General features: G+C 51.5%; 91 protein-coding genes (2 of these 91 cut by a window edge). 28 read left to right on the forward strand and 63 right to left on the reverse strand.

The features are described 5' to 3' along the window. A protein-coding gene (locus MKX70_RS29085) for a response regulator transcription factor (protein ID WP_042234532.1) crosses the window boundary here: on the reverse strand, positions 1–185 show its 5' portion. It extends 1462 nt beyond the left edge of the window; the window shows 185 of its 1647 coding nt (coding positions 1–185); its start codon is at positions 183–185; the stop codon falls past the left edge of the window. Continuing rightward, positions 178–2043: a sensor histidine kinase gene (locus MKX70_RS29090; RefSeq protein ID WP_042234529.1), complete on the reverse strand. Its 1866-nt coding sequence runs from the start codon at positions 2041–2043 to the stop codon at positions 178–180. The genes MKX70_RS29085 and MKX70_RS29090 overlap by 8 nt, the downstream gene beginning before the upstream one ends. A 215-nt stretch (positions 2044–2258) precedes the next feature. Between MKX70_RS29090 and MKX70_RS29095 the strand changes: the two genes are divergently transcribed. Together MKX70_RS29095 and MKX70_RS29100 are read left to right on the forward strand one after the other, a co-directional pair. Continuing rightward, positions 2259–3149 carry a carbohydrate ABC transporter permease gene (locus tag MKX70_RS29095; protein WP_042234526.1) on the forward strand — a complete coding sequence of 297 codons (891 nt, stop codon included), beginning with the start codon at positions 2259–2261 and terminating at the stop codon, positions 3147–3149. Continuing rightward, the gene (locus tag MKX70_RS29100) at positions 3149–3985 is read left to right on the forward strand and encodes a carbohydrate ABC transporter permease (protein ID WP_042234524.1); all 837 of its coding nucleotides are present in this window, start codon (positions 3149–3151) and stop codon (positions 3983–3985) included. Before MKX70_RS29095 ends, MKX70_RS29100 begins: the two co-directional genes overlap by 1 nt. Before the next feature lie 1378 nt (positions 3986–5363). Here the strand turns inward: MKX70_RS29100 and MKX70_RS29105 are convergent. The 13 genes from MKX70_RS29105 to MKX70_RS29165 all read right to left on the reverse strand — a co-directional run bounded on the left by MKX70_RS29105 (position 5364) and on the right by MKX70_RS29165 (position 23985). Further along, positions 5364–7748: a beta-galactosidase gene (locus tag MKX70_RS29105; RefSeq protein WP_340841374.1), complete on the reverse strand. Its 2385-nt coding sequence runs from the start codon at positions 7746–7748 to the stop codon at positions 5364–5366. 121 nt (positions 7749–7869) lie between these two features. Then, positions 7870–9450 (reverse strand): ABC transporter substrate-binding protein, encoded by a 1581-nt coding sequence (locus MKX70_RS29110; RefSeq protein ID WP_340841712.1) that lies wholly within the window; start codon positions 9448–9450, stop codon positions 7870–7872. Positions 9451–9517: 67 nt separating this feature from the next. Beyond that, positions 9518–10381, reverse strand: coding sequence for a carbohydrate ABC transporter permease (locus MKX70_RS29115; RefSeq protein WP_442950514.1), 864 nt, complete (start codon positions 10379–10381; stop codon positions 9518–9520). Between the two features lie 85 nt (positions 10382–10466). Then, on the reverse strand, positions 10467–11393 hold the full coding sequence (locus tag MKX70_RS29120; RefSeq protein WP_042135342.1) for an ABC transporter permease: 927 nt from the start codon (positions 11391–11393) through the stop codon (positions 10467–10469). A gap of 187 nt (positions 11394–11580) precedes the next feature. Then, a complete protein-coding gene (locus MKX70_RS29125; RefSeq protein ID WP_042234519.1) occupies positions 11581–13140 on the reverse strand; it encodes a response regulator in 1560 nt (519 codons plus the stop codon). A gap of 62 nt (positions 13141–13202) precedes the next feature. Further along, the gene (locus MKX70_RS29130; RefSeq protein WP_340788799.1) at positions 13203–14924 is read right to left on the reverse strand and encodes a sensor histidine kinase; all 1722 of its coding nucleotides are present in this window, start codon (positions 14922–14924) and stop codon (positions 13203–13205) included. A gap of 307 nt (positions 14925–15231) precedes the next feature. Next, on the reverse strand, positions 15232–17604 hold the full coding sequence (gene galA / locus MKX70_RS29135) for a beta-galactosidase GalA (RefSeq protein ID WP_340841713.1): 2373 nt from the start codon (positions 17602–17604) through the stop codon (positions 15232–15234). Between the two features lie 191 nt (positions 17605–17795). Beyond that, a complete protein-coding gene (locus MKX70_RS29140) occupies positions 17796–18800 on the reverse strand; it encodes a CapA family protein (protein WP_445323723.1) in 1005 nt (334 codons plus the stop codon). 59 nt (positions 18801–18859) lie between these two features. Next, positions 18860–19327 carry a YfbM family protein gene (locus MKX70_RS29145; protein WP_042234509.1) on the reverse strand — a complete coding sequence of 156 codons (468 nt, stop codon included), beginning with the start codon at positions 19325–19327 and terminating at the stop codon, positions 18860–18862. Positions 19328–19427: 100 nt separating this feature from the next. Further along, positions 19428–20087 (reverse strand): class I SAM-dependent methyltransferase, encoded by a 660-nt coding sequence (locus tag MKX70_RS29150; protein ID WP_039307858.1) that lies wholly within the window; start codon positions 20085–20087, stop codon positions 19428–19430. 253 nt (positions 20088–20340) lie between these two features. Next, positions 20341–21663: a collagen-like protein gene (locus tag MKX70_RS29155; RefSeq protein WP_340841376.1), complete on the reverse strand. Its 1323-nt coding sequence runs from the start codon at positions 21661–21663 to the stop codon at positions 20341–20343. Positions 21664–22006: 343 nt separating this feature from the next. Then, positions 22007–23029, reverse strand: a complete 1023-nt coding sequence (locus tag MKX70_RS29160; RefSeq protein ID WP_042234503.1) for an SDR family oxidoreductase — start codon at positions 23027–23029, stop codon at positions 22007–22009. Between the two features lie 17 nt (positions 23030–23046). Then, complete coding sequence (locus MKX70_RS29165; protein ID WP_042234500.1) at positions 23047–23985, reverse strand: aldo/keto reductase family protein; 939 nt, start codon at positions 23983–23985, stop codon at positions 23047–23049. 168 nt (positions 23986–24153) lie between these two features. Between MKX70_RS29165 and MKX70_RS29170 the strand changes: the two genes are divergently transcribed. The 3 genes from MKX70_RS29170 to MKX70_RS29180 all read left to right on the forward strand — a co-directional run bounded on the left by MKX70_RS29170 (position 24154) and on the right by MKX70_RS29180 (position 26767). Continuing rightward, the gene (locus MKX70_RS29170; protein ID WP_042234497.1) at positions 24154–24498 is read left to right on the forward strand and encodes a winged helix-turn-helix transcriptional regulator; all 345 of its coding nucleotides are present in this window, start codon (positions 24154–24156) and stop codon (positions 24496–24498) included. Between the two features lie 415 nt (positions 24499–24913). Next, complete coding sequence (locus MKX70_RS29175) at positions 24914–25249, forward strand: ArsR/SmtB family transcription factor (protein ID WP_042234493.1); 336 nt, start codon at positions 24914–24916, stop codon at positions 25247–25249. A 42-nt stretch (positions 25250–25291) separates the two neighbouring features. After that, on the forward strand, positions 25292–26767 hold the full coding sequence (locus MKX70_RS29180; protein WP_340788817.1) for an MDR family MFS transporter: 1476 nt from the start codon (positions 25292–25294) through the stop codon (positions 26765–26767). Positions 26768–26956: 189 nt separating this feature from the next. On the opposite strand, the gene MKX70_RS29185 is transcribed toward MKX70_RS29180, so the two are convergent. Continuing rightward, the gene (locus tag MKX70_RS29185) at positions 26957–27556 is read right to left on the reverse strand and encodes a TetR/AcrR family transcriptional regulator (protein WP_042234487.1); all 600 of its coding nucleotides are present in this window, start codon (positions 27554–27556) and stop codon (positions 26957–26959) included. Positions 27557–27673: 117 nt separating this feature from the next. On the opposite strand from MKX70_RS29185, the gene MKX70_RS29190 reads away from it, so the two are divergent. Further along, the gene (locus tag MKX70_RS29190) at positions 27674–28222 is read left to right on the forward strand and encodes a hypothetical protein (RefSeq protein ID WP_042234485.1); all 549 of its coding nucleotides are present in this window, start codon (positions 27674–27676) and stop codon (positions 28220–28222) included. A gap of 147 nt (positions 28223–28369) precedes the next feature. On the opposite strand, the gene MKX70_RS29195 is transcribed toward MKX70_RS29190, so the two are convergent. After that, positions 28370–28975, reverse strand: coding sequence for a DUF1349 domain-containing protein (locus tag MKX70_RS29195; RefSeq protein ID WP_340841377.1), 606 nt, complete (start codon positions 28973–28975; stop codon positions 28370–28372). Between the two features lie 188 nt (positions 28976–29163). Between MKX70_RS29195 and MKX70_RS29200 the strand changes: the two genes are divergently transcribed. The 3 genes from MKX70_RS29200 (at position 29164) to MKX70_RS29210 (ending at position 30676) form a co-directional block, all read left to right on the forward strand. Beyond that, entirely contained in the window at positions 29164–29529 is a 366-nt protein-coding gene (locus MKX70_RS29200) for a MerR family transcriptional regulator (protein WP_340841378.1), read from the forward strand. A gap of 18 nt (positions 29530–29547) precedes the next feature. Beyond that, entirely contained in the window at positions 29548–30309 is a 762-nt protein-coding gene (locus tag MKX70_RS29205) for an SDR family oxidoreductase (protein WP_340841379.1), read from the forward strand. Positions 30310–30463: 154 nt separating this feature from the next. Next, positions 30464–30676 (forward strand): hypothetical protein, encoded by a 213-nt coding sequence (locus tag MKX70_RS29210; RefSeq protein ID WP_042211670.1) that lies wholly within the window; start codon positions 30464–30466, stop codon positions 30674–30676. Between the two features lie 78 nt (positions 30677–30754). Here MKX70_RS29210 and MKX70_RS29215 read toward each other — a convergent pair whose 3' ends face one another. The 9 genes from MKX70_RS29215 to MKX70_RS29255 all read right to left on the reverse strand — a co-directional run bounded on the left by MKX70_RS29215 (position 30755) and on the right by MKX70_RS29255 (position 39577). Continuing rightward, positions 30755–31573, reverse strand: a complete 819-nt coding sequence (locus MKX70_RS29215; RefSeq protein WP_340841380.1) for a serine/threonine protein kinase — start codon at positions 31571–31573, stop codon at positions 30755–30757. A 382-nt stretch (positions 31574–31955) separates the two neighbouring features. Then, positions 31956–32525, reverse strand: coding sequence for a manganese catalase family protein (locus MKX70_RS29220; protein ID WP_039306375.1), 570 nt, complete (start codon positions 32523–32525; stop codon positions 31956–31958). Positions 32526–32572: 47 nt separating this feature from the next. Next, complete coding sequence (locus tag MKX70_RS29225; protein ID WP_042234476.1) at positions 32573–32839, reverse strand: spore coat protein CotJB; 267 nt, start codon at positions 32837–32839, stop codon at positions 32573–32575. Positions 32840–32842: 3 nt separating this feature from the next. Further along, positions 32843–33058, reverse strand: coding sequence for a spore coat associated protein CotJA (locus MKX70_RS29230; RefSeq protein WP_042135306.1), 216 nt, complete (start codon positions 33056–33058; stop codon positions 32843–32845). 196 nt (positions 33059–33254) lie between these two features. Beyond that, on the reverse strand, positions 33255–34613 hold the full coding sequence (locus tag MKX70_RS29235) for a hemolysin family protein (RefSeq protein WP_445323689.1): 1359 nt from the start codon (positions 34611–34613) through the stop codon (positions 33255–33257). An 18-nt stretch (positions 34614–34631) separates the two neighbouring features. Beyond that, on the reverse strand, positions 34632–35771 hold the full coding sequence (gene yfkAB, locus MKX70_RS29240) for a radical SAM/CxCxxxxC motif protein YfkAB (protein WP_340841381.1): 1140 nt from the start codon (positions 35769–35771) through the stop codon (positions 34632–34634). A gap of 209 nt (positions 35772–35980) precedes the next feature. Continuing rightward, on the reverse strand, positions 35981–37084 hold the full coding sequence (locus tag MKX70_RS29245) for an HD-GYP domain-containing protein (protein WP_340841382.1): 1104 nt from the start codon (positions 37082–37084) through the stop codon (positions 35981–35983). A gap of 151 nt (positions 37085–37235) precedes the next feature. Next, a complete protein-coding gene (locus MKX70_RS29250) occupies positions 37236–38063 on the reverse strand; it encodes an undecaprenyl-diphosphate phosphatase (protein WP_042234467.1) in 828 nt (275 codons plus the stop codon). Between the two features lie 74 nt (positions 38064–38137). Beyond that, on the reverse strand, positions 38138–39577 hold the full coding sequence (locus tag MKX70_RS29255) for a bifunctional metallophosphatase/5'-nucleotidase (protein ID WP_340841383.1): 1440 nt from the start codon (positions 39575–39577) through the stop codon (positions 38138–38140). 152 nt (positions 39578–39729) lie between these two features. Between MKX70_RS29255 and MKX70_RS29260 the strand changes: the two genes are divergently transcribed. Continuing rightward, the gene (locus MKX70_RS29260; RefSeq protein WP_340841385.1) at positions 39730–40449 is read left to right on the forward strand and encodes a molybdenum cofactor biosynthesis protein; all 720 of its coding nucleotides are present in this window, start codon (positions 39730–39732) and stop codon (positions 40447–40449) included. Positions 40450–40515: 66 nt separating this feature from the next. Beyond that, the gene (locus MKX70_RS29265) at positions 40516–41556 is read left to right on the forward strand and encodes an HD-GYP domain-containing protein (protein WP_340841387.1); all 1041 of its coding nucleotides are present in this window, start codon (positions 40516–40518) and stop codon (positions 41554–41556) included. 84 nt (positions 41557–41640) lie between these two features. Here the strand turns inward: MKX70_RS29265 and MKX70_RS29270 are convergent, their stop codons facing one another. From MKX70_RS29270 to licT, 3 genes are all read right to left on the reverse strand, one after another. Next, on the reverse strand, positions 41641–43098 hold the full coding sequence (locus MKX70_RS29270) for a glycoside hydrolase family 1 protein (protein ID WP_340841388.1): 1458 nt from the start codon (positions 43096–43098) through the stop codon (positions 41641–41643). Between the two features lie 50 nt (positions 43099–43148). Then, positions 43149–45011 carry a beta-glucoside-specific PTS transporter subunit IIABC gene (locus tag MKX70_RS29275; RefSeq protein ID WP_340841389.1) on the reverse strand — a complete coding sequence of 621 codons (1863 nt, stop codon included), beginning with the start codon at positions 45009–45011 and terminating at the stop codon, positions 43149–43151. 221 nt (positions 45012–45232) lie between these two features. Further along, positions 45233–46081 carry a BglG family transcription antiterminator LicT gene (gene licT, locus MKX70_RS29280; RefSeq protein WP_340841390.1) on the reverse strand — a complete coding sequence of 283 codons (849 nt, stop codon included), beginning with the start codon at positions 46079–46081 and terminating at the stop codon, positions 45233–45235. A 268-nt stretch (positions 46082–46349) separates the two neighbouring features. Here licT and MKX70_RS29285 point away from each other — a divergent pair, with 268 nt between their 5' ends. Next, positions 46350–46598 (forward strand): DUF7667 family protein, encoded by a 249-nt coding sequence (locus MKX70_RS29285; RefSeq protein ID WP_042234449.1) that lies wholly within the window; start codon positions 46350–46352, stop codon positions 46596–46598. Positions 46599–46670: 72 nt separating this feature from the next. On the opposite strand, the gene MKX70_RS29290 is transcribed toward MKX70_RS29285, so the two are convergent. From MKX70_RS29290 to MKX70_RS29325, 8 genes are all read right to left on the reverse strand, one after another. Beyond that, complete coding sequence (locus tag MKX70_RS29290; RefSeq protein WP_081956446.1) at positions 46671–48539, reverse strand: ABC transporter ATP-binding protein; 1869 nt, start codon at positions 48537–48539, stop codon at positions 46671–46673. Then, positions 48536–50305 (reverse strand): ABC transporter ATP-binding protein, encoded by a 1770-nt coding sequence (locus tag MKX70_RS29295; RefSeq protein ID WP_340788856.1) that lies wholly within the window; start codon positions 50303–50305, stop codon positions 48536–48538. Before MKX70_RS29295 ends, MKX70_RS29290 begins: the two co-directional genes overlap by 4 nt. Positions 50306–51174: 869 nt before the next feature. Continuing rightward, positions 51175–52572: a Fe-S cluster assembly protein SufB gene (sufB, locus tag MKX70_RS29300; RefSeq protein WP_042234443.1), complete on the reverse strand. Its 1398-nt coding sequence runs from the start codon at positions 52570–52572 to the stop codon at positions 51175–51177. Between the two features lie 19 nt (positions 52573–52591). Next, entirely contained in the window at positions 52592–53029 is a 438-nt protein-coding gene (gene sufU, locus MKX70_RS29305; protein WP_042234441.1) for a Fe-S cluster assembly sulfur transfer protein SufU, read from the reverse strand. Further along, positions 53016–54242, reverse strand: coding sequence for a cysteine desulfurase (locus tag MKX70_RS29310; RefSeq protein ID WP_042234438.1), 1227 nt, complete (start codon positions 54240–54242; stop codon positions 53016–53018). Before MKX70_RS29310 ends, sufU begins: the two co-directional genes overlap by 14 nt. Further along, a complete protein-coding gene (gene sufD / locus MKX70_RS29315) occupies positions 54239–55540 on the reverse strand; it encodes a Fe-S cluster assembly protein SufD (RefSeq protein WP_042234435.1) in 1302 nt (433 codons plus the stop codon). The genes MKX70_RS29310 and sufD overlap by 4 nt, the downstream gene beginning before the upstream one ends. Before the next feature lie 25 nt (positions 55541–55565). Continuing rightward, the gene (sufC, locus tag MKX70_RS29320; protein WP_042135273.1) at positions 55566–56348 is read right to left on the reverse strand and encodes a Fe-S cluster assembly ATPase SufC; all 783 of its coding nucleotides are present in this window, start codon (positions 56346–56348) and stop codon (positions 55566–55568) included. Between the two features lie 228 nt (positions 56349–56576). Further along, positions 56577–57617, reverse strand: coding sequence for a nitroreductase family protein (locus tag MKX70_RS29325; RefSeq protein ID WP_340841391.1), 1041 nt, complete (start codon positions 57615–57617; stop codon positions 56577–56579). A gap of 209 nt (positions 57618–57826) precedes the next feature. On the opposite strand from MKX70_RS29325, the gene MKX70_RS29330 reads away from it, so the two are divergent. Further along, complete coding sequence (locus MKX70_RS29330) at positions 57827–58330, forward strand: MarR family transcriptional regulator (RefSeq protein WP_042234433.1); 504 nt, start codon at positions 57827–57829, stop codon at positions 58328–58330. 467 nt (positions 58331–58797) lie between these two features. Here the strand turns inward: MKX70_RS29330 and MKX70_RS29335 are convergent, their stop codons facing one another. Next, positions 58798–59259 (reverse strand): Dps family protein, encoded by a 462-nt coding sequence (locus MKX70_RS29335; protein WP_042234430.1) that lies wholly within the window; start codon positions 59257–59259, stop codon positions 58798–58800. Positions 59260–59547: 288 nt separating this feature from the next. Beyond that, a complete protein-coding gene (locus MKX70_RS29340) occupies positions 59548–59850 on the reverse strand; it encodes a YunC family protein (protein ID WP_039307501.1) in 303 nt (100 codons plus the stop codon). A gap of 215 nt (positions 59851–60065) precedes the next feature. Here MKX70_RS29340 and MKX70_RS29345 point away from each other — a divergent pair, with 215 nt between their 5' ends. Beyond that, positions 60066–60590: a hypothetical protein gene (locus tag MKX70_RS29345; RefSeq protein WP_042234428.1), complete on the forward strand. Its 525-nt coding sequence runs from the start codon at positions 60066–60068 to the stop codon at positions 60588–60590. A 51-nt stretch (positions 60591–60641) separates the two neighbouring features. On the opposite strand, the gene MKX70_RS29350 is transcribed toward MKX70_RS29345, so the two are convergent. After that, positions 60642–61019, reverse strand: a complete 378-nt coding sequence (locus tag MKX70_RS29350; protein WP_042234425.1) for a DUF423 domain-containing protein — start codon at positions 61017–61019, stop codon at positions 60642–60644. Positions 61020–61183: 164 nt separating this feature from the next. On the opposite strand from MKX70_RS29350, the gene MKX70_RS29355 reads away from it, so the two are divergent. Further along, positions 61184–61645: a hypothetical protein gene (locus MKX70_RS29355; RefSeq protein ID WP_042234422.1), complete on the forward strand. Its 462-nt coding sequence runs from the start codon at positions 61184–61186 to the stop codon at positions 61643–61645. A 95-nt stretch (positions 61646–61740) separates the two neighbouring features. On the opposite strand, the gene MKX70_RS29360 is transcribed toward MKX70_RS29355, so the two are convergent. Together MKX70_RS29360 and MKX70_RS29365 are read right to left on the reverse strand one after the other, a co-directional pair. Continuing rightward, positions 61741–64398 (reverse strand): copper amine oxidase N-terminal domain-containing protein, encoded by a 2658-nt coding sequence (locus tag MKX70_RS29360; protein WP_340841392.1) that lies wholly within the window; start codon positions 64396–64398, stop codon positions 61741–61743. Positions 64399–64658: 260 nt separating this feature from the next. After that, entirely contained in the window at positions 64659–65570 is a 912-nt protein-coding gene (locus MKX70_RS29365; protein WP_340841393.1) for a hypothetical protein, read from the reverse strand. A 268-nt stretch (positions 65571–65838) separates the two neighbouring features. On the opposite strand from MKX70_RS29365, the gene yhbH reads away from it, so the two are divergent. From yhbH to MKX70_RS29380, 3 genes are all read left to right on the forward strand, one after another. Further along, on the forward strand, positions 65839–66999 hold the full coding sequence (gene yhbH, locus MKX70_RS29370; protein WP_042135257.1) for a sporulation protein YhbH: 1161 nt from the start codon (positions 65839–65841) through the stop codon (positions 66997–66999). 353 nt (positions 67000–67352) lie between these two features. Then, positions 67353–67682, forward strand: a complete 330-nt coding sequence (locus MKX70_RS29375; RefSeq protein ID WP_042234417.1) for a PadR family transcriptional regulator — start codon at positions 67353–67355, stop codon at positions 67680–67682. Continuing rightward, on the forward strand, positions 67679–68260 hold the full coding sequence (locus MKX70_RS29380) for a DUF2812 domain-containing protein (RefSeq protein WP_340841395.1): 582 nt from the start codon (positions 67679–67681) through the stop codon (positions 68258–68260). The genes MKX70_RS29375 and MKX70_RS29380 overlap by 4 nt, the downstream gene beginning before the upstream one ends. A 709-nt stretch (positions 68261–68969) precedes the next feature. Here the strand turns inward: MKX70_RS29380 and MKX70_RS29385 are convergent. From MKX70_RS29385 to MKX70_RS29415, 7 genes are all read right to left on the reverse strand, one after another. Continuing rightward, positions 68970–70475, reverse strand: coding sequence for an alpha-glucosidase/alpha-galactosidase (locus tag MKX70_RS29385; protein WP_340841396.1), 1506 nt, complete (start codon positions 70473–70475; stop codon positions 68970–68972). A 133-nt stretch (positions 70476–70608) separates the two neighbouring features. Continuing rightward, positions 70609–71511 (reverse strand): AraC family transcriptional regulator, encoded by a 903-nt coding sequence (locus MKX70_RS29390; protein ID WP_340790227.1) that lies wholly within the window; start codon positions 71509–71511, stop codon positions 70609–70611. A gap of 467 nt (positions 71512–71978) precedes the next feature. Continuing rightward, entirely contained in the window at positions 71979–72641 is a 663-nt protein-coding gene (locus tag MKX70_RS29395) for a Type 1 glutamine amidotransferase-like domain-containing protein (RefSeq protein ID WP_340788889.1), read from the reverse strand. An 87-nt stretch (positions 72642–72728) separates the two neighbouring features. After that, complete coding sequence (locus tag MKX70_RS29400) at positions 72729–74783, reverse strand: methyl-accepting chemotaxis protein (protein WP_042234409.1); 2055 nt, start codon at positions 74781–74783, stop codon at positions 72729–72731. 133 nt (positions 74784–74916) lie between these two features. After that, the gene (locus MKX70_RS29405) at positions 74917–75765 is read right to left on the reverse strand and encodes a sugar ABC transporter permease (RefSeq protein ID WP_042234407.1); all 849 of its coding nucleotides are present in this window, start codon (positions 75763–75765) and stop codon (positions 74917–74919) included. After that, positions 75762–77075, reverse strand: a complete 1314-nt coding sequence (locus MKX70_RS29410; RefSeq protein WP_042234405.1) for a sugar ABC transporter permease — start codon at positions 77073–77075, stop codon at positions 75762–75764. The genes MKX70_RS29405 and MKX70_RS29410 overlap by 4 nt, the downstream gene beginning before the upstream one ends. Before the next feature lie 142 nt (positions 77076–77217). Further along, on the reverse strand, positions 77218–78552 hold the full coding sequence (locus tag MKX70_RS29415) for a sugar ABC transporter substrate-binding protein (RefSeq protein ID WP_340841397.1): 1335 nt from the start codon (positions 78550–78552) through the stop codon (positions 77218–77220). Between the two features lie 736 nt (positions 78553–79288). Between MKX70_RS29415 and MKX70_RS29420 the strand changes: the two genes are divergently transcribed. After that, positions 79289–81037 carry an alpha-glycosidase gene (locus MKX70_RS29420; protein ID WP_042234398.1) on the forward strand — a complete coding sequence of 583 codons (1749 nt, stop codon included), beginning with the start codon at positions 79289–79291 and terminating at the stop codon, positions 81035–81037. A gap of 123 nt (positions 81038–81160) precedes the next feature. Here the strand turns inward: MKX70_RS29420 and MKX70_RS29425 are convergent, their stop codons facing one another. Then, positions 81161–88861: a pullulanase gene (locus MKX70_RS29425; protein WP_340841398.1), complete on the reverse strand. Its 7701-nt coding sequence runs from the start codon at positions 88859–88861 to the stop codon at positions 81161–81163. A gap of 772 nt (positions 88862–89633) precedes the next feature. On the opposite strand from MKX70_RS29425, the gene MKX70_RS29430 reads away from it, so the two are divergent. From MKX70_RS29430 to MKX70_RS29460, 7 genes are all read left to right on the forward strand, one after another. Continuing rightward, positions 89634–90671 carry a LacI family DNA-binding transcriptional regulator gene (locus tag MKX70_RS29430; RefSeq protein ID WP_039307469.1) on the forward strand — a complete coding sequence of 346 codons (1038 nt, stop codon included), beginning with the start codon at positions 89634–89636 and terminating at the stop codon, positions 90669–90671. Between the two features lie 328 nt (positions 90672–90999). After that, on the forward strand, positions 91000–91662 hold the full coding sequence (gene pgmB, locus MKX70_RS29435) for a beta-phosphoglucomutase (RefSeq protein WP_340788903.1): 663 nt from the start codon (positions 91000–91002) through the stop codon (positions 91660–91662). 298 nt (positions 91663–91960) lie between these two features. Further along, positions 91961–94279 carry a glycoside hydrolase family 65 protein gene (locus MKX70_RS29440; protein ID WP_042234394.1) on the forward strand — a complete coding sequence of 773 codons (2319 nt, stop codon included), beginning with the start codon at positions 91961–91963 and terminating at the stop codon, positions 94277–94279. 285 nt (positions 94280–94564) lie between these two features. Beyond that, positions 94565–96250 (forward strand): glycoside hydrolase family 13 protein, encoded by a 1686-nt coding sequence (locus MKX70_RS29445; RefSeq protein WP_042234390.1) that lies wholly within the window; start codon positions 94565–94567, stop codon positions 96248–96250. A 152-nt stretch (positions 96251–96402) separates the two neighbouring features. Beyond that, positions 96403–97263 (forward strand): AraC family transcriptional regulator, encoded by an 861-nt coding sequence (locus MKX70_RS29450; protein ID WP_042234389.1) that lies wholly within the window; start codon positions 96403–96405, stop codon positions 97261–97263. Between the two features lie 231 nt (positions 97264–97494). Continuing rightward, entirely contained in the window at positions 97495–98340 is an 846-nt protein-coding gene (locus tag MKX70_RS29455) for a DegV family protein (protein ID WP_340841399.1), read from the forward strand. Between the two features lie 135 nt (positions 98341–98475). Then, on the forward strand, positions 98476–99276 hold the full coding sequence (locus MKX70_RS29460) for a class I SAM-dependent methyltransferase (protein WP_340841400.1): 801 nt from the start codon (positions 98476–98478) through the stop codon (positions 99274–99276). Positions 99277–99392: 116 nt separating this feature from the next. Here MKX70_RS29460 and MKX70_RS29465 read toward each other — a convergent pair whose 3' ends face one another. The 7 genes from MKX70_RS29465 to MKX70_RS29495 form a co-directional block, all read right to left on the reverse strand. Then, positions 99393–101063 carry a hybrid sensor histidine kinase/response regulator gene (locus tag MKX70_RS29465; protein ID WP_340841402.1) on the reverse strand — a complete coding sequence of 557 codons (1671 nt, stop codon included), beginning with the start codon at positions 101061–101063 and terminating at the stop codon, positions 99393–99395. A gap of 226 nt (positions 101064–101289) precedes the next feature. Then, positions 101290–101982 carry an ABC transporter permease gene (locus tag MKX70_RS29470; RefSeq protein WP_340841403.1) on the reverse strand — a complete coding sequence of 231 codons (693 nt, stop codon included), beginning with the start codon at positions 101980–101982 and terminating at the stop codon, positions 101290–101292. After that, positions 101975–102892, reverse strand: a complete 918-nt coding sequence (locus MKX70_RS29475; protein ID WP_340841404.1) for an ABC transporter ATP-binding protein — start codon at positions 102890–102892, stop codon at positions 101975–101977. The genes MKX70_RS29470 and MKX70_RS29475 overlap by 8 nt, the downstream gene beginning before the upstream one ends. Positions 102893–103030: 138 nt before the next feature. Next, a complete protein-coding gene (locus MKX70_RS29480; protein WP_042234377.1) occupies positions 103031–103966 on the reverse strand; it encodes a sensor histidine kinase in 936 nt (311 codons plus the stop codon). Beyond that, positions 103963–104712, reverse strand: a complete 750-nt coding sequence (locus MKX70_RS29485; protein ID WP_081956444.1) for a response regulator transcription factor — start codon at positions 104710–104712, stop codon at positions 103963–103965. The genes MKX70_RS29480 and MKX70_RS29485 overlap by 4 nt, the downstream gene beginning before the upstream one ends. A gap of 18 nt (positions 104713–104730) precedes the next feature. Beyond that, positions 104731–105630, reverse strand: a complete 900-nt coding sequence (locus MKX70_RS29490) for a DUF4362 domain-containing protein (protein WP_340841405.1) — start codon at positions 105628–105630, stop codon at positions 104731–104733. A 262-nt stretch (positions 105631–105892) separates the two neighbouring features. After that, a complete protein-coding gene (locus tag MKX70_RS29495) occupies positions 105893–107023 on the reverse strand; it encodes an IS4 family transposase (RefSeq protein ID WP_042233458.1) in 1131 nt (376 codons plus the stop codon). A 232-nt stretch (positions 107024–107255) separates the two neighbouring features. On the opposite strand from MKX70_RS29495, the gene MKX70_RS29500 reads away from it, so the two are divergent. Further along, positions 107256–107465: a hypothetical protein gene (locus MKX70_RS29500; protein WP_042234372.1), complete on the forward strand. Its 210-nt coding sequence runs from the start codon at positions 107256–107258 to the stop codon at positions 107463–107465. Between the two features lie 160 nt (positions 107466–107625). Here the strand turns inward: MKX70_RS29500 and MKX70_RS29505 are convergent, their stop codons facing one another. The 4 genes from MKX70_RS29505 to MKX70_RS29520 form a co-directional block, all read right to left on the reverse strand. Next, positions 107626–108237: a uridine kinase family protein gene (locus MKX70_RS29505; RefSeq protein ID WP_042234370.1), complete on the reverse strand. Its 612-nt coding sequence runs from the start codon at positions 108235–108237 to the stop codon at positions 107626–107628. Between the two features lie 138 nt (positions 108238–108375). Further along, positions 108376–109506 carry a glycoside hydrolase family 88/105 protein gene (locus MKX70_RS29510; protein WP_340841406.1) on the reverse strand — a complete coding sequence of 377 codons (1131 nt, stop codon included), beginning with the start codon at positions 109504–109506 and terminating at the stop codon, positions 108376–108378. A gap of 40 nt (positions 109507–109546) precedes the next feature. Beyond that, complete coding sequence (locus tag MKX70_RS29515; RefSeq protein ID WP_042234365.1) at positions 109547–110575, reverse strand: dienelactone hydrolase family protein; 1029 nt, start codon at positions 110573–110575, stop codon at positions 109547–109549. An 18-nt stretch (positions 110576–110593) separates the two neighbouring features. Next, complete coding sequence (locus MKX70_RS29520) at positions 110594–111484, reverse strand: pectinesterase family protein (RefSeq protein WP_042234362.1); 891 nt, start codon at positions 111482–111484, stop codon at positions 110594–110596. Between the two features lie 73 nt (positions 111485–111557). Here MKX70_RS29520 and MKX70_RS29525 point away from each other — a divergent pair, with 73 nt between their 5' ends. Continuing rightward, positions 111558–112424 carry a helix-turn-helix transcriptional regulator gene (locus tag MKX70_RS29525; protein WP_042234359.1) on the forward strand — a complete coding sequence of 289 codons (867 nt, stop codon included), beginning with the start codon at positions 111558–111560 and terminating at the stop codon, positions 112422–112424. Between the two features lie 32 nt (positions 112425–112456). Here MKX70_RS29525 and MKX70_RS29530 read toward each other — a convergent pair whose 3' ends face one another. After that, entirely contained in the window at positions 112457–113914 is a 1458-nt protein-coding gene (locus tag MKX70_RS29530; RefSeq protein WP_042234356.1) for a glycoside hydrolase family 28 protein, read from the reverse strand. Positions 113915–113932: 18 nt separating this feature from the next. Further along, positions 113933–115343: the 3' portion of a glycoside hydrolase family 43 protein gene (locus tag MKX70_RS29535; protein WP_042234353.1), read on the reverse strand. Its footprint extends 155 nt past the window's final position; 1411 of the gene's 1566 nt are visible here — the last part of the coding sequence; its start codon lies off the right edge, out of view; it ends in the stop codon at positions 113933–113935.

The following is a 115343-nucleotide window of genomic DNA, read 5'->3' on the forward strand; positions in this document are numbered from 1 at the left end:
CTCAGCTCCGGCATTTTCATATCCACCAGCACCAGATCGAATTTCTCCCGGCGCAGCATCGCAAGCCCCGCCTGGCCATTTGTCGCCTCCAGAACCTGTCCGACACCCAGTCCCTTCCAGTCTCCCAGAATATTGATCGCTTCGCGCAAAGGCTCCTCATCGTCTATAATCAGCACTTTATACATGTTGTCCTACTCCTCCCCGCGGCAGCCGCATATCCATTTGAGTTCCCTGATCATTACTTAGAATCACTAGTCCCGCCTCTTCTCCATATAGAAGCTTCAGCCGGGTATTAAGGTTCTTCAGGCCAATGCTCTCATTGCCTTCCTCTTCCTCCCCATCCGAATCGCGGTCCTCCCACTGGATCTGCAGAGAGCTCATCACCTGCTCCAGCCGCTCCTCACGAATGCCCGGCCCGTCATCCAGCACGGAAATGATACTGCGCTCAGCGGTAACATGCGCCTCGATTCGGATGGTAACCGTAGTGGATACCTTTTCCAGCGCATGCTTGATGCAGTTCTCTACCAGCGTCTGAATCGACAGCTTGGGAATCCTCAGCTCCATCAGGCTTTCATCCCAGTCGTACACGACCTGCATCCGGCTGCCGAACCGCGCTTTCTGCAGGGCCAGATAACGCTCAATATGCCGCAGCTCTTCCCGGGCCTGCACAACATCCCGTCCGCTGATGCAGTATCTCAGCGTCATGGCCAGATTGTCGACCATCTCGACGATATCATCATTGTTGTTCTTCAGCGCCTTGGTGGAGATGGCCTGCAGCGCATTGTACAGAAAATGCGGATTAATCTCGGCCTCCAGGGCTTTGAGGACGGCGTTTTTTTCAACGATTTTCATTTTATAGCGTTCATTAATCAGTTCATTGGTCTTCTCGACCATCTTATTGAAATGGCGTGACAGATAGGCGATCTCATCCTTACCCTCCACCGTTGCCTCAGCATCGAAGCTCCCCGTACTGAACCGCTTCATCTGCAGCGACAGATTCTTCAGCGGGTGCGTAATTCTGTTCGAAGTGACACTGACCAGCACCACGGACAATACCAGGAACAGCAGGCCGATGAATACACTCAGCTTGCGGGTCGTTGTCGCAGCGGCATAGATTTCTGTATACGGAATCGGCTTAACGAGCTTCCAGCCTTCTTTTTGACTGATGTCGTAGATCACCAGGTACTTCTGTTCTTCATCCGACCACGTCACACGCCCGTTCTTCTCCGGTGTCAATTGGTCCAGCAGCCCCGCCTTCCTGCTCCCCTGATAGAATTCCTTATCGTCCACCATAAAAGGTTCATTATCCGGGCTGATATACATTAGATGCTCTCCGGTGCTGAACGGAATATCCTTCATAATCTCATCGGTCACCGACGAGTTAAGATACAGGGACAGTACGGCCTGCGGCTCCCTAGATACTATGGAACGCAGCAGCCGATGATAGCCCATGAAGACCTTGTCCTTGCTAACAGGATAATCCACACTGCTCTCCGCAGCCGGGGCTCCTTCCACAAAAGACTGATAAGAACGGTTGAACGGACTCGCCAGTGCCCGCTTATACCAGGACAGATTCTCAATCGGCGGATGTTCGGTCACCCGGACGGTAATATTATAGTTCTCCTTGGTGACATAATAATACTTGTGCTCCTTGATCACATACAGGTAGACCGCTTCCAGGTCATTGCGGGAGAAATACAGATTCTTCAGATAATCCTCCACATACATCTTGGAGCCATAGTCCTCTGATTCATGCACGATGGCATAAGCGAACTCATCATATGAGATCTGCGGCAGGGACAATTGTTCAATTCCGCTTAAGTAACTCTCCAGATTACGTCCGACCAGCAGCAGATTGTTGCTGGTGCTCGCAATGCTGTTGTTGACCGATTCCTTGCGGAGCATTCCATAGGAAATGTACGTCAATGAGCTTACCACCAGAATGATGATAATGGTGAACAATAGAATCAGCTTGTTGGCCAGCCTGCGGGAAATGCGCTCCAGCAAAGGCTCGAGCAGCTTGTACAGCGCTCTTCTAATCATGTTCTCCGTCTCCCCGCTGCCAGTATCAGGGCCCGGTCTCAGACTCTTTTTGTCATCCGGACTCAGTTCACCTTTTTACCCCTAACTGTACTCTTAAATCCATTTTTGAGTATAGGGGTCTGATCTATAATACACAATATAGACTAACCGGAATGGTTATGTGTGGCAAGCCAGGCACAATACTCCCACCCTATAACTCAAGAAGAGGTGCATCCATGTTAAAAACACTCGGCAGAAGATGGCGCGAGAAATTCGAATTCGGAATCTTTACGCTCCCGGTTCTGATCTGTATCGCTGTCGCATTCTACATTCCCTTTGCCATGACCATCCGCTATTCGATGACCAAGTGGAACGGGATTTCCAAGCATCCCAAATTCGTCGGTCTGGACAACTTCAAACAGATCTTCTCGGGCGATACCAACTTTTCCGACGCGGCCTGGTTCACGATTAAATATGCAATCCTTTACATTGTGATCGTCAACGTGCTGGCAATCCTGCTGGCCGTGCTGCTGGACATGAAGCTGAAGAGCACCTCCTGGCTGAGAGCGGCATTCTTTATCCCTTATATCCTCAGTCTTGTGATTGTCGGCTTCATCTGGAAATTCATCTTCATGCAGGGCTTCAACTCACTGGGTGAGAGCACCGGCTGGGCCATCTTCGACTTAAGCTGGCTCGGGACACCGGGACTAGCGTTCATCTCCATCTTAGGTGTATCTATCTGGCAGTCGATCGGTTTCTATCTCGTCATCTACATTGCCGGACTGCAGTCTGTGCCGGAAGATCTTAAGGAGGCTGCTACTGTAGACGGCGCAGGTCCGATGAGAAGATTCTTTAGCATTACGCTGCCGCTGCTTGCCCCATCGATTACGATATCAGTCTTCATGGCGCTGACCAACTCGATCAAGGTATTCGACGTCATTCTGTCGCTGACCGGCGGCGGCCCTGGCGGAACTACCTACAGTATCGCTTATGATATTTACCGGGATACGTTCCAGAACAACCTGTACGGCTACGGTACGGCCAAAGCGCTTATCCTGTTCCTGGCAGTACTTGTCGTGACGATCATCCAGCTGACAGTCTTCAAACGGAGAGAGGTTGAGGCATAATGAAAACAAACAACAACAAGGCAGGCAAGATCATACTGGAAGTTGTTTTGGTCATATTGTCTCTGCTGTTCCTGTATCCGCTGTTCCTGACGATTATTAACTCGTTAAAAAGCTTCAGCGAGGTCATGACCGACGTTATCGCGCTGCCGAAGCATCTGACCTTCAGCAACTACTCTTATGTCTGGAAATTCATCAACTATCCGCGGCTGTTCCTGAACAACTTCGTGATTACCGGCGTCGGCCTGCTCGGCATCGTGTTCATCTCCTCCATCGCCGCCTATAAGCTGGCACGGACCAAGTCCAGATGGAGCGGCGTCCTGTACTTCCTATGCATTATGCCGATGCTGATACCGTTCCAGTCGATCATGCTGACTGTACTGCAGACCGCCAAGAACCTGAACTTGTCAGAGAGTACCTGGGGATTAGGCCTGCTGTACTGGGGCTTCGGCGCACCGCTGGCGGTATTCATCTACCACGGCTTCGTGAAGGGAATCCCGACTGAGATCGATGAGAGTGCGACCATCGACGGCGCATCCGGCTTCCGCCTGTTCTTCAGTGTGATCTTCCCGCTGCTGAAATCGGTAACCACCACCATCGTCATCATCGACGTCATGTGGATCTGGAATGACTTCCTGCTCCCGCTGCTGATGGTTAACGGCTCGCCGGATACGAAGACATTAACGCTGGCCGCTTACACCTTCGTCGGTCAATATACCTCGGACTGGCAGTATGCCATGACCGCCATGGTAATGGCCGTATTGCCATCCATCGTTGTCTTCATCTTCCTGCAAAAATACATCGTCAAAGGCGTAGTTGCCGGGGCTGTTAAGGGCTGATCTCTAGTCATGCTCCTCCCCCTCGCCGGAGACAAATAAGGCACGGCTAAGCGGACTATCGCTTGGGCCGTGCCTTTTGGTGTTGTGCAGGATCTACATATGCGTTTTATGAGGACGCTGCGTGAACGGTCCGTTGTTCCCATCGCTCTTGTGTCCAGATTTTATTTATTCTTCTTAGTGGTGAAAATCCGGAGACTGCTGCTGCTTCCGAAGTGGGCTTTCCTGCGGAAAGCTTTCAGGCGGCCGCTCCCGCTTGTACACAATCGTTCCGTCCTCTCCGCTGGTTAAGCTGGAAAAGGTTCTGCAAATCTTAAACACAAAAGTCACTCTAATGGGTGAATCGAGCTGAGCTTATGCGGCTTATCTGGCCTGTGCAGCTTATGTAAATTTAAGGGCACTAATGCCCCTCATTTGCTCCTTTGGCTCTCATTCTGGGAATTCAAGGGCACTAATGCCCCTCATTTGCTCCTTTGGCTCTCATTCTGGGAATTCAAGGGCACTAGTGCCCCTCATTTGCTCCTTTGGCTCTCATTCTGGGAATTCAAGGGCACTAGTGCCCCTCATTTGCTCCTTTGGCTCTCATTCTGGGAATTCAAGGGCACTAGTGCCCCTCATTTGCTCCTTTGGCCCGCACTCAAAGAAATCAGAGGGATTTATCCCTTTGATTTGCCCATGCTGCCAACTTGTGTGCCTGATCAGGCACACACTCGTCCTTCAAACGGTGCTGCTCCAAATTCCAGAGAATCTTATCCACAACAGACGATTATCATAATTCCCTATACAGAATAAAAGCCCGCCCGCCAGCAAGGCGTAGCGGACTTTATTATAGTCTCTCAGATTACTTTACTTTATTTCGCCAATAATGGCCTCTTTTTTTGTTGTGGCTCAGATGCACTTATCCTGCTGTTTCGGCTCCGAAACGGCGGGAAATCAGGAGCTTATCGGCTTCTCTGTCCGCATGGACGGAGAATGCAGCTTTTTGAGTATAATAACGTCCCTACAGTCCGCATGACCTCCGCCACTCCCTCCCCTTTCAACAACTCCCATCGTTTGCCTTCCAAGTAAGGACATATAAAAGAATGGTGAGGCCTATCGTTGCTTCCCAATAGAAGCCATAGTTCGTAAGTTACTCATAAATCTTTTACCGCCGTCCACATGCTTCGTCCACTCCAGACAATCAGCCGGATATTCCTGCTACTTTACATGCCTTTGCTAATCCACCTCATATACAGTCTACAACCAACCGCTCTTTCTGCTCCTCAACCTTCCTTACTCCGTCCAGCATTACTCTCTGTTGCACAATACTTCACCGTTCACTTCTCTGTCCTGCTCTTATCCACATTTTCTCTATATCGTATATCAATCTTGGCCTTACCCCTTAGTTCTCCCCATCCGCCAACTCCTGCAGCTTAAGCGCAACCCGGTACACCGGCGTAGCCGTTACGCTGTGGAACATAGCGGTCGCTTCACCCTCGAATATCTTTTCCACCGCCATGGCTGCATCGGCGGCCACAGTTACAGCACCCGTGCGGAGCGGCGTAGTTTCGAGGATGATCTCACCTCTGCGAAGGACATCGCGGAAACGTGACAGGCCGATCTCCCAGGGAAGGCCATTATAGAAATGATCATGGAATAGCTGCCCGCCGGCGAAGGCATAGCCCACATTGCCTGTGTAATCAATGCTCAGCAGCACTTCTTCAGCTCCTTGAAGAACATCCTCAGGCAGCTGAAGCGCGAGCTTATGGTCGTGAAGACGCCGCGTGGTGAGTGCGATCTCTTTCTGCGGAACCTCTACATCACAGATCTGGAACCAGCCTTCCGTCCGTCTGCTGACAGCTGCTTCAGCCTGCACCGTACTCCACTGCGTGGCTGGTGCCACTGCTCCACCGGCATATTCACGGAACTTGAAGGCATTCTGCCCGCTACTAAGGAATTCAATACCCTCCCGGGTCTGAACAAGCGGAACCTCCGAGAACACAATCCGGCTCTGACCGCCGTCCTCCAGCTCCCACAGCTTTGCAGCATCCTTGGCACTCATCGCGTAAATCCGGACTTCCCGGGCTCCGTCGCGTTTAATTACGATCATTGAGGACACTTGATGGGGAATGAGCACGTTGTAGCTGCTGCCGTTCCCCTCAATCGTTCCGGCATCGGTTGATACACTGAGAATACCGTCCTGCGCATCCAGCAGGAACTCACCATCCATACCCTCCGGCATCGCGAAGAAATAGGTGATGGCTTCAGCAGATTCCACAGCGGTGACCGGCTGGGCCGTTGCATATTTCAGGTTCAGTCCGTCCAGTGCAAAGTTAAACGGCAGCAGGAATGAAGCCTTGGGCTTGACGGTCAGCGAACTCCGCTGCGGGAAGCAGAGGACCTCCTCCCCAAGCTTAACTTCAAATACAACACCCTTATGCTCATCCATCTCTACATGATCCTGATAATTATTTACGAATAAGAACCCGGAACTGCCATCCGTGCGGACGGCATAACGAAGCGTATGCGCATCATCAGGAGTAACCGCCTCTGCACCTTCCGGAAGCACGGTTGCCATAGGGGCAAGCCGGTCTGCGAATTGGCGGAGGAAATAATGCAGCGGGCGCAGCAAGCCGTTAGACTCACGGATCTGTCCGAACTCGCCAATCGGTGCCTGAAAATCGTACGTCAGCTTAGGCGTTGTGCTCTCGTTCAGGTAACCTGTTCTGCCCACCGGATTCGTGCCGCCATGGAACATATAATAACCGATAAAGTTGCAGCCGCCGGCAAGCTTCATCAGGGTCATGGCCAGTACACTTTCCGGTTCTACCTGGAACCGGGACAGATACCAGGTCTGCATGCCGCCGCCCATCTCACAGCAGGCAAACGGATACTTCGTCCGGGGATACGGCGGATTGAACTCTCCTCCCTGGGCCTGATCATCATGGAAATTCACGAATACATATTCAGGTGTCGGTGTCTGGGTTTGACCCGGGTCACTGATGCTCCACGGGGTATAGGCATATCCGCCATACAGCGGCAGGACTTCATCTTCCAGGAACGGCGCCTCGCCCCAGCCGGTGCTGGTATAAATCGGGGCAATCAGGCCGGAATCCACCGCATACTCCTTGAGCAGGCGCATATGTGCTGCACCTTCCTCACCGCCTATTCCGCCGCTAAGATATTCGTCCCCCTGCTTCGCCGTCTGTTCCCAGAGCGCAGCGGCAGCATTGAATTCATTCTCCAGCTGAATCCCGATCACCGGCCCGCCATCCTTGTACATCAGCGCATCAGCCTCCCGGCCAATCTCTGCAAACAATCGTCTTACATAACTCAGGTACCCTTCATCATTGGAGCGGACATCGAATTCCCGCCCGAACAGCCAGTCCGGGAGTCCCCCGTTACGGACCTCGCCATGACAGAACGGGCCGACACGCAGGATGACATATAGCTCGTTATCGCGGCACAGCTCCACAAACTTCCGGAGATTGCGGTTGCCGCTCCAATCGAATTCCCCTTCTGTTTCTTCATGATGATTCCAGAAGATATAGGTGGCGATCACATTGATCCCTGACATCTTCATCTGCCGGAGTTCTGTCTCCCAGTCCGCTTCCGGATACCGCGAATAGTGGAACTCGCCACAGATAGCGAAATAAGGCTTGCCGTTCAGCTCCATGTAGTAATTGGTGAAGCTGATCTGGTCACCCTCCGGGTTGCTTCCCCCGAGTCGCAGGGTCGACGGATAGATTTCCTTCGGGGCAATATGGGCTTGTATCGTATGCTTCATGTGATCGGCTCCTCTGCAATTTGCTTGTTTTCTTCGTTAATGTCTATAAAAAAAACCACCCCAAAGCTATGCTCTGGAGTGGCCCGGAAGCCGTTACATTAGCTTCACCTGTATTTTGTTATTATTTCTGTGCTGCCAGGAAAGCGTCAATCTGGCTCTGCAGCTCTGTCTGCACCTTGTCAATACCAGCAGATTTCAGCTGTTTGATCAGATCTGCCTGACCTTTATCCAGATCATCAATCAAGCCATATTCCAGCGGAATGGCATAACGCAGCATCACGTTGCCGATGTTGGCTACTTCGTTCTTCACTGGTGTGGAGTCGAAGACAAAGGTTTCAAGCGGGAAGTGATAGATGCTGGACTGCCAGCTGTTGAACATGTTGTCCGCTTCTACCGGATACGCCGAATCTTGACGGTTCAGCGGGGAGTTCCAGCCCCAGTTCGAGAAGCCCGTGTAGTTGGCAGCTGCTGGTCCTGCAGTGTATTTCTTGTCGCCATCAGGAATATAGTTGGTTCCGGCAATACCGTACATCGTCAAATCATGAATTTCCTTGTCATTCTGCAGAAGATCGATCAGCATCAGAGAGCGTTCTACGTTCTTGGAAGTAGCATGGATCGCCATCCCATTCTGGGTCGAAATGGCTGCAATTTTCTTCTTGCCCGGAGTAAGGTCAGCAATCGCCAGCTCCACATCCGGTTTGTCACGGCGCATTTCAGATACATTCGCTGCTACAGTACCCAGGTTCTGAGCGTAGGAGGAAACTTTTTCAGCTTTGATATCCTGCCATACGTCATTTTTGTTGCTGACTACGTTTTTGGACCATACGCCATTGTCTGCAAGATCCTTGTAGTAGGTAAGCAGTTCTCTGAATTCAGGTGTGTCGTAGATGTTGAAAACTTTGCCGGTTGCATCATCCAGCTTATAAGCCAGCGGCAGCAGGTTAGCGTCTACCAGGTTCCAGTCATTGTTCTGCTCCAGCGTAGCCTGGTCAAGCTCATGCCATTTCCAGCCGTCGGCAGGTTTGGCACCGTATGCGGTAATTCCAGTTTCTTCTTTTGCAACTGTTTTCAGGTAATTGGCATAGGATTCAAGGCTGTTGATTTCAGGAAGATTGTATTTCTTGCGCAGATCCTCACGGTACAGAACTACTTTGTCGGTAACCTCAACGTTGTTGTTAGGAACCATGTAGAGCTTGCCGTCCACTTTGGCTTGCTCCCAGTTGACTTTAGGCATCGCTTCCCAAGTCTGCGGCATGTAAGTCGACAGCAGATCATCCGTCAGCTCCAGGAAACCGCCTTTGAGCGCCTGATCGTTATAGAGTGCCCAGTTGGCAGTATACACAAGGTCAAAATCTTCATTAGCCGCAAATTTCAGCGGGTACTTCTGTGTCCAATCCGACCAGTCGAGGAATTCAGTCTCCACGGTAGCATTGATTTTTTCTTTCAATTTCGTGTTCAGCTCTCCGAACACCTTGTCGTAGTCCCCCGGCTGGCCGCCGATCAGCAGCATCTTCAGCTTCACTTCTTTGGATGTGTCCGGAGCGCCGGTATTCGTAGCTGCCCCTTCTGTAGCCGTTGCCGGAGCTTTCGTAGCCTCTGCACCTGTATTGGCGTTGTTATTGCCGCCGCATGCACTGAGAATGGTACCCAGCGCCATCATTGTTGCCAGCGTAACTGTAAGCTTTTTTGTCTTATTTTTCATCATGACCGATGTTCCCCCTAAATCAAAATAGTATTGGGTTTATATTGATAACCAGGTTGCCCTGTGTTCATCCTTTGACTGCACCAATTGTAAGTCCGGTTACAAAATATTTCTGGATGAACGGATAAGCAAGCAGGATCGGTCCTGTCGCCACAATGGTCATGGCCATCTTCAGACTCTCCGTAGGCAGATCCGTATTCACAACTGCGCCGGAGGCCATCATCGCCTTGCGCATGCCATCCATATTTCCGAGCATTTTGTAGAGATAATACTGCAGCGGCATCAGCTCTGATTTGGAGATGAACAAGAGTGCGTTGTACCAGTCATTCCAGTAGGCCAGAGCAATGAACAGGCCAATGGTAGCCAGGGCAGGCTTGGACAAAGGCACAATCAGCTGCATGAAAATCCGGAAATCTCCTGCGCCGTCAATCTTGGCGGATTCTGTAATGGCATCCGGGATGCTGCTCATGAACGATTTCATGACGATAATATAGAACACGTTCATCAGCAAAGGCAGGATCAGCACCAGCAATGTATCTTTAAGATGCAGATAGTTGACAATCATCAGGTACCAGGGGACCAGACCGCCGCTGAACAGTGTCGTGAAGAAGAAGAAGAAGGAGAAACGGCCACGCCATTTGAAATCTCTCCGGGACAGCACGTAGGCCGTCATCGAAGTCAGGAACAATCCGAATAATGTACCTATGGCGGTTACAGATATGGTTATGCCGTAAGCTCTAAGCATTTCCTCCGGATACTTGAACAGCAGGCTGTAGGCCTCTGTCGAGAACGAGGACGGGAAGATCTGGAACCCTTTTTCGATAATCGTGCTCTCCTCACTCAAAGAGGAGGACACGACCAGAATGAAAGGGAAGATACAGAATATAGCGAGCACAGTAAGCGTCACGTAGCCGATAATGGACAGTATCATCTTGTCTTTATTGCCGCGCTTCCGGATAACCTCCGGAGTTTTCATGTTTGCAGTAGTTGAACTCATTTCAGTTGACCTCCTTTTCCTAGAATAGAGCACGATCCTTATCGTATTTACGAACGGCATAGTTAGCCAGCATGATGGTTACGAAACCAAGCAGGGACTGATAGAAGCCGGCCGCAGCAGACATTCCGATCTCATTGGAAGTAGTCAGTGAGCGGAACACGAAGGTGTCGATGACGTCGGTTGATGAGAACAGCAGGCCGTTGTTGCCGACCATATTGTAGAACATCCCGAAATCCCCGCGGAAGACGTTACCGATAGCCAGCAGCACCAGAATGATGACAGTAGGCATCAGGTTCGGAACCGTAATCTTCATAATCCGCTGGAAAATATTCGCCCCGTCAATCTCAGCCGCTTCGTACATCTCAGTATCAATGCTGGTGATCGCGGCCAGATACATGATTGTACCATAGCCCAGCGTCTTCCACGCGGATACGACCACCAGGATTACCGGCCAGTAGGCAGCGGTATTATAGATGTCCACCGGCTGCATGCCGAGTCCCTTAAGCAATACGTTGATGGTACCAACGTCGAAGTTGAACAGGTTGTAGGCAATGGCACCAACCACAACCCAGGAAATGAAGTAAGGCAGGAACAATACCGTTTGGGTAATTTTCCGGAACCATTTGCCGGCAACCTCGAACAGCAGGATCGCCGCAAAGATCTGAACCACATTATTCACAACGATAAAAGCAATATTGTACAGCGCCGTGTTTCGTGTTACGCGCCAGGCGTCACCAGAATTGAAGAAGAATTTAAAGTTGTCCCATCCGTTCCATGGGCTGCCGAAGACCCCGCCCGTGTAGTCGTATTGCTTAAAGGCCAGTATAATGCCTGACATGGGTATATAAGCAAAAAGCAGGAAGAACAATACCGCCGGTACAAGCATGAGGAGCAAGGATCTGTACTTCTTCACATCATCCCAGAATCCATGTTGTTTCTGTTTCATCTTGAATCCCCTTTCCAACAATCCCTTTTCTCTATAGCTTTATTATAAAGAAGCGCTTTCCCCGTGTGGATTAAGCCCAGCAACTAAAAGTAATACTTTTTCAACGATCGGTTAATATATACCATTCCCCAAAAACAAAAAAACGTTCCCCCCGGTTATAAAAACCGGACTGGAAACGTTTGGCAGGCTATATTTTCTGTTTCTTGCGGTACTCTCCCGGCGTCATGCCTGTGATCTGCTTAAACTGCCGATTGAAATAGATAATGTTCTTATAGCCCATGCGCTCGGCAATCTCATAGATTTTGAGTGTGGGATCGCCCAGCAGCTCGAAGACCCGGCCCGTCTTACGCTCATTCACGAATTCACTGAAAGGAAGCCCGTACTCTTCCTTGAACAGATAACCTAAATAGTTCGGTGTGAAGTCAAAATGGGCGGCTACCTCCTTCAGGGTAATCTTCTTCTCCAGATTCTCCTCCACATAATTCATAATATCATCGATCAGCTTACGCTTCTGCCGCTGCCGCTTCACATACAGCAGCTCCGACAGCTCGAAGAATCTGCGCCGCATCCAGGACAGGATATCGTGAATCGTCTCGAACTGGAAGAGAATATCCGGCTGATGCGACTCCCACTGCAGCAGCTCATACAGATTCTCATTCTGCTGCTGCAGATCCGCATGCAGCTTGGAGGTGATGCGGATAATCAGCTCATAGACATCCTTCTTGCTTGCACTCGTGAACAGCTCCAGCAGCTGGTCGTCGATGGCCACCAGATCATATTGAATGATTGCCTCCAGCAGCTTCACCACAGTCTGTTCCATCCGGGCCCCCGGTGTCCCGCGCGGCGAAGACTCCATATTATCCCGGATCAGCCGGTTCTTCCCGAGCAGCCACTTCGCGCTGAGCGCGGCTTGTGCCTGCTGGTAGGATTCGTGGAGTCCCGCTTCGTCTTGGGCATAACGTCCGACACCAACGGTTAACGTACAGGGTGAGGACTCTGCCATCTTGCGGATTAGTTCGTCCAGCATGTTCATGAAGCTGTCCTGCGGAAGGCTGCAAAGAATGACAAACCGGTGATGATGAACCGGAATCAGCGTACCAAGCTTCCCGTCCTCCACAAAGGATTTGATCACCCCGGCCATTTGCCGCGTCTTCACGCGCGCATCCTCCTCGGACAGATCACGCATTTTCCATTCCAGATCATCGATCTCGACAAGTGCAGCCGCCGCCCCTTTCACCAGAAGCGGGGTAAGGGCACTGCGCAGATGCGGCTCAGCGGGTTCAGGCGAGGGTTCTTCGAACCAGCGCAGGATGAGCTCTTTGTTCACAAGGGACAACGCTTCGCTGAAGGAACGGTTCTGCTCCCTTTCCTTCTCCATAGCTCCGCACAATGCGTCCAGCATGTCGTACAAATCCTTATCTTCAACAGGCTTCAGCAAGTAGCCGGAAGCATTGATCTCAATAGCTTCCTTCGCATAGCTGAAATCCTCATGGCCGCTGATGAAGACGATTTTGACCTTGGGATGGATGACCTTAGCCCTGCGCGCAAACTCCGTTCCGGTCATAATGGGCATCCGTATGTCTGACAGGATAATATCGACCCGTTCCTGCTCCATGATCTTAAGTGCGTTAAAGCCGCTGTTCGCCGTTCCTATTACTGCAATATCGAGCGGGCTTGCCAGCACCCTTCGCCGCAGCCACTCCAGATCGATAGCTTCATCGTCAACCAGCAATACATTGATACTCATCGCAATCATTTCCTCCTGTGTTTATACAAGATGCTCTGCCCTTAACCAGTCAGCGAAATTCCTCACAGGTCCTCATGATCCTGAACCCCGGCAGGTAGAAGCAGCTGGACGGTTGTCCCTCCTCCGTAGAAGCTGGCAATCGTCACACCGTATGCGTCACCGTATCTGAGCTTGATCCGCTCATTGACGTTCTTCACCCCGTAACCGCCGGACTGTCCCTTGCCCTGCATCATTTTCTTAACGACATCCGGACGCATGCCGATTCCATTGTCGATAATCTTCAGCTCAATACTGCTGCCGACCCTCCGGCCTGTCAGACGGATGGCAATGGACTCGCCAAACCAGGCATGCTTGAATATATTCTCCACAAAAGGCTGCAGCAGCAGCTTAATGACCTGCATCTGCATAATCTCCTCGTCCACATCAACATACAGAGTGAAGGTATCCGCATATTTGACCCGCTGGATTTCCAGATAAGTCGCCACCTGTTCCAGCTCCTTCTCCAGGGCAATGTACACATTGCCCTGGTTCAGCGTCAGCCGGTAGAAACGCGACAGGCCCTGGACCATCTCCGTGACCTTGCCGATTTCGCCCAGATTGGCCAGGCTGCTTATCGTCGAGAGTGTATTGTAGAGAAAATGCGGATTAATCTGCGCCTGCAACGCCTCCAGCTCCGCCTGCTTCTTCTGAATCCCCTGCACATATACGCTGTTGATCAGCCCCTGAATGTTGGTGGCCATATCATTGAAGGAGTCCGCGATCTGCACAAACTCATCATTGCCGGAGAAGCGGATCCGCTTCTGGAAGTTCCCCTCCTGGAAGGAACGGACCAAGCCTACAATACGGCTCATCTTACGCCCGGAAATACGCGCCACCACGTACCCAATCAGGGTCATAACCAGGAAGCTGAGCGAGCAGACTGCAATAATGACTTTGCGCAGACGGCCGGCATCCTGGGTCAGATACTTTTGCGGGACGAGCGCCTCAATAACGAAATTACTGCCCGGGATCTGCTCATGCAGACTGAGGAAGTTCTGCCGGCCATCGTCATAATTGGCGGTTCCGCGCTGGAACAGAATCGAATTCGTAGTCTCTTCAACCAGCCGCAGGGTAATCCCTTCTTCCACAGGGAAGGTATCGAAGCCGCCGAACAGATCCTCCAGGGAGACCGTAATGCGTATATAGCCGATCACCGTTTTGTAATCACTGAAGTTGACCAGCCTGCGGACATGGGAGAGATTACCCAGCTTCTGGTCGGTATCAATCTGCAGCCACAAATTATCGCGCTTCGAATCCTTAAGCGACAGGTACCATTCACTGCCCGTGATGTCCTCAAAGGGCAGAATATAATAATCGCTGTCATAGATCGGCTCACCCAGATTATCGCCCGATACAATATTAAGATCACTGTTCGGGGTATAGAGCATGAAGCGGATCTTGTTCCCGAACAGCTGCAGCGGTGCGGTGATCTGGGGAACAATCTCATCGATCATAGTCAGATAGATCTCAAACGGTGTCCCTTTCTGCTCAAGCGCCCGCTGAAACGGCTGGCTGCCGAACAGGTTGTCCGACATCCGCTGAATTTCATCCATCTGATAGCGGATGTTGTTCCTTGCCTGCTCCATTCCCGTCTTGATGTTGGACTCGGCCATTTCTGTTCTGGAATCAGTCAGCATGGAATACGAAATGTAACCGATGAATACATCGGTCAGCAGGACCAGCAGCAGGTAGGGAATCATCATTTTATAAGTGAAGGGCATGTATTTCTTCAGTTTAGGCATCATTCGCGGGACATCCTCTGCATGGAATTCGTTATTTATATATAAAATGCACCTAAGAAATTACGTAAGGCTCAGCCGTCACTGCGGTGAATATTTGGACTTCCGGCCGCTGTTGTCTCCAGATTCCTCAAATTATACCGCTGTTCGCGGTGGAAATCCGGTGACAAAGGCGGTCGCTACCGCTCCTACAGTTCCAGAATCCCCCTTCGTTCCTTCTCGCTTTGTTATCTTCATTGGTTCATCTTATATATTATCGTTCCACCCGCCGGAAATAAATAGCCGCTCCACAAGTTCACTTCTCGTCTTATGATTATTCCGCAGTCACCTGCAGCACCACTTCCGCAGAGGCCAGTCCCGTGGACACCGCCCGAACCTGGATGGAGCCCGCTTCCGGTGACGCCTGAATCAAGGCCAGGCACCAGCCGTTAAAAGCACGCCGCAGCGGAGACTTGTCCGGCTCATGGCTGCTTGGATTGCCGTTGCCGACGCCGAGCAGACCTCCCGCTCCCGACACTTCAAACCGGATCTCGTTGTCGGCCGCAGGAACGACATAACCCTGCTTGTCCAGAATAGCCACGCGGACCGGGATCGTATCACAGCCATCCGCCCGGCCCTCCAGCCGGTCAGGGAACAACGCGATCTGGTACGGCTGGCCTGCTGTGACTACAGCCTTCTCGGCAATGGCCAGGCCGCCGCGTTTGCCGATAGCTTTTAACTCACCCGGCTCATAGATGACCTCCCACGATAAATACCCGGTTCTATCTGCCTGCTGTTCGCCCAGACTTCTGCCGTTCAGACTCAGCTCCACCGTCTCGGTGTTGGAGAATACGCGCACTTCAACCGGCTTCCCCTCCGAGCCCGGCCAATTCCAGTGCGGCAGCACATGAACCATCGGCTCGTCCTTCCACACCGCCTGCATATAGTAATAGCTGTCTTTGGGGAACCCGCAGGTGTCCATCAGCCCGAAATGCGAGTTAATGCACGGCCACAGATAAGGGGTCGGCTCCCCCCGGTAATCGAATCCGGTCCACATGAAGACGCCGGTCAGAAAACGGTAATTCACCAGATCACTCCACGCCTGCTGCGGAGTGCAGCCCCAGGAAGGAATGTTCGTGCCATATTCGGAACAGTAGCCCTTGACCGGATCATCTTCGTAGATTCCCCGGGTTGCCGTATAACTGGCACATTCACTGCCGATCATCAGCCGCACAGGATATAACCCGTGGTCACGGATGTCGATATTATGGGTCTCCCGGTGTCCATAATTATAGCCAGTAATCTCTACCACATCGTTATAGCCATTCTCGTTCCAGCCATGGTTCATCGCCGCAGAGGTCGGGCGGGTCGGATCGATCCGGCGGGTCCGGTCCGCGAGTGTCTTCAGTATCCGCGCACCTGTCACGGTACCTTCAAGAACCTCCTCATTCTCCAGGTTCCAGATGATTACTGAGGGATGATTCCGGTCCCTGAGGAGCATCCGCTCCAACTGGCTCAGTCCATTCGGGCTGCTGTCGAGCTTGCGGTTCTCATCCATTACCAGCATGCCGATCCGGTCACAGATATCCAGCAGCTCGGGGGCTGGAGGATGGTGGGCACTGCGGTAGGCGTTGGAGCCCATCTCCTGCAGCAGTCTAAGCTTGTATTCGATCAGGCTGTCCGGCAGCGCTACGCCGACCCCGGCGAAGTCCTGATGGTTGCATGTCCCTTTGATGAGCAGCGGTTCTCCGTTCAGGAAGAAGCCTTCCTCCGCATCGAAGCGTATGCTGCGGATGCCGAACAGCGTCTCATACCGGTCAATCTCTTTCCCTTCATATATAACAGCCGATTCCGCCTTATATAAATACGGCGATTCCGTACCCCAGAGCATAGGCTGATTCACCTCAAAGCTCTGCTCAATCTCCGTCTCAGCATGCCAGTCCGCATAAGCATCCGCTGAATCCGCACAGATCTGTATTCCATCCGCATCATAAATCACCGTGCGCAGCGATACCGGCAGGCCCTCAGTATAATCATTGCGGAGACGTGTGCGGATGTTGACTACGGCCTGCTCTTTGGCCACTTCCGGTGTCGTTATATAGGTTCCATACTCAGCTACATGCAGGCGGTCCGTATTCTCCAGCCAGACATGACGGTAAATGCCGCAGCCCTCATACCACCAGCCTTCACATTCGCTAGCATCTACTTTGACCAGAATGACATTACTGCCCTCCCCGCCATAGCGGAGAACATCCGACAGATCGTAACTGAACCCTATATATCCTCCGTGATGCGAGCCGATCAGATGCCCGTTAACCCATACCGTGCTGGTGCCCGATACTCCGTCAAAGCGTACCGTCCATTTACTGCCTGCAGCGTCTGCAGGAAGCTCGAAGGTTTTGCGGTAGAAGCCTGTACCGCCCGGAAGATAACCATGGCTGCCGTCCCTTGCGCCAAGCATTTCATCCGGAACATACTGCTGCTCCACACACCAGTCATGCGGCAGGCTGAGTGCGGTCCATTCCAGCTGCTGCTCACCCATTCCTTTATCATTAAAAGCAATATCCAGCCACTCCCCCTCCCGGAGAGCACCCGTATCTGTAATACCGCCTGTCATTCCACCCTTGACTGCATAAGGAATCTGGAGCTCCCCTTTATAAAAGCCCCAGTTCTCATCAAACTTGACTTTGGTTCTTACGGTTCCCATACTCACTTCTGCAAAAACCTCCTTGATGAACTAATATTCATATTGTAGAGTAGATTAGCTTTACGCCGTTAGTACAATGCTAATAATGAATAGCACAAAATGAATATGACCTGGCTCCAATGCAAATAGCCCGGAGAAGAAAAGTCTGCTTCTCCGGGCTATTCAGTATATCCTCAGCACTCCCTGTTGCTTCAGAGCTTCTCGCTGACCGCTCCGCCCGCTGTGATCTTCGCATTGAAGGAGAGCTGATTCAGCAGCTTGTAGGTCTCTTTGTTATAGGCTTCACCCATGAAATTGGGCTGCCCGCCAATGATTTTGACTGGAGTAATACTGCTCGTCACCCCGGAATTGCTGATCGTGAAGTTGACCAGCATCGAATGCAGCGTCTTGTCCCCGCCCCGTGTAGAGCGGTTGAACACAAAATTGCCCAGCGAATAGTAGATCGGCTTATGCTTGTAATATTCGATCCCCATCAGACAATGGCTATGCGCCCCGAGGATAATATCGGCCCCGCTGTCGATCATCTGTTTCGCCAGAGTCCGGGCGTACTGTTCAGGGTAGTCCTTGAACTCCTCATTCCAGTGAATATAGACAATGGTATAATCGTTGTCCTTGGCTGATTGCTTAATCGCACTCAGCAGAGGCTCCGCTGTATAGGCGGAAGCCGCACCCGGACTGTTCTTGCCTGCATACCAGGAAGGATCAGACAATACCCGGCTTACACCCAGCATGGCGATCCGCTTGCCTTTGACCGTCTTGGTGTAAGGTTTAAAAGCCTGTTGTATGTTCGCGCCTGCCCCTGTGTGTCCGATCTTATTTCTGTCCAGATGAATCAGCGTGTCGAGCATGGCGGTTTGTCCATAATCCAGAATATGATTATTCGCCAGGGATACTCCGTCAATTCCTGCGTAGCTCAGTCCTGCCAATGCTGCCGGCTTAGAGCGGAAGGCGAACATTTTCTCGGCGGCATCTCCCCGCACGGAGACCGGTGTCTCCAGATTGGCAAAAGCCAGATCGGCCTTCTGCAGCACTGGCGCTACTTTGACGAACGGGAAATTGACCCCGTATTTGGCAATCTGCTCGCCGACAAAACCGTCCAGCAGAATGTCTCCGGCAAAAGCAAGCTGAATCTTGTCCTGCGGAGCAGCCCCTTTGGCACTAAGACCCGCAGCCGGTACTAATAGGAGCAGAATCATTATTATAATGGCATATCTGCGCAAGTTCTCTGGCTCCTTTTCTACAAATTCAAATGAGGTTATGAGATATAAAATACTACATACGCTTGATCAGCGCTTGCGGTCCGGTAGAACTCTTTCATAGCCGTGAAATACGTATACATATAGTCAAAAAACTCTTCCGGTTCATCATCATCCACCAGCGGGTATACCCCTTCGTCCAGCATCTGCCGGAATTGATACTGTTCCCGCATAAACGCCTCTTCTATTCCCTCCAGGGCAGCAGCGGTTTCTGTCACCTGTTCCGGCTCCAGCACAAATACCTCGGCATCGGAATAGTGTCCGGCATAATATTGGCCATTCATTGGCACAACCGCCCCAAGTGCTGAACCTTCCTCCGTGCCCCCGCCGCTTAGTGTATAATGCAGCGCCTGCCAGGCCTTATCGATATCCAGCTTCGGTTCGATTCCGTGCAGACTGATCTCTTCATCCCGGATGGCCTGAAGCAGTTCCGCAGTTACAGTGATGTAGTTACCAATCATCCCCATGAAGTTGTCTCCTTCTCTCTTCCGTCTTGAGCCTATTCTACTATACCGGAAGGAAACAACCAAATGATGGGGATTATACCTCTACCGTTCTATGCTAGTACTAACCCTGCGCCTTCTTGAGCACCGCCCGGAAACAGTTCAGGCCGCCCCACTGATCGGTATGCACCGCATCTGCCGGAAGATTGAAATCTGTCTCGCCCCAATACTGAAACCCGGCCTGGAGCAGAATCTCATTCATCCGCGGCAGGTTCACGGTCGGATAATCAAAGGTCAGCACGAGCAGACCTTCTCCATTAAGAGTTCTGTGAAATTCCCGCACCGCAAGCACCGAATCCTGCACCGACAGATGCTCCAGTACCGAGATGCAAAAAATCGTATCAAAGCTCTCATCCTCATACGGCAGTGCGGTAAGATCCGCCTGGGTCAGATGCAGCCGGTTTGTTCTTCTGGCCTGCACCTGCTGGGCTGCCAATTCTCCGATATCATCGGCAATATCCTGCATAATCGCTTCCCGTGACAGAATCCGGGCATCAATATCACAGGCGAAGACCTCTGCACTATAGCCGGCAAGGTAGAATTTAAGCGGGTGGGATATTCCGCAGGCGGCATCCAGCACCACATCATGCGGTGAAATAAAGTTGGTGCACCATTCGTATTCATAGGGACGGCTCCACCAGGATTCCGGCAAATCATAAATCAGCTTCTCACGGCGGGCATCAGTATTCACAAAAAAACGGGAGACATATGGATGTGTCGGCATAACCAGGACTCCTTTTATGAGGGGATTTCGGTAGTGAGAGTATATTCACGAATCCGTATTTCATGCTATACCTGAATGATAAGCTGACACCGGCATGGATCGAACTCTGAATCTACGGGATAAGGAGCAGATGTAGATATCTCTTCATACAAAGCAGGTGCTGTCCTTATACGGGCAGCACCTGCTTCATCAGTAATGGATAGTCCTGCAATGCTTGCTTAAGTCCTCCTTCTCCCTTTAGTATTCAAATCAGCTAGATGTCACTGGAGAGATATACCTGATACGCAGCGTTATTTGCTACATTCCTATTTAAAAATAAAGAAATGGCATCATCTCTGACCACCGGACTGCCAGGAATATTGCTGACCCAAGTAACAGTAGCAGCTGCTGGTGTGTACACCGAATTATTTGAAACAAAAACCTGATGTGATCCTACATCTGAAGAGAGGCTTGTAAAAATTAGAGTTCCGGTAATTGTGGCGGTTAGCGTAAGTGTTATAGTTGCCAATACATCCCCTGGAGCCGGTACAACAGCAGTATTAATCACATTTTTACTTATTTGATAAACATAATTTCCTGCTGGAAGGTTGTTTACATCAATGCTTGATGCAAATGCCACAACATTGCCTGTGGAACCTGTTACAACATATGGCAATGTCTCAGATTCCGGCCCCGGCGATCCCAGAAATAATTGAAACCCTGGATTTGTCCCTTGAAACAGAATCAACTTTGTTGATGTCGTTGACACAGGGCCTGTCGCTCCCGTTGCCCCTGTCGCTCCTGCTGCTCCGGCCGCTCCCGCCGTGCCTGTCGCTCCCGTTGCCCCTGTCGCTCCCGCTGCCCCGGCCGCTCCCGCCGTGCCTGTCACTCCCGTTGCCCCTGTCGCTCCCGCTGCTCCGGCCGCTCCCGCCGTTCCTGTCGCTCCCGTTGCCCCTGTCGCTCCTGCTGCTCCGGCCGCTCCTGCTGTGCCTGTCGCTCCCGTTGCCCCTGTCGCTCCCGCTGCTCCGGCCGCTCCCGCCGTGCCTGTCGCTCCCGTTGCCCCTGTCGCTCCTGCTGCTCCGGCCGCTCCTGCTGTGCCTGTCACTCCCGTTGCCCCTGTCGCTCCCGCTGCTCCGGCCGCTCCCGCCGTTCCTGTCGCTCCCGTTGCCCCTGTCGCTCCTGCTGCTCCGGCCGCTCCCGCCGTGCCTGTCGCTCCCGTTGCCCCTGTCGCTCCCGCTGCTCCGGCCGCTCCTGCTGTGCCTGTCGCTCCCGTTGCCCCTGTCGCTCCCGCTGCTCCGGCCGCTCCCGCCGTGCCTGTCGCTCCCGTTGCCCCTGTCGCTCCCGCTGCTCCGGCCGCTCCCGCCGGACCGGTTGGCCCCGTTACTCCCGTTGCTCCGCGTTCACCACCGGAGGGACCGGTAGCTCCTGTTGCACCAACCCTACCCGCTGGACCGGTAGCCCCCGTTACTCCTGTTCTCCCGGCAGCTCCCGGTGCTCCTGTTATACCCGCTGGACCAGGTTGGCCTGGCGGTCCCAGCAGAGAGTTCACAATAATCTTCGGCTGGGGACAAGTCAGCTTTACAATTTTTTTACGCACCACTACTCTTCTCTTGCAGTGTTCCTGTTGCTGGTCATTTACCCGAACTTTACGTTTTTTTGAATTGCCTGTTTTTTTTTCATTTCCATTTCCCTCATTACAAGCTCCTTTTGACTTCAATGTTTCCACCTCCGCCCTCCCATAATATGTATTTTCAGAAATACAGTATGGGCTACTATACTGGAACCATAACTTTTTTTTACAGTTTTCTACCTTCCGCATTATTCCTAACGGATTGAGATATCAATTATTCGTTGACCTTTCTCCCGCTGCTCCCGCAATTGCAACACAAACAGGCGCCCTCCCATTAAGGCGGCACCTGTCTCTGCAAGCCATTCATATTTTAAGCATAGTAGGTGAGCAACTTCGGGTCCACCCCGTGCTTGGCAATTAACCCGTCCAGCATCTTGGACCAATCCTGATCCACCGTGCATAATTCAGGATGAGCTTCGAACCAGGCGACCGAGCGCTTCACCCCTTCGGCGAAGGGAGTGGTAGCTTCGTAATCAGGAACAAAGCGTTTAATCTTGCTGTTGTCGAACACACTGCTCACAGCCTGATCACCAATCAGCCCGTCCGCCGTCCCCGGCGGTGTGTTCGCGGCGATGAAGTCGGTTGAGATATGCACAACCTTCGGTTCTCTGCCTGCGGCCTCGCCGATAGCAGCATAAATCTGATTCCAGTTCAGCACTTCGTCAGAGGTAATATGAATCGCTTCCCCGATCGCCTCCGGATGACCCAGCAGCCCGACGAACCCTTTGGCAAAATCGGAATTATGCGTCAGCGTCCATAGGGAAGTGCCGTCACCGTGAATGACGAGCGGCTGGCCTTTGCGGATGCGTTCCACCAGCGACCATGGATTACTCCAACTGGTCAGTGCCGCCGGAATGGCCGTGTCTCCATAGGTATGGGATGGACGGACAATCGTAACCGGGAAGCCGCTGTTCTGATACGCCTCCAGCAGCAGCTGTTCAGAGGCAATCTTGTCCCTGGAGTACTGCCAGTACGGATTCACCAGCGGCGTTTCCTCAGTAATGAGATAATTCCGCTGCGGCTTCTGATAAGCGGAAGCGGAGCTGATATAGATGTACTGCTTTGTTTTCCCGGTAAATAAGGCAATATCCGTCTGTACATGCTCCGGTGTGAAGGCAATCCAGTCCACCACCACATCGAATTCGTAATCCTTGAGCGCCTCGGCCGACTTCTCCTTATCGCGGATATCCCCCTGAATCACCTGCGCGCCTTGCGGTACCAAGCTGCTCCGCTCACCACGGTTGAACAGATAAAGTTCTATTCCCCGTTCCACTGCCAGCCGGGATACGGCCTGGCTGATGAGTCCCGTACCTCCGATAAATAGAACCTTCATTCTGCATCCTTCCTCTCTTAGCCGATTATTTCTTCAATCCGTGTCAATACATCCTCAGGGAGCTCAATGCCCGAAGCCTTCACATTCTCTTCCACCTGTTCCGGACGGCTGGCGCCGACCAGGGCACTGGCTACATTAGGCTGACGCAGAATCCAGGCCAGCGCCAGATTACCTACAGAAATATCCAGCTCAGCGGCAATCGTGCCCAGCTCCTGAACCTTGGCGATTCTTTCCGCCGTAATTCCTTTACGCATCCATTCGAGCTTAGCGGCCCGGCTATCCTCTGGAATATCGGAGACCGAGCTGTATTTGCCGGTCAGCAGCCCCTGGGCCAGCGGCGAGAATACGACTTGTCCGATCCCTTTGCGTAGGCCAAGCGGAATAATCTCTTTCTCGATATAACGTTCGAACATATTGTAGATCGGCTGGTTGACCACAATATGATCCAGCAGATACCGGTCGGCAACCGCAAGGGCCTCGGCCATCTGCGCCGCCGTCCATTCACTTACGCCTACATAGAGCACCTTGCCCTGCCGGACCAGATCATCCAGCGCCCGCAGCGTTTCTTCAATGGGCGTTTCCGGATCATACCGGTGGCAATACAGCAGATCCACATATTCAGCACCCAGCCGTTTCAGACTGGCATGACATTGCTCGGTAATATGCTTGCGGGACAGGCCGCGGTCATTGGGACCGTCACCCATTACGCCGTATACTTTGGTCGCCAGCACATAGGATTCGCGCGGATAGCTGCTCAAGGTAGCACCCAGCACTTTTTCCGCTGCTCCTTTTTCATAAACATTAGCCGTATCAAAAAAATTAATGCCCTGGGAGTAAGCGGTTTCAATGGCCTTGACGGCATTGTCCTGTTCAACATATCCTCCGTAGGTCAACCAGCTTCCCAGGCTGATCTCACTGACTTTAAGTCCGGTTCCACCTAATCTGCGGTATTTCATGAATCCCTTGCTCCTCTCTGAATCCGGCCTGTTAGCCGGTTGCTCCATACACATGTTCATTCTAGAACAGATTGTATATAATAGAAAGAAGTGAAAAATAGTTTATTATATGTCATCCAGTATAGTTGCTATACTCTGGTATAGTGCCATGGAACAGGAGGAAATCCCTTGAAAGCAGCCAATTCTGCCAGTAATTATATCCCGAAGAACCCCATATTAATTGAATGCAACATAGAAAAAACGCTGGAGGTACTAGCCGGAAAATGGGCTTTCCTGGTACTGAGAGAGCTGCAGGGCGGCACGAAACGCTTTGGTGAGCTGCAGCGCAATATCGGTGGGATCAGCCCGCGCGCGCTGACCAGCACCTTGAGACACCTCGAAGAGCATGGAGTACTGGAACGATGCGTGTACCCGACCGTTCCGGTGACAGTAGAATATACACTGACTCCCAAAGGTGCGGATCTGCATCAGATCCTCAAGGAAATGAAGCTGTGGTCTGCCAAATGGACCTGAGAACGCACAGCTTGCGGTCAAATCGTAGTTTGTGCCCGGGGAACCATCTGGTTGCGCTCCATGAGCGCCCACACTTGTTCTGCCAGCTCTGCTGCTGAATACGGGGTGGCCCGGGTATGTAAGACAACAGGAATAGCCTGATAAAGCCGCACTCAGCTAACTGAATGCGGCTTTATTGTACTCATGTCCGCAGCCTTCATTGTTGCGGTAATCCGCCTCCGGCCTTTCAATTTACAAATTGTGGGTCTCGACTTTCTTTCCCAATGTGGTGTTTGCACGGAGAGCGTGATACTCTGTATTCGTCAAAAGCATTAATCCATTCAACCACCCGGCAAGGAAATACTCCACTGGTACTCATACCGGTTTTGCTTCAAAGGTTCAAATGATTAAACCATCAAACGAATGAGGGGATGCTATGATTAACCAGGACTACGGCACACAGCTGGTGGGCGAATTCAAAAAGAATCAGAAGGTTCTTACTGCTATCGGCGATGAGACCCGGCAAGCCATTATTGTTACGCTGATGCAGGGCACACAAATGCCCGGGATGCGGGTAGGAGAAATTACAGAACGGACCAATCTGTCCCGGCCGGCCGTTTCCCACCATTTGCGGATTTTGAAGGAAGCAGAGATCATCAATGTCCGTAAAAAGGGGACGATGAATTATTACCATCTGGACTCCGGAAGCACGCTCAAACAGCTTAAACCATTGTTTGAACAACTGGAAAGCTTGCTGCTGCAGTGTGAATAAAGTATGCCACAACCCATGATCACATCCATTAGGAGGTTCAATATGTCAACAAAATCCGCAACAGATCTGCCCGGCGAAGATCCGCAGTCGTTCAAAAGGATTATTATACCGCTCATTACTCTTATACTCGGCTGCTTCATGGTGCTGCTGGATGGTTCGGCAGTTAATGTCGCCCTGCCCAAGCTGTCGGGAGCCTTTGGTGCATCCCTGTCCAGTCTGCAATGGGTGATTACCGCTTATGTGCTTGCCACTGCAGCGGTAATCCCCCTGGCCGGATGGCTGTCCGACAAATTCGGCGCCAAGCGAATTTTTCTGTACTCCATCGCCTTCTTCACCCTCGGGTCCATCCTCTGTGCCATGGCAGCGGACTCTGCCATGCTAATTCTCTTCCGCATCATTCAAGGGGCCGGCGGCGGAATGGTGATGCCGATTGCCTTCGCCTTCGTCTATAAGCTCTCCCCTCCGGACAAAGTGGGGGCCATTATGGGCATCCTGGGAATCCCCGTCCTGCTTGCTCCGGCTCTTGGTCCAATCATCGCCGGATGGCTGGTCGATTATGCCTCGTGGCAATGGATCTTCATCATTAACATCCCGGTTGGCCTTCTGGCCATTGGCATAGGCCTGCGTTTCCTTCCGGACATTCCGCGCGAGCCGGTCACTGACTTTGATCTATGGGGAATCGTACTGGCCCCGATTGCTTTTGCCGGCTTATCCTATGGTGTAAGCGAAGGAGCAAACGGATGGACTTCATTTAACACTGTGACTGGTTTATCTATTGGCATTATCGCTTTGGTGCTATTTATCTTGGTCGAGCTTCGCCACAAACAGCCTATTCTGGAACTGCGTGTGTTCAAATCTATGGACTTCACCAAAGGCATCGTAATCCAATGGATCTTCCAGATCGCACTGTTCGGCTCCATGTTCCTGGTTCCGGTCTTTTTGCAGCAGGCCCAGAATTACAGCGCTTTTGACACAGGAATCATCATGCTGCCGCAAGCGATAGCAGCTGCTGTAATTATTTCCATCAGCGGAACCTTATTTGACAAAGTCGGCGCCCGTCCGCTGGTCATTGCGGGTATGACGTTTGTCGCTGTCTCCGCATTCATCTTAACCAGGGTCACAGCTGCCGATGGCGTCTCCGTGCTGATTCTTCCCCTGGCCCTGCTTGGAGCAGGAATGGGACTGTCCCTGATGCCGCTGAACACCCATCTGATTCAAGCTTCTCCGCCTAAGCTGGTGGGCCGGGTCACCTCGCTTACCAACGCTGCCCAACAGGTGATGAGCTCCTTTGCCATAGCCGGCTTAATGACCGTCCTTACCCGCACAATGAAAGGTTTCATGCCGGGTGACGGCATTCCAACACTGGATACTTGGACCAAAGCCTTCTCCGGTACGTTTATGGTGCTCGTATATATCGCCTCTATTGGTCTTATTCTGGGATTCCTCCTGAAGAAACCTGCGGCTCTTGAGGAAGGCGACAGTGCAGCACACCTCGAAACCGGCAAAAGCTTCATGTAAGTGACTGTCCCAATTAATTAAGCCAGCATTCTACTTCAAGGCCAAGACCCGGCAGCAGCGGTACTGCCATGGCATCACCAGCCACTTCGCCGATAAAGAAAAAGCAAAACCACACCTTAGTTTAAGATGTGGTTTTGCCTGATTTAACAATAACGTCTCGAAAAATATAACTTCTAGCAATATAGTAAATTACTGAGGCTGTTCACTACAGCAGATGGAATCCAGATGAACGTTCAGCACCCGGATTATCCGCTGTTTGTCCAGGCGTTCAGGCTCCAGCATCGCATGCAGGGCCAGTCCGTCGACCACGGCATACAGCCGCTCAGCTTCACTGTCCTTATCCAGCTCCTGCCGAAGCAGCTCATGCTGGTCCAGATAATCAATCAACTGGATGACAAGCGGATAGATAGCATCGCTAAGCTCATCATTAGGCTCCCCGGCAGACTTGAGATGGAAGATAAATGCGAACCATACCTCCATCTCAGCCATGCTGCTGTCATCTATGGGAAGAAGCTCCAGCAGTACCCTCTTAACCTGCTCCTTGGGGGGAAGATCAAGATTCATAATATCCACGATCCGTGCAGTTACCCTTTCCTTCACCAGATTCATTGCAAACACCAGCAATTCGTGCTGTGTGGAGAAATAATGGCGCAGCGCCCCCAGAGATACCCCCGCCTCAGCAGCAATATTTCGCACAGTTGCCCCTTTGATTCCCTGATGGATAATGACACGCCAGGTCGCTTCCGCTATATTCGATTTCCGCTCTGAATGATCCACAATTTTTGGCATGTGCACATTGTAGCATAAGCAGAATACGAAACACAATTTAAATAATACAGTTGTATTGTTTAAAGTTCACTGCTATACTTCCGTTATTACCAAAAATAATCCAACAAGAGGTGTATTATGAATCTGGTAGCATGGGCGATTGTCGCCTGCGAAGTGTTGTTCTGGGTTGTCATCCTTGCCGGCTTTACGGCACGTTATATCTTCAAGCGCAACACGTTGGGACTGATTTTCCTTGCGCTGACTCCGGTGCTGGACATCATTCTGCTGATCATCTCCGGTGTGGATCTGGCCGGAGGAGCTTCCGCTACGACGGCGCATGCGCTTGCGGCTGTGTACATTTCAGTGTCCATTGTGTTCGGTAAAAGCATGATCGCCTGGGCGGATGAACGCTTCCGCTACTATGTCACCAAGCAAGGGGCGCGGCCGGTCAAACGGTACGGCATGGAGCATGCCCGGCATTATTTCAAGGGCTGGGTGAAGCATCTGCTCTCTTTTGTGCTCGCCGCAGGTATTCTCTACGGACTCATTGTGTGGATTGACGACCCCGCCCGCACGGAAGCGCTGCTAAGCATTCTGACGGTATGGTCTGTTGTAGTCGGGATTGATCTGATCATCACCGTTACCTATTTCATCTGGCCCAGACAGGTAAAGGGCAACGCACGCTGAAACATTTCCCATACCGTCATCACGGTTAATTCACGGTTAATTCACGGTTTATTCACGGTTTATTCACGGCTTATTCACGGTTTATTCACGGCTTATTCACGGCTTATTCACGGCTTATTCACGGTTTATTCACGGTTTATTCACGGCTTATTCACCCGCTCTTATATTTTTGACCGTCCGGTTCTCCAGTGTGAAATTCCGGTAGATTCTCTCTCCGCCTTCGCCTGTTGGGGCTTGTGCCAATAGTCCAACCTTGATCGTTTCTTCCGCCGGAAGGTTAAAGAAGCGCATCATATCAAACCTTACACCATCTGTCGAATAATGAAAGGCGAAGGCATTCCCGGACCTTGCGGCCTGCAGCCATACCTCATTGCCATCAATATTACAGCCATTGGCATCATCCGAGGTCTGATTTGTTACTACACTGACCACGGCGTGGGTATTGAAATCTGTCAGCTCAAAGCAGGCCTTGGCCCAGACCGTCAGGTCCTGCATCACCATAATGGAAGAGGAATCGTAGGTATCCCGGAAGTCATGGCTAACCTTCAACCGCAGCACGAAATCACCGGACACTTCTGTATAGAAGAAGGGTGCATTCGTCAGACTTTCAGGGGTAAGCCCTTCTTCAGCTATGGCACCGTTGTTACAGAAAAAGTCGCTGTTAGCAGTGGCTTCTAATATAATAGCATCATCCTCAAACCTGATGTTCCCCTCATTCATCCACTTGTACGCCGGAAAATCCGCTGCATTCATTCAATATTCCTCCCATTTTTGGATAAATCTTATTTATCGGAAACGCATTCTCTTAATATAGCAAAGATATAAATTTATCTCAAAAAGTATATTTCATTAGTGTAAAAATATATGTGTTGACTTAAACCATGGTTCAAGTCGTATCCTATTCCTGTCGACAACTAACCAACTGCCATGGAGGTCTCCAGATGAAATATGTTTCCATTAGCGAAGCTGCAGCCCAGTTAGGGATTCCGGAATCAACGATTCGTTATTATGAGAAAAAGGGTTTATTGCCACAGATGGAGCGTGATGAAGCCGGGAGGCGGATATTCTCGGAGAATCGTATTGCTTTCCTTAAGATCATTATTTATTTGAAAAATACGCATATGCCCATCTGCAGTATCCGGCAATATGTGGACTGGATGTTAGAAGGGGACAGCACGACTGAACTCCGGCTTAGAATGTTTCAGGAGCATAAGCAGGCTGTGCTGGCGGAAATTGCGCTCATGACAGAATCCTTGCAGGGCATCGACAAGAAAATCGCACGGTATACCAATTATTTATCAAAATAATGGAGAAGAGGTACCACAATGAAACTTTCAGGAAACACAATCCTTATTACAGGCGGAGGCTCCGGAATCGGGCTCGCTTTTGCCGAACGCTTCATCAATGGCGGGAATACAGTCATCAGTACCGGGCGGCGTGAACAGGTCCTGCAGGATGCCAAAGACAAGCTCCCCGGCCTGATTACCCGTGTAAGTGATTTGAATATAGAATCCGAGCGTACCGCCTTGTTCGACTGGGTAACTGCGAACTATCCGGAAGTAAATGTATTAGTGAACAATGCCGGGACCCAGCAGCGCTTCAATGTACTCAAGGCAGATGCGAGAAACAACTGGGCTTATTTCAATCAAGAAATCACAACTAACCTTGAAGCCCCTGTTCATCTGGCGATGCTGTTCGCTCCATTATTCGCAGCACGGGAAGCGGCGGCTATCCTGAGCGTCACCTCCGGCCTAGCCTTCACACCGTTTGCCATTGGCCCGATCTATTCAGCGACGAAGGCGGCGCTTCATTCGTTCACCATGAGTCTCAGACTCCAGCTCTCTGATACCTCTGTAGAAGTGATTGAGATTGCTCCTCCGGCGGTGAATACAGATCTCGGCGGAAGCGGGCTGCATGTCCACGGCGAACCGTTAGATGCGTTCACGGATGGAATCTTCCAGGGATTAGCCGAAGGACTGCAGGAGATCGGCTACGGCACTTCGGTGGACCGGCTGCGCATGTCACGGGATAAGATCGACGAATACGCGGTCAATATGTATCAGGCAACGAAGAGTTATATCGAATAACATTATCATTACGCTTGGTATACAAACAACCCCGCCGCAAATGGACGGGGTTTAATTTTTATTGAAACCAGCCGCGTACGGAAGCCGTAGTACGGGTAACTAACGATTAAAGCCGCACTGCAATGGCTACTACAACCTTAGAGGAGGAAACAAGATGTTTAAGAAAATTCTTGGTAAAGTCCTGCACTCCGTGGAGCAGTCCAAACATGGCGGACACCGCAGGCATTCGAGCAGCAACAAAGGGAGGCCAGTATCCAGAAGGCATTCAAGCAGCAGCCACGGATACAAGCGGCATTCCTCTTCAGATGCCCGCCGCGGAGGAACCGGACATAAATACTATAAGAACCGTTACGGCAGTTCAAGCTGAAGCTGGCTTGATTTCTTCATACACAGTCATAAGGCGCCTCTTAGCATTTGGCTGAGGGCACCTTTTTTTGAACAGATATCATCGCAGCAGACTCTTATACAATTTTCCGGCCTCACGCATAAATCCAGCTGTGTCCGGATAGGTCTCCTGCTCCCCAAGCAGCCGGGACAGTATCTGCAGCATTCCCGGCGATAGCTCCAGCTCTTCCCGCCAGCTCCGCTCCGCCCCTCCCCGTACTGGCACATAACCGGAATACAGCATGAACAGCATCAGTTGTCCTACATCGTACAAATCCGAGGCAATCACCGGCGGCCTACGTTCCGGCAGCTCTTTCTCCCTCGGCTTCAGCAGCCAGGGTACGGTATCCGCCTCTCCTATTTGTACGGCCAATCCGAAATCAATTAAGTACAGATCTTCATTCTGGAGAATCACATTGGGAATCCGCAAATCGAGGTGAACGTATCCGCGCGAATGGACATGGGCAACCCGATCCATCAGCTTCAGCGTTGTGGCCAGACATTCCCGCTCACCATAGACGATCTGTTCATCAAAGATCAGATCCTCCAGCGTCTTCCCCGCAATATAATCGGTAACCAGCCAATTCGAGCCTTTATATTTGAAATAATCGCGGTATTTAAGAATATTAGGATGATCCATTGCCTGTAAAATAGCACCCTCCCTGGCAAGCAACGCCCGGCCAACCGCTTTCTTGCTGGGTCTGGACTGTTTAATCGCAAAGAGAGCGCCATTCCTTGAATCATAGCAGAGGTACGTCAGCCCGTAGCTGCCTTCTCCCAGCAAAGCCTCAATTGTATAATGCCCGCCAATCACAGCCCCTTCCGGGAAGGGATAATCCCGCCAGGCCCGGATGAATCCGCGCCACCGTTCAAATGCCATAACCATTATGCTCCCCTTTCCACTATCCGCATCCTGCACCAGATTGATCATCAGTAGCAGTATTATCTCACAGATGGCTGTATCTGGCACCGAGGCACGGCAGGTCAGCACAAAGGCAGGGCGTTAACTACAGAAAAAAGAGACTATCCAACCAGCCATTTCATAGCTTTTGGAACAGCCCCTAGTTATGTATCATAAATGTTGTACGTTTTACAGCTTTGCTTCCAAGATGCCCTGGGGTTCGCGAGGATTCCTGTATGAAATACAACAATTATCCCGCATAGCCGCATAAACAAGCAGAAATCCTGCCTTTTGTACAACAATTTCCGGTTAGGCTCGAATTCATGAGCGAAATGTTGTATTTTGGGCAGGATTAAGCTCCTCAGAACACCTTCTTCTTATCCCGTTCCTCAATCAATATCTGCACAGACTCCTTAAATCTTAGCGCATGCACGATTTCCCGCTCCCGCAGGAACTTGAGGCTGTCCTGCAGATCCACATCATCCGTCATGTCGATCAGCCACTGGTATGTAGCCCGGGCCTTTTCTTCGGCGGCAATGTCCTCATACAGGTCAGCGAGCGGATCACCCTTGGCTTGGATGTAGGCGGCTGTCCACGGCACCCCTGCCGAGTTCTGGTAGAACAGCGCATGATCCCGCTGCGCGTAGTTCGGACCGAGTCCCGCCGCCTCAAGCTCACTGATCGAAGCGTCCTTGGTCAGTTTATAGATCATGGTGGCAATCATTTCCAAATGGGCAAATTCTTCAGTCGATATATCCGTTAATACGCCGATGACCTTATCGGGAATCGCATACCGCTGATTCATATACCGCAGTGCCGCCGCCAGTTCTCCATCTGCCCCGCCGTATTGCTCCATCAGATAACGCGCCATCCGCACATCGCATTTGCCGACACGCACCGGGTATTGCAGCTTTTTCTCATAAATCCACATTCGTGCACTTCCCCCTCCTTAGACTTATTCATTCCTCACCCGGGCCGCTAGACTTGCCAAGGCCAGGGACTCTGACTCCATTGCCACGGACATTTGGAATACGCGCGGCCGAAGTTCTGCAACGGGCCGTATAGCTCCTGGAACTGGCTCGCCAGCTTCGTTCGTTCGAAGGTCAGCTGATTAAATTGCTCAATGGCCTTCAGATCCTCAGGATGGGTATCCAGATACAGATTCAGCTCCACCAGTGCGAAATCGAGCACCTGCAGCTGCTCCAGCATTTCGTAATAGCGGGGTTCGCAAGGATTTGCTTCCATCGCCTACTTCCCTCCTTTGGACTTGGACTCATACGGGCTGAACAGCGCGGGCCATAGCGTTCCGTACTTCAGCGCTTCAGGCAGGGAGAACTGCGGCAGATTCGGGGGCTGGAAATTAATGAATTGGTTCGGCGGTACTACATACGTCTTGAACGGCACCGGCGGACAGGGATCAAACGGTCCCCTATACGGTGTCCATACACGTTCCTGGGAGTTCAATGTTTCATTCCTCCTCAAAGTTTGATGAGCTTCGTTTCATGGATGTCATATCTGATAGTTACCTTCATAACTAATTTATGACAGCTCTAAGGGATATCAGAACGCAATTGCAAAAAAACAGGGCACACCAGCAGCCATTAGCGGCTGCCAGTGTACCCTGTTACAATTTAACTCTTTATTTCAGCAATTGCCCTGCTTACTCTTTCTCTTCTTCCGTATCTTCTGCATCCTCTGCGGACTCCGGCGGATTCGCCCGGTGGATATTAATCCGGGTAATCCGCAGCCGGGTGGACTCCTCCACCTCGAAGGTGACGTCGCCGACCACTACCTGTTTGCCTTTGGACGGATTGCCCTCCAGCTCCTTGAACAGCCAGCCGCCAATCGAATCCACTTCTTCATCTTCGATGATGACACCTGTAAGATCATTCACGTCTTCGATCAGCATGCGGCCTTCAACGGAAATGTATTCGCCGTTGCGCTCCACACTGGGGCGTTCATCCTCAAACTCATCATGCAGATCGCCGACAATCTCCTCTAGGATCTCTTCAGCCGTCAGCAGTCCCGCAGTCCCGCCATATTCATCTACGACCAGGGTCAGTTGGGCTTTGTTCTTCTGCATCAGACGGAGCGCATGGCTAATCTCCATCGATTCCGGCACATTCAGAATCGGCCGGACCAGTGAAGCCAGGTCATTCTGCTGCTCCAGCGGTGCGAAGAGGAGATCTGTAATATGGATGAAGCCGATAATCCGGTCCTTATCCTCGAAGGCTACCGGATACCGGGAATGCTTCGTTTCTGTAATGATCCGCATATTGTCCTCCAGGGGGAGATTGCTGTACAGTACATCCATATCCGTACGCGGGAGCATGACTTCACGGGCCAACAGATCGGAGAATTCGAAGATATTGTCCATCAGCTTCATCTCGTCCTTGTCGATAACCCCGCTCTTCGCACTCTGATTCATCAGGATACGGATCTCCTCTTCCGAGTGGGCAGCTTCGGCTTCACTGGCCGGTTCAACACCCACCAGCCTCAGCAGTGCATTAGCCGACGCATTCAGCACCCAGATGAAGGGGAGGAACACATTATAGAAGAACATCAGCGGAGCGGACAGCAGCAGCGCTGAGCCTTCAGTTTTTTGAATCGCCAGGGACTTCGGTGCAAGCTCACCCAGCACAATATGTAAGAAGGTAATAATCGAGAAACCGATAATCACAGATACCGTAGAGATCAGGGTCTGATCCGAAACGCCTAGCTGATACATCAGCGGTTCAACCAGCAGCTCAGAGATCGCCGGTTCTCCGACCCAGCCGAGTCCCAGCGAGGCGAGCGTAATCCCAAACTGGGTGGCAGACAGATATGAATCCAGTCTTTTATTGACCTTCAGCGCATACCCGGCCATTTTGTTCCCTTCGCTGACGAGCTGAGTCAGACGTGATTGTCTGACCTTTACCAGCGAAAACTCCGCCGCAACGAAGATTCCATTCAATAATACGAGCACCAGAACGAGCAAAAGATTAAGCACTAAGCTTCCTATGTCAAATTCCGTATGCACTATAATAACGCCCCATTTCTACAGAGTGATCGCTTTTCTTGTCTTGAAATCAACCTCAGGATAATACATATCGGCTACCAGAAGGTTGGGCCCGCAGCAGCCGGCGGCATCGCAGTGGCAATTCACTTTCTGATTCAGCGGATGCTTAGTCTGCCACTCGGTGAAAATGTCATCCAGCCTGGTGCTGCTGATATTGCCAAATGCAGAAATATCGGCGAAATCTGTTACGAATACATCGCCTGTAAATAAATTCACGTTCACCCGGTTTCTTCCGTCCGGGTCGTTGCGCAGGGTAACATTCTTCTCACTGCGCAGTCTGCGCAGCAGCTGCTGGTCTTCCTCGAGGAAGCTGCAGGCGAAGAACGGCAGTGTGCCGAACAGCATCCACATCTCAGGGTCACGGGCATCCAGCAAGGAATGTATGGCTGCATTCATCTCTCGAAGTGACAATACGGGCAGCTTCGAAGCAAAGCTGGAAGCATACATCGGATGCACCTCATGGCGTCTTGCCCCCATCTCCCCGATCAGCTTGTGGATCTCTGGAAGCTTGGTATGCGTACGGTAATTAATCATCGACTCCGCGGAGATCAGCATACCGTCATCGCTAAGCCGGCGGGAATTTTCCAGCATGGTGTCATACAGCCGGTAGGCAGCTTCCTTCGAGACCGGATGTCCGCTGTTCGCGAAGCCCACCTCATGGAAGTCATCCCCGTTAACATAGTTGAAAGAGATGTGCATGACATCGAGGTATGGAAGCAGCTGCTCATAACGGGAATACGGCATGGTAAGATTGGAGTTGATCTGAGAACGGATGCCCCGCTCACGTGCATACTTCAGCAGCGGGACGATGGTGTTCTCCACCGTTCCGGCACGGAACATCGGCTCCCCGCCGGTGATGCTGATGGTCTGCAGATGCTCTACCTCTTCCAGACGGCGCAGCATATTGGTGAGTGGCAGCAGCTCCCCTTCTTTCATAGTCAGGCTGTCTCCAACAGCGCAGTGCTCACAGCGCATGTTGCACAGATTGGTCACCGTCATCTCTACGCTGGTCAGCACATGCCGCCCGTGCTGGCGAAGAGAGGTAATCGGATCCCAGGGATCGTACTCCGGCGACAGCTCTTGTACAGGTATTGACGATGATGGCTCTAATATACTCATTTCTTGATGCTCCTTTAATGCTTATTCCTTATTATTAACCCAAAACAAATGAAAAAGAACGATAACTTACGCTATATCATACCACGACAAGTGAAAAACTGCGCATCTGCCGCTGATTTGCTGTAATTTCAAAAAAACAGCAAGGCAGAGAACACAGCTCCGCAGCCAAGCGGACGCCTGTATTCTTTCCTCGCTGCTAACAACGCCTATCAAGTGCTCTTCACTATAATTTCTCCGCCATCAGTCACATCTACAATGACTACAGAGAGGGCCTTGCCCAGATCATGCTCATATGGGGTGACCGTTTCCCCTTCCGGGCCGTTAAGCACGCGTACAACAGGTCTGTGCGGTATGCTGGGATCAATCTTGACCACAACACCGCTCTCGCCGGTGCTAAGCTTGACGGTAAGCCCCAGAGGGTAGATCGCCACACGGTCTCTGAAAATCTCCAGCTGCTTCTGCTCATACAACGTGCCGGAGCCGACATACAGCGCCTCGACCGCCTGATGCGGCAGCATGGCTTTTTTGTAGATCCGGTTGGAGGTCATCGCATCATAGGAATCCGCCACACCCAGCCACTTCGCATATTCATGAATCTGCGGACCGGTCAAACCGCGCGGGTAGCCGGAACCGTCGATCCGCTCATGATGCTGCAGTGCACAATGGGCCGCGAGCAGCGGGATATTCGGCTCTTCCTTAAGAATCCGGTAACCGATTTCGGTATGCGCCTGCATGTGCTTGAATTCATCTTCACTGAGCATCCCGGGCTTCTGAACAATTTTGACCGGAATCTGTGTCTTGCCGATATCATGCAGCAGCGAACCGAGTCCGATGACCCGCAGTTCTTCCTTGCTGTAGCCATGGGCAATGCCAAGCACCAGTGTGTAGAGGCATACGTTCAGGGAATGCACATACAGATAGTTGTCTGCGGTGTGCATATCCAGCAGCATAATCATCGGATCTTCCTGAGCCGACATATCGTCCAGTATGGAATCCATCACTTTGGAGAACTTCTTATCCAGATGATAGAAGCCTTTGGTAATTCCCGAAGCGCCGGACATTTGCTGAAATTGATTTCTGATTACCTTGAGCGCCTGATTTCGCGTCTCATCCTGCAGCATTCCGGGAATCACGACATCTTCCGTGACGGAATCCTCTATATAGATATAGCCGATATCGATCCTAGCGAGCCGCTTGATCAGGGCATCAGTAAGCTCTACTCCATCAGCGAGCAGAACCAGTCCTTCATCACTATAAATTTTTTTACCCAGCTTCATTCCCGCCTGAAGCCGATTCACGGATACTAAACGCACCTTGGCTCACTCCTGCCTTTAACGGTAAATTGCTATTCTGTTTCGGAATCCTTGAGTTAAACGCTGTGCCTATACCGTTACCTTGAGCGACCGGACAAGCGCATGTATGTAAGACTGCCTCTCTTGCCCGGTAATGCTAAGCCGGGTGAGCTTAACGCATAACAAACAGCCAGAAGACGGCCGCAAGTATGAACCGGTAGATCGCGAAATGGGTCGGTCTGATCTTCTGGATCAATCTCATAAACAGAACAACTACCACATAGGCCACCACGAAAGAAATCACGAAGCCAATGGCGAAATACCAGATGGTATCATTCGTGAAATTGCGGTAGGAATCCAGCAGTTCATAGCCCGAGGCTGCACACATAATCGGAATCGCGATGAGGAAGGAGAAATCCGCCGAAGCCTTGTAGCTGACCCCGCTGAGCATCCCCCCGGAGATCGTCGAACCGGAACGGGAGAACCCTGGCCAGAGCACGGAAATAATCTGATAGAGTCCGATCGCCAGCGCCTGCCCGTAGGACAGATCATCCAGCTCATGCGCGGTCACACGAATCTTGCGTTTGTTCACCCATTCCGCGATAATCATCAGAATCCCGCCGGCCACCAGTGCCCAGAGAACCGTAGATGCACCGAACAGGCCTTTGATGAAATCACGGGCGAAAAAGGCTACTGCGAGCGCAGGCACAATACCCAGCATCACATGAATCAGGTTCAGGCGTGATGCCGGCATGACTCCGCCTCTGCTTCTGCCGCTGCGGCCGATCCCCAGCAGATTCAGAATCCGCTGGCGGTAGACAATGGCAATGGCCAGAATGGCCCCAAGCTGAATGACAATCTCATACGTCTTCATAATGGAATCCTGCTCGTCAAACCCCAGCAGCTTCGTGGTAAGAATCATGTGTCCCGTTGATGATACCGGGATAAACTCGGTTATTCCTTCTACAATTGCCAGAATTATTGCTGTAATTGTATCCATATAATCCTCCTGATCTAGTCAATGAAATCTGATGCAGCTATGACTACTAATGTTTGTATGAATTGCGGGATGTATCAGGTGGTCAGACTCACCCAGCGGGCAACTTCGCTCTCATCGAGACTCCCCGGGCGCTGGAGCTCCATCCGCAGCAGATCGCGCAGGAAATGAGGCAGCAAATAGACAGGCTCCCGGCCATTCGCTATACTCTCATACCCGGTGCGGAATGTGAACATATCCAGCGTACCGACACTATACTCCCGTCCGTCTTCCAGCTTTTCTCCGCCGACAAAAATTGCAATACCGTTATCATACGGCATGACCCTTGGATCGTACAAGATTTTTAATCCGTCGACAGCCAGACTGCCCAGCATATTCCCCCGGAATCCATAGCCGTAGATTACCTTATTGCGGTATTCCTCCATTAGACTCTGTTCCAGCGCAATGCGGATATCCTTGCCGGTAAGCTGCACAATGCACGGATTAATCGGGGAAGGGCATAGGGCATGCAGCATGCCTGCCGTAATATTACCCTCCGGCAGGGGGCCGAGCAGCTGCCCGGAATTGACAAGCGAGAAGGAGCTGCCCGTAAAGCGGCGGACAGCCTGTGCCAGCAGGTTGCCAAACGGTGATTCGCCCTGCAGGTCGAGCGGCAGCCCGCGGTCGCTGATGGCAACGGTCTCCTGCAGCACCTCACGGCCACGCTGCAGGTGAATTGCTGCCGCCGGAGCGATGATCTCTTCAGTCAGCGCGCCATTGACTGCGGTACATCCCCCTTCAGCCAGCCGGAAGGCTCCGCCCGGCTGTTCACGCTCAAATACCACCCGTCCGAGATACCGGCCGAACTTACCGGCTCCGCATACGGCCGTGCCGCCTATCATCTGCGGCTTCTCCAGCATATGGTGGGTGTGCCCGCCAAGAATGGCATGTACCCCTTCCAGATTCTCTGCCAGCTTCTGATCCGCAGGCAGCCCCAGATGGGATAGAATGATCAGAATATCTACTTGAGGGGCCAGCAGCAGACACTGCTCGCGCAGCGCTTCTTCAGGGTCCAGCACATCCCAGCCCAGCAGGGAGTAGAAGGAAGTGAAGGCTGCCGTGGCACCGGTCAGCCCGATCTTAATCCCGTCTTTCTCCAGGATGGCATGACGCTGCATCCAGTGCGGAGGCTCCCCGGTTGCAGACTCCAGGAAGTTGCAGCACACCACAGGACACTGGATGCCGGTGAATATAGCCGAGAGCATCTCCTGTGAGAAGGTAAGGCCTTCGTTGTTGCCGATAGTTACAGCATCATATCCGGTCAGATTCATAATATCGATGTTAGCCTGCCCCATCGTGCCTTCCGTCTCTACAGCAGCCCTGTCCATATGGTCCCCGATATCCAGCAGCAGCACCGGACCTTCGCCTGCAGCAGCCTTCATTGCAGAAATCTCTGCCGCTACAGGACTCATCATTTCATAATGGCTATGTATGTCATTGGTATGAAGAATGGTTAATCTTTGCGGCTCAGGCTTCATAAGCTTGCTTCCCTCCCACTTGTACAGCCGTTTATAGTGTAAGCGGCAGGCTTGTGCTCTTCTAGAGTTAGCATAACATTTTCAGGCTCATTATGGTATATTGTAATCATTATAAGCTGTCCTAACTTATGTAACTACGAGGTGATTAAATCATGCATGTGTCCATTCGACTGTTTGCGGGTCTGGCCGAAGTCATCGGCTCCTCTACTCTGACATTCCATGCCCATGAGTCGCCTTTGACAGCCGGCAAACTGAAAGAACTGCTCTCCGCTTCATATCCCGATGCCGCTCCGCAGATCAATGTATCCCTGGTTGCCGTTGACCGGGAATATGCGCCGGATGATACAGAGATTGCCGAAAGCTCCGAGGTGGCATTGATCCCGCCCGTGTCCGGCGGAGAACCTGAAGCTGACGAGACAGCAGACGGCCTGTTCAGCATTACGGATCAGCCCTTGAAGGCTGAGCTGCTCCTGGACAAGGTACAGGATGTTAACCACGGAGCCTCACTCCTCTTTGTAGGCACCACCAGGGAGATGACTGGAGATCAACAGACAACCGCCCTTCATTATGAAGCTTATGTACCCATGGCACTGAAAAAGCTGCAGGAAATAGGCCTCCAGATTCAGGAACGCTGGCAGGCTCACTGCGCAATTGCACACCGGATCGGGCTCGTAGGGCTCAAAGAAGCCAGTGTTGTCATTGCCGTATCCGCACCGCACCGTGATACCTGTTATGAGGCTAGCCGTTACGCCATTGAGGCGCTAAAAGTCTCAGTCCCCGTATGGAAAAAGGATATCCGGGATTCAGGCTCACAGTGGCTCGGGAAAGATCTCCAGGCTGAAGAATCCTCCAGCTATAAACAGTACTCCTAAACCATTGAATATTCCCGACTTTGTTGCTATGCTGGAAAAAATCGCTATAGTAAGGTGGCATATTCATTGAGAGTACACGTCATGGATCTAAAACCGGGTGATCATCTGCGGATGGATACCTTCAGCTCACGCGGGCTGCATGTACTCCCCAAAGGATCGCGACTCCAGTTAGAGGAGATCGCCAAGCTGATACAGCATGGCGTAGATTATGTTGATATTGAAACGGTGCAGGAAGAACCCGCACCCTCAAGCAGGTCCTCAATCATCCAGGCTGCCTCCAGCAGCTTCGACATCATGATCGATGGTTTTGAATCTCTATATATGGAAGCACTCACTAAGGGAAGCTTCAATCAGTCCGTTGTAGACGATATCCTCCAGCCGACGTTATCCACGCTCGACAAACACAAAGATGTCGTCTCACTCCTTCTGCTGCTTGACCGGGAAGACAATTATACCTACAACCATTCCCTGCAGGTAGGGATGCTATCCTATTATATTGCCTCCTGGCTGGGATATTCCAAGGCGGAGTGTTATGAGATCGGCCGTGCAGGATACCTGATCGATATCGGCAAATGCCGGATCTCCCCTGATATTCTGAACAAACCCGGCAAGCTGACCGCTGCCGAATTCGACAAAATCAAACTACATACGGTTTACGGGTACGATATCATTCAGAATTCCATGAACGATCCTTTCACAGCTTTAGTCGCCTTGCAGCATCATGAACGTGAAGACGGCTCCGGCTACCCGCATCAGCTTACCAAGAACGATATTCATCCTTATGCCCAGATTGCAGCGGTCGCCGATATATACAGCGCCATGACCTCCCACCGTGTCTACCAGTCCAAGCAGGAACTGATTTCCGTACTGCGCGAGATCAACTCACTCAGCTTCGGCAAGCTGAACGGCAAACCGGTACAAGCTTTCATTCAGCATCTCATGCCTAATTTCATCGGCAAACGCGTACTGCTCAGCACCGGAGATATGGGTGTAATCATCATGAACAACCCGCTGGATGTCTTCCGTCCGCTCGTACAGAGCGAAGGCAAATTCCTTGATTTGTCGCGCGAACGCAAAATTGCGGTCGTGGAGATCTATATGGAATAGGCCGGTTACATATAAATTCATGCAAAAAGGAGACTCCTGAACCCGGATACGGCTTCAGCGAATCTCCTTTTCTTTTAACGCAGGCTATAGTTCTTCACCATTGCTGGCGATGACCTTCTTGTACCAATGGAAAGAGTCTTTCTTCGAACGGTTCAACGTCCCGTTACCGTCATCATCCAGATCCACGTAGATGAAGCCGTAGCGCTTCGACATTTCCGAAGTAGACATACTCACCAGGTCAATCGGTCCCCAGCTTGTATAGCCCATCAGTTCCACACCGTCCATAATGGCTTCCTTCATCTGAGCAATATGCTGCCTTAGATAATCGATACGGTAGCTGTCATGGATGGAGCCGTCCGGCTCAACCTTATCATATGCCCCAAGCCCATTTTCAACGATGAACAGCGGTTTCTGGTAACGGTCATACATCGTGTTCAGCATAATCCGTAGCCCGGTCGGGTCGATCTGCCAGCCCCATTCCGAGGCCTTGAGATAAGGATTTCTTATCCCTCCGAACAGATTACCCTGTGCCCGTTCCCCTTCAGGACTAACAGACAGCGTGAGGGTCATATAGTAGCTGAATGCCACATAATCCACCGTGTACTGCTTCAGAAGTTCATCATCGCCCGGCTCCTTGTGGAGAACAATATTGTGCTCTGCAAAATAACGGTCCATATATTTCGGATATTCTCCGCGTGCATGGACATCGGTAAAGTACAGGTTCAGCTGATTCTCATGCTGGTTCAGCCGCACATCCTCCGGATTACAAGTAGCCGCATAGCTCTCCATCCGCGCCAGCATGCAGCCCATCCGGGAACCGGGGATAATCTCATGCACCAGCCTGGTGGCCAGCGAGCTTGCTACGAACTGGTGATGCAGTGCCTGGTATATCGTCTGCAGCTTATTCCCGGCACGGTCAATGACAACACCGCCGCCGGTAAACGGGCTAAGGGTCATCATGTTGATCTCATTGAAGGTGATCCAGTATTTCACTTTATCCTTATAGCGCCGGAACACCGTTTCGGCATAGCGGGTGAAGCAGTCAACGAGTTCGCGGGAGGCCCAGCCGTTGTATTTCTGCGTCAGACCGAGCGGAGTTTCGTAATGCGCCAGGGTAACCAACGGCTCTATCCCGTATTTATGCAGCTCATCGAATACATCGTCGTAGAATTTAAGACCGGCCTCATTCGGCTGGGCATCATCGCCATTCGGATAAATCCGTGCCCAGTTGATCGACAGACGGAACACCTTGAAGCCCATTTCAGCAAATAAAGCGATGTCCTCTTTGTAGCGGTGGTAGAAGTCAACCCCTTCACGTTTGGGAAAACGTGCGTTGAATTCGCCGGAAAGAATTTGAGCGATCCGCTCTGAGCTGATTTCGATAGCATGATCATTGCTTCGCTCTGCTTTGGGCACGTAGGCTACCATATCCGCACTGGACAGGCCTTTACCGCCCTGATCATAAGCGCCTTCCAGCTGGTTCGCGGCAGTAGCCCCGCCCCACAGGAAGTGATCCGGAAATTTCTGTTTGAACTTAGTCATGTGTATCTCCTTTTGTATGCCGCAGGTAATTACTCAATGGAGAGCGGCTTCTAGTGTATTAGGGTTAGCAAAGCTTCGCCGTTTATTACTTCACTTCCGGTATTCTTCAGAACATCGAGGTATCCTGCCGAGTTGGTGACAATGACCGGGGTCGCTGTTACAAAGCCTGCCTCACGTATAGCTTCCAGGTCAAATTCCAGTAATAGCTGTCCCTGCACGACCTTATCTCCCTCTTGTACCTTTTTGTCAAAATGTTTCCCCTTCAGCTTCACCGTGTTGACTCCTACATGGATCAACAGCTCTGCGCCGCCATCCGAAGTAATGCCAATCGCATGCCCTGTCGGGAATACCGTGGTTACCGTTCCGTTCACCGGAGAAGTCAGCTTCCCGGAGGACGGCTCGATGACAATGCCTTTACCCATTGCGCCGGAAGCAAAAGCTTCATCGGGCAGACTATCGAGCGGCTGCAGTGCTCCTGCCAGAGGACTTACCACCATTTCCTTGTCAATCATAGTTGGCGTAGTTGGGTTAACCGGTCCGCTTGAGTTAACAGATGCTGCTGTATCGGCTGCCGGGTCATCAAATCCAAGTACAAATACCAGGACAGCAGCCAATAAGAAGGCAACGGCAATACCGATGATTACCCAGATGAATCCAGTTCCGAAATAAGTAGGCAAGGCCAGCAGTCCCGGCAAGGAGAAGGACAGTGCTCTTGCGCCGCCTTGTGCGATAATCGCTCCACCGATCGCCCCGGAGATACAGGCGTAGATAAACGGTTTCTTGAGCTTCAGGGTAACCCCGTAGATTGTCGGTTCAGTAATCCCGAAGATGGCTGCCAGTGTGGAAGAACCGGCCAGAGCTTTGAGCTGCGGGTTCCTGGATTTCAGGAATACGCCGAATACTGCACCGGCCTGAGACAGAACCGCCGCACAGAGGATTGGCAGCATAGTATCATGTCCCAGAGTAGCAATATTACTGAGCATGATCGGTACAAAGCCCCAATGTACACCGAAGATCACGAATACCTGCCAGAATGCCCCGGCAATGGCCCCGGCAACCAAAGGACTAAGGTTGTACAGCCACGTATAGCCGGAAGCCAAACCGTCACTGATCATTGATCCTACAGGCCCGAAGGCCAGGAACGTGAGCGGAATTACGATTAAGAGCGCGAACATGGGCACCAGAATATTTCGGACTGATTCATGAATGAACGAACGGAACCATTTCTCCACATAGGATTGTACCCATACCGCAAGAATGATCGGAATGACGCTGGAGGAATAGTTAATCAGCACAATCTTGATCCCCAGGAAGTTCAGCGGGTCCGGCGAACCCACAGCAGCAATTACCGAAGGGTATATCAGCGCCCCGGCTACTGCTATGGAGACAAATGGATTGGCTTTAAATTTACGCGCCGCTGTAACTGCCAGGAACACAGGCAGGAAGTAGAACACGCTGTCTGACGCCGCATTGAGAATCAGATACGTACCGCTGGTGCCGCTGATCCATTCCAGCGAGAGAATCAAAGCCAGCAAGCCTTTAAGAATCCCGGCACCGGCGAGTGCACCAAGAATCGGAGAGAAAATGCTTGAAATAATATCGACCGCTTTGCCGAGTACACCGGTACTTTCGGAGCTTTCGTCATTACCGCTTTTCTCGGCATCCTGCAAAGAGGTTTCCTTCATAATCTGCTCGAACACCTGGCTGACATTGTTGCCGATGACGACCTGGAACTGGCCGCTGTTCTCCACCACGGTAATGACACCCGGTGTTTTTTCAAGCGCTGCTTTGTTGGCCTTGCTGTTATCCTTCAATTTGAATCTCAGGCGTGTTGCACAATGGAATACGGAATTCACATTACCTTCTCCGCCAACGAGTGTAATAATCTGTTTGGATAAGTCTTTATTGCTCACTTGGGTATGCTCCTTTATATGTCCTGATTGATCAAACATCGCTGCAGAGGCGGGTTGTGCCAGCAAGTTCTACTCCCCCCTGCAAACAAGAAAAACCTGAACTCAGGGCAAAAGGGCGTCAAAAACGCTAATTTTGCCATCAGTTCAGGTTTTGCCTGCATTACCAGTTACACCCTGTAGGATGGAAAATATGAAGTTGTGAGGTTGGCACAGGTTACTTGTTATTCCAGACTATTACGGTCCGTCACCCGCTGGATGTGAATGGTCAGATAGACATATTCATCCTTGCTTAAGCTCTGGCCATGGGATTTCTCCAGATACTCATTGATCTTGCTTGCACATTCGAAGGCCTTGACATAAGTCTGCCTCACCTGGTTATACAGAAATTCCTCGCCGCTGTTATTTGTCTCCTTCTTCAGGATCCGCATGGAGAAATACTGCAGATGTGTCAGGAACCGCGAGTAATTCAGTGAAGTCTCATCAAGCACCAGCTTGTAGTGATAGGTAACAATATTCAGAATATTCTGCACGATTTCCGTCATCTTGACGGTTGATCTCATCTCATTGCCGCCATCCATCCTGGCATTCACCAGATGCAATGCAATAAAACCGGCTTCATTTTCACCTAGCGCTAGGCCCGTTGCCTGCTGTATAATCTTGAGGGCATCCAGCCCGATCTCATATTCCTTCTTGTAAAAGCGTTTGATTTCGAACAGCATCGCGTTCTTCAGCAGGATTCCCTTTTCGAAACGCTGCAGCGCAAAATGAATATGGTCTGTCAGCGTCAGGTACAGGTTATCACTCAGCTCAGTGCCCAGCACCCCGTTCGCATACATCACAATCTCATTAGCCAGCTCCAGATGCACCACTGGAATATCATTCAGCAGCTCCGTCAGCCTTGCCGTGAATTCGTTCTCATTAAGCAGGAAAATCTTGTCCACCTTAGCCGGATCTACATAATCCCCTGCCACCTTGTTGAAGGAAATCCCTCTGCCCATGACAATGACTTCCTTGCCTTTCTGGTTCTTGGTCAGAAGTACATTGTTGTTCAGCACCTTCTCGATAATCATCTCTATCTCACCTCCCGCCATATAGTTTGTACAAAAAAAGCCTAAGTTGATCCCAATATCATTAAGAAAATGATACTCGCATCAGCTTAGGCATTGCCCGCGTTACCGGTCACAATCCTGTATTACTGTTATTGTAGCATAAAAAAAAGCGATTTCAAGAACTTTATTTCTTATGATCTGAAAATTTATTTTCTGTCAAATGCTCCAGTTTGAATCCGCGTTTCCGGGGCTAGGCTGATAGCAAACGATCAATTGGAGGAGATAACCTATGCTTGCAGTTCATCAGCGCCTTGCGGAGCTGTATACCCTTAGTCTGAGACGGCCGCTGGCCGCAGCGGAACGTGACGAGCAGCAGCACTGCCTTCATGTCAACACGGTGTACTGCTGGGAAATGGCCCGGCTTAACAATGAAGCCATGCTGGCGGCACATACGGAAGACTCTCAGTGGCAGCAGGAGATTAGTGCACAGATGCTGGAGGTCCGGGTAACCGGCAGAGCCGCCAAGCGGCAGGGGTGAATTTCTATAAAATAACAGCAGCCCTCCCTGCTAATAAAAGTGTGCCGGGGAGGGCTGCTGTTTGTCATTCACCTATAAGAAGCGGAACTGCGCTTCAATTAAACCGTTATAAATGCCGTCACGCTCGGTAAGCTCGGCGTGATTGCCTTCTTCCTTGATCTCGCCATGATCCAGCACCACAATCTTATCCGCATGGCGGATGGTGGAGAGCCGATGGGCTACGATGAAGGAGGTCCGGCCCTGAAGCAGCAGCTTCAGCGCTTCCTGGATCTTGATCTCCGTCTCCGTATCGATACTGGCTGTCGCTTCATCCAGGATCAGAATCCGCGGATCGGCGAGCAGCGCCCGGGCGAAGGACAGCAGCTGGCGCTGGCCCATGGACAGTGCGCTGCCGCGCTCTTCGACTTCAGTTTCATAGCCGCCCGGCAGCTTCATAATAAAGTCATGGGCATCCACCGCCTTGGCGACCTCCTCGATCTCCTGATCGGTCGCAGTCAGCCGTCCGAACCGGATGTTGTCGCGAATCGTTCCCGAGAAGATGAAGGTATCCTGGAGCACGATCCCGATCTGTTCCCGCAGGCTCTGCAGAGTAACATTTCGGATATCCCTGCCGTCAATCGTGATGTCGCCGCTCTTGATATCATAGAACCGGCCGATGAGGTTAATGATTGTGCTTTTACCGGAGCCGGTATGGCCGACGAGGGCAATCGATTGGCCGGCTTTCACATCGAGATCAATGCCTTTGAGCGCGGCGCGGCCTTTTTCATATTCAAATACGACCTTGTTAAAGTGAATGTCTCCCTGAATCTTGGACAGCGGCGTTGCGCCCGGCTTATCCTGAACCGCAGGCTGCTCATCGAGATACTCGAAGATCCGTTCCGAGGAAGCCATGGCCACCAGCAGCTGATTGTACATCTGGCCGAGGCGGTTAATCGGGTCCCAGAAGTTACTGACATACGTACTGAAGGCCACCAGGAAACCAACGGTAAGCTCACCGGACTGGATCAGATAAGCCCCGAACCAGAAGAGAATCATCGTTCCGAAGCCGCCGGTGACTTCAATAATCGGACCGAACGCCTGGTTCATTGCCGAAGCCTTGTTCCAGGATTTCCGGCTGTCCATATTCATGGCATCGAAATAATGCATATTTTCTTCTTCCTGGGTGTAAGCCTGGGTCACGCGAATCCCCTGAATCGACTCATTCAGATGGGAGTTGATCCGGGAATTCTTCATCCGCACATCCTGCCAGGCGATCCGGATCCGCTGCCGCAGCTTGGTGGAGATCAGGAACATAACCGGTACAGTGATCATTACCGCAAGTCCCAGCTTCCAGTTGATCAGCAGCAGTATGACCATAATGCCGACCAGCTGGACGCAGTCGATCATCAGGTTGACGACCCCATTCGTGAACAAATCCTGCAGTGAGTTGATATCATTCGTCACCCGCACCAGTACTGATCCGGCCGGTCTTTTGTCGAAGAAGTTGAAGGAGAGCTTCTGAATATGGCGGAACAGATCCGAACGCAGATCATAAATGACCCGTTGCCCGATCACATTCGTATATTTAATCCGGTACACACCGGCGATCCATTGGATCAGATATAGCACAATAACACTGGCCGTCAGCGTGTATAGCAGCGTAAGACTTGAGTTGCCGTCCTCGGGAGCAATTGCCTTATCGATCGCCATACTTGTCAGGAATGGAACCGTCAGCTTCGTCACTGTACCAAGAATCATCATTACCGCAACGAGCGGCAGCATCTGCCTGGCATATGGCTTCATATAGCCGAACAGGCGGGTGAACTGCTTCCAGTCAAAAGCCTTGTCAATCACGTCATCATCCTTATAGACGAAACGCTCCTCCAAAGTCTGTTCCTCTGCCTTGCTGTTATCCTTCTCTAACGCCGCACTTGCGGCCTGCTTGGATGTCTCAAGATTCATGCCGGATCACCTGCCCCTAGTTCATTATCCCTGGCCAAATAATCGGCATATTGAATCCGGTATACATCCTGGTAAGGTCCCGGAACCTCAATCAGTTCCTTATGCGTACCTTGCTGCACCATCTTCCCTTCATTCATAACTATAATCTGGTCGGCATGGCGCAGAGAGGAAATCCGGTGGGCAATGATCAAGGTTGTACGTCCGCGCATAACCTCCTGGAATCCTGCCTGAATCTCATGCTCCGTCTCCATATCGACCGCGCTGGTCGCATCATCCAGAATGAGAATCCGCGGGTTCTTCAGCAGCGCGCGGGCAATGGCAATCCGCTGCTTTTGTCCGCCGGAGAGGCCCATTCCGCGTTCACCTACCACGGTATCATAGCCCTCCGGCATCTCCATAATGAACTCATGCGCCTTCGCCAGCTCGGCGGCACGGATGATTTCATCCATGCTGACATTTTTGAGTCCATAGGAGATATTATTGCGGATGGAGGAGGAGAACAGGAACGTCTCCTGGAACACCGTCGAGATCTGTGCACGCAGACTGCGGACCTGGAGATCACGGATATCCACCCCGTCGAGCTTGATACTTCCTTGATTCACATCATAAGCGCGCATCATCAATTGGGTAATGGTTGATTTCCCGGAGCCGGTTCCCCCCAGGAATCCGATGACCGCACCGGGCTCAGCATGGAAATGAATATCCTTGACTGCCGGCATCTTGTTCCCGTAAGCAAAAGTAACATGATCGAAGTCCACTTCGCCTTTCACATCGGACGGTACAAGTACACTTGCATTCTCTGTATCCTTCACATCTATCTGCTGATTAAGGACTTGAAGCACGCGTTCTCCGGATGCCTTGGACTGGGTATAGTTGTTGATTTGGAAGCCAAGGCCCCATACCGGACCGATAATATACCAGATCAGGCTGAAGAAAGCGACAAGTTCTCCGAGCGACATATGCTTGTTAATGACCAGTGTACCGCCAACTCCCAGCAATATCGCTACACTGACCGAAGCGAGCAGCTCCATCACAGGGAAGAATTTACTCCATAGCTCGGCGGCAAAAATCTGATTATCCTTATAACGTTCATTACGGTGTGAGAACTTCTCAACTTCGTAGGCCTCTCTGGCAAACGATTTGACTGTTCTCACCCCGGTGACATTCTCCTGTACAGCCGTTGTCAGGGAGCTTAACGCCAGACGCATCTCCTGAAAGGCCGGGTGAATCTTGGATTCGAATCTGAGTGCAACTACAGCCAGGAACGGCATAGTGATCAGAGTAACCAGCGTAAGCTGCCAGTTGATTGTGAACATCATGATGGAACCGAACAAAACCATAAAAAACACATTCAGCAATTGGGCAAATCCGAAGCCGATGAACATCCGGATCGCTTCCAAATCCCCGGTCAGCCGGGACATCAGGTCACCTGTCTTCGCCGTATCATAGTAACGGAAGGACAGGAATTGCAGCTTCTCATAGCAGGCATTGCGCAGCCGGTAGGCCAGAAAATTCCCCAGCCGTCCACCGAAGAAGCCATGGGCAAATTGGAGGCAGGCCTTAACAATAATTACACCAAGCACACTAAGAGCGAGTACGGGCACCTCAGTAAACTTTAGGGGAACAATAACATCATCAATCAATCTCCTTAACAAATTGGGGGTAATAAGCCCCACTGCAGTTGCGGCCGCCAAACATATAATCGACAGAATCAAATAGTGCAGCTTCTCCCGATAAAAGCCCCGCAGTTGCCTGAGAACATCCATATCTCTCCTCCTTAAAGCTTTACGAAGTAAAGCTACTTCGTAAGCATGGTCTTAGCCCCAAAACCTCACATCTCAAGCCACCTTTTTATGCGCTTTCAATTTAGGGACTTTAAGCAGTTTATCACCCATGATTTAATGCGGCAAAGGGGAGAAATGAGCATTTTCCTTGTTTTTTCGGAAAAAACAGGGCTTAAGCAGGTGAAAAAGACCTCCCATAGCTTTAATTCCTCCTATTTCCTCGTAAATACTGCTCAATTAAGATATAGCAAGATTCAACCCTGCGAAACAGCTTTTTGGCTGTCCGTTAAAAGGAATATTATGTATTAATATTATAAAAGTGTCACTGCAAGCCTTTAACGGCCCCCTTCCTGCCTGAGGCGGACTGACATTCCGCTAATCGGGCAAATCAGAGAATTTGCCTGTCACCTGGACTCACATTCCTTTATTTGATCGCGCGCCCCTTCTTTCAGGCGCGAAAATACAAGATATCGGAATCTCAGTCCGTTTCAGCGTGACTCCACACAAAAAAGCACAAGCAGCAGAGCATAACAGCAATGCTTCGATGCTTGCACTTATTCATTAGCCTAATCATTACACCATTCAGCTCAGAGAACATAATTCGGGCATCTCCAATCAACAACCCCTCCGGCATCCCCCTGCTCCGGGCTATCCAGTTCAAAGTTTGCTCCAAAGTGAAGGGTTCCGGCCAGAAGGTCATCGTTACTGAATCAGACTGGATAGCGATACCGGAGCAGCTGATTCCTGTAAGACATACGCAACAAAAAAATGCCCACAGATCTTAGACAATATTACGTCAAGAATCTGTGGGCACGTACTGGATATTACTTAATTATACTCGAGGCTCCTGTTTAACCGATAGAGCCTTCCATCTCGAACTTGATCAATCTGTTCATCTCTACCGCGTATTCCATCGGCAGCTCTTTGGTGAACGGTTCGATGAAGCCCATAACGATCATTTGCGTAGCTTCGGCTTCCGTCAGGCCACGGCTCTGGAGATAGAACAGCTGCTCTTCAGAGACCTTGGATACTGTAGCTTCATGCTCAAGCACGATGTTATCGTTCATGATCTCATTGTAAGGAATCGTGTCCGAGGTGGACTCGTTATCCAGAATAAGTGTATCGCATTTGATATTGGATTTCGCGCCTTCTGCCTGACGGCCGAAGGAAGCGAGTCCGCGGTAAGTGACCTTGCCGCCGTGCTTGCTGATCGACTTGGAGACGATGGTGGATGTGGTATCCGGTGCCAGATGAATCATTTTGGCGCCTGCATCCTGGTGCTGGCCTTTGCCTGCTACCGCGATGGACAATACCGAACCCTTGGCTCCGCGGCCTTTAAGCACGACAGCCGGGTATTTCATTGTCAGCTTGGAACCGATGTTGCCGTCTACCCATTCCATGGTGGCATTTTCTTCGGCTACCGCACGTTTCGTTACAAGGTTGTAGATATTCGGCGCCCAGTTCTGAATGGTCGTGTAACGAACACGGGCATTCTTCATGCACAGAATTTCAACCACTGCACTATGCAGGGAGTTGGTACTGTAGATCGGTGCGGTACAGCCTTCGACGTAATGCACGAAGCTATCCTCATCTGCAAGAATCAGCGTACGCTCAAATTGTCCCATGTTCTCGGAGTTGATCCGGAAGTAGGCCTGCAAAGGCACTTCACATTTCACACCCTTCGGAACATAGATGAAGCTACCGCCGGACCAGACTGCACTGTTGAGTGCGGCGAACTTGTTGTCTGCCGGAGGAATGATCGTCCCGAAGAACTTCTTGAACAACTCCGGGTGATCACGCAGTGCAGAATCCGTATCGGTGAAGATTACACCTTGATCTTCAAGGTTCTTCTGCATGCTGTGGTAAACAACCTCGGATTCGTACTGCGCCGAGACACCGGCCAGGAATTTCTGCTCCGCTTCCGGAATGCCCAGCTTATCGAAGGTTTCCTTGATCTCCGAAGGCACTTCTTCCCAAGTCTTACCCTGTTTCTCAGAAGGTCTTACATAATATTGAATGTCTTCGAAATCCAGATCGTCCATATTGCCGCCCCATGTTGGCATTGGCATCTTGCGGAACTGCTCCAGGGACTTCAGACGGAAATTAAGCATCCATTCCGGCTCGTTTTTGATTGCGGAGATTTCCCGGACAATTTCTTCCGTGAGTCCTTTACCAGACTGAAATATCGACTTGTGCTCGTCACGGAATCCAAACTGGTATTCCTCCATATCAGGCGCTTTCTTAGCCATGGTGTCAGCCTCCTTGTTTCTAATGTTGTGGGTGATTCTCTTCCGTATCTATGCCTTTGCGAAGCGCGTTCCAGGCCAGTGTGGCACATTTGATCCGCGCCGGAAATTTATTAACACCGGACAGGGCTTCAATATCTTCGTAGTCTCCGAAATCTGCTGCTTCACCCTTCATCAGAGAGGAGAAGCTGTCCGCCAGTTCAAGCGCATGCGCTACAGTCTGGCCTTTGACCGCTTCCGTCATCATCGAAGCCGACGACATGCTGATTGAACAGCCTTCGCCGCTATAACGGGCGTCCTTGACGACGCCGTCCTCTACCTTAAGCTGAAGCGTAATGCGGTCGCCGCAGGTAGGGTTATTCAGCTCAATCTTGAGTGCATCATCTTCGAATGAACCACGGTTCCGGGGATTTTTGTAATGATCCATAATTACGCGTCTATATAAGTCATCCAAGTTCATAGGCGAAATACTCCTTTGCCTTGATTAAGGCTTGAACCAGCGAATCTACATCCTGTTCCGTATTGTACAGGTAGAAGCTGGCCCGAGCTGTAGAGCTGACCTCCAGCCAGCGCATCAGCGGCTGGCAGCAGTGATGTCCGGCGCGGACAGCAACCCCTTCCGCATCCAGCACGGTAGCTACGTCATGCGGATGGACATCACCAAGGTTGAAGGTTACTACTCCAACCTGACGGTTTCGGGGGCCGTAGATCGTCAGATCACTGATCCCTGACAGGCGCTCCTCCGCATAAGCGGCAAGCTGCATCTCATGACGGTGAATATTATCAAGGCCCACTTCCTGCAGGAAATCAATCGCTGCTCCCAGTCCAACGGCACCTGCAATAATCGGTGTCCCGCCTTCGAACTTCCAGGGCAGCTCTTTCCAGGTCGATTCGTACAGACCTACATCATCAATCATCTCGCCGCCGAACTCGACAGGCTCCATGGTCTCCAGTAGTGCCTTCTTACCATACAAAGCGCCGATTCCGGTAGGGGCGAGCATCTTGTGACCGGACAGTGCATAGAAGTCACAGTCCAGATCCTGCACATCCACCTTCATATGCGGTGTGCTCTGTGCTCCATCCACCACGATTACGGCGCCGTTGCGGTGAGCGATTGCTGCAAGCTCTTTGATAGGATGGGTGACACCCATAACATTGGATACATAAGCAATAGCTACGATCTTGGTCTGAGCCGTGATCGTCTTCTCTGCATCCTCCAGCGTCACCGTACCATCCTTCTGCAGAGGAATGAATTTCAGGGTTGCCCCTGTCTTCTTGGCCAGCTGCTGCCAGGGAATGAAGTTACTGTGATGCTCCATCTGGGTAATCACGATCTCATCCCCCTCCTGCAGGACAGAAGGTCCGTAAGAGGAAGCTACAATGTTAAGTGCGCTTGTAGTACCGCGTGTGAAAATAATCTCCTTCGTGCTGCGGGCATTAATGAACTTAGCCAGCTTCTCGCGGGCGCCTTCATAAGCATCCGTTGCCCGGCTGCCCAGCGTATGCACTCCGCGGTGGACATTGGCGTTATCCCATTCATAATAAGACTTGACCGCCTCAATGACCTGGCGCGGCTTCTGGGAAGTGGCCGCGCTGTCCAGATACACCAGTGGGTGGCCGTTAATATTCTGATTCAAGATGGGAAATTGCTCCCGAACTCCGCTGCTAATCATTGGCCTAACTTCCTTTCCACAAGAGATTGGAGCTGATTGCGCAGTCCCTCCAGTGGAATTTGCGACACAACAGGAGCCAGGAAGCCATATATGATCAGTGTTTCTGCGTCATGCCGCGTAATTCCCCGGGACATCAGGTAATAGACTTGCTCGTAATTGACCTGTCCTACGGAAGCGGCATGGCCTGCAGTTACATCATCTTCATCTATAAGGAGGATCGGGTTGGCGTCGCCGCGTGCTTTGGGACTCAGCATCAGAACCTTCTCGGTCTGCTGTCCGTCCGCTCTTGTCGCACCTTTCTCGATCTTCGTAATTCCGTTAATAATGGAAGTGGCCGAATCCCGCATCACTGCGCGGGTAATCATATCACTCGGAGTGTTTCTGCCAAAATGCTGGGCCTGTGTAGTGTAGTTCAGCTTCTGCGAACCGGTACCTACAGCAATTACCTTGGCATCCGAGCTTGAGCCGTTACCCTTCAGCACAGACTTGGTGTCGCTCGCCGTATCGCCATAGTTCATCTCACCGATGATCCATTCGATCGTTCCGTCATTCTCCACTACCGCACGGCGGTAGGTAACATCCGTGGTATCTTGCCCAAGCTGATGCACCGTGGCATAGCGTACTGTGGCTCCCGCCCCTACAAATACCTCAACGGCCCCGTTATGCAGACCCGCTTCGGACTTATCCGATACATAGTTATCTACGTAAGTTAATGAACTATTCGTATCAGCAACAATCAGAATATGCGGGACAAAAGCAGCCTCTGCATCATCCGTTAACAGCACCGCCTGCAGCGGGGTTTCGATGATGACATTCTTCGGAACATAGAGGAATACCCCGCCGTTCCACAGCGCTGCATGCAGTGCTGCGATGGAATGCTCTTCAGGCAATACTGCCTTATGCAGATAACGCTGCACCAGATCACCATGCTCTCTGACTGCTGTCTGCAGATCAGTGAATATCACGCCTTGCGCAGCCAGCTCAGGAGCCAGACGGGCATATACGGCTCCCGAATTGCGCTGAATGATCAGGCTGCCTTCCTCCTGATCCTTGATCAGAGCGGCAATTGAAGCAGGTGCTTCGCTAAGGGATGTGAATGCCTGGCTTGCCTTGTACTCTCCGTAGTTGTTAATGTTCCAGCGGTCAATCCGTGTCTTCTCCAGCTTCGGCAGGGCAAGCTCAGCGGCAAGCTCCAGTGCCTTCAAGCGGCTGTCCTTCAGCCAGCCCGGTTCGCCGCTGCTCTGCGATAATTCGCCGAGCTTCTGGGCATCCACGGGAAGAATGGTTTGCGTCGTCATAAGTGGTTTCCTCCTTCCAGCGTTTCTAAGCTTCTTGTCCTACAGTTTCGTCTTCAATGCCGAGTTCTTCCTTAACCCATTCATAACCTTCTGCTTCCAGACGTTCCGCAAGCTCAGGGCCGCCGGATTTCACAATCCGTCCCTGCATCATGACATGTACATAATCAGGTTTGATGTAGTTAAGTAAACGCTGATAGTGAGTGATAACCAGGAATCCGCGTTCCGGACTGCGCATGGAGTTCACACCATCGGCAACAATTTTGAGTGCATCAATATCAAGACCGGAGTCGATTTCGTCAAGAATGACGATCTTAGGGTCCAGCATCATCATTTGGAGAATTTCATTACGTTTCTTCTCACCGCCGGAGAAGCCTTCGTTCAGGTAGCGGTGCAGGAATTCAGGATTCATATCCAGTTCCTTCATCTTAGCTTCCATCAGCCGGATGAAACGAATCAGGGAAATCTCACTGCCCTCTTCACGCCGGGAATTAATTGCACTGCGCAGGAAGTCGGAATTGGTTACCCCGCTGATCTCGCTCGGATACTGCATAGCCAGGAACAGGCCGGCACGGGCGCGTTCATCCACTGCCATCTCGAGCAGATCTTCACCTTCAAGCACGGCTGTGCCTTCTGTAACCACATACTTTGGATGACCCATCAAGGCTGAGGCCAAAGTACTTTTACCAGTACCGTTCGGTCCCATGATGGCGTGAATTTCTCCGCCCTTCATTTGAAGGTTGATCCCCTTCAGAATTTCTTTTCCTTCAATCGTCGCTTTCAGTCCCTCAATGACAAAATCTGCTGCCATAATTATTATTCCCTCCATTGATCGATTTGCGAAATCAGAAAGTTGTATTGTCACAGGATTTCCCTGATTACAAGCAATTAGATTTTATATCACATTATAATTATTATAAATTGAATCACATTGATTATCAATGATTCTCACTAATTTTATTACAAAGATCCGATTTTTACAAATACCCACTATCAAATTTATTACTCTGCAGCCTGAATCTGCAGCTATTAATAGAAATTATTGCCTGAGACCGCTCCCCCTGCTGAACTGTTCGAAAACCACTGGAGCAGACAGGGAATTAGAGACTCTCTTCTCTCCCCCCAGTTCAAGCACAGCAACGATCCGTTCCCGGGGGCGAATTCCGAATGACCTGCACTGATCCGCGTCATAAATCCATTCGGGAATCAGGCGGCGCAAGTTCCATGGTTCGGACTTGGCCAGCAGCTGAAAGTTCTGGATCAGACAGCACACTGCCGCATAATCCTCTTCCTGTCGGTGAAGATCCGATTCCTCCGTAGCTACGACCATAAGGAACGGTATTGAAGCTTCCTCTCCAGAGGCTCGCAGTTTCCGGGCAGCTTGCCCCCCCGTTACATAGATAAAACGCCAGGGTTCTCTCATTCCGTCATTTGGCGCCCATACAGCCTCGTTAAGCAGTTTCAGGATGCTTTGCGAAGAAACAGGGTTGAGATCCGGATGTAATCTGTCGTCTTCACCTATTATACTCCAACGCTCCTCTGCCGGGGTTCTTTTCCGGGCTTTCGGCGTCTTCTCGAAGTAGCCGATTTCCATCATCCCGGCAAACCTCTCCCCTTCTCTCAGGCCTATTGCAGTAAACAATGATTCGCTGCAAAACATGGGATCCGTATACCACAGCATCCCTAGCCCTTGTTCCCAGCCCAGCAGCTGAATATTCTGCATAATGCTGCAAACCGCAGCGTAATTTTCGTCGCGCTGCCGCTGCTTGTCGGCGGATTCAGCAATGAAGACTACGTGAGCGGGAATATCCGTTACTTTTTTTTTTAATAACTCTGTAATTTTGGCAGGAAGGAGTTTTCCCAGATGACTTTCCTTCATCTTGGCAATCATGCTGTCAGCCAGCTCTTCACGTGCCTCCGGTGTGGCGAAATAAAGACAGCGCCAATACGGCGTCCCCTCAGCTTCGTACAGGCTTGCTGCCTCATTCAGCAAAGAAACGATCCCTTCTAATTCGACCGGCCTTGCGCTGAATTTCCGAATGGTCCGCCGTTCTCTTATCGCTTGAGACACATTCTTCATCGTTATCCTCCCCGAAATATTGTTAACATTCAACAATTTAAATTGTTTACTAGTAAACTATATTTCGTGAAAACATAGCTGTCAATCTATTTATTGGAATAAATACTGAGCTTTAATAGTTAAACATCGAAATCCCTCGTTAGTTTACAAGTGAATAATTTAGAGGTAGGATAAAGATAATTTTGCATAACAGGGAGATGCCAATCCTTATGAACTCATCCGAAGGACTTAAGCGGTTGCTGTATGGCCGCTTACTCCACTTAACGCATTTAAACGAACAGCTTTTTGCATCCGAGCTCGATGCATTCGCTGATCTTACCCGTCAGTATGGGCTGACTTTCACTTCAAACTCTTTGACAAGCATTCATGTCATTGACTGCATCGGCAACCACGAGCCTATTAACAGCACCTCGATTGCGGAAAAAATGAATTTGTCCAAGGCGAGCATTACGAAAATCAGCGGCAAGCTCCTCCAGGAAGGCTGCATTAAGCGCAGCCGGATGAATGACAACAGGAAAGAAGTCTATTTCAGCCTTACCCCCAAAGGCAGGCAGCTCTTTGTCGTTCACGCCGAGATGCATGAAAACTTTGAACAGAGCTTTATTCAGGGTTTGAACACATTCTCGGAGGCGGAACTGCAGGCTTCATTGAAATTTATTCAAACCGTGATAAGTCATAGTGACACTATGATTAAAAATGACGAGAATTCCTAGTCAGTATAAAGCTTACTTAAGATTTGAACTTGAAGCTTAGCCGTCACTGCGGTGAACATTTGGAGCTCCTATAACAGCATCTGATTTAAACTAGTGATAACTAATTTTGTATATCGCTTGCTGATGGTTTGCTTGCAATGATCCTATTCCGGTATATGCGTATGCTTAGTTGTATTTCGTACAATTAAACTGCCTTTGGACCTAGGTTCTCACCCATTCGGACAGATTTAGTTGTACAGACTGCAGTTGTATGATGCAGGCAGCCCTTTTCGCTGTTTTTAACTGCACAATATACAACTATTACTGAATTTCCACTTGGAACTGAATATATTCATTGCTGCAATTTTAAATGAACTCTCTTCTTTAGTTCGTAGCATAAATAAAGCCTCCCGCACGGTATTACCCAGGGGAGGCTTTGTTTATGCTTTTGTCTCAAACTTACACAGCAAGGATTATCCAGCTATCACTCAGCCCAGGAAAGAGCGCAGCATCCATTGGTTCTTCTCAAGATCAGCGCGAATCTTGATGAACAGGTCGGCAGTCGGCTGATCGCTGACTTCTTCCGCCAGTTCGATGCCTTCAGTCAATTCTTCCGCTACTGTAGCGAAATCTTCGATGAGTGCCTGCACCATGCCCCGTGCATCTTCCTTGCCGGTTGCTTCCTGAATAGTGGCAATTTCCAAATATTCTTTCATCGTCGCTGCAGGACTGCCTTTGATACTCAGCAGGCGCTCGGCAACCTCGTCCATTTTGAGCGTGATATCATCGTACAGTTCTTCAAACTTTACATGCAGGGCAAAGAACTGCTCACCTTTCACATACCAGTGATAATTATGCACTTTCACATATAGAACGTTGAGGTTAGCTACCTGACGGTTAAGTACCTGTTCCAATGAAGCGGTATTTACTTTGTTTGATGCTTTAGCCATGAGTTGATCCCTTCCTTATCCATATATTTGCCGGCTGCTTGTCCATCATCCGGCTATGCATTAGTCTATTCTCCATTTACCCTTCTGCCCGCAGGGCGAAACAAAGGAGGACACTGGACAAGCACCTTTTTCCCCGCCGCGTCCTGCCGCTTCCGGTCCTAACCCTTAGGATGAGCCAAGGTTCCTTACCTTATGCTCCGGAACATGTGATACAACATAATTATTCTTATTTTCAAGGCAAAAAGAGGGCCACCGGCCCCCTGCTGAGTACTCATCCAGTCTGCTGTCCTACACCATCAGCAGCAGGGCCTCCGCCCCAGTCATGCCTGGAACGATGCCAAGCTTCTCTGCCTCTATTGTAACGGATTCCAGCGGGGCAGCCAGCAGCTGCGGTAATGTGCGTACCCCCACTGCCCGTGCGGCAATAATCTGCCGGTCACTCAACGTATTATTGAGCAGTCCTATATCCAGCGCCCCGCACATGATATATCCACGGCTTGTGCTGATGCTCAGCAGCGTAGTTTTGGGCAGCTTCACTTCAACCCCAACCAGGACATAATCGCCTACCTGTACAGGCTCCAATGTTACCATTTGCAGCACCTCCTATAATCACGTTCCACGATCTAAGTTATGCGTCCTACTTCAGCTGCGTGTGGACGATTGTCCTAGTTCCTTAATAAATTAGAGGGGTCATAAGTCCTTAATTCTCTGCCGGAGGGTATATAAATTCTGCATGTTTAATGGTATAGTTTAAATACTATATAAATATTTGATGAATCGTGTTAAACGATAAAGCTGGGGGATTAATGGACAAGAAACTACAACACACAGATGGCAACTATCTCTTCAATGTCGACATCCTGATTAATGCCCGTACTAACCCGCTTGCATTGCAATACTTACTTGAAATGTTGAACAACAGCGATAAAATCACAGATTTCAACATTAACTCCGGTCTAGAGCTTGGAAGAACTATTGAAACACTTCTGAGATCCGCTAAAATGGCTCTAAAAAATGATTCCTTTACTCCAGTTCCAGTTTCAGTGAAATTGCCAGAAAAGCCAGCGGACAAACCTGCTGATAAACCTGCCGCCAAGAAGCAGCCTGTAGTAACACCGTCGGAAACTCCGGCCGATGTGTTCGGTAAGATCAGGGAATATATTCAGAGCAACCAGCTGGTCCGGCTGAGAGCGAACCGGCACGGCAAGCAGGTGTCTATGCCCTGCCGGATTCTGAACTTTGATGAAGGCGCTAACTCGCTAAGCGTGTACCATGTTGACGAGAAGCAGGTCTACACCTTCAAGCTCAATGAAATCGACGAATTTTTGTAAGCAAGCTCAAACAAGCACCCGCCCTGGATTCCGGGGACGGGTGCTTGTTTATTAGTCCTTGCGCGAGAAAGCCTCCACAGCTAAGCATATCCAGCCGGCAAGGAAGCATACGCCGCCGATGGGTGTAATAGCCCCAAGAATTTTGATCCCGGAAGTGCTGAGGATATACAGGCTGCCGGAGAACAGAATAATTCCCGCACCTATCAGCCGGCCCGCCCAGGCAAGCCGGGCACTCTCTCCCCATTGGCCTGCTGCCAGGCCGATAAGAATCAGAGCCAGAGCGTGAACCATATGATACTGGACACCGGTCTCGTACACTTTCAGGTACTCTTCACTGATCACAGCCTTCAGCATATGTGCGCCGAACGCTCCGATTCCCACAGACAGCATAGCCAGCACAGCTCCCCAGGCTACCAATCTTCGTTGCATGGATATACAGCTCCTTTGTCTCTTGAACTCCTCCTATCTTAACGTATCCGCATGGCTGATTTCCAGCAGCAGAATTTGCGGATATTTCTGCCGTAATACTTGCTTTTAGAGCCATCTTATGGAAAAGTGATACTATCAATCTTTTATCCCAAGGAGTGCAGCCTATGGACCATAATCCCCCACCCAAACCGGAAACCGCCCCATCCCGGCCCGCAGAATGGGGCTCATCAGAACAGCCAATACCTGCTGATCCAGCATACGCGTATCAGGAGAACAAACGCGACTTCAAGCACTCAGGCCCCGGTATCGTTTCTTTTGTCATTGCTCTGTTTACTCTGGTCGGTTATGCAATTGCGTTTGTGTATGTTGGTACACAGGCATCTTCCATCATGAATGAGAATAATAAGCTGATTGCCGATTCAGCGGAAGTGATTATGTATTTGGGCTTATCCGTGCTGATTCTGGCTGCTGTTAATGTGATCGGAGCTGTCACCGGCATCGTCGGGCTTACGCTCCGAAGACGCCGTAAGGTATTCGCAGTCCTCGGCACCCTCATCAACGCCATTATCCTTCTGGTGTTCATGCTGTTGATTTCCATGGTTCTGATGAATGCAGGCGCTGCCTAGGCAGGCGTAATGAATTACACAAAAACACAGCACATCCCCATATTCACTGGAGACGTACTGTGTTTTCTGCTTTTATCACAGCTTAGGATCGGCAGTTATAGCTCAAACTCCTCGCTTGAATCTGAAAGTCCGCCATTCTGCACACCATAATTATTCGCTACGGCAAGAACATACACCTTGTATTTAATCCCGCTGGCAATTGCATTTCCGTTCGCATCTCTGGCTGCAGCTGCAACTGTCGGATTGGATCCGTTTGGAGCCACCGCCTTATACTGTGAAGCCGGCACTCCGAGCGCATCCGCTGCACCAAACCCTTGCTTGGAAGGGACTACGTATACCCGGTATTCCAGGATATTAGCCTCGTTCGATGATTTGGTGAAGCCGATCAGAAGGTTACCTTTGTCCACACTATAAGTTACATTCGTAACAGAGGTGACTGGGGTTTTGCTGGCTAGGGTAATCACTGACGATTCTCCGGACAACACGTTCGGGCCTGCATAATTCGCAATTCCGACGGACAATACATACACTTTATAGCTGATTCCATCTTTGATTGTAGTACCGCGCACATCTCTGGCTGAGGAGTCTAAAACTGTGCTGGTGCTATTGCCGGATGTACCTGCTGAAGTGTACGTGGAGACATTATTCGCATCAGACAAGCTGAAGCTATTGTAATAGGACGTAGGCACTACCAGAATCCGGTACTCTCTGATGTAGGTTTCATCCGCAGCATGAGTAAATGACACCTTCAGATCACGGCCGTCACCGAAATCGGTAACATCGCTGACAGCGAGGCCGGACACTGCGCTCACACTTGAGGAATTCAATAACGTAATTACCGATGAAGCTGAGGAAAGTACACCTGACCCCGAGTAACTTCCGCTTCCAATAGATAATACATACACCCGGTAACTGATCTCATTCTTAAGCAGATTCCCGCGCACATCTCTGGCGGAGGAAGTTAATACCTGGCTGGTCGTGGAGCCCGATGTACCTACTGATGAATAATTTGCACTTGATACATTATTCGCGTCAGACAAGCTGAAGCTGCTGTAATAGGATGTAGGCACCACCAGAATCCGGTACTGGCTGACATAAGTCTCATCTGAGGCATGGGTGAATGACACCCTCAGGTCGCGGCCATCCCCATTATCGTTAACGTCAGTCACACTCAGGTTAGTCACAGCACTCATGCTGAAATCATTCCATAGCGTAATTTCGGCAGAGGCAGGAGAAAGAATATTGGACCCTGCATTCCCCCCGCTTTTGACAGATAAAATATACACTCTATAATTGATTCCGCTCTTCAGCAGCGTTCCGCGCACATCTCTGGTGGACGAGGTCAATACCAGACTGGTAGAAGAACCGGAAGTACTCACAGCAGTATAGTTGGCTCCCGATACATTATTCGCCTCAGACAGGCTGAAGCTGCTGTAATAGGATGTAGGCACCACCAGAATCCGGTACTGGCTGATATACGTTTCGTCAGCGGCATGGGTAAAGGATACCTTCAGGTCACGGCCGTCATTATAGTCGTTAACGTCAGTGACATACAGGCTCGAGATCCCAATGCTGGATAAGGTAACCGGAGACGAAGCAGCGGATAACAGATTATTGGCGGTATTGCTGCTGTCAACTGCCATGGCGAATACCCTGTAGCTTACCCCTGTCTGAATCAGTGCTCCATCTGTATCCCTGGCTCCTGAGGACAGAATCTGGGTAAGATTAGCACCTGTCTTGGTGACTTGTGTGTAATAGGCACTGACGACAGAATTGGCTTTGGCCAGATTAAAGGCTGAATAGTTAGCCGCTTTAACCACAAATATCCGGTAAGAGCTGATCTTGGTCTCATCTGCCAGCTTGTTAAAGCTGACGGACAGATCGCGCCCGTCACCGTAATCGCCATTATCGGTCACTTGTACATTGTTTATTACCGGTGCAATGTTATTGGTCAGAGTAAGGGTCGAAGAACCGCCGGAAAGCGCGCTGATGTTACTTCCTTTGCCTATTGTAAGGACATAAGCCACATACCCTTGACTGCTTTTAATTACTTCTCCATCTGCCGTTCTCGAAGCAGAAGTCAGTTTAACCACAGGATTGGTGCCTGTTACCATAACTGAGGAGTAATTAGATGCGGGCACAGCAAGTGCTGACGACAGATCAAGCGAATTCCCCGCCTTGACGATCAGAACGCGGTAATGGTCCACCAGAGACTCATTAGCCACCCGGTTGAAGCTGATCTGCAGGTCGCGTCCATCACCAAAATCACTGATATCCTGCGTGGTTACGCCGGATACCGGAGCGGTATTAACAGCGGCCGGAACCGGAGTGGTTACCGTCACAACCTTGGTGGTCTGATTCCAGCCCACTTCCCGGCCCAGCGCTTCACTTACGAACCGCGTCGGAACCATTGTTCTGCCCTTCAAATTCTGACCGGGCACATCCAGGCTTACAGACTGATTATTAATCGTAGCTGTCTTGGAGCCGATCTTCAATATAACCGTTGTACCCTCCTGCACCGCCGTTACGGTCTGCGTCTTCTGATCCCACTTGATAGCGGCATTGAAGGCTTCGAAGATTGCACGCAGCGGCACCATCGTCCGTCCGTTCACCATTACCGGAGGCTGATCCGTAGACAACTGGACGCCATCAACAATGATGCGGATCGGTGTGACTGCTGCCTTAGCCGGCGATTGAAATAGTAATGGAATTATCAGTAACCCCACTACAATAGAAATCCATAACTTCTTCACAAACTCATCCTCCCAGATAGGAAAAAAATCTCAACTATTTCTATCTCTTTGACGTAAGATCACGGGTAAAAGTTTCTCGCAAACCGGTTACAATAAAATAATTTTTTGGAGGTTGAATCATGCCGCAGACAAGTGAAAACGGTAGTCCCCCTTTATTAAGGACACTACCGTTTCCATGGTAAAGATTAGGATAATGGATGGCGACGAAGCCTATGCATTCTTATCTTGTAAGCTGGCGGTGCCGCTTCGCTGCTCTGCGCTTACTGATTAACCAGTGAATCCAGTGAAGCATACACATGAGGCCCGAAGCCTTCCGAGGCTTCCCGCTGCGGAATGTTCAGCCTGATGAGATAGCCTTGGCCGTCAACTTCCTTCACTGCAACCTGGCGTGTCAGACCAGAGCCCATTGCGGTAAGATACAAGCGGATGCCGGACATCCTCCGGTCCCGCTCTTCCCGGGTAAGCGCCGTAACCTTGCCTGTAGCCGCAAGCTCAGCCTTCCCCTCTTGCTCTATGGCATCCAGATTGAAATCGGCTGGAAGCTTGATAATTTCGGCGTAATACCCCGGGTCTACCTTCATCGCCAGCTTGCCGCTAGCCGCGTCAAAGCTGAAGATATCGAATACATACAGGGAGTACCCTTCTCCCTCGGCAAGTGCTGCCGTCTTCTCTTCCTCCATTCCTTCCAGCGTCAGCTTGAAGGTCTGAGTCTCAGGGAGAGCACCAGCCTGCGGAGCAGCCTCTCCGCCTTCCGCCTTACTCAGGCTGGATAATACTCGCTGAATCGCGGTACCGTCACTTCCCACTACTTTCTCGACATATGCAAAAACAACGGCATCATTCATCTCAAGCAGGTCCGGCGCATTCTCTGTGCCCGCACCGAGCTCAAAGGCTGTGGGTCCTTCTTCAGTCTCAATCTCTACAGAATGATTATCAATCTGTCCGATATACACGCCGGATCCCTGAATAACCTGTGCCTCTGCAGCTCCGGTTGGACTTGGCGGGAGAGCAGGGCTGGGGGTTGGCGCTGCTGCGGTCTCTACAGGTGCAGATGTCGGGCCCGCAGACGGTTCTCCGGGTGCTTCAGCCGGATAATTCCCGCCGCAGGCGGTTAAGAACAGCATTAATAGAGCGGCTGTTGCGATAGTAGGTAGCAATCGTTGTGATTTCATGGTGGTTCCTCCTCAATAGCATACGGTAAGGTCAGATCCTGCTGCTTACCTTAATAAGGATTACCCCGTAAGCAGGGTTGCATAAACTTGCCGGACGGGGCTGGGCATCCCCGATAGATGTTTACATTACTCTGTAGAGTCCGCCCGAACAGCTATAAACTGCTCACATATCCCCCATCCCCATGAATATACTTTAGTTACAACCAGCCGCACCCATCACAAGTGTAGCCTGTACCAATTTCAAGAGAATCATGGGAGGTGGTCATCCTTGCCCCAGCCAACCGGTCCATATGCCTTTGTTGTGTCTAAAGAAGACTGGTCCCTTCACCGCAAAGGCCATCAGGATCAGGAGCGTCACCAGCAAAAGGTCAGAGAAGCCATTAAGGACAATCTGCCGGATCTCGTTACTGAGGAGAACATTATTTTGTCGGGCGGCAAGCAGATTGTGAAGGTGCCGATCCGCAGTCTGGATGAATACCGGATTATCTATAATTTCCGCAAGCAGAAGCATGTCGGCCAGGGGGACGGGGAGAGTCAGGTAGGCGATGTACTCGGACGCGATTCGCAGTCCGCCCAACCGGGCAAAGGTGACAAGGCGGGGGATCAGCCCGGGCAGGATACCGTCGAAGCTGAAGTGGATATTGAGGATCTGGAGGATATACTGTTCCAGGATATGGAGCTTCCCCACCTGAAGCCGAAGGACAAGGAAGAAATCGAGGTTAAGTCCATCGTCTTCAACGATATCCGCAAAAAAGGTATGATGTCGAACATAGACAAAAAACGCACACTGATGGAGAATCTCCGGCGCAACGCCAGCAGCGGAAATCCGGGAATTCACAGTATCAGCCCGGACGATCTGCGCTACAAAACATGGGATGACATTACCGTTCCCCATTCCAATGCCGTAATTATTGCGATGATGGACACCTCAGGCTCCATGGGTACTTTTGAAAAATACTGCGCACGCAGCTTCTTCTTCTGGATGACCCGCTTTCTGCGCCGCCAGTATGAGAAGGTTGACATTGTATTCCTGGCTCATCATACCGAGGCCAAAGAGGTAAGCGAGCATGACTTCTTCACACGCGGCGAGAGCGGCGGCACCATCTGCTCCTCGGCTTACCAGAAGGCGCTGGAGATTATCGACAGCCGCTATCCTCCGGCCAAATACAACATTTACCCCTTCCATTTCTCGGATGGCGACAACCTGACCTCCGACAATGAACGCTGCGTCAAGCTGATCGGAGAACTCCTGAAGCGCAGCAACATGTTCGGCTATGGCGAGGTGAACCAGTACAACCGCAGCAGCACACTGATGTCCGCCTACCGCCATCTGAAGCAGGAACAGTTCATGCATTATGTCATTAAGGATAAGAAGGAAGTCTATCAGGCGCTGAAGACGTTTTTCGGTAAAAAAACAACCGGGGCTTAAGCTGTGGTGTATCCCGTGGCTTACAGCAACAAGATGACAACATTATACAGGATGCTTATTTCGGCATTGTTCCCCCTCCGTCTCCAGGCTAAAAAGCATCCCCTTGCGAGCTATTCATCCATCGCAAGGGGATGCTTTTTGCTTTTTGCTTTTTGCTTTTTGCTTTTTGCTTTTTGCTTTTTGCTTTTTGCTTTTTGCCTGTATTTTCCGCAAAGTCCTATTGACTTCTATATCGGCCACCGATATAATATGTATATCGGTAGCCGATATAGCGTTAGACGATGTAACGGCGATTGCTATAACGTCAATTGATGTAAGGGTCCGTTAATACAAGACTAAGGCAGGTGAGGCATTTGTCAGGAAGCAATGAATACGGGGCGCTGACAGAAGGCGTATATTATATTCTTCTGTCACTGTTCACCCCGATGCACGGCTACGGAATTATGCAGAATGTGAAGCTGCTGAGTAACGGGCGCGTGGAGCTTGGCGCCGGCACGCTGTATGGCGCACTTGGCACGCTGGTGGAGCGGGGCTGGATTGAACCGCTGGCGGGCGGCCAGGATACCCGCAAGAAGGAATACCGGATTACGGAGTCAGGCAGATCTGCACTGCTGAGCGAAATGACCAGGCTTGACGAACTGCTGTCTAATGGAAGAAAGCTAATAGGAGGCGAACCGGAATGAGTCATGCGGTACGCAAGTATTTCTCGGATTTTGAGAAGGAAGAGCAGTGGCTGAATGACATGTCCGCCAAAGGTCTTGCGCTTGTTGAATACTCCTGGGCCCGTTATGTATTTGAAGAGAGCGCCCCGGGGGAATACATCTACCGGCTGGAGCTGCTGGAGGAGGATCCGAAGAAAGCCAAGTCTGCCGAATACCTGCAGTTTATGGAGGAGACCGGAGCCGAGCGTGTACCAGCCGGCAAAAAGCCGTCGGGCAAAACTGTATATGTCAACCCGCGCTGGGTAATCTTTCGAAGAAAAGCAGCGGAGGGTGCTTTTACCATCTATTCGGATACCGATTCCAAAATCAAGCATTATCAGAGAATATACCGGTTATGGATTTCGCTCGCGGTGATGGAGCTGATCATTGGCGCCTTTAATATATTCCTGGTGTTTGTGAATAATCCCACCGCCCTCAACAGAATCAACCTTATTATGGGCCTGTTGCTCATCGTTCTGGCCCTGTTCTTCATTTCAATAAGTATGCCTATCCGCCGCAAGATTACCAAGCTGCAAAATGACAAGCTGGTGCGGGAGTGAGCCTTAGTACTCCGCAAGGCGTTCTGCGGTGACGATATGGGCGTTGGCGGGCGTTCTGCGGTGATGATTCGGGTTTTGGCGGAGCGTTCTGCGGTGATGATTCGGGTTTTGGCGGAGCGTTCTGCGGTGATGATTCGGGTTTTGGCGGAGCGTTCTAACGGCGCGTCTCCCCGCTCCGGCTCTATTCAGTCTGTGAAAAGGACTGAGATTCCGCTATTCCGTCAGATTGGGCAGATTCGCGGGCCAAGCGGACAGAGATTCCGTTAATTGTCCGATGAGGCTTCATTTGTGGCTCAAATGAACAAGATAACGGAATCTCAGTCCGAATCAGCGTCAATATGAGGCTTTTGGTCAAAATAGCGTCTTCTCAGTCCGCTTCATTCCGACTATGCCGTCTGCACCAGTAACTCCCCCACTTGCGCCACAACCGTCACATCCGTCACATCCGTCACATCAGTCACATCCGCCACTACCGTATCTTCCCCCTTTTTCCGCCTCTCACGCCACTACCGCTTCTTCCGCCACTTTCACTTTTTTCCTCCCTCCCGCCACATCCACTTCTCACGCCTCTCCCGTCTCTACCCCCTCTCCCGCCACTCCCCCAATTTTTCCATTTCCGGTTTCAATCTATTTTGTGTGACCTTCACATCCCCGAACCATCAATAAAAAGCCGGAAGCAAACGGGCTGCTTCCGGCCGAAATAACTTATTTAGTGCACTTTCTCTCTATCCTTGCCCTTATCGGACTCCCCGGCGTTTTTGTTCGCGGCCTCACGGTCCTGCATCATCTCGTCCACCGTCTTCACCTTCAGCCGGGCAGCGCCTTCGTTACCGGCATTCGTCGGGATCAGATTCCCGGAGGCCAGGCGTTCCTTCGCTTCAGCGATGGCTGCACTGTATTGCGGCAGCCATTGTTCTCCGGCAACCAGCATCTCATCGACCATCTGCCAGATTTCCTTCGGATTGCACACTGCACCAACCAGCGGGTCCATCATGAAGGCCTGGCGCAGCAACTTATCATCGCCATGCACAGCCGCTTCCACAGCCAGACGCTGCACGGAGATGCTGACGTTGCAGACAGCCGCCAAGCCCAGCGGCAGATCGCCAACCAGCGGCATCGAGATACCGTTGCGGTCTACATACCCTGGAGCTTCAATAATGGCATCATCCGGTAAATTGGAGATTACCCCGTTATTCACAGTATTGAAGTGGCCTCTGTACACTCTTCCTGTCTCAAGACCTTCGATAATATAAGAGCCATGCTCCTCGCCACGGTTGTCTCGGGTATACTCCAGAGCCGGGTCCTTCATCCAGTTCGGGAAGTCCGTCTCGAACCAATTGCGTCCCTCCGTACAGACTCGCAGGTATCCTCCTGTCTCCCCGTTGATCCACACGCCTAGATCAATCCAGTCCATGATCTCGCTGGCACGCTTGCGGTACCAGGGAACATATTCGCTCAGGTGGCCATTCGACTCTGTGCTGTAATAGCCGAAGCGGCGGAGCATATCAATCCGCACCTTCTCTGTACGGCTATACTCCGGATGCTGCTCGAAGGCCTCCAGCAGACCAGCCGTCAGATCCTCTCCCTCATGCTTCGCGGAGATGTACCACGTCTGGTGATTGATTCCGGCGCAGATAATATCGACCTGCGACTTCTCCAGCCCGTAGACTTCAGCGATCTGATGATGTCCGTGCTGTACACCATGGCAGAGTCCGATGGTCCGTACACCGCCATATTTATTGCAGGCCCAGGTAAGCATGGCCATCGGATTCGAGTAATTCAGGAGCAGTACATCCGGCGCAGCCGTCTCCCGGATATCCCGGCAGATCTCCAGCATCTCGGCAATGCCGCGCTGTCCGTACATGATCCCTCCCGCACACAGCGTATCACCTACGCATTGGTCCACGCCGTATTTCAGCGGAATGTCCACATCGGTGGCGAACGCCTCAAGGCCACCCATGCGGATAGTGCAAAATACGTACTTGGCATCCTTCAACGCTTCTCTCCGGTCCGTGGTGGGAGCGATCACAATATCCAGGCCGTTCTCCTTAATATCCCGCTGGCACAGCTCGGTGACCATCTGCAGATTATGGCTGTTTATATCCATGAATGAGACTTCTATATTACGGAATTCCGGTACTGTCAGCAGGTCGCGCAACAGCCCGCGTGTAAATCCGATACTGCCCGCCCCGATAAAGGTTACTTTAAAAGACATCGTTATCATCCTCCGGCTAAGAATAGTGGGTTCCTGTCCATTGTAGCAAGGAGGATAGGGGAAGCGTAACCAATATCATGACCACTTTGCCGTCATAGTGTCAACAATTCTCACCTTTAGAGTGGAAACCATTCTATTCCTCACTCCAGGAATGGCGGTCCAGCGAGTTGCGGTATTCGATCGGAGTACATCCGGTATACTTTTTGAACAGGAGATGAAAATACTGCCTGCTGCTGATGCCCACATAATCGGCGATCTCCGCGACCGGAATCTCACTCTGACCAAGCAGCATCCGTGCCTTCTCCATACGTAGCCTGTTCAGATAATCGGTTAGGGTCTGGCCGGTATGTGTCCTGAAGATCCGCTGCAGATAGCCCGGGTGGACATTCACAGTGAGCGCGACTTCCTTGACTTGAATACTCCGGTCATAGTTCTGGTGCAGGAACTCTACCGCGCGCCGTACATAGAGCTGTGAAGGCTGCTGGCTGACCGGCAGCGATTCCAGCCGCAGTCTGGACAGGCGCAGCAGCAATTCCGAGAAGAGCAGATTCGCCATGCTGTTACCGCGTTTCCCCTGCTGATCCTGATCCAGCTCCAGCACCAATGCCTTTAGTACATGAAACACCTCTTCCTGGTCTGACAGCACCAGACTATCGAAGGGACTCTGCAGCAATTCCGCCAGCGCCTCCTCCTCCCGGGCCAGCCTGCCTACCGAGGGAGCTACACCGCCGTACTCTGTGAACGAGAATTCCACATTCAGCATCCGGCAGGAGGCCCCGTCTTCGACGATCAGCCTGTGCGGAACGCCTGCATCCAGCAGAATCATTTCTCCCCGCTTCAGCCGGAAGGGAGTATGTCCGCCCGATTCATCCCGCACCTCGACCACACAGCTGCCTGAGATGAGATACATGATTTCTGTGGAGTTATGGTGATGGTAGGCCATCGTGTAGTTGCTCCACTGCTTGTAGTAGTAGGCCAGGAATCGCGGGCTGTAATCCCCGTCAAGCAAGGACTGCTGAAAAAGACTTCCGTTCAACTCCGGCATCCCGCATGCCCCCTCTCCGCTAGTATTCATAGCACAAGTGTATCCCGTGAGGTCACCCAGGACAAGAAGCAGGCTGAAGCCCACTACCGGAATAACATAGCTTAATAAGTGAATTATTTCTTGAATGTAAACTAGAATATCGGTGAGGATCACATAGATTCAGAGCTTCCTCCTCGCAGAGAATCGAAATTATCGAATGCTCTCTCTATTAGAGTATATGTACAACTTTAGTTCATGTAGCCGAGGGTTTTCCAGAGTATTGTTGTATGAAATACAAGAATTGGTTCATTCATCCGATTGGACTAGAAGAAATGTTGTATTTCGTGCAGGATTTTCGCTTATTTATGATGTGCAGCACAGAGAATAACACAGAAAAACAAGAGCAAAGGCACGAAGCGCTCTACTCTTGTTTTCAATGATCCTATCTAAGTGTCTATCTCTGCTCTTGTTCGCCATGATTAATAAATTTTAGTCAAAACATCATTCACCACGCTATACACTCCGCCGCCCTCCACCATTTCCAGCGTCCCGTTCAACAGGTAGATCCCTGTCTCTTCATCGATCCCGTAATTCGGAAGATCGCCGAACGTACGGAGGGCGGTTCTTAAATGCTCTTCATCATCCCACTGGGTAAAATGTACGGACAGCAGCAGCTCAGGGATCAGCTTCAAGCCCTTGCGGTGATCAAACAACCTGCTTTCGTTGTCCTTGGCCGAAATAATACACAGCTCCGGGCTGATTAAAGCTCCCGCCGAGAACCCCGCAACCGGAACGCCAAACTCATACCTCCGTTTAATAGCGCCGCCTATCGCGGTATCTACAATATAATCGGCATACAGGTCCGTATCCCCGCCTCCGATGATAATACCCGAGCAGGTCTCTATGCTCTGAACAACAACATCGGTAGGTGTAGCAGGCAGCGGGAGATAACGGAACTCTGTTAACCCTGCATCAGCCAGCGGACGCGTATAGACCGGCACGTAATCTTCCCAGCTCTCCCCACGCTCCACGAATAATACAACAACAGGACCTGCCCCTTCACCCGCTTTATCTTTAAACTTCCTTGCCAGATCCGGCGTAAACGGCGGGCCCCCGCCATTCAGAAATAAGTGCTTATCCATAACATCACCTTCAGCTTTTTACAGACAACTATAACGACATGTGCAAACTCTGGCAATAGTACTTCACTTTATCAACTACACACCGGCTCATCCCTGAAAAGAAACCATCGACTGCTTCAGTTTCTCCGCTAGCACCTCCAGCTTACCTGACAGAGCCACCAGTTCCTCGCTCACTATGAATTGCTGTGAAGACATCGAAGCCACCTCTTCTGTTGAGGCACTGGTCTGCTGAACGACCGAGATTACACTCGCCATGGATTGCCCCAACTGCTGCCGATAACCGGTCAGCTCCTTAACCGCCGCCGAAGACTGGCTTAGATAACCGCTGAACACTTCCATCTCCGCCCGCACACTTTCAAAGATAAGCGAGGATTCCCGGACTGAGGTTATCTGCCCGCTGAACAGCGGTGCTGCTTCACTCACTACCTTAACCGTGTTCTCGATATGGCCGCTGATCTCCTCCGTAATTCTGGAGACAGACGCAATCGACTGGCTGGATTGGTTAGCGAGTCCCCTGATCTCATCGGCAATGACAATAAAGCCCCTCCCCGCAGCCCCCGCACGTACAGCTTCAATCGAAGCATTAAGCGCCAGAATATTCGTCTGCTTGTTCATGGCGATCATCGGGGAGAGAATGCTGCGGATCAGCACCGTGCTGTCACGCAGCATAGCCGAGTTCTCCTGAATCAGATTCATCATCTTCAGGGCAGATTCGCTTTGATCCACCAGCTTCTTCATCAGCTCCGCTCCCTGGCCGCTTACCGCCATGACCTTTCCTGCGGAATCGGCCATGACTGCATTCGTCCCCGCCACTTCGTCCGTCTTGTCTCCCATCAGCTCCACCTTGCGGTTGCTGCTCTCCGCTTCTGCTGCCAGGCTGGCTGCCCCACCGGCGATCTCCCCGGTTGCGGCAGCCACTTCCCTGGCATGAGTGCGGGTCGCACCCGAAGCAAGCACCAATTGCTCGGACGTGGCCAGTACCGCTGCCGCCGAACTGCTGCTCTGGCCGGCCAGCCTTGAGATCTGCTCCATCATCCGGTTGAAGCTGTGTCCCAGCCGCCCGATCTCATCCTGGCCCTTGAAGTTCGTCCGCACCTGCAGATTCCCCTGTTCGCCTTCCTCCATCAGCCGGGCCAGCTTGCCCAGCGGCCGGCCAATTAGCCGCACCAGAATATAACCAATCACCAGCGCGATCACAGCCGCAGCCAGCACAACCAGCAAGGTAATATAGAGCAGCCGGTCTGCCGAATTAGTGAAATCACTTACCGGTGCATAACCCAGCAGTGTCCAGTCAGCTGTCACCAGCGGCTGATAGACCACAAGCTGTGAGCTGCCCTGCTCATCAGCCGCAGTGAAGGATTGCTCCATTCCTTCAGCTTTTACCTCCGCAGGTTGTATGTAAGAGGGCTGTCCGAGCAGCCCGTTATCCGCCCCGTACACAATATTTCCGGCCCTGTCAAGAATGCGGATCTCCCCGTCAAGTCCGATATGCAGATTGGATAACACATCGCTCAGAGCTTTACCCTTCACCTCAATCAGCATATAATACTCCGCTGCCGGGTTCTGGATATTCCTCAGCAGACGGCCCATTGTCATCGAGGACTCACTGTACGCATCGAAGAAGCCTTTGGCCCGTACGGGGAACCAGACCGGATTGCCTTTGCCGTTATCGATCTCCTTCATGCGGGCAAGAACGCCTTCATCACTGCGCACGCCGCTGATGCCTGTTGATTTGTAGGACTCAGCATCCACCATGCTTCTTGCGACCAGCCGGACGCCCAGCAGCCGCTCATCGGAGCCCCGGACGGAATCCAGCTTACGGCGGATCCGGTCTTCAGCTGCCACCTTGGCTACTGTTCCGGCACCGGGATTATGGATAGTTTCCATATCTGATTTTAGTGCAGAGTCTACGGCGAATTGTCTTGAAAGCGCTTCATATTCAGCAAACAGGAAGTCCAGCTTGTCCGCCGCCTGCACAATAGACTGCGAGGATGCCGCTGCTACCTCGTTGGTAATGATACTTTTAGCAGCATAATAGGAGGTTAAGCCCAGCACAGAGGACAATAGCACAATTGTACAGAACAGAATCACGAATAATTTGACGCCAACCGATCTGAAGTTTAATTTCCGCTGCCGTTTCATTACACTCTCCCCTTTTATGTATAGGTAACAAGTACAAACGAAATACAGGTGCAGCCCTTCGTTGACTGCATAAAGGACGCACCTGTTATTCATAATGACATCAGTATTTCTTATTTCCTTAATCTCTAAATCTTTACCCCTTACTAGCCCCTGCGGTCAGTCCATCAACAAGCAGGCGCTGCAGGAAGCCGAACAGAATCATAATCGGTACAGAGATCAATACTGCACCCGCTGCGAACAGCGTGAAGTTGGAATTCTGCATCGTATTGACCATATCCCACATTCCGACCGCGACGGTCCAGTTCTCCTTGGTCCGCAGAATCAGCTTGGCGAAGATGAAGTCCACCCATGGGCCGACAAACTGGGTCAGTGCCATATAAGTGATCATCGGCCGGGACAGCGGCAGGATAATCCGTGTGAATATCCCGAAGTTGCTCGCCCCGTCAATCCGCGCGGCTTCATCCAGCGAACGCGGAATCGTATCCAGGAAGCCTTTGGCAATCAATGTCCCTCCGAGCGGTGCTCCGGCAGCGTACACGATAATCAATGCCAGATGGGTATCCAGCAGATTGAACTCCTTCAGCAGCAGATAGATCGCAATCATACTCATGAAGCCCGGGAACATCCCGAGGATCAGCAGGGTTGACATGGTCGTCTTGCGGCTTTTGAACCGGAACCGGGATAAGGCGTAACTGGTCAAAAGCGTCAGCACCACGCCGATCAGCATGGAGAACACGGCAATCTTGAGCGTATTCGCGTACCAGGTTCCGAACATATAGACCGGTGAAGTGAACAACTCTTTGTAATGAGCCAGTGTAAAATGTTCGGGAATCAGCGTTTTGCTGTACAGGGATTTGCCCGGACGGAAGGATGCCAGAAGAATCCAGAGTGCCGGATAGATCGCTGCAATCGCCAGGATAACCAGAATGATGTAGCTGAGGCCCAAACGAATAAAGCCCGTAAGCTTGCGTCCGATGATCATTGAATCATATCCTCCTCTTGGAATGATTTGGTCCGGCGGTAATTATACAGGGAGAACCCGGCAACAATGATGAAGAGTATAATGCCTATTGCAGAAGCCATATTATTCTTATTCTGATCCAGCGTCAGCTTATACAGCCACGTTACCAGCAGGTCCGTTGACCCGGCATACTGATAGTCACCTTTCACCGGACTGCCTCCGGTCAGCAGGTAGATCGCGTTGAAATTGTTGATATTTCCGGCAAATTGCATAATCAGCGTTGGCGCGGTAGAGAACAGAATCATCGGCAGGGTGACAATCCGGAACTTCTGATAATTCGTAGCCCCGTCCACTTCGGCTGCTTCATACATATCCCGCGGGATTGTGGTCAGCACGCCCATGATGAGCAGCATAGATACCGGAATACCGACCCACATGTTGACGATGATAACCGTGACCTTCGCCCAGAACGGATCAGTCAGCCATGGCAGTCCGCCAAGTCCGAAGTAGCCGAGATACTGGTTGATCGGGCCAAACTGTCCGTTGAACAGGTTGCGCATCAGCAGGAGGGAGATCATCTGCGGCACGGCATAGGGGATGATCAGAATCATTCTCCATAGTCCCTTGAAGCGGATCCCCTTTTGGTTGATCAGCAGGGCAACGAGCATCCCGCCGAAGTAAGTAGTTACAGTCGATAGAACCGCCCAGATAATTGTCCAGGTAAGTACTCCATAAAAGGTCTGGCTCCAGGATTTCAGCACCAGCAGGTTACGGAAGGTTTCAAAGCCTACCCAGTCCACCAGCCTGGCCGGCGGGATGTGATCGGGTGCGGCGTAGTTAGTGAAGGCCAGCATGATCATAAAAATAATCGGCATGATGGTGAAGAACAAAATACCGATACCCGGAAGCAGCAAAAAGCTCTGGGCAAATTTGTAATCCAGAATATAGCGTACGGATTGCTTGAAAGTATTCGAGGGACGACCGGTTTCGCGTTCTGCTCCGATTTTAAGGGCATCCCTAATATTCATGTACCAGACAATCAGGAATAAAACCAAGAACAGCAGGGTAATCAGACTTTCAATCAGAATGACGATGGAATGATCACCGGGAACCATTTTGGCAATGCCCTTTACCTTTTCAAGGCGGCTTGGAGATTCCCCGAGTGTGGTGATGCCCCAGAAGGCCCTGCCCAAATTGGTAATGAAATAGAATAGTGCGCCTGCTTCTACAGCTATGAAAATAAGCCCTTTGATGAATTGGCGGTTATATATTTGTCCCAATCCCATAAAAATGGCCGACAGTACTGCGGCTCTAGCTTTGTATCGCTGCATTTCCCTTCCGTTCTCCTCTCCGCGCGGAATTCAGGAAACTGCCCGCCGCGAGCTATGCGGCGGGCGATTTGATTCCACTGTGTGTTGATGGTTGTTTGTTGCCTCAAGGGCAGCTGATGATTACACTGCCGGAGAGCTGATTTTACTGGGCAGATGCCCCGTTATTCAAATCCTTAATTTGTTCTACTGCTTTGTCCATAGCTGCCTTAGGATCTGCGTTGTTATCCCAAATTTCAGGAAGTGCCGCATTTACCGGGCTCCATACGTTACCCATTTCAGGAATCGAAGGCATTGGCTGGGAGTTCTTGGCCTGTTCAGCAAAAGCGGATATGAACGGGTCGCCGGTGATTTGCGCATCCTGCAGCGCTTCGTTGTTCGTAGGCACGGAACCGACCAATTTGTTCAATGTCAGCTGAGCGTCTTTGCCGGAAGCAAAGCGGGCATACAATTTAGCCGCATTCGGATACTGACTATAAGCGTTGACTCCGAAAATTTTAATCCCGGAGAAAGTAATTGCCGTTTTGCCGTCGATGGTAGGAATCGATGCGACACCAAGGTTGTCTCCCAGCGCTTCTTTATAACCGGCAAGCTCCCAAGGTCCAGTGATGTCCATGGCCACATCACCAGTGTTGAACAAGCTGCGCTTGATATCTGCGTTGATGTCGCCGCTCTTAATCGGCAATATTTCTTTCAGCTTTACATATTCACTCAGACCTTTGATCGCGCCTTCATTGTTCAGACCGATATCGTCTTTGTCCGTGCCGTCTTTGCCGAACAGGTAACCGCCTGTTGTAGCGATGAACGGATAGTTGAAGTACATATTGCCGACTTCCCACATAATTCCGTATCTGTTCTTGGCTTTATCAGTGAACGTTTTGCTGAAGGCAATTACATCATCGAAGGATTTAGGTGCTTCTTTGACCAGGGATTTGTTGTAGAACAGCGCATAGGTTTCTGCCGCTCTCGGATAACCGTACAGTTCACCCTCATAGGACGAACCTACGATGGATGCTTCTGTGTTCTCAGCTTTGGTCTGCTCACCGAAAATATCGTTTGGAAGCAGCAGGCTCGCGCTTACCGCCTTACCCAGATTATCATGAGGAATGAGGACAACGTCTGCAGCCAGACCTGACGGGCCATCTTGTGTCAGCTTGCCGACCTGATCGGGCGGTGCTACCTCTTCAATTTTGATGGGAACGTTGTACTGCGCGGTGAACTGCTTGGCGATTTCTTCAGCAAATGCTCTTTCTTCTTTACTCTCCCAGACCACCAGTGATGCGCCGTCTTCAGGCACAATCTCATCTGTTGCCGGAGCATTCCCGCCGTTGGTACCAGCGTTGTCTGTTGCTGCTGCGTTATTCGCAGGAACATTGGTTGCTGCTGCATTTCCCCCGTTATTGTTGTTTGACCCGCACGCCGTAATCGACATTGCCATAGACAATGATGCGGTGAGAACCATGATTTTTTTCAAATTCATTGCTTTTAACCCCTCCCGATTTGTATATCACTTAATTTGAACATGATGCCTCCGACTTTGCGCAAACGATTTCAGAAGACTCAAAAAAAATTCATGTTTTGCAAATTGACCCTTCCTTATGTGCTCCGCCAAGTTTTAGAAAGCGCTTCATTCCTGAATTCATAATACATCAGCGGGCAAGATTGTTAAAACGTTTGCACAGAGTGTATTTAAGCAAATTCAATCATTTTATACACATAATCAATTATTTTCTTTCAATTTCACAGAATTTCTTTAAATATCTCTGTTTATCATTTGATAAAAATTTAAAATCCGCATTTTTTGTTGTATTTTAGCGAATTGTGCAATTTTATTACCAGATAATCTCATTTTCCAAGCTTTGGAAATCGGTTTCCTCCCTAACGGCATTTGTGCAAATGTTTGTACAAACGTATTGAACCTCAATTTATTCCATGCTATAATCCAAAACATTAAGAACGCCCCTGTTCTTCACATAATTCAAAGGCAATGTTACTTCAATTGGGTACAACCTCGGACAAGCTACCCGGCGCCGGTTGTGCCTGTTTGGTCTGCGCAGAATCTGCATGATTCGTGCGATTGTGGCACAGTTGCTGTGCAATCATGCACTTGCCAGATATAGAGCTGTGTTTGAAAAACGCTTGCTTCCGGAGCCAGCGCTGGTTTGCCCGGTGTCATTCAGGGGTGTTTGGTTCACTAAACCTTAGGAGGAATTAGTATGTTGTTAGAAGCTGTGTATCATCGTCCGCGCCTCAATTGGTCTTATGCCTACGATCATGAAACGATCCACCTGCGTCTGCGTGCCAAGAAGGGGGATTTGACCGAGGTGTTCGCCTGGGCCGGAGACAAGTACGCCTGGGACAACACCAAGGAGTTGATTCCTATGACTCTTTTCACTTCGGATGCGATGTTCGATTACTGGGAGTGCGAGTCCGTCCCCCTTTACCGCCGTTTGAAGTACGGCTTTCTGCTGCAAAAGGGCCATGAGCGCATCTGGATGACCGAAAGCGATTTCCAAACCGAACGTCCCGCCAATCCAAACCGGCTGTTTGAATTCCCTTATATCAACCGCGGTGACGTGTTCATTCCACCGGCGTGGGTGAAGGATGCTGTCTTCTATCAGATCTTCCCGGAACGTTTCGCGAACGGCGATTCCAGTCTGAATCCGGACAATGTACAGCCATGGGGCGGCACACCTAAGCCTGATAACTTCTTCGGCGGTGATCTGCAGGGGGTCATTGACCATCTGGATCATCTTACTGAGCTGGGTATCACGGGCATCTATTTCACTCCGGTCTTCACAGCCACCACCAACCATAAATATGATACGGAAGACTATATGCAGGTCGATCCCCATTTCGGTGATGTGGAGACGCTGAAAAGGCTCGTCGACGCCTGCCATGAACGCGGTATCCGTGTCCTGCTTGACGCTGTATTCAATCATGCTGGACGTACCTTCGCCCCGTTCGTGGATGTGCTGGAGAAGGGCGAAGCCTCTGCTTATAAAGACTGGTTCCATGTCCGTGAGTTCCCGCTTCAGGTCGTGGATAACATTCCGAATTATGACGCTTTTGCCTTTGAGCCGCTGATGCCGAAGCTGAATACTGAGAATCCTGAGGTTAAGGAATATTTGCTGAAAGTCGCTGAATATTGGATCCGTGAGGTCGGCATCGACGGCTGGCGCCTGGATGTGGCCAACGAGGTCGATCATGAATTCTGGCGCGACTTCCGCAAGGTGGTGAAGCGTGCGAATCCCGAGGCTTATATTCTCGGTGAGATCTGGCATGAATCCGCACCTTGGCTGGAAGGAGACAAGTTCGATGCAGTGATGAACTACCCGTTCACGGATGCGGTGCTCGACTTCTTCGTGTATGGCAAACTCGATGCGGAAGGCTTCGCCAACTCCATCGGCAAACAGCTGTCGCGTTACCCGCTGCAGGCCAGCGAGGTTGCCTTCAACCTGCTGGACAGCCACGACACCCCGCGTTTGCTGACGCTCGCGGACGGGGACAAGAATAAGCTGAAGCTGGCTGCGCTGTTCCAGTTCACATTCATGGGCACCCCCTGCATTTATTACGGAGATGAGATCGGCATGGATGGTGATGGCGACCCGGACTGCCGCAAGTGCATGGAGTGGAATCCGGCGATGCAGGACCGCGGCCTGTTCAATTATTACCGCAAGCTGATCGAGATCCGCAGCAGCCATCCGGCACTGCGCACAGGAAGCTTCACGTTCCTGGAAGCCGGTCCCGGGGGTACCAAGCTGGCTTATGAACGTAGCCTGGGCGATGATCTTATTCTCGTGCTGATCAATACGGAAGAGACCGCACAGACCTTCCGGGTAGACGTACAGGAACGCTCCTGGGAGAACCTGTTCACCGGCGAACCGCTCCGCGCGGAACGCGGCAAGCTGTCGCTCAAGCTCCCGGCTTACGGTTATGCAGTACTGCAAGCTAATATGGTCTAGCCACCCTCTCAGAAGCTCCATTCATTGGATTGAGTTATATTCCAGGCATAGCAAACAGGGTATTCCGCAGCCGTTATGGCCTGCGGAATACCCTGTTTACGTTCTGATTTGATTCGTCGCGCGCTATTTGCCGAGCAGCTTGTAAATCACCTGCGCACTCTCTGCACGGGTCAACGGTCCTTGCGGCGCAAAGAGATGATGGTCTCTGCCCTCTACCAGTTCCAGCTCTACGGCAGCGTTCACATAAGCACTTGCCCATGCACTGATACTGGAGGCATCCGCGAATAAGGCCGGGCCTGTTGAGGAAGCCAGGAGCTTGCCTTGTTTGAATTCCAGAGCGCGGATAATCATCACCGCCATTTCCTCACGGCTGATAGTAGCATCCGGGGCAAAGACAGTCCTGCTGCGCCCGTTAACAATGCCTGATTTGACGGCAGCGGCTACATAAGAGGAGTACCAGGCATCTGCCCGGACATCAGCGAATATCGCTCCCCCTTCCCCTGACTGTCCGAGTGTACGCATCAGCAATGCTGTAAACTCCGCACGCGTCACCTTTCTTGCAGGTTCAAATTCAGCAGCCGATACCCCTGTTGCCACCTGTTTGGCTGCAAGTGATTTAATGGCAGCAGAAGCCCAGTGGGTATCCGGCACATCCTTGAACACTGTATTTATCTGAAGTGCTGCATATTTGCTGAAATGTGTAACTGCAGCAGTAAGTGAACCATCCGCTTGCGCTTCGCCCCCAATATACTTCAGCTCACCGTTATCTCCCAGATAGAACACACCTGTCCAATCCTTAACCGGGTTGCCCTGAAGCTTAAGTGTCAAAGTAACCGGCTGCCTGAACGTTGTAACAGTTAGGCTGGTCCCGTCTTTTTTGATAATCTGCAGTTTAAGGTCGTATACCCCGGATACAGCAGTTGCAGCCGTGTTCTCCTTACTGAATCTCTTGACTGCATCCTGCGCTGCAGCTTCGCTAAGCGGACTCAGCTCCATCAGGATATGTGAACTTTCTGCATCCGCACCTGTAACCATGGCCCCAATATCAGCCAGCACAGCATTCGGGATTGTAACGGACAGCCCCTCCGAGTGAATAACCAGCCCGTTATTCCCCAGCAGCTTAGCCGCCTGGACCGGCAGCAGCAACGAAGTATTTCTCTGTCCCAGACTGAGCTCTACTCTGCCCTCCTTGCCATTCCGAAGATCCGACTCACTTATAATCTGTGTACCTGCCGGAACCGCCGTTGGAGCTGGCGTTACCGTTGGTGTTGGCTTTACAACCGATATAGCTTCGGATTCTACCGCTGGCGTTGGTTCCGCTGTTGGTGTTGGTGTTGGTGTTGGTGTTGGTGTTGGTGTTGGGGGTACCACAACCGGCTCCGCCGCCAGAATCACCGTTCCGCCCTCATCTCTTCCCGGTAGATCAACCGTTACTTTCCGGGCAGCCGATACCGTGTACAGCTTGCCGCTATACTCATCTCTTACAGTAGACAATGCCGCAAACGGAACGGGAATTTCTGCACTTACACCTTCCTTCTTCGTGTTGATTACCGTAACCACGTTGTCGTTCCCGTATTGCTTGTTGAAGGCCAGATATCCCAGATCATCGGAGCCCGCAAGCTTGGTGCGGATACCTTTGGCATATAGCTGCGAATATTCGGCCCTAATGTTCAGCAGCTTCTGATAATGATCATGAAGTCCCTGCTCTGCAGTGAGCTGTTCCCAAGGCATATCGCCCCGGTTCTCGCTGAACTCGCCGCTTGCCATATCTCCGGCATTTTTCCCAGACCGGCCCAACTCTTCGCCGTAGTAGATTACCGGCTGGCCCTTGGCCGTGATCTGCAGCGCAGCTGCGATCTTGAGCTTACCTTTGTCACCGTCAACGTAATTTGACAAGAAGCCATCCTCATCATGGCTACTGAGGAATTGTGCCATTACCCCGGTATTGCTGATCTTCGCTTCGCGCTCCTGCAGATAAGCATCCACAGCATTAATGGTACCCTCTGCGAACAGCTTGGCCTGATCATTAAAGCTAAAATCAAGCAAACCGTCCATTTGCCCGCTTTGCAGCATGCCGCCATCATTATCGGCGGTTCCGCCGAAGTATTCGCCAACCATTTTGAAGCCCGGATCTATTGCCGTCAGCGCATTTTTAAATGCTTTCCAGGTTGTGCCCTCCACATGCTTGACCGTATCAACGCGGAAATAGTCGATTGTATCTCCCCGCTCGGTCCGGGCATTATCCAGCCAGCCTGTCTGCCAGGCAATGATCTGTTCACGTACCGCAGGATCCTCCGTCTTGAAGTCCGGCAGGGCGCTGAGCTCGCCTTTGATGACATCCGTATCGGCTTGAACGCCGTCTGTACGCAGCATTCCTGCAAAACGCGCCTTATCCTCAGCGGTTACCTCCGGATTGTCGTCATCTGCCTTCAGCCCGTAGCCCGCATGGTTAAGCACTACATCAACCATAATCTTGATGCCCTTGTCATGCGCCTTCTCAATTAGTTCCTTGAAGGTTTGCATGTCTCCAAGGTGCTCATCAAGCTTGGTGAAGTCTTTGGCCCAATACCCGTGATAAGCATATTGCTTGCCGCCGAAGCTGACACCCTGGTTGAAATCAATATTATCTACAACCGGCGTAATCCAGAGCGTGTTGATGCCCAGCTCCTGCAGATAATCGAGATTGTCGATCATTCCCCTGAAATCGCCGCCATGATAGGCTTCAAGATGTGCCTTGTCCACATTCTCATTGTTGTCAGGGTCACCGTCCTTGAAGCGGTCGGTCAGTGCGAAATAGATCCGTGCTTCGTCCCAGTCGAAATCAAGCTTGGAACCGCTGTAGGTTCTGGCTTTCACCTCGATTTCAGCAGACTGTCTGTGCAGATTGCCATACTGGTCCACAAGGACAATTGGAATGCTCTTGATACCTGCCGGTACCTCATCCTTCACCGCTATAGTCTGCTGCATAAGCTCTGTATCAAATTTGACCTTGGCTGGTCCACCTAGTGCAGTAAGGTCCAGATAAGCCTCCTTATAAGACACTTCCTCTGCCGCAACAGCCTTGACCGTTAGCACAGCATTCTCATTGGAGGTTACAGCCCGCGGATTGACCTCTGCTGTAATATTAACTTCCGGCTTGTGATAGTACAGGGAAGATTCCCCGCCCACCGTGTTGTGCGGGTCGGTGAACTCGCGGGTCACTCCGTCCTTGGTTACGATGAAGGTATACTTATAAATGCCTTCCTCCAGACCGCTCAGCCGGTAGCTGAACCATTCCTTGGCCGGATCATACTCCATCGGATATTCTTTGCCGTTCACCTTCACTTTAATGTCTGTTATCGCAGACACATCGCCGCCGCGGAACAGCTCGTCATCACGGTACAGGAAGGTTATGGCTTCATCCTGCATCAGCGGACCGCTGATGCCCGGGGTGATTTCAAGCTCTTTGACCATGCTGGTTACACGGACTTTGGTAAAGGCCTCGCCGGGAGTCAGAACAATATAGCGGTCATCCGCTATATCCTGTTTGTTGCCAGACCAGTCCAGACCTTTTATGAGCACAAAGCCCACCTGGGTTGCGTCTTTGCCTACTTCAATCAGAACCGTCGAGCTTGCTGAATCTCCTGCGGGCTCGGGGAGCTTCACCTCACCGTCTGTTGCCCCGGTATACCACAGCCATACACTCCAATCCTTATAAATCCTGTCTTCCCGGGTGTAAGTGAACTGCACATACCGTTTGGTTTCCACCGGCGGGCTGGTTACTTCTACGGTCACATTCGCGGACACGCCGCCATAGGTAATGGTAAGGATCGCTGTTCCAGCCATAATCCCCTTCACCAGCCCTTTGCTTGTCACTGTGGCTACTTCCGGTTTATCGGATACATACAGCGCCCTGGCGGTCACTTTGCTTGAAGTGCCGTCCGCATATTTCGCCGTGACCACAGTCTGATGCGTGGCCCCCTCCTTCAGCGTATAGCTGGACTGGTCCGTCTCCAGCAGAGACACTACTGCTGCGGCTGCATCCTTGCGGATAATTACAGATGTGAGCGGGTCGAGAGTGATCGAATCCGCAGTCAGGCTGAATCCGCTCTGGTCCGCAGCAGAAATAGCTTCGGTCCCGGCTTCGTCATTATCGGCAAGCACAGTACCGTTACTCAAGTTCTCCGGCAAAGTAAGAACTCTTGTCTTGCTGTCACCGTTCATGAAGACATAATAGATCCCGGTTCCATCCGTTGCCTTGCTTGAATAACCGATCACCAGATCATCCTTCTGCATTTCAGGTGACTCAATAAGCTTGACATTGGAATTCACAAGACTGATGTCGCCCAGCCGGAAAGCGTTGGTAGACTTTCTGAGCTTAATCAGCCCGGCCGTATATTCTCTGGTCGCATTCTGCACCGGAAAGTTCACTTCATCCGTTGCTGCGGACCAGTCGAAGGCATTGACCGCATCCGAAGAATCGTATGAATCGTTGATGAAATAACTGACAGACTGATCAGCCGCATCGCGGACTTCCGTATATTTCTGCTCGGGTGCCCCCGCAGCCATCCATTGCTTGGTACGCCCGTACTCCTGACCTGCCTGCAGGAATGCGGTTCCCTGCGAAGTCAGCAGCAGCATGTTTCCGAGTCTGATCCGTTTCTGAATCCCCAGCTCGTTCGCCGGATTCTGCGGATTCTTGTGAAGGGCCAGGGCAATGACATCATGGAGCGTCAGATTATCATGGGCTTCAATGTATTGAACGATATCTCCCGGATCATCTGCCGGAATATTGGAAGGCTGCGCTTTGATATTGTTCAGGATCGTCGTCAAGGGGCGCGCTCCGCCCGTAATGAACCTCGGATCTCCTTCGGAGCCGTACCCGGATTTCAGCTCATTGCGGAACTCATCAGAGAACACGCCGACACTGTCCGTCTTATCCATCCATTTCTGATCAGCAGCCTTGCCTTTGAGGGATGGATCCGAAGCCTCACCCCCGAAGGTAATCCAGCCCTCCCCGATGAACAGGGCCTTGGGATTAATGGCAGCCGCTGCGTCATAAGCAGCCTGTACCGCATCTGCCGTGGCATCGCCCATCATATCCCAGCGCATCCCGTCGATTTTGTACTCCTGGAACCAGTATTTCACGGAATCGACCATCAGCTTCTCGGCCATCTTATGGCTGGTTGCCAGATTGTTGCCGAAGCCGCCGATGAAGTTCCCGGCCGGGTCCTGGAAGGCATAATAATTAGGCACGATGTCATTCAGAAATTCTTTTTTGGCCATATGGGTGTACACAACATCAAGAATGACGCCCATCCCGGCTTCATGCACCGCATCGATCAAGCCTTTCAGCTCTTTAATCCGCTCTTCCGGATCTGCCGGATTGCGGGAATACGCCCCGTCCGGAGAGAAATAGCTGTGCGGATCATAACCCCAGTTATACTCATTGCCTTGAGCTGAATAGTCCAGCTCCCTGTCTTCCATCCCGGTTTCGTCCCCGTAATACCAGGCCATCACCGGAAGCAGCTGAATGTGGGTGACACCCAGGGATTTGATATAATCCAGCTTCGACTCAAAAGCCGCATAAGACCCCCAGCGTTCCCCGCCGAGACTCGACTGGATTGCCGGATCGGAGGTGAAATCCCTGATATGCGCCTCATAGATAATGGCGTCTTCACGGTCCTCATAGCCGGCAATGTCTGCAGCCTGGAAGCCCTCGGGATTCGTAGCGCTTAAATCCACAATGGCTGCCTTGCCCACCGTATCACCGCCTGGGCCCGCTTCTCCTGCCGTATTCACGGTGAATACAGCCATGGATTTGGCATAAGGATCAAGCACCTGCTTAGTTACTCCCTCATTGGTCACTTCATACTGGTAGTAGAAGTCCCTGACATCCTCTGCGCCGGGTGCACCGGTCAGATCAGCCGGAGTCAGCTCCGCCGTCCAGACTCCTTTATCCCCCAGAGTCAGCCCGGCGCGGCCTACAGTGAGATGAGCGTCAGCTTTATCATAGACAACCGCAGTCACTGAGCTCGCTTTCGGCGCCCATAGCTTCAGAGTTGCCGACTTGCTGGCCTTATGGTATGTGGCTCCGAGATCGTCACCTGTGTAATTGTACAGCTCATCCATCATTCTCCATCCGCTGGAAGCGGATACAGTTTTACCTGCATACGTTACACTCAGCGGGATTTTCTTCAGATCAAATGCACCGGTAGTCACTTCAACCGAAGTTGTGCCGGTAACCGCCACACCTGTAACAGAAACAGAGGCTCCTTCCGAATCCTTTATGGAAATGGCTGTTTTTAGTGCATCCGCCGTAAGTCCGTCCGTTAATGTGAACCCTAGCCATAGTTTGCTTGCGGACAATATATCCGCGGATAACAGCCCGACCGGTGTCTCGCCAAAAGGTGAAGTATAAACATTCGGGTCATTTTCCTTCACCCACAGCTGATTGTAACGGTCCAGAAAAGCGAAGCTTTTGTTCTCATTGCCCGCCGGTCCGTCTTTGTCTCCGTTTGTAGGCTTCATAACAATGAAACTGATAGTCTTGGCATTCTCCTTCAGCGGAATATCCGCATAGGCTCCGAAGGAATCCCGGTTCTCCGGTACAAAAGGAGTTGCGCCCCGTGGCCACACATCAGACGGCGTCACCACATCATCCCACAGCCAGAGGCCGTACTGGCTCTGATTGTTGTCGGCCCGCATGTAGTGAATCCGCACTGTATTCGCCGGAAGCTCCACCGGTTCATAAGGGGTTACTTTATTCGAGCCTTCCGTGATCCAGATCTCATTGGTCTGCGGAGTACTGATGTTAAAAGTTTTGTCCCCGTCCTCCATTTCCTTAACCCCGGTAGTCCGGTTTACCACGAGGAACGAGATCGTCTTCGCCACATCCTTCACAGGCAGATCGACATAAGCGCCGTAGGCATCGGTTTGTCCATCAGGGAAAGGAACGGCATCTTTTGGCCAATTCACGGACGGCGATACAACATCGCCCCATGTCCATAATGCCTGGCCGGAATAATCACCGGCAGCACGGTGGTAATGCACTCTTATATGTCCCGCTGGAACAGGCACGGCCGTACCCGGTTCAGAAGGAACCGTGTAATGGGCAGAGACACTGTTGTCCTGCGCATTGTATTTGAAAGTTACCGGCAGCCCGGAGGGAAGCTTAAGCTCCTGCGCGGTGTCCGGATAGGCGACTCCATCCGAAGGTGCAGCTCCCGGGAGATAAATCTGGTAGGTATAATCACCAGCGGGCAGCATGGCCGTATGCTCATAGATCCCGTTGAAGTCCGGATCGGTTAGCAGCGTTCGGGCATCTGCCGGGGAATCATTCTGCTCGTCTCCAAGCACAGTCTGCAGACTGCCGGTCACCCGGGGTAAACGGTCCGCAGGCACCGGTGAATAATACGTGGAATCTGCAATCGCTTTGGTAATGTCATTATAATAAAAGGTTACACTTGTATCCTCGCTTAAAGTAATCTGAATGTTGCCGCCCGCCTCCGTCCCGGCTGGATTAGTGTAGCTGCCATACCCGTAGTTCTCCGTCCAGGCATCGTTGAGGGCAACTTTGTAGTGATAGGTTCCCTGCGGCAGCATGCCGGTGAAGGTGTACAGCCCCTCCCCCCTGTAAGTCATTTGGGTTACTGTAGACTTCTCGTTCCAATCTTTCGGTTCAGCGGAATCCAGCCCCGTGAACTTACTCTGCAGGTCACCAACCAGCACAACCTTTGTCGTTTCTGCGCTGACTCTGGGCAGGTTTATGCCCAGGCCAGAGCATACAAGAGCGATAACCATCAAGATTGCAAAAGCCTTTTTTATCCGTAAAGCAAATTCCATTCCGTCAATCCCCCCATGAATGTTATGAACTTCAACTGCATGAACGGCAGAATCCCCAACTCCGGTTGCAGGTGTCTGCTGCAATGTTGGCTTATCAGGCCCAACTGACTCCGATCCTCCTTGAAAAATACAAAAATCATGCTCTGAATTTGCCCTTCCCTACGCAAAATCCATTCCTTTTCTGCGCAAACGTTTGCAAAACATTCTGCACTTACTCTTATTCATTGACTACGGGCAGCGACATAAATATCCTGCATAAAATCAGACTTTGTAAACGCTTAATTCATTTCGATTTCATACTAATCTGCTAGTAAAGTTATTGTCAACTAGTAATTTTCCAAAATATTCTGCAAAACGTGCCAATAGTTGCACAATATTTAAGTCATTAATTGCATTAATTTGCACATTTCATATTCATCCACTTACTTCCGTCAATAATTAAAAAGCTGAGAAATTCTAAATAAATCCTTATTTTATAAAGAAATTTCGAAAATTAATCAGATATATAATCATTCACATCAATCTAAGAACGTTTGCACAGTTTCGGTGCAATGTCCGGAGTACCTCAATACTGCCTACTCCCACGAATACCACTCCATTGATAAACATCCAGTGAATCCCTGTGGAAAGCTTGTGACCAGCACAGTAAAAATGTTCATTTCATCACTTTCTATGCCAGTATTGTGCAACACACCGGGTTTCTCTATTTACAATCATCAGGACTTCGATTAATATTACTGTGTAAAGCAAACGGTTCCATAAGGAGGTTTCTATGACAGTTACCATTAAGGACGTGGCCAAGAAAGCGGGAGTATCTCCCTCCACGGTCTCCCGGGTGTTGTCAGGCCATCCCAGAATCAGCCTAGAAACTTCCCGTAAGGTTAAAGTGATTATGGAGGAAATGGGCTACACCCCGAACATGATGGCCAAAAGTCTCGTTTCCAAGACAACCAACAGTATTTGCATCATTCTTCCGAAACCGGCTGAAGAGCTGTTCTCCAATTTGTTTTTTATGGAATTAATCCGCGGGATCGTCACCCAGTCCAGCCGTTCGGGCTATGATGTGCTGATCAGCTCCGGGGCAAATGAGAAGGAAGAGCTTGAAGCCGTCTCACGCTTGCTCAAAGGACGCCGCGTGGACGGCGTTATTCTGCTGTATTCCCGTAAAGATGATGCGGTGATCGATTTTCTGGAATCAGGCGGCTATCCCTTCGTGCTGGTTGGACGAAGCGACCGCTATGAAGATATATTGTCAGTCGACAATGATAATATCATGGCTGCTTATGATGCAACGAACCACCTTATTTCCATGGGTCATGAACGCATTGGCTTCGTCAGCGGCCCGCCGAATCTTATCGTTTCGCGCGACCGTCTGGAAGGCTACCGTAAGGCAATGCAGAATAAAGGCCTTGAAATGAAGGCGGAATGGATTGTCGAAGGCGAGTTTCTGCAGGACAGCGGCTACCGGGCGATGTCATTCTTCATGAATCTCCCGAACCGTCCAACGGCACTCGTTGCGGTGGATGATATGGTCTCTTTCGGGGTATTGCGCGGACTGAATGAGCTGAAATACAAGGTCCCTGAGGATCTGGCGATTGTCAGCTTTAACAATATTCCGCTCTCGGAATTGTCCAGCCCGCCAATCAGCAGCATTGATATCGGAATCTATCATCTGGGCTATACAGCCTCACAGGTGCTGATTCAGAGTATTCAGAAGCCGGATAATCATGACGGATATACGAACCGTTTTGTCATTCCCCACCGTTTAATCGTACGGGAGTCATCGATGTATACTCCGGGTAAGCAATGACTTGCACAGGCTGCAATGCACAAGCTGCAATGATGCACAAGCAGTAATGATTCACAAGCAGTAATGATTCACAAGCTGATAAATGAAGCTAATCGCGCTTCATTTATTTTTTGGAGCTTTGTACAAACGTTTGCGCTAAATAAGATCGAACCACATTTGGATAGGATTTTCCGCCCTGGTCAGGCTTTAGCCTACCCTGGGAGCACTGGGGGTTTCGCAGACGGATTGTTGTACCTGGTGCAGCATTCCCCGTCCATTTATTGTGACGCGCCCATTCGGCGCGATTCTCAAAATAGATTATATCCACTTACATTTTAGGAGGTTCAATATGTCAGAAATCAAAGCTTGCCTGTTCGATCTGGACGGTGTACTCGTGGACACCGCCAGATACCACTATATTGCCTGGAGAGAGCTGGCGGAGGAGCTCGGATTTGTCTTCACCGAGCACGATAATGAGCGGCTTAAGGGTGTCAGCCGGGCCGCTTCCCTGAATATCCTGCTGGAGATCGGCGGCATCGAGCTTGGAGAAGAGGAGAAAACAAGACTGGCCGAGCAGAAGAACAACCGCTATGTGGAATACATCGCCAAGATGGACAGCTCAGAGATTCTGCCCGGCGCGCTGGACTTCCTGAAGGAATGCCGGAAACATGGCATCAAGGTAGCCCTGGGCTCCGCCAGCAAGAATGCGATGACCATCCTGAACAACACCGGCCTTACCCCCTACTTCGATGCTATCATAGACGGCACGCACACCAGCGCAGCCAAACCTGATCCGGAGGTCTTCCTGCTGGGAGCAGAAGCAGTCAACACCGCCCCTCAACACTGCGTAGTCTTCGAGGATGCCGAAGCCGGCGTCCTGGCCGCCACCCGTGCGGGCATGCGCAGCGTCGGCATCGGTTCGCCCGAGACGCTGGGCGCAGCGAATCTGGTGGTCCCTTCGCTGCAGCAGATCAGCGTCCGGACATTACAGGAATCTTTTGCCTCGGTTTGACGAATATTAACAGCTGCTGTGTAAGATGAGTCCTTGTCTTCTGCCCTACTCTTTATAAAAGAACTATATGTGAGATCTAAAGTTACGTGATAGCGGAGCAGGCAAAAGGATTGTGGAGAAGCGTCAGCGTTCGCCTTTGTCCCCGGATGCTTACCCAATAAGCTTCAATCTGAGCATCCGGGGACAACAGCGATCGTAACAACCTTTTGTCGGCGGAGCGGCCAACACGCAACTGTATCATCGAACTGATAGTTCATTTTATATACCTCATTCCCCCATCTAAAAGGAGCCAATAACAATGAAACAATACCTCAAAATTGATGAATGGTCCATCATCGAAGAATCCTTTGATCCGCAGACCCAGGAAATTTCCGAAAGCGTATTTAGCATCGGTAACGGGTACATGGGCGGCAGAGCCAACTTCGAAGAGCAATACAGCGGGCACAGCCTGCAAGGCAGCTACATGGCCGGTGTATACTACCCTGACAAGACACGGGTCGGCTGGTGGAAAAACGGCTATCCGGAGTATTTTGCCAAAGTCCTCAACAGCACCAACTGGATCGGCATCAACGTTGAAGTTGACGGCACTCCGCTTAATTTGGCAGCCTGCACCATCAGCGAATTCCGCCGTGTACTTAATATGAAGGAAGGCACACTTTCCCGCAGCTTCACAGCCACGACCGCAGACGGCAAAGAAGTGAAAGTGGAGAGCATCCGCATCGTCAGCATGGTCCGCCATGAGATTGGTGCGATTCGCTACTCTATCCAGCCGCTCAATTTCTCCGGCGAGATTACCGTGACTCCTTATCTGGATGGCGATATCAAGAACAAGGATTCCAACTACGACGAGAAGTTCTGGAACGAGGTCGAGAAGAAAGCGGAACCGGCGGGCGGACATCTCACCCTGAAGACCAAAAAGCTTGATTTCCACGTAACCTCGGCTTATGTATACGATATTCTGCTGAATGGAGAGCCGGTTGCCGCTGAAGCGGAAGCCCTGGAGCAGGAGAAATATGTAGGCAGCAAAGTTACGATTCCGGTACAGTCCGGCGATCAGGTAGTCATTTATAAGTATGCCGCGAATGTCACCTCCCGCAATTACGGGCTGGGACAGCTGGTAGACGCCGCACGGACCGCCTTGCAGAGTGCGCGTGAAGCTGGATTTGTGGCGCTTTTGACCGAACAGGCTGCGGCTTGGGGCGATAAGTGGAAGGAAAGCGACATTATTATTGAGGGTGACGTGTCGGCGCAGCAGGCGATCCGGTTTAATATTTTCCAGCTGAATCAGACATACACGGGCGAAGACGACCGTCTCAATATCGGACCGAAGGGCTTCACCGGGGAAAAATACGGCGGCAGCACCTACTGGGATACGGAAGCTTATTGTGTGCCCTTCTATCTGAGTACCGCTGACTCCTCGATTGCCCGCAATCTGCTGATCTACCGTTACAAGCATCTGGAGAAAGCCAAAGAGAATGCCCTGAAGCTCGGTTACAAAAAAGGCGCGCTCTACCCGATGGTGACGATGAACGGGGAGGAGTGCCATAACGAGTGGGAGATTACGTTTGAAGAAATCCACCGCAACGGCGCGATTGCCTACGCAATTTACAACTATGTGAACTATACCGGCGACAAGGCCTATCTCGGCCAATACGGGCTTGAGGTGCTGGTAGAGATCTCCCGCTTCTGGGAAGAACGCGTACACTATGTGCCACATAAGGACAAATACGTGATGCTCGGCGTAACCGGCCCGAATGAATACGAGAACAACGTCAACAATAACTGGTATACGAACCGGATTGCCGCCTGGACGATGGAATACACACTGGAGGCGCTGGCGTATCTGCAAGAGTATGAAGGCACACGTTATGCAGAGCTGGCCGACAAGCTGGGACTGCTGGACAGTGAAACGGCACAGTGGAACGAGATTATCGCCAAAATGTACTATCCGGCCGATGAAGAACGCGGCATCTTCCTGCAGCAGGACGGCTTCCTCGATAAGGAGATTATCCAGGTGAAGGATGTGCTGCCGGAGAACCTGCCGCTGAACCAGAAATGGTCCTGGGACCGCATCCTGCGCTCCTGCTTCATCAAACAGGCGGATGTGCTGCAAGGGCTCTACTTCCTGGGTGACCGTTATGATCTGGAGACCAAGAAGCGCAACTTCGACTTCTACGAGCCGATTACCGTGCATGAGTCCTCCCTCTCCCCGTGTATCCATGCGATTCTGGCCTGCGAGCTGGGCTACAAAGAGAAGGCTTATGAGATGTATCTGCGCACTTCACGGCTGGATCTCGATAATTACAATAATGATACGGAAGACGGCTGCCATACGACCAGCATGGCCGGAACGTGGATGTCGATTGTACATGGCTTCGGCGGACTGCGTGTGCTGGGCGACCGGCTGACCCTGAACCCTTCCAACCCGGGACACTGGACCTCTTATTCGTTCAAAATCATGTTCCGCGGCTCGCGCCTAAAAGTTACAGTTACCGATGTACAGGTTACGGTTAGTAATGAAACCGATGTTCCGGCATCCCTCACGATTCATGGCAAGGAGTATACGGTGAACGGACTGAGCAGTGTGACTGCTGACGGCTCTTCGGTAACTGTGTAGTCTCTGTCTCCCCCGCCCCGGAGGCATTAAGCTTCTTCGGGGCTTATTTATAATTTGAACTTGTGAAGACAATATAAGATGACAGTAACGGAGGGGAATTTCGGAACTGTAGGAGCGATAGCGATCGCCTTTGTCACCGGATTTCTACCGCTAACAGCGGTTTAATCAGGAAATCTGGGGACAACAGCGACCGGAAGTCCGAAAATCACCGCAGTTACGACCAGCATCTACATTGGAAACTTCTCTAGCTCAAATTTCAAATACCACTCAAAGGAGCCCACCCAAATGAATAGAGCCTTTTGGAAAGAAGCCGTAGTCTATCAGATCTATCCCCGCAGCTTCCAGGACAGCAATGGAGACGGAATCGGGGACCTGCAGGGGATCATCTCCCGGCTGGATTATCTCCAGAAGCTGGGCGTCGATGTCGTCTGGCTGTCACCCGTATACAAATCGCCGAACGATGACAATGGTTATGATATCAGCAACTACGAGGACATTATGGATGAATTCGGCACGCTGCGGGACTGGGAGGAGCTGCTGGCCGGACTGCATGCACGCGGCATCAAGCTGATGATGGATCTCGTAATTAACCACTCCTCGGATGAGCATGCCTGGTTCGCGGAATCCCGCGCCTCCAAGGATAACCCCTACCGCGATTACTATATCTGGCGTCCCGGCGGACCGGATGGCGCGCTGCCGAACAACTGGAGCTCCATCTTCAGCGGACCAGCCTGGGAGAAGGATGAAGCCACAGGCGAATATTATCTGCATCTGTTCTCGCGCAAGCAGCCGGATCTCAACTGGGAGAATCCGGAGCTGCGGGAAGCTCTCTATAAAATGATTGCTTTTTGGCTGGACAAAGGTGTAGACGGGCTGCGGATGGATGTTATCAACATGATCTCCAAAGTAGAAGGACTCCCTTCCGCACACCATGAGGGCCTGGCTCCCGGTGAGCTGGCCGGTGGCGGAGAATATTACATGAATGGACCGCGAGTTCATGAGTATCTCCAGGAAATGAATCGTGAAGTCCTCTCCAAATACGATGTAATGACCGTCGGCGAAACGCCGGGGGCAACTGTCGAAGACGCCATTCTCTATACTGACGAAGACCGGCATGAGCTGCAAATGGTGTTCCAGTTCGAGCATATGGATGTCGATTCCGGCCCGGGCGGCAAGTGGAATGTGATTCCGTGGACGCTGAAGGGTCTGCGCGATATTTTGCACAAATGGCAGGTAGGCTTGTCTGAAAAAGGCTGGAACAGCCTCTATCTCAACAACCACGATCAGCCGCGGATGGTCTCCCGGTTCGGGGATGACGGCAAATACCGTGTGATTTCGGCCAAAATGCTCGCTACCCTGCTGCACACGCTCAAAGGTACACCTTATATCTACCAGGGTGAGGAAATCGGCATGACCAACGTGAAATTCCCTGTGCTGGAAGACTACAAGGATATTGAGATACTTAATATGTACCGGGAAAAGGTTACGGAAGGCGGCGGAGATCATGAGACGGTTCTCCAGGCGATTCACACGAAAGGCCGCGATAACGCCCGGACCCCAATGCAGTGGGACGCCTCAACGAATGCCGGTTTCACCGCTGGCACACCCTGGCTCAAGCTCAATCCGCGCTACACAGAGATCAATGTGGAACAGGCGCTGGCCGATCCTGACTCGGTATTTTACTATTATCAGCAGCTGATTAGCCTGCGCAAGCAGCATTTGATCATGGTGTATGGTGAATATGAGCTGCTTTTGCCGGAGCATGAATATATCTACGCGTACACCCGGACACTGGATGGTGAGAAATGGCTGGTGCTGCTGAACTTCTGTGACACGCCGCAGACTGTAGAGCTGCCTGACGAGCTGAATGCCGTAACCGAAACGATTATCGGTAACTATCCGGAGGAGCCGGTGCCCATGGACCGCAGTACGCTGCGGCCATATGAAGCAAGAGTCTGCCGGTTAGGCTAGCTTATGCCGGAAGCTGACAACCCCCTTGAAACATGACATCATAGGATCATAGACTGTAGCCCGTTGACTGTACCCTGTCTCAGATGAGCAGAGAATAACAGGACCGGACCGTAGGCCGCGTGATAATATGAACTTAAAGGGAGATGGCAAACATGGAATGGCTGATCCGAATGAAGAACGCGCTGGATTATATGGAGAGCAGAATGACCGGACCGCTGCGGATCGAAGAGATTGCCGCAGTGGCCTATGTCTCCCCTTTCCACTTCCAGCGCATGTTCAGCATGCTGACCGGCGTCACCGTAGCAGACTATATCCGCAAACGCAGATTGACTCTGGCCGCTCAAGAGCTGGCCATTTCAAACATCCGGGTGCTGGATGTCGCACTCAAATACGGATATGACTCTCCGGAGTCATTCGCCAAAGCGTTCCGCAAAGCGCATGGGCTTACCCCCTCTGCCGCACGCGAGCCTGGGGTACAGCTCAAAGCCTTCCCGCGCCTCTCTTTCCATCTGTCATTGAAGGGAGATCAGGAAATGGATTACAAAATCGTGAATAAAGAAGCTTTTACCGTTATCGGCAAATCAATGGAGGTTACCACCAAGGACGGGGAGAATTTCCGCAGAATTCCGCAGTTTTGGGATGAATGTAATGATGACGGCACATCAGATAAGCTGATTGAGTTCGGCTTACGCGAAGAATGGCTCGGCATCTGTATGTGCATGGACATGCAGAAGGAAATGCTGACTTACTGGATTGCTGTGGAAAGCCCGCCAGGGGCGGATCCCCAGGGGTATGAGACTGCAGTGGTTCCGGCTGCGACCTGGGCGGTATTCAAATCCGTAGGAGCTATGCCTGATGCGATTCAAGGGGTCTGGCAGCGCATTTTCCAGGAATGGTTCCCGGGAACGGGCTACGAGCATACAGGCGGACCCGAATTCGAGCTGTATCCTCCAGGCGATACCTCGGCCGGGGATTATGTCTGCGAAATATGGATTCCAGTAATGAAGAAATAAAGAATGAACTCCTCCGCTATACCGGAAATGGCTTCACTGTCCCTGCAAGGACGGTGAAGCTTTTTTGCATGTGCACAGTCAGCTCTCAGGCGGATGAAGAAGCGGCATAACCGGCCAGCCTCACAAGCTAGCATTTTTTATTTTGAGATTCGAAGCAGGCTTGGTATAATAAACAGATTATAGGGTCTTAATATTGAGTATTGTCATCCAAGATCGGTGAAGGAGATATTCATGTCTATCGTAAAAATCTTTTCAGACAGCACTTCCGATTTGCCGCAAGGCTGGAAGGAAACGTATGATATCGGCATTGTCCCGTTATATGTAGTATTTGAAGACGGTACCTTCAAGGATGGTGTAGAGATTACACCCGAAGAAGTGTACCGCCGTGTCGCCGCGGGTGGTGCACTGCCCAAGACGGCAGCCCCTTCCCCGGCTGATTTCATTGCCGCTTTTCAGCCAGTCGTGAGCAGCGGTGGAGATATCGTCTATATCAGCCTTTCTTCTTCTTTATCCTCTACATATCAGAATGCCCTGCTGGCCGCAGGCGAGTTCCCGGAAGGCCGGGTACATGTTGTGGATTCCCAGACGTTATGCGGCGGGATCGCCTTGCTGGTTATGAAGGCCGCCCGCGCCGCAGCCAAAGGCCACAGCGCGTCCGACATCGCAGCTATGATTGAAACCTCCCGTGAGCGGGTGGAATCCGAGTTTGTCGTCGATACGCTGGATTACTTATATATGGGTGGGCGCTGCTCAGGCATGCAGAATTTTATTGGCAGCCTGCTGAAGATCCGGCCTGTACTGCGGCTGGTGGACGGGGCGATTGTACCCGTTGCCAGAATCCGCGGCAAGAAGGAAAAGGCTGTAGAGCAGATGCTTCAGCATGCACTTGCGAATGCAGCCGATATGGACAAGGAGCTGCTCATTGTTGCCCACACCCTGGCTGAAGAGGATGCCCGGTATTTGGAGAAGGCACTGCGCGAGCAGACAGATGTGAATGAAATTGCTGTCATTCACGCCGGCTGTGTCATCGGCAGCCACTGCGGGCCGGCTACAGTTGGTCTTATGTATATGCACTAGAATGATCAGGCGCTACCTTTGACGAATCCAATGTCTGCAGCTTATGCAGATAAGGATTCGTTTTTTGTTGCATAGTAAATACAGTATAGTAAGATCAGAAAGGGCGATTTCCAATATTTATCAAGGGGGTATACGATGCAGGAGCAGATGGCACGTGCGAATAAGACGGCTTGGGAAACGAAGGCATACCAGGCCTGGACACAGCATCATGGATCACCTGAGGAGCTGGCCGGGCGATTGAAGCAGGACCCAAGGCACCCGTTGCGGCATTGGCTGAAGTACCTAGGTAACCCGACAGGATTGAAGGTGTTGAACCTGCTCGGCTCTCACGGGATGAAGGCGAATTGTTTCGCTTTGCTGGGTGCTGAGGTTACTGTCGTGGATATTTCTGAAGAGAACCGGCTGTATGCCAGTGAAGTAGCGGCAGCGGCGGGGGTTACACTGAACTACATCTGTGCAGACGTCTTAAATATCCCCGGTGAGGAAGCCCTGGGAACCTTCGATGTTGTCCTGATGGAGTTTGGGATTTTGCATTACTTTACGGATTTAAATGCTATATTTTCTTTGGTCAGCAGAAGGTTAACGGCAAACGGCAGGCTCATACTGACGGATTTCCATCCGTTCGCCAGGGCATGGATGACAACCCGGAATCTTCAGCATCCTACGGGTAATTATTTTGACGATACACTTAGGGAAGGTGAGGTTGCCTTTGCCAAGCTGCTTCCCGAAGAGGAACGGTCCGGGTTAGCCCAAGTGGTGACACGGGGCTGGACTGTAGGCGATATTATCACTTCAGTAGCCTCCCAGGGGCTATATATCCGCACCTTTGAAGAAATCAGGAGTCCAGGGGACCCGAGATTCCCTGAGTTCTACACGCTGATTGCGGATCATATTGCGGGGCAGCCGAACCCGCTGTATCCTGAAACATCAGGATAGCAGGCAGTCTCACCCAAAGGCAGGATCAACTGGTGAAGCAATTACCTATACAGCTGCTAATAGCAGCCGCAAACAGAAACAGCAAGTCTCCTGACAGAGACTTGCTGTTTGTTATATTAGGGCTGGTATACTTCCACTTCAACCTCTTCCTTCACAAAAGGAAGCATGAACCGGAAGATCGATCCCCGGTTCTCTTCGCTCTCCACGAAGATCGTTCCGCCCATCAGCTCCACCAGCTGCTTGCAGATCGCAAGGCCTAGTCCGGTGCCGCCATATTTACGGTTAATGGACGGATGCAGCTGGGAGAAGGACTGGAACAGCAGATTCAGCTTGCTGTCAGCAATACCTACCCCTGTATCACGGACAGAGAACTCCAGCAGGTATTCCGGCGAGGCCGGCAGCGGAATATTCTTCACCGAGAGGGTCACACTGCCCTGATCAGTGAATTTAAGTGCGTTGCCGACCAGATTGACGATAATCTGCCGCAAGCGGCTCGGATCGGTCGTGACAATATCCGGCACGCTGGTATCCGCCCACCAGCGCAGGGCGAGCTTCTTCTCCTCTGCCTTGGGAGTGAACAGATCAATGATACCCTCCAGCATCTCGCGCAGGTCGAAGCTCTCCGATTGCAGCGGCATTTTGCCGGCTTCCATCTTGCTGAAATCGAGAATATCATTGAGGATCTGCAGCAGACTGTAGCTGCTGCTGCGCAGAATCTCGGTATAACTGCGCTGCTCTTCCTCCAGATTTGTTTCCAGCAGCAGATCTGCCATCCCGATCATACCGTTCATCGGGGTGCGGATCTCATGGCTCATCATCGCCAGGAAATCAGACTTGGCCTGCGCAGCCTGCTCAGCCGATTCCTTGGCCCGGAGAATCTCCCGTTCGTTCGTTATATCACTGAAGGAGACGACCACACCGCAGATCATGCCTTTATCCAGCAGCGGAGCAATCCGGTAGTTCACGAAGAAGCTGGTCCCGTCCTTACGCCAGAAGATTTCATCCGCTTTGCTGCGGGTAACGCCATCTTGAATGGTGAGCCGGATCGGACATTCCAGCGGTGAATGCCGGGCTGCACTCCCGCCGATATAGTGAATCATTTCCATCATCGGCAGTCCGGCCAGCTCTGACGGCTCATAGCCCAGCATTTCGGCCCCTTCACGGTTGATAAAGATCGTCCGCCCCAGCGTATCCAGTCCGAAGATTCCGGCAGAGACGGAATTCAGAATCAGACTAAGCCGTCTATCTTCCGCCATCTCAAAAACAAACTCCGAAAGCGGCAGTGCTTCCCCGGCCAGCTCATCGTCCGTCAGGGGAGGAAAGTCCGCTCCCTCAAGCCCTATACGTTCCGCACCGGACGAATCACGCCTGCTCATGCGTTCCCAGCTTTGCAGCAGCAGAGAGAGCGGCCGGTCCCCGGTATCATGAACGATGGCAAATACACCGGCAATACCTTCCTCTGTATGAAGCGGCACATACCTTACAGAAACAGCATTACCCCCGGAATCCCCTGCTTTTGCTCCGCTTACTTCTGCCGCTTCCATAATTAATTCGAAGCTGGATGTAATACCGGCCAGAGCAGATGCGAAATAGGCCTCCCCGGGAGGATGCATCCGGCATTCGATCAGCCTGGCGGCGTCCTCTGCACTTAAGGTACGGTTGCTGTCGGCATAACGCCCCTGTCTGTCCAGCACGATAATGAGATCCGGATGATGATCGAACAACGCTCTAAAAGCACTTTCTTCAGAAAGTGCCCGGCCCAGGATAGAAGCCCAATCTGTACGCATGGCCCGCCTCCTCTGCTGCTTCATTCCTGCTATATTATAGGACCATAGATTGCGAAGAAACTCTGTTTATGTAGAAATCTCTGAATTACTTACTATTATAACAAAAAAACCGCTATTGGTCGCCACAAAACATCGCAATCTGAGACGGCTGAGTAAACAAAAAAACAGTGCCATCCCGTGAGGGACAGCACCCGTTCTGCAGGTAACAGCAGGTCTGCCTTTCTTGCTAAGCCACATCCTGATGCTCAATATTCCGGATCGACAGGTACGCTATCCCCACTCCCACCAGCGCCAGAGAGAGCGAAATCCAGATCAGATTGCCCATCCGGAAGCCCCCGTTCCCGAAGCCGGACGAGATCAGCATGACAATCAGAACGGCGGAGACAATGGTAGCCGGTACGGATTTGCGGCGCATCCCGAAGTATAACGGAATCAGTGCAATGCCTGCAGCGTAGAGTGCATCCGTCCCGGCCTTCATCAGCTGGGTAGTGATCAGCTCCTGTGTCAGTGTTCCCTGAATCACGTCAGGCACGAAATAATCAACCCCGGTAAGAATGCCGCTGATTACAGCATCAGACAGGAAAATACTGAGGAAGGTAAACAGAAACACAATGATTAACTTTGCAGCCAGCAGCATTTTGCGCGGAACCGGGTACATGAACAGCACAGTGATGGTATTGTTCTTGTACTCGTCGATCACCAGCTTGCTGATCAGGACAGAGGCAAAGATGATAAAGGTCGCTTTTACAAAAACGAACACTCCGTCGAATAAATCCGTATACGTGCTGAATTCTCCATCGTCCATCTCTGTAAAAGCTATAAGGATCATGAAGCCCAGAATGGCGAGATCTGCGATCAGCATACCTTTGAGAAAATCGAACTTACTCTTGCGCAGCTCCAGACGAATCAGCTTAAGCAATGACAGCACCCCCCATCAGTTCCACGAAATGATCTTCCAGCGAATGATGCTTCTTGCTCATACTCTCCAGCTCCACATTGGCTTCAGCCAGTGCCTTACTCAGCTCCAGCTGCGGAATCTCGTCGTAAATGCGTATCGTGCGCGGGTCGAGCACTTTGTAGTTCGTCAAGCCCAGCTTATGCTCCAGGATATAGACAGCCTTCGTGCACTCGCCAGTAATCAGTTCAATGTATTGTGTATTCTGGTTACGGATCGTATCCATCGCCAATTGTTCCACCAGTACTCCTTCACGGATCACGCCGATGGTGTCGGCAATCTGTTCGATCTCTCCCAGAATATGACTGGAGATCAGCAGTGTCATGCCGTACTCCTGGCTCAGCATGCGGAACACCTCGCGCAGTTCCTTGATGCCGAGCGGGTCCAGCCCATTGATCGGTTCATCCAGAATGAGCAGCTCCGGCTTGGTCATCACCGCTCTGGCAATGCCCAGCCGCTGCTTCATCCCCAGGGAGAATTGCTTCACAGGTTTCTTGTCCACGGCACTCAGCTTCACCAGCTCCAGTGCTTCCTTCATCGCTTGGGGATCATAATATCCCATATACTCGCCATGCAGCGCCAGATTCTCGCGGGCACTCAGCTTGTCGTAGAACACCGGATATTCAATGATGCTGCCCATCCGCTTCAGCATTTCGTAAGAGCGGTGAGTCATCTTCTCGCCGAAAAATTCAATCTCGCCCGCCGTCGGCTTCACCAGATTCGTGATCATTTTCATCACCGTAGTTTTGCCGGCACCGTTGGGTCCCAGGAACCCGTAAATTTCACCCTGCCTGATCTCCATATTCACGCTGCGTACGATTTCCTTCTCCTCATAGACTTTGGTTAAATCCCATGTCCGGAGTATGGTTGTCATGTCCGTTATCCCCTTTGACTTCTTCTTTGTCTTCCTGGTATTTATTCTACAGGGCGGAGTTTGCTTTTTTATTACTTGAATCTTACGTAAATCTTAAGCTGCGTCAGAATACGCGGACCGCCCCGCCAGAACCGGAATTCAGAAGGTCAGCCGCTGAAAAGAAAGCGTAAATGCCGTCCGGACATACGGCTTGCTGCTTAAGGAAATACGGCCGTTCATCTGCTCGGTGAGCCGCTTGGTGATGGTCAGCCCCAGGCCGCTGCCCTGGTAATCGCGGTTGCGCGAATCCTCCAGGGTGTAGAGCCGCTCGAACACCTTGTCCTCATGGCCTTCGGCAATGCCTTTGCCCCGGTCCCATACTTCTATGAACACCTGACCGGCAGTGCTGTAGAGCTTCAGCCCCAGTACCCCGCCGGCCTCGCCGTAGGCAATCGCATTCGACAACAGATTGGACAACACCCGGTCCAGCGCATCATCGTTGCCCATCATATAGAGCGGCTCATCCGGTATCTCGATCTGCACGTCGGCACCTTTGGCACTCAGAATATCGTAGAACACAAGAATATTCCTGCGGCAGACCTCACCCAGCTCCACACGTGACAGCGGGATATCCCGGTCCCCCGACTCCAGCTTGGCCAGATCAAAGAAACGATTCATCAGCGTGATGACTTCCCCCGCTTTGGAATGTATGGTGCGCAGAATACGTTCCTGCTCTTCCGCTGGCATGTCTTTATCATGCAGCAGGGTCTCAATATACCCTAGCACCACTGTCAGCGGGGTCTTCAGGTCATGGGAGATGTTAGCCAGCATACTGCGCATAGACTTCTCCAGCCTGGCCCGTTCTACGGCTCCCTTATGATTGACATCCAGCAGCCGGTTCAGATCGGTCAGCAGGATTTGCAGCTCCAGACTGCTGCTCATCAGAAGCAGCCGTTCATGCGAGCCGCGCTCCACAATGCTCTCCAGCTTGGTATGAATATATTTCAACTGGCGTGCGTGCTGCCGCGAATTCATTACTTGCAGTACAAGGACCAGCAGAAGCAGAGCAATGATGATAATGAACAAGGCTGTCATTGCTGCATATCTCCGAGCTTATAGCCGATGCCCCACAGCGTTCGGATATATTCCGGATGGGAAGGATCATCCTCAATCTTCTCGCGCAGTCTGCGCATATGTACATTGATTACATTCTCATCCCCGAAGTAATCATCCTCCCAGACCAGACTGTAAATCTGCGCCTTCGTGAACACCCGTCCGGGGCTGCTCACGAACAGCTTCAGGATATGGAATTCCTTGGCGGTCAGCTTCACTTCTTCCCCGTTCTTCCGCGCCGAGAAGTTGTCCAGATCGACCGTTAGCCCCTGCAGTTCGATCACTTTGGACTTCGGCGGCTTCGGCTCCTCTCCGGTCTGCGTCAGGTTGCCGGCGGCAGCCTGGCTCCCTTGCGCTGCGTACCCGGCCCGCCGGATCGCCGCCTTCACCCGCGCGGCCAGCTCAATCATCGAGAACGGCTTGGTGATATAATCATCTGCGCCGAAGCCGAGCCCTAGCGCCTTATCTACATCACTGTCCTTCGCTGACATAATCAGCACCGGCACAAGGCTCCCGCTGCGGATCATCTGCAGCACATCCGTGCCGCTGCGCTTCGGCAGCATCAGATCCAGCAGTACCAGATCATATGGCGGACCGCCCAGAAATTTCTTCACCGCCACCTCCCCGTCAAATGCTGTCTCCACCTCGTAGCCCTCTTTAGTCAAATATGAACCTACCATTTCGCTGATTGCCTCATCGTCCTCAATCAGCAGCACCCGCTGCAGCATAATGAACCTCCTGTAATTCTATTTGACGCCGCCTGTAGCAGCAGGCAGCTGTAAGTAACTATCCCCGGCCTCTACAAGCCCGATAATGTAATCTGCGGCCTCCGTCATGGTCTTGCCATCCCTGCCGGTATCACATTCGCTCCAGGCATAATGCCGCTCGGCACTATTGATCATCACCGTCAGATCATAGCTCTCATAAGGCTTGAGGTTGCAGCTTGTACTAAGCTGCTTCTCCACAAAGTAATTGGCCAGCACCAGCTTCCGGTAGATGCTCTGCCGGTCTGCCTGCGGCAGGGAGAAATCGCTGATTTCGCTGGCAGTACCGTTCAGCATATCTTTTACCAGGGACTGATTCACCGTATTGATCTCATTCCTGTGATTAACCCCGTATTTGAGCACAAACTCAAATTTATCCTGCGAGCTCAGATCGAAGCTGACGATAAGTAAATCTCCATCCCCCATATCCCCCTCGCAGCCCTTCAGGGAGTACCTCAACTGATGCTTCTCCTCCGTCCGTACAAGCTCACTACAGCTGTAAGTCTTCACTTCACGGGAACCAAAGGCATCCTCAGTGGTATCATAATTGAGCTCCAGCCGTCCGCCTTTATACCTTAATTCGATAAAGATCGGGTCGCCTTCGATAGTATACTGCACGATCCGCTGGCTGCCGCTTCCCCGCTCCATGAAGCTGTCCAGCTTGTCCAGATTGCTGACCCCGTTGCCGTTAGAGGATATGACATCCTTCTCCTCGTCAATCTTGTGACTGATGGCGGATGAGCCTCCACGATCAAATAACGAGCAGCCTGTAGCCAGAACCAGCAGAAGTAGAGCCGGAAGAGCTGCCCTGGCCAGGCTTCTGAACAGCACAACCATTATTCTCAGCTTGCACAGCAGTTTTGAGTCAGGCGTTACGTTCACGGCTGATGACCTCCCTGAAATCACGATCGGATGGAGCTTTTGTTAAAGTATACCAATGCTGCGCACGCGATTCTACTACAAAGAGCCATACATACCCGCTCACTTTAAGTTGTTAACATACTCCCAGCTTCACCACGGTGACTGTCGGGACTTCCAGCTACTGTTGCCGAAACTAATTCTCAATTGGCCCGCTGTATGTGGTAGAGGGTCCGGCAAATTTTCTATAATCATGCCCATAATACAGGCCTGTTGATTCCCCATATTATGGGATGGATATAATCCCCAAAACCCCTTTGTTCCTGAGCAGACTAAGTTGAACCTGCCACTCCAGCGGAAGACTAAATATACGCCAATGCTGCATAAATTCCCAAAGGGTCAGTTGAGCAAAGGCAGGCACGTTGGGGTGGATTTCATCATAAACGCGTTTCAGAAGCACATAGACAGCAAGGGCCACAAACAATTGGCTGTATACCGCATTTTCGGTGGTTCCAAATAGACATGGCACGTTCAGATGCTGTTTAATCCAGCGGAAAAAGACTTCAATTTCCCAGCGTGCCTTGTAGATTTCAGCGATCACATGAGCGGACTCTTTTCTCAAATCGGTCACGACCCGTACGACTTCACCCCGGTCATTTTCAAATTCTACGACCCGGTGGCGCTGAGCAGATTGGCACTTCCCTTGACCGATATAACAAGTAATATCACGAACAATTTTCGTTTCTCCCTCTGCGGGTCGCTGGAGTTCTCTTGGCTTCACCAAATGGAGATTGTCTTTGAGCCGAATCACAAACGACTGGCCCTGGAGCACATATTGATCCAATCTGCTGATTTTTCCATACGCCCGATCCTGTACCAAAATGTAGTCCGTATCTGCCAAGACTTCTCCAAACGGAGCGTCATTGCGCTTCGCGATCGATTCCTTCACGTTCAGGGGTGAACGCTGGCCATGCGAAAGAGCAACATGCAGCTTAATACCCCCTCTGAATTTTTTGTACGAGGCCCAAGGCATTCGAGAGTTCGCTGCCGTGACCGTAGTCGAGTCAATCAGCAAAAGATCTTTAGGAAGATTCAAATGCCGCCGGGTTTGGCGGTTACATTTCGTGACGAGCATTTGAAAGATACGTTTGAAGATTTCGTAAGGGACTTCACCGGCCTTGCCGGAAAGGGTGGAGTAATGAATTTCTGGCAAGTCAAAGCTTGGGCCTAAGCGGGCACTCTGCCGGAATCCGTCCCATTTGTGGTAGCAGGCTTGGACAAAGTAATCGAGCAGCAACCCGACGGTCATTTTGGTTCCTCTATCCACGTAGTCCTCGGTTTGTCCGGTCACCATTTGGACTTCTTCCGGTGTTAACACTTGTTTGAAAACGGCTAAAAATGGGGTATATTTATTCATGAGGTCGCCTCATTTCGGTTTGGTTTGGTCGTACTTACCATTACCCGAAATGGCGGCCTTTTTCGTCCCTTTTTTTGGGAAATCAACACGCCTACCCATAATACAACATTTTGCTCCTAAAGGCGGCCATAATCCGGATTTGTTGTATGGATGCAGCATTTCTCTTCCTATAGTTACTTGCACATTCCCGCGGATACTGCCTGTTAAGATTCTTTTAAGGAATGGCCCTTACGTGCTCTGCCACATTATGCTGTGGGACAAATACTTTTATGATGAGGCCTTTGTCAAAGTGAAGGAAGGCCAGCCGCTGACGGCAGTTCATCAGGACTTTAATGAATTCAATGCCAATGCGGTTCTATACGCCAGGACAGTGACCAAGCAGGAAGCGATCGGGCAATTCGTATTGGAGACGGCAATAAATTCAGCATTCGCGAACACCTGAGAGATTTCATTCCACACGACAAGCATCATAAGCAGCAAATCGAGAAGTATGTTTTATCAGTTATAGCCATTCAATTTAAACAGCTGCAGCCCCAATCCTCCATGTCACCGGAAGGCTGGGGCCGCAGCTGTGTATGACTCTCTTTTCGCCGAAACTAAGCTTAATCTTGATTCCTGATCACAATATCGAACTTCTCATGATACGGATGCATGAATAATTCATACTGAATTCTGCGCTGTTCGTGGGATTTCATTAAATACTGAAGATCCGCCCCCCGCTCAGCCACATCACGGAATCCCCTCCGCCTCAGCTCGGTCTCCCCATCCGTATATAAGTAGACTTTGAGATCATACAGACTTGGGTCCGTAAAAGCAACGCTCATGCCTTCTACAATATTAATCTTGTTGTCAGAAGATAACAGCGTACTCTTGCTATAATGCGTACCGATGGTATACAGATCCAAGCCGTCCCGCAGCATACGGATGTCTCTCTCCAAAGCAGCTACGTTATGGGCAGCAGGGTGACAGGCAGTCATTTTATCACGATATGGTTCATTGTTATATTCGTAGTCAATCCTTGCGTACCGCCTAAGATCAGAACCGATAATGTAAGGGTCAGTATTCAGAACATTCACATTCTCTTGCCCCACAAGACTGATCAGATGATGGGCAAACGTCGTCTTTCCCGATGCCCCGTGACCCGAAATCCCCACGATCACTCTCTCTGCCTGACCGTTAATCCACCCGGCTATTCTATGCAATTCCTGATTCATAGCTTCCTCCGCATGTCCTCTATTAGAAGTATCCAATATCCTATACTATCACAAAAGGCGGACCCGGATCGGCTGTATAACGATGTTGACGCTCAATTCATCGGTATTCAAGTATTCGTCTGCTCCGACAGCAGCAGCCTATTGCCCGTCAAGGTACTTCTCCACCTCAAGGGAAGCCAGCAATAATGGCGCAACACCCATTGGCGCATCAGAGACTATCGCCTCAGAAATGTAGTAATCATAGGAACCGTTCCGGTCCTTGCTGAGTCCTGCCCCGTGGCAGATCTGATGCAGATGAACGCCCTGTTCATCTTCGGTAACCAGATGCGTGAGGATTCCCCCGTAGCCTTTCAGCATCGCTTCCTTGAACGAAGGCTCCAGATAACGCAGCCGCAGGGCTTTGGCCATCGCATAGACGAACATGCAGGAGCCGGTGGCTTCGAGGTAATTGCCTTTACGCCCTGCCTGATCAAGCACCTGATACCACAGGCCGGTCTCCTGGTCCTGCACCTCAAGCAGTGCACCGCACATCCGCTGGAAAATACCGATGATCGTTCCCCGCTGCGGATGGGTGACCGGGAAATGCTCCAGGCAGTCCACGGCGGCCATGGCGTACCAGCCCATCGCCCGGCTCCAGAAGTGGGAAGAGAGGCCGGTGGACGAGTCCGCCCATTCCTGCTCTTTGGATTCATCCCAGCCGTGATAGAGCAGGCCGGTCCGCGGGTCACGGGTCCGGCGCTCAATCAATAGCAGCTGACGGGCAGCTTCATCTATCAGCTCGGGACGTTGAAATACGGCACCGTATTCGGCAAGAAACGGCGAAGCCATATATAATCCGTCCAGCCACATCTGGAAAGGATACACCTTCTTATGCCAGAATCCCCCTTCTGAAGTTCGGGGTTGCCCAATAAGCTGTGCCGCCAGCAGATGAGCCGCTTCAGCGTAACGCGCTTCCCCGGTCTGCCGGTACAGGTAGAAGAGATTCTTGCCCTGGTTGATCTGATCCAGGTTATATTCCTCCAGCGAATAGGTGCGGATCGAGCCGTCCTCCCCGATGAAGCTATCCATATGCCGCTGCATGAAGGAGAGATATTCGGACTCCCCATGCTGCACACCGGCGCGGGCTACTGCCATCAGCAGCATACCGGGCACATAGGCCCAGCGCTCCATGACATACTCATGTTCCCCGTGTTCATTGCATTGACTGATGAAGGTATCCGCGATTCTGCGGGACAAACCTGACGTTGTTGTTTCTGTGATAGACATCATTATTCCTCCTGTCGCTTATGTTCCAAGCCTAAGTCTGAGCTCATTCACCGGCAAGCTGCTTCCGCAGCCAGGCATATGCCGGCTCCCCGTGTATTTCATGCCCTCCAACAAAAAAATCCGCCTCCACCTGTCCGCCATGCCCTGCTGCGTTATAGATCGCCTCCAGCCGGTCCAGGGCTTGCTTCGCGCCAGCCGGACCAAACAAAGGATCGGTATCTCCCGACTCCAGGAACAGGCCGCGCGGGGCAATCAAACCAAGCAAATCCGGCATTTCTGCTTCCAGCAGAATGCCCGGAATATAATTGTCCAGACAATGATTCCGGGTAAGGATGCTGTCCGCAAACGTATTGGCATACCCGCTGACGACCGCACAGCTGATCCGCTGATCCAGTGCAGCCGTGAAGCCAGCCACCAGCCCGCCGCCGGAAATACCCATAATGCCTAATCGTTCACCGTTAACCTCTTCCCGCGTCAGCAGATAGTCGAGCGCCCGCATACTTTCATAGATCCGGTAGCCTGCCATCGTCTGCCCCGCCATCAATAGTGCAGAGGATAGGCGGAAGCAGGAATTGCGCCCGGGCTCACCGCTCTCCAGATCCTCTGCCAGCCGTCTGTCTCCGAAGCCGAGCACCTCGGGCGCTGCGACCACGAAGCCCTGCTTCACCAGTGAGACGGCAAAATCCTTATGCAGCCCCGGGTCACCCTGCCGCTGCGAGCCGTCCGGATTGAGGCCGGTAATCTCACGGCTGCCGTAGCCGTGCCCATGAATAGCCAGAACAGCCGGGCAGGGAGAAGATAACGGCTGCCCCGGAATCAGAAGATACATAGCCATTCTAAGTCCTTCATAAGTGGTAATCTCCACACGCTCACGTATATATCCGTTACAGGCTACCCGCTCAAGCAGCACAGGTGCAAGCGCTGCCCGTTCCTCCGGAAAGCCGCCAAGCCGTCCGGTAAAGCTTGCAGTAAGCTTTGCCCGCCACTCCCCGTGTGGAATGTCCTCACGGAAGGCAGCGTCCTGCGCTGCGGAAGCGGTCAATTGCTTCATATATTGTTCCAATGATTCCATCAGGGTTCCTCCTGGTTCTTAATAGCCTTCAGGATGCCAGCCGTCCAGAACGGTCAGAACCCGGTACTCCGCAGCTTCCTCTGTAGTTAACTGGCGCGACCATGCAGCGCGGCTCTCAGGACAGGCCCCTGGCCCGCTGCTGCCGTATTCTTCATAACGGCTGGTCTGCTCCCTGTCCGGCTGCCCCCAGTTATGCCAGCCTTCGCCGGTCACTGAACCGTCCATGACCGTGCGGATGAAAGCTACATGCGCATAAGGACGCCAAGGACGCCCGAGATACACCTCACTGACATCTTCGCCGCCGGTAATCCAGCAATTCAGGAACACATAGCCGAATGCTGCTTCCTCCGGTGTTGAAGCGGCTGTAATATAACCTCTGGACCGCTTATTATGCAGATGGCAGCCCTCAAACAACGCCGTGGCGGCTCCAAAAATATAATCGACATCGCCTTCAATATAGCAGTCGTTGTAGTATTGCTTGCCCTGCCCTGTATAGAGTGTATCCTGGTCACCCAGTAGACGAACGCGCCGGAACACCGCCTGTCCGGCATCAACGAAAGCTGCCACCGCCTGTCCGGTTCCCGGACCGGAAGCGTTCCGGATGGTCAGATTCTCGGCTGTGAAGCCTTCCGCGAACACATTCAGGGTGCCGCTGCGGAAGGTACCGAGCGGTTCACCGTCCGCTCCCAGAGTGTGGGCATTATCATTCCAGGTAATCACGGTGGAATGCGGGTCCTCCCCCAGCAGCAGAATGGGCGGGGCTTCGCGGACGATTGTAATCTTTTCCTCATAAATGCCGGGCTTGATCCGGATGGTTACGGCCTGCTTCTGCTGCGGCGGAATGGAATCCAGCGCCTCCTGCAGACTGCTATATCCTTCTCCGGGACTCTTCGATACTGTAATTAACATGTGCGGCTCCTTTCATGGCGACCTCTATTTATTCTATAATAACCGTAACGGTTCATATGAGAAGAGGAGATTTATGACCAGCGTGACTAGCCCTAATCCGAAATATCATATAGAAGAAGGACGGTTCAGCATTCAGCATATGAAGCGCAAAGGCATCACTGCGATGCCGCGCCCCCACAGCCATGAACTCACCGAGCTGTACTATCTGACAGAAGGTGAGCGCGTATACTTTGTGGATGACCGGGTCGTTACGGTTCACAAGGGCGAGCTGATTCTGATTCCCGGCCGGGAGCTGCATGCTACTGCAAGCTCCGAAATGGCCGAATTTGAACGGATTCTGATCAATTACGATCCTGATCTGCTGCCCCTTGTGCTGCAAGGTGAAGCCTTGTGGTTTCAGAACCACCGCTACCGTCTGTTCAGGCTGACCCTGCGCGAACAGAATGAGGCGGAGACACTGCTGAACCGTATTTTGGAGGAAGCACGTATCCAGCGGCCTTTGTATGAAGCCTCCATCGTGGCGATATTCACCGAGCTGATGATTCTGCTCCAGCGCTCGGAGAGTACGACACAGGCCGGCGGGACGAAGCACCCGCTGCATCATCTGGTAACCGATGTCGCCACTTACATCCGGGGCCATCACCGCGAAGCGCTTACGCTGGAAGAGACTGCCGGACACTTCTTCATCAGCCCGTCTTACCTGAGCCGCGTCTTTCACCGCCTGACCGGGTTTCATTTCCGTGAATACATTGTTCATGTCAGAGTCCGTGAGGCCCAGCGCCTGCTGGCCGGAACCTCCGTGAAGATTCAGGAGATCGCTTCCACAGTCGGCTTCGAGCATCTGTCCCACTTCAATAAAACTTTCAAAAGATCAACTGGGCTGACTCCGCTCCAATACCGCAAGGCATCCAGGTCGCGGGCGTCGTCCAAGTCTGATTGAAGGATAGAAGAATAGCGCGCCTCTCCCGGACATTAGCCTGAGCTCTCCGTGATCACGAGTTCTCCGGACCGGATGAGCTCTACATGGCTGCATTTATGCATCTTCACGGGCTGTGCTTCCTCTGTCCCTAGCCGGATCCGGTCCAGCTTCAGATTGCTGGCGTACCGCAGAACCATTCCCCGCTTGCTTATGGCGCTGAAATTCTCCACCGTCAGCTCAGCAAGCGGCATCTCCGGCAATCCGTTCACCAGCAGCGCAGTTGCCGCACCATGGCAGGTGATATTCCGGAGTGTGATATTCCGGAACTGCGGAGTCTCCTCCGTAACGGGGAAGGACTGCTCATCGTAGCCTTCAGAGCCCTCAACTCCCGCATAGAACATATGGAAAGAAACCGCCTCATGGATAATGCCTGTCATCCGGATATTCTCCATCCGGATATCCTGTACTACGCCGCCTCTTCCCCGGGCGCTTTTAAAGCGCAGCCCGATGTCCGTGCCGATGAACAGGCAATCGCTGACTCTGACCGCATGCACTCCGCCCGACATTTCACTGCCGATCACCACTCCGCCATGTCCGTGATATACCGTACAATGCCGGATGGTAATATACTGGCAGGGCATCCCGGCTCTGCGGCCTTCCTCATCTTTGCCCGACTTCAGGCAGATGGCATCATCTCCTACATCGAACCGGCAATGCTCCACAAGGGCATGTGTGCAGGACTCCAGATCCAGCCCGTCCCCATTCTGTGAGTACCATGGATTACGCACCTGGATGTGCCTGACGGTAACCTGCTCACAGCCCATAGGATGAAGGCACCAGGCAGGTGAATTCTGGAAGGTGGCTCCTTCCAGCAGCACCCGCCGGCAGTTCCGCAGGCTTAGCAGTGCAGGACGCAGATAGGCCCGGGCAGGCAGATAAGCTTCCATTTCAGTCTGCCCTTCCTCCAGAAGCCGCCGGTAGTAGGCTTCTCCCTCCAATGCTTCCCGGGAAGGCCACCACATCTCATTCGGCTCATCCAGCACTCCCCCGGAGGCAATCAGGCTCTGCCACTGGAGTTCCGTCATCTTGAAGCGTTTCACCGGGCGCCAGGCCTCGCCGCTTCCATCGAATATCCCTTCGCCGGTAATGGCTACATCACTGAGAGCTTCCCCATCCAGCGGAGCCTGACAGCGCCAGCCAGCATTCCCCTCATAATGGGAGAAGAGCAGCGGATTCAGCGCGAAGTCCGGCTCGAAACATACGAGTGCCCCGCGCTCGGCATGCAGATTAATCCGGCTGTGCAGCGTCAGCGGTCCCGTACGCCATATTCCCGGCGGGATGATGACCGTTCCGCCTCCTGCAGCTGCGCAGGCATCAAGCGTATTCTGTATGGCAGAAGTGCACAGCAGCTCTCCTTCTGCTGCGCCATAATCTGTAATCCTGAACGTCCGCTCCGGAATTCGCGGCAGTTCAGGTACAGGATAATGATTGGAATCCTGTAGGCTGTTCATAGGCTACCTCCTTCCCGTCTATTCAATTTCTTCATAGCTGAACCAGTCGAAATCGGCATAATTGGTGCTTGGCGCCCCCTGAGAACTGGCATACATGCCAATGTACGCCCCTGTGAATCCTCCGGCCAAGTCCGTGCTGAGTACTCTTCCGTCAGCACGTTCATGTAATGCCGTCCATGAGCCGAATTCGTCGGCTCTATAATAGAATCTGTAGTCCTGTCCTCTGGCCTCTGCCTTAAGCTGCACCTTGTCCTGCGGATAAGGCGCCGATGCCAGCAGCCGCTCGTCCCCTCTGCTGCGCACAATCAGCTGCAGCACCTGCTTCCCGTCCTCCAGCTTCAATTCATAGCGGAAGTGGTTGTCCGCATTCTGAATCAGGATAAGTCCGGCGGTTTCACCTGGTGCCCCCGGTTTGAAGACCATTTCAGCTGCCGCTCTGAAGCTTAAGTGCTGCTGGCGTCTTCCAATAAAAGACGGATTGCTGATCTCTGTCAGCTGCTCTGGCTTGAGCTGCAGCCGCAGGTGTCCCGGGCGTTCGGTGAGGCTCCAGAATTCCCCGCGCGGTGTCCGCAGGAAGTTCCAGATCAGGCTGAGCTCTGCGGACTCAAAATCATCACGTACAGGCAGCTGCGGCCACTTCGTTTCCGGCAGATCAGGCGCTGCCGCTTCCAGCTCCAGCACGCCTTTGCCCGGATTCACTACAGGCCATTCATTCTCCCATTTCACCGGGGTCAGGAACGTTTCACGCCCCAGGTTGCGGTAATATCCGCCGCAGGTCCGGGAAGCAAGACAGAACATCCACCAGTCTCCATGCTGCGTCTCCACCAGTTCGCCATGGCCGACATTCACGATTGGATATTCTCTGCCGAGATGACGGTGGGTCAGAATAGGATTCGCTTTATGGCCTTCATAAGGGCCGGTCACCTTCCGGCTTCTGGCAATCGTGATGGCATGGGTATGGCCGGTGCCGCCTTCGGCAATCAGCACATAATACCAGCCGCCGATTTTGTAGACATGGGGTCCCTCTTGCGCATGCCCCACCTTAAGGGCACCTTGCCAGATGCTGAGCTTCGGACCTATGAGTCTGCCTTGTTCCAGGTCAATCTCCTGCAGCCAAATGTCCATATGCTTCGGATAATCCTGGCCTTCGGGAGGAACACGGTTGCCGGTGTAATATACCTTGCCGTCTTCATCGAAGAACAGGGAGGAATCGATACCCGGTGCATCCTCCAGCCAGACCGGATCTGACCAGTCTCCGGCCGGATCGGTGGCAGTCACATAGAAATTATGCTGATCCTTATTATTGTCCACGTAGGTTGTAATCATATAGAAGAGACCTTGATGATAACGGATAGTAGGGGCCCAAATGCCCATCGACGGAATCGTGTGGTCCAGATTAAGCTGGGACGGACGGTCGAGCACATGGCCA

This window comes from Paenibacillus sp. FSL R7-0312 (assembly GCF_038004445.1).
Taxonomy (GTDB): domain Bacteria; phylum Bacillota; class Bacilli; order Paenibacillales; family Paenibacillaceae; genus Paenibacillus_AQ.

Coding starts and splice junctions, on each gene's coding strand:
- MKX70_RS29455 (WP_340841399.1), top strand. CDS start 97,495: ATGTCTATCGTAAAAATCTTTTCAGACAGCACTTCCGATTTGCCGCAA.
- MKX70_RS29095 (WP_042234526.1), top strand. CDS start 2,259: ATGTTAAAAACACTCGGCAGAAGATGGCGCGAGAAATTCGAATTCGGA.
- MKX70_RS29350 (WP_042234425.1), bottom strand. CDS start 61,019: ATGCAACGAAGATTGGTAGCCTGGGGAGCTGTGCTGGCTATGCTGTCT.
- MKX70_RS29115 (WP_442950514.1), bottom strand. CDS start 10,381: ATGATACTGTCCATTATCGGCTACGTGACGCTTACTGTGCTCGCTATA.
- MKX70_RS29160 (WP_042234503.1), bottom strand. CDS start 23,029: ATGAAGGTTCTATTTATCGGAGGTACGGGACTCATCAGCCAGGCCGTA.
- MKX70_RS29475 (WP_340841404.1), bottom strand. CDS start 102,892: ATGACAACCATACTCCGGACATGGGATTTAACCAAAGTCTATGAGGAG.
- MKX70_RS29335 (WP_042234430.1), bottom strand. CDS start 59,259: ATGGCTAAAGCATCAAACAAAGTAAATACCGCTTCATTGGAACAGGTA.
- yfkAB (WP_340841381.1), bottom strand. CDS start 35,771: ATGAGTATATTAGAGCCATCATCGTCAATACCTGTACAAGAGCTGTCG.
- MKX70_RS29295 (WP_340788856.1), bottom strand. CDS start 50,305: ATGGATGTTCTCAGGCAACTGCGGGGCTTTTATCGGGAGAAGCTGCAC.
- MKX70_RS29120 (WP_042135342.1), bottom strand. CDS start 11,393: ATGAAACAGAAACAACATGGATTCTGGGATGATGTGAAGAAGTACAGA.
- MKX70_RS29310 (WP_042234438.1), bottom strand. CDS start 54,242: ATGATTAGCAGCGGAGTTCGGGAGCAATTTCCCATCTTGAATCAGAAT.
- MKX70_RS29400 (WP_042234409.1), bottom strand. CDS start 74,783: ATGAAACGGCAGCGGAAATTAAACTTCAGATCGGTTGGCGTCAAATTA.
- MKX70_RS29180 (WP_340788817.1), top strand. CDS start 25,292: ATGTCAACAAAATCCGCAACAGATCTGCCCGGCGAAGATCCGCAGTCG.
- galA (WP_340841713.1), bottom strand. CDS start 17,604: ATGGGAACCGTAAGAACCAAAGTCAAGTTTGATGAGAACTGGGGCTTT.
- MKX70_RS29410 (WP_042234405.1), bottom strand. CDS start 77,075: ATGCAGCGATACAAAGCTAGAGCCGCAGTACTGTCGGCCATTTTTATG.
- MKX70_RS29250 (WP_042234467.1), bottom strand. CDS start 38,063: ATGGATACAATTACAGCAATAATTCTGGCAATTGTAGAAGGAATAACC.
- MKX70_RS29385 (WP_340841396.1), bottom strand. CDS start 70,475: ATGTCTTTTAAAGTAACCTTTATCGGGGCGGGCAGTATCGGATTTACA.
- MKX70_RS29255 (WP_340841383.1), bottom strand. CDS start 39,577: ATGAAGCCTGAGCCGCAAAGATTAACCATTCTTCATACCAATGACATA.
- MKX70_RS29525 (WP_042234359.1), top strand. CDS start 111,558: ATGACCAGCGTGACTAGCCCTAATCCGAAATATCATATAGAAGAAGGA.
- MKX70_RS29425 (WP_340841398.1), bottom strand. CDS start 88,861: ATGGAATTTGCTTTACGGATAAAAAAGGCTTTTGCAATCTTGATGGTT.
- MKX70_RS29480 (WP_042234377.1), bottom strand. CDS start 103,966: ATGACAGCCTTGTTCATTATCATCATTGCTCTGCTTCTGCTGGTCCTT.
- licT (WP_340841390.1), bottom strand. CDS start 46,081: ATGATTATCGAGAAGGTGCTGAACAACAATGTACTTCTGACCAAGAAC.
- MKX70_RS29270 (WP_340841388.1), bottom strand. CDS start 43,098: ATGACTAAGTTCAAACAGAAATTTCCGGATCACTTCCTGTGGGGCGGG.
- MKX70_RS29260 (WP_340841385.1), top strand. CDS start 39,730: ATGCATGTGTCCATTCGACTGTTTGCGGGTCTGGCCGAAGTCATCGGC.
- MKX70_RS29205 (WP_340841379.1), top strand. CDS start 29,548: ATGAAACTTTCAGGAAACACAATCCTTATTACAGGCGGAGGCTCCGGA.
- MKX70_RS29130 (WP_340788799.1), bottom strand. CDS start 14,924: ATGATGCCTAAACTGAAGAAATACATGCCCTTCACTTATAAAATGATG.
- MKX70_RS29530 (WP_042234356.1), bottom strand. CDS start 113,914: ATGAACAGCCTACAGGATTCCAATCATTATCCTGTACCTGAACTGCCG.
- MKX70_RS29420 (WP_042234398.1), top strand. CDS start 79,289: ATGTTGTTAGAAGCTGTGTATCATCGTCCGCGCCTCAATTGGTCTTAT.
- MKX70_RS29440 (WP_042234394.1), top strand. CDS start 91,961: ATGAAACAATACCTCAAAATTGATGAATGGTCCATCATCGAAGAATCC.
- MKX70_RS29355 (WP_042234422.1), top strand. CDS start 61,184: ATGGACCATAATCCCCCACCCAAACCGGAAACCGCCCCATCCCGGCCC.
- MKX70_RS29110 (WP_340841712.1), bottom strand. CDS start 9,450: ATGAAAAATAAGACAAAAAAGCTTACAGTTACGCTGGCAACAATGATG.
- MKX70_RS29165 (WP_042234500.1), bottom strand. CDS start 23,985: ATGAAATACCGCAGATTAGGTGGAACCGGACTTAAAGTCAGTGAGATC.
- MKX70_RS29190 (WP_042234485.1), top strand. CDS start 27,674: ATGAATCTGGTAGCATGGGCGATTGTCGCCTGCGAAGTGTTGTTCTGG.
- MKX70_RS29285 (WP_042234449.1), top strand. CDS start 46,350: ATGCTTGCAGTTCATCAGCGCCTTGCGGAGCTGTATACCCTTAGTCTG.
- MKX70_RS29465 (WP_340841402.1), bottom strand. CDS start 101,063: ATGCGTACAGATTGGGCTTCTATCCTGGGCCGGGCACTTTCTGAAGAA.
- MKX70_RS29175 (WP_042234493.1), top strand. CDS start 24,914: ATGATTAACCAGGACTACGGCACACAGCTGGTGGGCGAATTCAAAAAG.
- MKX70_RS29225 (WP_042234476.1), bottom strand. CDS start 32,839: ATGGAAGCAAATCCTTGCGAACCCCGCTATTACGAAATGCTGGAGCAG.
- pgmB (WP_340788903.1), top strand. CDS start 91,000: ATGTCAGAAATCAAAGCTTGCCTGTTCGATCTGGACGGTGTACTCGTG.
- MKX70_RS29515 (WP_042234365.1), bottom strand. CDS start 110,575: ATGGAATCATTGGAACAATATATGAAGCAATTGACCGCTTCCGCAGCG.
- MKX70_RS29450 (WP_042234389.1), top strand. CDS start 96,403: ATGGAATGGCTGATCCGAATGAAGAACGCGCTGGATTATATGGAGAGC.
- MKX70_RS29430 (WP_039307469.1), top strand. CDS start 89,634: ATGACAGTTACCATTAAGGACGTGGCCAAGAAAGCGGGAGTATCTCCC.
- sufU (WP_042234441.1), bottom strand. CDS start 53,029: ATGAACTTGGATGACTTATATAGACGCGTAATTATGGATCATTACAAA.
- MKX70_RS29415 (WP_340841397.1), bottom strand. CDS start 78,552: ATGAATTTGAAAAAAATCATGGTTCTCACCGCATCATTGTCTATGGCA.
- MKX70_RS29485 (WP_081956444.1), bottom strand. CDS start 104,712: ATGCTGCAGCGGGTGCTGCTGATTGAGGACGATGAGGCAATCAGCGAA.
- MKX70_RS29380 (WP_340841395.1), top strand. CDS start 67,679: ATGAGTCATGCGGTACGCAAGTATTTCTCGGATTTTGAGAAGGAAGAG.
- MKX70_RS29215 (WP_340841380.1), bottom strand. CDS start 31,573: ATGGCATTTGAACGGTGGCGCGGATTCATCCGGGCCTGGCGGGATTAT.
- MKX70_RS29460 (WP_340841400.1), top strand. CDS start 98,476: ATGCAGGAGCAGATGGCACGTGCGAATAAGACGGCTTGGGAAACGAAG.
- MKX70_RS29340 (WP_039307501.1), bottom strand. CDS start 59,850: ATGGTAACATTGGAGCCTGTACAGGTAGGCGATTATGTCCTGGTTGGG.
- sufC (WP_042135273.1), bottom strand. CDS start 56,348: ATGGCAGCAGATTTTGTCATTGAGGGACTGAAAGCGACGATTGAAGGA.
- MKX70_RS29290 (WP_081956446.1), bottom strand. CDS start 48,539: ATGAATCTTGAGACATCCAAGCAGGCCGCAAGTGCGGCGTTAGAGAAG.
- MKX70_RS29200 (WP_340841378.1), top strand. CDS start 29,164: ATGAAATATGTTTCCATTAGCGAAGCTGCAGCCCAGTTAGGGATTCCG.
- MKX70_RS29445 (WP_042234390.1), top strand. CDS start 94,565: ATGAATAGAGCCTTTTGGAAAGAAGCCGTAGTCTATCAGATCTATCCC.
- MKX70_RS29505 (WP_042234370.1), bottom strand. CDS start 108,237: ATGAATCAGGAATTGCATAGAATAGCCGGGTGGATTAACGGTCAGGCA.
- sufD (WP_042234435.1), bottom strand. CDS start 55,540: ATGACGACGCAAACCATTCTTCCCGTGGATGCCCAGAAGCTCGGCGAA.
- MKX70_RS29220 (WP_039306375.1), bottom strand. CDS start 32,525: ATGTGGATTTATGAGAAAAAGCTGCAATACCCGGTGCGTGTCGGCAAA.
- MKX70_RS29140 (WP_445323723.1), bottom strand. CDS start 18,800: ATGATTCTGCTCCTATTAGTACCGGCTGCGGGTCTTAGTGCCAAAGGG.
- MKX70_RS29100 (WP_042234524.1), top strand. CDS start 3,149: ATGAAAACAAACAACAACAAGGCAGGCAAGATCATACTGGAAGTTGTT.
- sufB (WP_042234443.1), bottom strand. CDS start 52,572: ATGGCTAAGAAAGCGCCTGATATGGAGGAATACCAGTTTGGATTCCGT.
- MKX70_RS29510 (WP_340841406.1), bottom strand. CDS start 109,506: ATGATGTCTATCACAGAAACAACAACGTCAGGTTTGTCCCGCAGAATC.
- MKX70_RS29125 (WP_042234519.1), bottom strand. CDS start 13,140: ATGAGTATCAATGTATTGCTGGTTGACGATGAAGCTATCGATCTGGAG.
- MKX70_RS29325 (WP_340841391.1), bottom strand. CDS start 57,617: ATGAAGAATGTGTCTCAAGCGATAAGAGAACGGCGGACCATTCGGAAA.
- MKX70_RS29520 (WP_042234362.1), bottom strand. CDS start 111,484: ATGTTAATTACAGTATCGAAGAGTCCCGGAGAAGGATATAGCAGTCTG.
- MKX70_RS29395 (WP_340788889.1), bottom strand. CDS start 72,641: ATGGATAAGCACTTATTTCTGAATGGCGGGGGCCCGCCGTTTACGCCG.
- MKX70_RS29405 (WP_042234407.1), bottom strand. CDS start 75,765: ATGATCATCGGACGCAAGCTTACGGGCTTTATTCGTTTGGGCCTCAGC.
- MKX70_RS29145 (WP_042234509.1), bottom strand. CDS start 19,327: ATGGGGATGATTGGTAACTACATCACTGTAACTGCGGAACTGCTTCAG.
- MKX70_RS29330 (WP_042234433.1), top strand. CDS start 57,827: ATGAACTCATCCGAAGGACTTAAGCGGTTGCTGTATGGCCGCTTACTC.
- MKX70_RS29185 (WP_042234487.1), bottom strand. CDS start 27,556: ATGCCAAAAATTGTGGATCATTCAGAGCGGAAATCGAATATAGCGGAA.
- MKX70_RS29495 (WP_042233458.1), bottom strand. CDS start 107,023: ATGAATAAATATACCCCATTTTTAGCCGTTTTCAAACAAGTGTTAACA.
- MKX70_RS29210 (WP_042211670.1), top strand. CDS start 30,464: ATGTTTAAGAAAATTCTTGGTAAAGTCCTGCACTCCGTGGAGCAGTCC.
- MKX70_RS29365 (WP_340841393.1), bottom strand. CDS start 65,570: ATGAAATCACAACGATTGCTACCTACTATCGCAACAGCCGCTCTATTA.
- MKX70_RS29150 (WP_039307858.1), bottom strand. CDS start 20,087: ATGCCGACACATCCATATGTCTCCCGTTTTTTTGTGAATACTGATGCC.
- MKX70_RS29345 (WP_042234428.1), top strand. CDS start 60,066: ATGGACAAGAAACTACAACACACAGATGGCAACTATCTCTTCAATGTC.
- MKX70_RS29105 (WP_340841374.1), bottom strand. CDS start 7,748: ATGAAGCATACGATACAAGCCCATATTGCCCCGAAGGAAATCTATCCG.
- MKX70_RS29195 (WP_340841377.1), bottom strand. CDS start 28,975: ATGAATGCAGCGGATTTTCCGGCGTACAAGTGGATGAATGAGGGGAAC.
- MKX70_RS29090 (WP_042234529.1), bottom strand. CDS start 2,043: ATGATTAGAAGAGCGCTGTACAAGCTGCTCGAGCCTTTGCTGGAGCGC.